The 114,992-nt window shown below is 39.6% G+C and carries 117 protein-coding genes, 3 tRNA genes, 1 other RNA gene, 1 pseudogene and 1 other annotated feature (2 of these 123 cut by a window edge); of the genes and pseudogenes, 89 read left to right on the forward strand and 33 right to left on the reverse strand.

The features are described 5' to 3' along the window. Both NML75_RS05015 and NML75_RS05020 read right to left on the reverse strand, forming a co-directional pair. Positions 1 to 705, reverse strand: partial view of a metal ABC transporter permease gene (locus tag NML75_RS05015; protein WP_004251242.1) — the 5' portion only. It extends 144 nt beyond the left edge of the window; 705 of the gene's 849 nt are visible here — the first part of the coding sequence; it begins with the start codon at positions 703 to 705; its stop codon lies beyond the left edge, outside the window. Further along, positions 702 to 1,424 carry a metal ABC transporter ATP-binding protein gene (locus tag NML75_RS05020; RefSeq protein WP_006152594.1) on the reverse strand — a complete coding sequence of 241 codons (723 nt, stop codon included), beginning with the start codon at positions 1,422 to 1,424 and terminating at the stop codon, positions 702 to 704. The genes NML75_RS05015 and NML75_RS05020 overlap by 4 nt, the downstream gene beginning before the upstream one ends. Before the next feature lie 180 nt (positions 1,425 to 1,604). Between NML75_RS05020 and NML75_RS05025 the strand changes: the two genes are divergently transcribed. Beyond that, positions 1,605 to 3,497, forward strand: a complete 1,893-nt coding sequence (locus NML75_RS05025; protein ID WP_254804213.1) for a M13 family metallopeptidase — start codon at positions 1,605 to 1,607, stop codon at positions 3,495 to 3,497. A gap of 38 nt (positions 3,498 to 3,535) precedes the next feature. On the opposite strand, the gene NML75_RS05030 is transcribed toward NML75_RS05025, so the two are convergent. Next, positions 3,536 to 4,165, reverse strand: a complete 630-nt coding sequence (locus tag NML75_RS05030) for an MBL fold metallo-hydrolase (protein WP_254804214.1) — start codon at positions 4,163 to 4,165, stop codon at positions 3,536 to 3,538. A gap of 104 nt (positions 4,166 to 4,269) precedes the next feature. Beyond that, positions 4,270 to 5,346, reverse strand: a complete 1,077-nt coding sequence (locus tag NML75_RS05035; protein WP_036757350.1) for a DUF2974 domain-containing protein — start codon at positions 5,344 to 5,346, stop codon at positions 4,270 to 4,272. A gap of 95 nt (positions 5,347 to 5,441) precedes the next feature. Here NML75_RS05035 and NML75_RS05040 point away from each other — a divergent pair, with 95 nt between their 5' ends. The 5 genes from NML75_RS05040 to NML75_RS05060 all read left to right on the forward strand — a co-directional run bounded on the left by NML75_RS05040 (position 5,442) and on the right by NML75_RS05060 (position 11,791). Next, positions 5,442 to 6,119 carry a response regulator transcription factor gene (locus NML75_RS05040; protein WP_000548968.1) on the forward strand — a complete coding sequence of 226 codons (678 nt, stop codon included), beginning with the start codon at positions 5,442 to 5,444 and terminating at the stop codon, positions 6,117 to 6,119. Next, complete coding sequence (locus tag NML75_RS05045; protein WP_254804215.1) at positions 6,112 to 7,086, forward strand: sensor histidine kinase; 975 nt, start codon at positions 6,112 to 6,114, stop codon at positions 7,084 to 7,086. Before NML75_RS05040 ends, NML75_RS05045 begins: the two co-directional genes overlap by 8 nt. 327 nt (positions 7,087 to 7,413) lie before the next feature. Continuing rightward, the gene (locus tag NML75_RS05050; RefSeq protein ID WP_254804216.1) at positions 7,414 to 8,172 is read left to right on the forward strand and encodes an ABC transporter ATP-binding protein; all 759 of its coding nucleotides are present in this window, start codon (positions 7,414 to 7,416) and stop codon (positions 8,170 to 8,172) included. 1 nt (position 8,173) lies between these two features. Further along, on the forward strand, positions 8,174 to 10,165 hold the full coding sequence (locus NML75_RS05055) for an ABC transporter permease (RefSeq protein ID WP_074324266.1): 1,992 nt from the start codon (positions 8,174 to 8,176) through the stop codon (positions 10,163 to 10,165). A 576-nt stretch (positions 10,166 to 10,741) separates the two neighbouring features. Beyond that, complete coding sequence (locus NML75_RS05060) at positions 10,742 to 11,791, forward strand: DUF389 domain-containing protein (RefSeq protein WP_254804217.1); 1,050 nt, start codon at positions 10,742 to 10,744, stop codon at positions 11,789 to 11,791. A 211-nt stretch (positions 11,792 to 12,002) separates the two neighbouring features. Here the strand turns inward: NML75_RS05060 and thrS are convergent, their stop codons facing one another. Together thrS and NML75_RS05070 are read right to left on the reverse strand one after the other, a co-directional pair. Then, a complete protein-coding gene (gene thrS / locus NML75_RS05065) occupies positions 12,003 to 13,946 on the reverse strand; it encodes a threonine--tRNA ligase (protein ID WP_254804218.1) in 1,944 nt (647 codons plus the stop codon). Positions 13,947 to 14,264: 318 nt separating this feature from the next. Next, positions 14,265 to 14,636 (reverse strand): hypothetical protein, encoded by a 372-nt coding sequence (locus NML75_RS05070; RefSeq protein ID WP_225750118.1) that lies wholly within the window; start codon positions 14,634 to 14,636, stop codon positions 14,265 to 14,267. 206 nt (positions 14,637 to 14,842) lie between these two features. Here NML75_RS05070 and rpsO point away from each other — a divergent pair, with 206 nt between their 5' ends. The 9 genes from rpsO to NML75_RS05115 all read left to right on the forward strand — a co-directional run bounded on the left by rpsO (position 14,843) and on the right by NML75_RS05115 (position 22,420). Continuing rightward, on the forward strand, positions 14,843 to 15,112 hold the full coding sequence (gene rpsO, locus NML75_RS05075) for a 30S ribosomal protein S15 (protein ID WP_001018251.1): 270 nt from the start codon (positions 14,843 to 14,845) through the stop codon (positions 15,110 to 15,112). Between the two features lie 472 nt (positions 15,113 to 15,584). After that, entirely contained in the window at positions 15,585 to 16,631 is a 1,047-nt protein-coding gene (locus NML75_RS05080) for a FecCD family ABC transporter permease (protein ID WP_254804219.1), read from the forward strand. Between the two features lies 1 nt (position 16,632). Next, positions 16,633 to 17,388, forward strand: a complete 756-nt coding sequence (locus tag NML75_RS05085) for an ABC transporter ATP-binding protein (protein WP_254804220.1) — start codon at positions 16,633 to 16,635, stop codon at positions 17,386 to 17,388. Between the two features lie 23 nt (positions 17,389 to 17,411). Further along, positions 17,412 to 18,422: an ABC transporter substrate-binding protein gene (locus NML75_RS05090; protein WP_254804221.1), complete on the forward strand. Its 1,011-nt coding sequence runs from the start codon at positions 17,412 to 17,414 to the stop codon at positions 18,420 to 18,422. After that, positions 18,403 to 19,098: an alpha/beta hydrolase-fold protein gene (locus NML75_RS05095; RefSeq protein WP_254804222.1), complete on the forward strand. Its 696-nt coding sequence runs from the start codon at positions 18,403 to 18,405 to the stop codon at positions 19,096 to 19,098. Before NML75_RS05090 ends, NML75_RS05095 begins: the two co-directional genes overlap by 20 nt. Before the next feature lie 152 nt (positions 19,099 to 19,250). Continuing rightward, positions 19,251 to 20,594, forward strand: coding sequence for a DEAD/DEAH box helicase (locus NML75_RS05100; RefSeq protein WP_247922171.1), 1,344 nt, complete (start codon positions 19,251 to 19,253; stop codon positions 20,592 to 20,594). Between the two features lie 368 nt (positions 20,595 to 20,962). Beyond that, positions 20,963 to 21,637: a hypothetical protein gene (locus NML75_RS05105; RefSeq protein WP_075567900.1), complete on the forward strand. Its 675-nt coding sequence runs from the start codon at positions 20,963 to 20,965 to the stop codon at positions 21,635 to 21,637. Further along, complete coding sequence (locus tag NML75_RS05110; protein ID WP_142321363.1) at positions 21,630 to 21,794, forward strand: DUF4176 domain-containing protein; 165 nt, start codon at positions 21,630 to 21,632, stop codon at positions 21,792 to 21,794. Before NML75_RS05105 ends, NML75_RS05110 begins: the two co-directional genes overlap by 8 nt. A 59-nt stretch (positions 21,795 to 21,853) precedes the next feature. Next, positions 21,854 to 22,420, forward strand: coding sequence for a hypothetical protein (locus tag NML75_RS05115; RefSeq protein ID WP_075567899.1), 567 nt, complete (start codon positions 21,854 to 21,856; stop codon positions 22,418 to 22,420). Between the two features lie 154 nt (positions 22,421 to 22,574). Here the strand turns inward: NML75_RS05115 and guaA are convergent, their stop codons facing one another. After that, complete coding sequence (gene guaA / locus NML75_RS05120; protein ID WP_004253965.1) at positions 22,575 to 24,137, reverse strand: glutamine-hydrolyzing GMP synthase; 1,563 nt, start codon at positions 24,135 to 24,137, stop codon at positions 22,575 to 22,577. Between the two features lie 140 nt (positions 24,138 to 24,277). On the opposite strand from guaA, the gene NML75_RS05125 reads away from it, so the two are divergent. Both NML75_RS05125 and metK read left to right on the forward strand, forming a co-directional pair. Then, entirely contained in the window at positions 24,278 to 24,976 is a 699-nt protein-coding gene (locus NML75_RS05125) for a GntR family transcriptional regulator (RefSeq protein ID WP_004253969.1), read from the forward strand. Between the two features lie 236 nt (positions 24,977 to 25,212). After that, entirely contained in the window at positions 25,213 to 26,403 is a 1,191-nt protein-coding gene (gene metK / locus NML75_RS05130; RefSeq protein ID WP_004253971.1) for a methionine adenosyltransferase, read from the forward strand. Between the two features lie 46 nt (positions 26,404 to 26,449). Here the strand turns inward: metK and NML75_RS05135 are convergent, their stop codons facing one another. The 5 genes from NML75_RS05135 to NML75_RS05155 all read right to left on the reverse strand — a co-directional run bounded on the left by NML75_RS05135 (position 26,450) and on the right by NML75_RS05155 (position 30,876). After that, the gene (locus NML75_RS05135) at positions 26,450 to 27,082 is read right to left on the reverse strand and encodes a GNAT family N-acetyltransferase (protein ID WP_004253818.1); all 633 of its coding nucleotides are present in this window, start codon (positions 27,080 to 27,082) and stop codon (positions 26,450 to 26,452) included. A 172-nt stretch (positions 27,083 to 27,254) separates the two neighbouring features. Then, entirely contained in the window at positions 27,255 to 27,554 is a 300-nt protein-coding gene (locus tag NML75_RS05140; RefSeq protein WP_004253819.1) for a DUF1827 family protein, read from the reverse strand. A gap of 63 nt (positions 27,555 to 27,617) precedes the next feature. Further along, complete coding sequence (locus tag NML75_RS05145) at positions 27,618 to 28,067, reverse strand: NUDIX hydrolase (RefSeq protein WP_004253820.1); 450 nt, start codon at positions 28,065 to 28,067, stop codon at positions 27,618 to 27,620. Positions 28,068 to 28,156: 89 nt separating this feature from the next. Continuing rightward, positions 28,157 to 30,406, reverse strand: coding sequence for an ATP-dependent Clp protease ATP-binding subunit (locus NML75_RS05150; RefSeq protein ID WP_254804223.1), 2,250 nt, complete (start codon positions 30,404 to 30,406; stop codon positions 28,157 to 28,159). A gap of 239 nt (positions 30,407 to 30,645) precedes the next feature. Continuing rightward, complete coding sequence (locus tag NML75_RS05155; protein WP_004253825.1) at positions 30,646 to 30,876, reverse strand: DUF1797 family protein; 231 nt, start codon at positions 30,874 to 30,876, stop codon at positions 30,646 to 30,648. Positions 30,877 to 31,080: 204 nt separating this feature from the next. Between NML75_RS05155 and NML75_RS05160 the strand changes: the two genes are divergently transcribed. From NML75_RS05160 to NML75_RS05180, 5 genes are all read left to right on the forward strand, one after another. Beyond that, entirely contained in the window at positions 31,081 to 31,764 is a 684-nt protein-coding gene (locus NML75_RS05160) for an amino acid ABC transporter permease (protein WP_004253828.1), read from the forward strand. Further along, complete coding sequence (locus NML75_RS05165) at positions 31,764 to 32,498, forward strand: amino acid ABC transporter ATP-binding protein (protein WP_004253831.1); 735 nt, start codon at positions 31,764 to 31,766, stop codon at positions 32,496 to 32,498. Before NML75_RS05160 ends, NML75_RS05165 begins: the two co-directional genes overlap by 1 nt. 527 nt (positions 32,499 to 33,025) lie before the next feature. Beyond that, a complete protein-coding gene (locus NML75_RS05170) occupies positions 33,026 to 33,883 on the forward strand; it encodes a bifunctional methylenetetrahydrofolate dehydrogenase/methenyltetrahydrofolate cyclohydrolase (protein ID WP_004253833.1) in 858 nt (285 codons plus the stop codon). A gap of 120 nt (positions 33,884 to 34,003) precedes the next feature. Beyond that, positions 34,004 to 34,828, forward strand: coding sequence for a phosphate ABC transporter ATPase (locus tag NML75_RS05175; RefSeq protein ID WP_254804224.1), 825 nt, complete (start codon positions 34,004 to 34,006; stop codon positions 34,826 to 34,828). Between the two features lie 3 nt (positions 34,829 to 34,831). Continuing rightward, positions 34,832 to 35,680, forward strand: coding sequence for an NAD(P)H-hydrate dehydratase (locus NML75_RS05180; protein WP_004253838.1), 849 nt, complete (start codon positions 34,832 to 34,834; stop codon positions 35,678 to 35,680). A gap of 23 nt (positions 35,681 to 35,703) precedes the next feature. On the opposite strand, the gene NML75_RS05185 is transcribed toward NML75_RS05180, so the two are convergent. Then, positions 35,704 to 35,889: a hypothetical protein gene (locus NML75_RS05185; protein ID WP_049494894.1), complete on the reverse strand. Its 186-nt coding sequence runs from the start codon at positions 35,887 to 35,889 to the stop codon at positions 35,704 to 35,706. 120 nt (positions 35,890 to 36,009) lie between these two features. On the opposite strand from NML75_RS05185, the gene NML75_RS05190 reads away from it, so the two are divergent. From NML75_RS05190 to pyk, 15 genes are all read left to right on the forward strand, one after another. Further along, a complete protein-coding gene (locus NML75_RS05190) occupies positions 36,010 to 38,460 on the forward strand; it encodes a bifunctional DnaQ family exonuclease/ATP-dependent helicase (protein WP_254804225.1) in 2,451 nt (816 codons plus the stop codon). Positions 38,461 to 38,493: 33 nt separating this feature from the next. Continuing rightward, positions 38,494 to 39,717 (forward strand): FtsW/RodA/SpoVE family cell cycle protein, encoded by a 1,224-nt coding sequence (locus NML75_RS05195; protein ID WP_004253849.1) that lies wholly within the window; start codon positions 38,494 to 38,496, stop codon positions 39,715 to 39,717. A gap of 10 nt (positions 39,718 to 39,727) precedes the next feature. After that, positions 39,728 to 40,276: a DJ-1 family glyoxalase III gene (locus NML75_RS05200; RefSeq protein WP_004253852.1), complete on the forward strand. Its 549-nt coding sequence runs from the start codon at positions 39,728 to 39,730 to the stop codon at positions 40,274 to 40,276. 110 nt (positions 40,277 to 40,386) lie between these two features. After that, on the forward strand, positions 40,387 to 40,950 hold the full coding sequence (locus NML75_RS05205; RefSeq protein WP_025170584.1) for an HAD family hydrolase: 564 nt from the start codon (positions 40,387 to 40,389) through the stop codon (positions 40,948 to 40,950). Positions 40,951 to 40,964: 14 nt separating this feature from the next. Then, positions 40,965 to 42,911 carry a DNA topoisomerase (ATP-hydrolyzing) subunit B gene (gyrB, locus tag NML75_RS05210; RefSeq protein ID WP_254804226.1) on the forward strand — a complete coding sequence of 649 codons (1,947 nt, stop codon included), beginning with the start codon at positions 40,965 to 40,967 and terminating at the stop codon, positions 42,909 to 42,911. Positions 42,912 to 42,991: 80 nt separating this feature from the next. After that, positions 42,992 to 44,719: a septation ring formation regulator EzrA gene (gene ezrA / locus NML75_RS05215; protein ID WP_254804227.1), complete on the forward strand. Its 1,728-nt coding sequence runs from the start codon at positions 42,992 to 42,994 to the stop codon at positions 44,717 to 44,719. Between the two features lie 115 nt (positions 44,720 to 44,834). Further along, positions 44,835 to 46,229 (forward strand): peptidoglycan-N-acetylglucosamine deacetylase PgdA, encoded by a 1,395-nt coding sequence (gene pgdA / locus NML75_RS05220; protein WP_254804228.1) that lies wholly within the window; start codon positions 44,835 to 44,837, stop codon positions 46,227 to 46,229. Positions 46,230 to 46,317: 88 nt separating this feature from the next. Then, positions 46,318 to 46,448 (forward strand) — a sequence feature (ribosomal protein L20 leader region). Between the two features lie 15 nt (positions 46,449 to 46,463). Further along, positions 46,464 to 46,994: a translation initiation factor IF-3 gene (infC, locus tag NML75_RS05225; RefSeq protein ID WP_004253871.1), complete on the forward strand. Its 531-nt coding sequence runs from the start codon at positions 46,464 to 46,466 to the stop codon at positions 46,992 to 46,994. 33 nt (positions 46,995 to 47,027) lie between these two features. Continuing rightward, positions 47,028 to 47,228 carry a 50S ribosomal protein L35 gene (gene rpmI, locus NML75_RS05230; RefSeq protein WP_001125942.1) on the forward strand — a complete coding sequence of 67 codons (201 nt, stop codon included), beginning with the start codon at positions 47,028 to 47,030 and terminating at the stop codon, positions 47,226 to 47,228. Positions 47,229 to 47,277: 49 nt separating this feature from the next. Further along, on the forward strand, positions 47,278 to 47,637 hold the full coding sequence (rplT, locus tag NML75_RS05235) for a 50S ribosomal protein L20 (RefSeq protein WP_000124834.1): 360 nt from the start codon (positions 47,278 to 47,280) through the stop codon (positions 47,635 to 47,637). A 56-nt stretch (positions 47,638 to 47,693) separates the two neighbouring features. Continuing rightward, a complete protein-coding gene (gloA, locus tag NML75_RS05240; protein WP_254804229.1) occupies positions 47,694 to 48,074 on the forward strand; it encodes a lactoylglutathione lyase in 381 nt (126 codons plus the stop codon). A gap of 209 nt (positions 48,075 to 48,283) precedes the next feature. Next, positions 48,284 to 48,718, forward strand: coding sequence for a hypothetical protein (locus NML75_RS05245; protein ID WP_254804230.1), 435 nt, complete (start codon positions 48,284 to 48,286; stop codon positions 48,716 to 48,718). 157 nt (positions 48,719 to 48,875) lie between these two features. Beyond that, a complete protein-coding gene (locus NML75_RS05250) occupies positions 48,876 to 51,977 on the forward strand; it encodes a DNA polymerase III subunit alpha (protein ID WP_254804231.1) in 3,102 nt (1,033 codons plus the stop codon). An 81-nt stretch (positions 51,978 to 52,058) separates the two neighbouring features. Beyond that, positions 52,059 to 53,066, forward strand: coding sequence for a 6-phosphofructokinase (gene pfkA, locus NML75_RS05255; protein ID WP_074324285.1), 1,008 nt, complete (start codon positions 52,059 to 52,061; stop codon positions 53,064 to 53,066). Between the two features lie 65 nt (positions 53,067 to 53,131). Continuing rightward, positions 53,132 to 54,637, forward strand: coding sequence for a pyruvate kinase (gene pyk, locus NML75_RS05260; protein ID WP_074324240.1), 1,506 nt, complete (start codon positions 53,132 to 53,134; stop codon positions 54,635 to 54,637). A 307-nt stretch (positions 54,638 to 54,944) separates the two neighbouring features. Here the strand turns inward: pyk and NML75_RS05265 are convergent. Both NML75_RS05265 and NML75_RS05270 read right to left on the reverse strand, forming a co-directional pair. After that, positions 54,945 to 55,017: transfer RNA gene (locus NML75_RS05265), tRNA-Thr, on the reverse strand. Positions 55,018 to 55,123: 106 nt separating this feature from the next. Next, a complete protein-coding gene (locus NML75_RS05270; protein WP_004253887.1) occupies positions 55,124 to 55,873 on the reverse strand; it encodes a lysophospholipid acyltransferase family protein in 750 nt (249 codons plus the stop codon). A 131-nt stretch (positions 55,874 to 56,004) separates the two neighbouring features. Here NML75_RS05270 and NML75_RS05275 point away from each other — a divergent pair, with 131 nt between their 5' ends. The 5 genes from NML75_RS05275 (at position 56,005) to galE (ending at position 62,141) form a co-directional block, all read left to right on the forward strand. Then, positions 56,005 to 58,341 (forward strand): cation-translocating P-type ATPase, encoded by a 2,337-nt coding sequence (locus tag NML75_RS05275; protein ID WP_074324284.1) that lies wholly within the window; start codon positions 56,005 to 56,007, stop codon positions 58,339 to 58,341. A 101-nt stretch (positions 58,342 to 58,442) separates the two neighbouring features. Then, a complete protein-coding gene (locus NML75_RS05280) occupies positions 58,443 to 59,120 on the forward strand; it encodes a tRNA (adenine(22)-N(1))-methyltransferase (protein WP_061863258.1) in 678 nt (225 codons plus the stop codon). After that, on the forward strand, positions 59,107 to 59,904 hold the full coding sequence (locus NML75_RS05285) for a Nif3-like dinuclear metal center hexameric protein (RefSeq protein WP_061863259.1): 798 nt from the start codon (positions 59,107 to 59,109) through the stop codon (positions 59,902 to 59,904). Before NML75_RS05280 ends, NML75_RS05285 begins: the two co-directional genes overlap by 14 nt. 16 nt (positions 59,905 to 59,920) lie before the next feature. Next, positions 59,921 to 61,015 (forward strand): NAD(P)/FAD-dependent oxidoreductase, encoded by a 1,095-nt coding sequence (locus tag NML75_RS05290; RefSeq protein ID WP_061863260.1) that lies wholly within the window; start codon positions 59,921 to 59,923, stop codon positions 61,013 to 61,015. 106 nt (positions 61,016 to 61,121) lie between these two features. After that, positions 61,122 to 62,141, forward strand: a complete 1,020-nt coding sequence (galE, locus tag NML75_RS05295) for a UDP-glucose 4-epimerase GalE (RefSeq protein ID WP_004253897.1) — start codon at positions 61,122 to 61,124, stop codon at positions 62,139 to 62,141. Positions 62,142 to 62,391: 250 nt separating this feature from the next. On the opposite strand, the gene NML75_RS05300 is transcribed toward galE, so the two are convergent. After that, on the reverse strand, positions 62,392 to 62,595 hold the full coding sequence (locus tag NML75_RS05300) for a ferredoxin (protein WP_080581405.1): 204 nt from the start codon (positions 62,593 to 62,595) through the stop codon (positions 62,392 to 62,394). A 45-nt stretch (positions 62,596 to 62,640) separates the two neighbouring features. Here NML75_RS05300 and NML75_RS05305 point away from each other — a divergent pair, with 45 nt between their 5' ends. The 6 genes from NML75_RS05305 (at position 62,641) to pdxT (ending at position 66,500) form a co-directional block, all read left to right on the forward strand. Beyond that, positions 62,641 to 63,123: an SAG1386/EF1546 family surface-associated protein gene (locus NML75_RS05305; RefSeq protein WP_004253899.1), complete on the forward strand. Its 483-nt coding sequence runs from the start codon at positions 62,641 to 62,643 to the stop codon at positions 63,121 to 63,123. A gap of 8 nt (positions 63,124 to 63,131) precedes the next feature. Then, positions 63,132 to 63,803 carry a (d)CMP kinase gene (cmk, locus tag NML75_RS05310; RefSeq protein ID WP_254804232.1) on the forward strand — a complete coding sequence of 224 codons (672 nt, stop codon included), beginning with the start codon at positions 63,132 to 63,134 and terminating at the stop codon, positions 63,801 to 63,803. Between the two features lie 137 nt (positions 63,804 to 63,940). Further along, complete coding sequence (locus NML75_RS05315) at positions 63,941 to 64,279, forward strand: zinc ribbon domain-containing protein YjdM (RefSeq protein WP_214261677.1); 339 nt, start codon at positions 63,941 to 63,943, stop codon at positions 64,277 to 64,279. Between the two features lie 2 nt (positions 64,280 to 64,281). Further along, entirely contained in the window at positions 64,282 to 64,914 is a 633-nt protein-coding gene (locus tag NML75_RS05320; protein WP_251935471.1) for a Pr6Pr family membrane protein, read from the forward strand. A 137-nt stretch (positions 64,915 to 65,051) separates the two neighbouring features. Next, the gene (gene pdxS / locus NML75_RS05325) at positions 65,052 to 65,927 is read left to right on the forward strand and encodes a pyridoxal 5'-phosphate synthase lyase subunit PdxS (protein ID WP_006153788.1); all 876 of its coding nucleotides are present in this window, start codon (positions 65,052 to 65,054) and stop codon (positions 65,925 to 65,927) included. Further along, positions 65,928 to 66,500 (forward strand): pyridoxal 5'-phosphate synthase glutaminase subunit PdxT, encoded by a 573-nt coding sequence (gene pdxT / locus NML75_RS05330; RefSeq protein WP_254730279.1) that lies wholly within the window; start codon positions 65,928 to 65,930, stop codon positions 66,498 to 66,500. 33 nt (positions 66,501 to 66,533) lie between these two features. On the opposite strand, the gene trhA is transcribed toward pdxT, so the two are convergent. Next, complete coding sequence (trhA, locus tag NML75_RS05335) at positions 66,534 to 67,181, reverse strand: PAQR family membrane homeostasis protein TrhA (RefSeq protein ID WP_254730276.1); 648 nt, start codon at positions 67,179 to 67,181, stop codon at positions 66,534 to 66,536. Next, positions 67,171 to 67,626 (reverse strand): DUF1836 domain-containing protein, encoded by a 456-nt coding sequence (locus tag NML75_RS05340; RefSeq protein ID WP_254804233.1) that lies wholly within the window; start codon positions 67,624 to 67,626, stop codon positions 67,171 to 67,173. The genes trhA and NML75_RS05340 overlap by 11 nt, the downstream gene beginning before the upstream one ends. Positions 67,627 to 67,760: 134 nt before the next feature. On the opposite strand from NML75_RS05340, the gene NML75_RS05345 reads away from it, so the two are divergent. The 7 genes from NML75_RS05345 (at position 67,761) to trxB (ending at position 72,115) form a co-directional block, all read left to right on the forward strand. Next, on the forward strand, positions 67,761 to 68,261 hold the full coding sequence (locus NML75_RS05345) for a GNAT family N-acetyltransferase (RefSeq protein ID WP_070677537.1): 501 nt from the start codon (positions 67,761 to 67,763) through the stop codon (positions 68,259 to 68,261). 13 nt (positions 68,262 to 68,274) lie between these two features. Next, positions 68,275 to 68,766 carry a methylated-DNA--[protein]-cysteine S-methyltransferase gene (locus NML75_RS05350; protein WP_024053455.1) on the forward strand — a complete coding sequence of 164 codons (492 nt, stop codon included), beginning with the start codon at positions 68,275 to 68,277 and terminating at the stop codon, positions 68,764 to 68,766. Between the two features lie 11 nt (positions 68,767 to 68,777). Continuing rightward, a complete protein-coding gene (locus tag NML75_RS05355) occupies positions 68,778 to 69,134 on the forward strand; it encodes a Spx/MgsR family RNA polymerase-binding regulatory protein (RefSeq protein ID WP_004253927.1) in 357 nt (118 codons plus the stop codon). 156 nt (positions 69,135 to 69,290) lie between these two features. After that, a complete protein-coding gene (locus NML75_RS05360) occupies positions 69,291 to 70,091 on the forward strand; it encodes an amino acid ABC transporter permease (RefSeq protein ID WP_004253929.1) in 801 nt (266 codons plus the stop codon). Then, on the forward strand, positions 70,091 to 70,834 hold the full coding sequence (locus NML75_RS05365) for an amino acid ABC transporter ATP-binding protein (protein WP_004253930.1): 744 nt from the start codon (positions 70,091 to 70,093) through the stop codon (positions 70,832 to 70,834). Before NML75_RS05360 ends, NML75_RS05365 begins: the two co-directional genes overlap by 1 nt. A 79-nt stretch (positions 70,835 to 70,913) precedes the next feature. Beyond that, entirely contained in the window at positions 70,914 to 71,138 is a 225-nt protein-coding gene (locus tag NML75_RS05370) for a DUF4059 family protein (protein WP_004253933.1), read from the forward strand. A gap of 65 nt (positions 71,139 to 71,203) precedes the next feature. After that, positions 71,204 to 72,115, forward strand: a complete 912-nt coding sequence (trxB, locus tag NML75_RS05375) for a thioredoxin-disulfide reductase (protein WP_254804234.1) — start codon at positions 71,204 to 71,206, stop codon at positions 72,113 to 72,115. Positions 72,116 to 72,147: 32 nt separating this feature from the next. Here the strand turns inward: trxB and rlmB are convergent, their stop codons facing one another. Both rlmB and def read right to left on the reverse strand, forming a co-directional pair. Continuing rightward, complete coding sequence (gene rlmB, locus NML75_RS05380) at positions 72,148 to 72,876, reverse strand: 23S rRNA (guanosine(2251)-2'-O)-methyltransferase RlmB (protein ID WP_004253760.1); 729 nt, start codon at positions 72,874 to 72,876, stop codon at positions 72,148 to 72,150. A 44-nt stretch (positions 72,877 to 72,920) separates the two neighbouring features. Next, entirely contained in the window at positions 72,921 to 73,532 is a 612-nt protein-coding gene (def, locus tag NML75_RS05385) for a peptide deformylase (RefSeq protein WP_004253763.1), read from the reverse strand. Between the two features lie 163 nt (positions 73,533 to 73,695). On the opposite strand from def, the gene NML75_RS05390 reads away from it, so the two are divergent. The 7 genes from NML75_RS05390 to NML75_RS05420 all read left to right on the forward strand — a co-directional run bounded on the left by NML75_RS05390 (position 73,696) and on the right by NML75_RS05420 (position 79,707). Continuing rightward, a complete protein-coding gene (locus NML75_RS05390) occupies positions 73,696 to 75,015 on the forward strand; it encodes a CapA family protein (protein ID WP_254804235.1) in 1,320 nt (439 codons plus the stop codon). A 24-nt stretch (positions 75,016 to 75,039) separates the two neighbouring features. Beyond that, positions 75,040 to 75,867, forward strand: coding sequence for a Cof-type HAD-IIB family hydrolase (locus NML75_RS05395; RefSeq protein WP_004253767.1), 828 nt, complete (start codon positions 75,040 to 75,042; stop codon positions 75,865 to 75,867). A gap of 1 nt (position 75,868) precedes the next feature. Further along, entirely contained in the window at positions 75,869 to 76,504 is a 636-nt protein-coding gene (locus NML75_RS05400) for an SGNH/GDSL hydrolase family protein (RefSeq protein WP_004253770.1), read from the forward strand. 60 nt (positions 76,505 to 76,564) lie between these two features. Next, positions 76,565 to 76,912: a transfer-messenger RNA gene (ssrA, locus tag NML75_RS05405) on the forward strand. Positions 76,913 to 76,947: 35 nt separating this feature from the next. Further along, a tRNA-Ser gene (locus NML75_RS05410) sits at positions 76,948 to 77,035 on the forward strand. A gap of 80 nt (positions 77,036 to 77,115) precedes the next feature. Then, a complete protein-coding gene (locus NML75_RS05415) occupies positions 77,116 to 78,060 on the forward strand; it encodes a hypothetical protein (RefSeq protein ID WP_254804236.1) in 945 nt (314 codons plus the stop codon). Positions 78,061 to 78,372: 312 nt separating this feature from the next. Continuing rightward, entirely contained in the window at positions 78,373 to 79,707 is a 1,335-nt protein-coding gene (locus tag NML75_RS05420) for an Nramp family divalent metal transporter (protein ID WP_004253775.1), read from the forward strand. Positions 79,708 to 79,785: 78 nt separating this feature from the next. Here NML75_RS05420 and NML75_RS05425 read toward each other — a convergent pair. After that, positions 79,786 to 79,873, reverse strand: a tRNA-Ser gene (locus NML75_RS05425). Between the two features lie 161 nt (positions 79,874 to 80,034). On the opposite strand from NML75_RS05425, the gene NML75_RS05430 reads away from it, so the two are divergent. The 4 genes from NML75_RS05430 to NML75_RS05445 all read left to right on the forward strand — a co-directional run bounded on the left by NML75_RS05430 (position 80,035) and on the right by NML75_RS05445 (position 86,065). Continuing rightward, complete coding sequence (locus NML75_RS05430; protein WP_254804237.1) at positions 80,035 to 80,775, forward strand: DeoR/GlpR family DNA-binding transcription regulator; 741 nt, start codon at positions 80,035 to 80,037, stop codon at positions 80,773 to 80,775. Then, positions 80,772 to 81,683 (forward strand): 1-phosphofructokinase, encoded by a 912-nt coding sequence (gene pfkB, locus NML75_RS05435; RefSeq protein ID WP_254804238.1) that lies wholly within the window; start codon positions 80,772 to 80,774, stop codon positions 81,681 to 81,683. Before NML75_RS05430 ends, pfkB begins: the two co-directional genes overlap by 4 nt. Continuing rightward, on the forward strand, positions 81,680 to 83,635 hold the full coding sequence (locus NML75_RS05440) for a PTS fructose transporter subunit IIABC (protein ID WP_070459222.1): 1,956 nt from the start codon (positions 81,680 to 81,682) through the stop codon (positions 83,633 to 83,635). The genes pfkB and NML75_RS05440 overlap by 4 nt, the downstream gene beginning before the upstream one ends. 141 nt (positions 83,636 to 83,776) lie before the next feature. After that, on the forward strand, positions 83,777 to 86,065 hold the full coding sequence (locus NML75_RS05445) for a DNA translocase FtsK (protein WP_441348913.1): 2,289 nt from the start codon (positions 83,777 to 83,779) through the stop codon (positions 86,063 to 86,065). Positions 86,066 to 86,106: 41 nt separating this feature from the next. Here NML75_RS05445 and NML75_RS05450 read toward each other — a convergent pair whose 3' ends face one another. Further along, on the reverse strand, positions 86,107 to 86,511 hold the full coding sequence (locus NML75_RS05450) for a DUF6556 family protein (protein WP_254804240.1): 405 nt from the start codon (positions 86,509 to 86,511) through the stop codon (positions 86,107 to 86,109). A gap of 136 nt (positions 86,512 to 86,647) precedes the next feature. Between NML75_RS05450 and NML75_RS05455 the strand changes: the two genes are divergently transcribed. The 10 genes and pseudogenes from NML75_RS05455 (at position 86,648) to NML75_RS05500 (ending at position 96,795) form a co-directional block, all read left to right on the forward strand. Continuing rightward, complete coding sequence (locus NML75_RS05455; protein ID WP_254804241.1) at positions 86,648 to 87,790, forward strand: cysteine desulfurase family protein; 1,143 nt, start codon at positions 86,648 to 86,650, stop codon at positions 87,788 to 87,790. Positions 87,791 to 87,798: 8 nt separating this feature from the next. After that, positions 87,799 to 89,013 (forward strand): tRNA uracil 4-sulfurtransferase ThiI, encoded by a 1,215-nt coding sequence (gene thiI, locus NML75_RS05460; RefSeq protein WP_254804242.1) that lies wholly within the window; start codon positions 87,799 to 87,801, stop codon positions 89,011 to 89,013. A 135-nt stretch (positions 89,014 to 89,148) separates the two neighbouring features. Beyond that, a complete protein-coding gene (locus tag NML75_RS05465; RefSeq protein ID WP_178894803.1) occupies positions 89,149 to 89,973 on the forward strand; it encodes an alpha/beta hydrolase in 825 nt (274 codons plus the stop codon). Between the two features lie 21 nt (positions 89,974 to 89,994). Beyond that, positions 89,995 to 90,735: an esterase family protein gene (locus NML75_RS05470; protein ID WP_254804243.1), complete on the forward strand. Its 741-nt coding sequence runs from the start codon at positions 89,995 to 89,997 to the stop codon at positions 90,733 to 90,735. A 12-nt stretch (positions 90,736 to 90,747) separates the two neighbouring features. Then, positions 90,748 to 91,914, forward strand: coding sequence for an ATP-grasp domain-containing protein (locus tag NML75_RS05475; RefSeq protein ID WP_254804244.1), 1,167 nt, complete (start codon positions 90,748 to 90,750; stop codon positions 91,912 to 91,914). Positions 91,915 to 92,072: 158 nt separating this feature from the next. Beyond that, on the forward strand, positions 92,073 to 92,978 hold the full coding sequence (gene gla / locus NML75_RS05480) for an aquaglyceroporin Gla (protein ID WP_004253806.1): 906 nt from the start codon (positions 92,073 to 92,075) through the stop codon (positions 92,976 to 92,978). 163 nt (positions 92,979 to 93,141) lie between these two features. Further along, complete coding sequence (locus NML75_RS05485) at positions 93,142 to 93,675, forward strand: YutD family protein (RefSeq protein ID WP_004253808.1); 534 nt, start codon at positions 93,142 to 93,144, stop codon at positions 93,673 to 93,675. 16 nt (positions 93,676 to 93,691) lie between these two features. Beyond that, a pseudogene (gene rlmN / locus NML75_RS05490) lies at positions 93,692 to 94,777 on the forward strand (23S rRNA (adenine(2503)-C(2))-methyltransferase RlmN). Position 94,778: 1 nt separating this feature from the next. After that, positions 94,779 to 95,252: a VanZ family protein gene (locus NML75_RS05495; RefSeq protein WP_254804245.1), complete on the forward strand. Its 474-nt coding sequence runs from the start codon at positions 94,779 to 94,781 to the stop codon at positions 95,250 to 95,252. Between the two features lies 1 nt (position 95,253). Then, on the forward strand, positions 95,254 to 96,795 hold the full coding sequence (locus NML75_RS05500; RefSeq protein WP_254804246.1) for an ABC-F family ATP-binding cassette domain-containing protein: 1,542 nt from the start codon (positions 95,254 to 95,256) through the stop codon (positions 96,793 to 96,795). 101 nt (positions 96,796 to 96,896) lie between these two features. Here the strand turns inward: NML75_RS05500 and NML75_RS05505 are convergent, their stop codons facing one another. From NML75_RS05505 to NML75_RS05540, 8 genes are all read right to left on the reverse strand, one after another. Then, the gene (locus NML75_RS05505) at positions 96,897 to 98,192 is read right to left on the reverse strand and encodes a hypothetical protein (RefSeq protein ID WP_254804247.1); all 1,296 of its coding nucleotides are present in this window, start codon (positions 98,190 to 98,192) and stop codon (positions 96,897 to 96,899) included. Between the two features lie 110 nt (positions 98,193 to 98,302). After that, positions 98,303 to 98,542, reverse strand: coding sequence for a zinc-ribbon domain-containing protein (locus NML75_RS05510; protein ID WP_080981077.1), 240 nt, complete (start codon positions 98,540 to 98,542; stop codon positions 98,303 to 98,305). 33 nt (positions 98,543 to 98,575) lie between these two features. Continuing rightward, positions 98,576 to 99,382, reverse strand: a complete 807-nt coding sequence (locus NML75_RS05515; RefSeq protein WP_254804248.1) for a peptidylprolyl isomerase — start codon at positions 99,380 to 99,382, stop codon at positions 98,576 to 98,578. Between the two features lie 53 nt (positions 99,383 to 99,435). After that, on the reverse strand, positions 99,436 to 100,266 hold the full coding sequence (locus NML75_RS05520; RefSeq protein ID WP_254804256.1) for an HAD family hydrolase: 831 nt from the start codon (positions 100,264 to 100,266) through the stop codon (positions 99,436 to 99,438). A gap of 16 nt (positions 100,267 to 100,282) precedes the next feature. Next, complete coding sequence (locus NML75_RS05525; protein ID WP_247921383.1) at positions 100,283 to 101,026, reverse strand: DeoR/GlpR family DNA-binding transcription regulator; 744 nt, start codon at positions 101,024 to 101,026, stop codon at positions 100,283 to 100,285. Positions 101,027 to 101,134: 108 nt separating this feature from the next. Continuing rightward, positions 101,135 to 101,281: a hypothetical protein gene (locus NML75_RS05530; RefSeq protein WP_239682093.1), complete on the reverse strand. Its 147-nt coding sequence runs from the start codon at positions 101,279 to 101,281 to the stop codon at positions 101,135 to 101,137. Positions 101,282 to 101,543: 262 nt separating this feature from the next. Further along, positions 101,544 to 101,768 carry a helix-turn-helix transcriptional regulator gene (locus tag NML75_RS05535; RefSeq protein ID WP_042769224.1) on the reverse strand — a complete coding sequence of 75 codons (225 nt, stop codon included), beginning with the start codon at positions 101,766 to 101,768 and terminating at the stop codon, positions 101,544 to 101,546. A 2-nt stretch (positions 101,769 to 101,770) separates the two neighbouring features. Continuing rightward, positions 101,771 to 102,367 carry a DUF3796 domain-containing protein gene (locus NML75_RS05540; protein ID WP_254804249.1) on the reverse strand — a complete coding sequence of 199 codons (597 nt, stop codon included), beginning with the start codon at positions 102,365 to 102,367 and terminating at the stop codon, positions 101,771 to 101,773. 477 nt (positions 102,368 to 102,844) lie between these two features. Between NML75_RS05540 and rpsP the strand changes: the two genes are divergently transcribed. From rpsP to NML75_RS05570, 6 genes are all read left to right on the forward strand, one after another. Then, the gene (rpsP, locus tag NML75_RS05545) at positions 102,845 to 103,117 is read left to right on the forward strand and encodes a 30S ribosomal protein S16 (RefSeq protein ID WP_004253064.1); all 273 of its coding nucleotides are present in this window, start codon (positions 102,845 to 102,847) and stop codon (positions 103,115 to 103,117) included. 19 nt (positions 103,118 to 103,136) lie between these two features. Continuing rightward, positions 103,137 to 103,376, forward strand: a complete 240-nt coding sequence (gene kphA / locus NML75_RS05550; RefSeq protein WP_000379617.1) for an RNA-binding protein KphA — start codon at positions 103,137 to 103,139, stop codon at positions 103,374 to 103,376. Positions 103,377 to 103,418: 42 nt separating this feature from the next. After that, the gene (locus NML75_RS05555) at positions 103,419 to 103,751 is read left to right on the forward strand and encodes a MazG nucleotide pyrophosphohydrolase domain-containing protein (RefSeq protein WP_254804250.1); all 333 of its coding nucleotides are present in this window, start codon (positions 103,419 to 103,421) and stop codon (positions 103,749 to 103,751) included. Between the two features lie 74 nt (positions 103,752 to 103,825). Continuing rightward, a complete protein-coding gene (rimM, locus tag NML75_RS05560) occupies positions 103,826 to 104,344 on the forward strand; it encodes a ribosome maturation factor RimM (RefSeq protein ID WP_016465641.1) in 519 nt (172 codons plus the stop codon). Continuing rightward, entirely contained in the window at positions 104,334 to 105,053 is a 720-nt protein-coding gene (gene trmD / locus NML75_RS05565; protein ID WP_006148775.1) for a tRNA (guanosine(37)-N1)-methyltransferase TrmD, read from the forward strand. Before rimM ends, trmD begins: the two co-directional genes overlap by 11 nt. Before the next feature lie 12 nt (positions 105,054 to 105,065). After that, on the forward strand, positions 105,066 to 105,404 hold the full coding sequence (locus tag NML75_RS05570) for an ATP cone domain-containing protein (RefSeq protein ID WP_004253071.1): 339 nt from the start codon (positions 105,066 to 105,068) through the stop codon (positions 105,402 to 105,404). Between the two features lie 29 nt (positions 105,405 to 105,433). On the opposite strand, the gene NML75_RS05575 is transcribed toward NML75_RS05570, so the two are convergent. Further along, positions 105,434 to 105,754: a hypothetical protein gene (locus NML75_RS05575; protein ID WP_004253077.1), complete on the reverse strand. Its 321-nt coding sequence runs from the start codon at positions 105,752 to 105,754 to the stop codon at positions 105,434 to 105,436. A gap of 92 nt (positions 105,755 to 105,846) precedes the next feature. On the opposite strand from NML75_RS05575, the gene NML75_RS05580 reads away from it, so the two are divergent. Beyond that, a complete protein-coding gene (locus NML75_RS05580; protein WP_004253080.1) occupies positions 105,847 to 106,062 on the forward strand; it encodes a YdbC family protein in 216 nt (71 codons plus the stop codon). 51 nt (positions 106,063 to 106,113) lie between these two features. Here the strand turns inward: NML75_RS05580 and NML75_RS05585 are convergent, their stop codons facing one another. Together NML75_RS05585 and gor are read right to left on the reverse strand one after the other, a co-directional pair. Beyond that, the gene (locus NML75_RS05585; protein ID WP_004253081.1) at positions 106,114 to 106,653 is read right to left on the reverse strand and encodes a biotin transporter BioY; all 540 of its coding nucleotides are present in this window, start codon (positions 106,651 to 106,653) and stop codon (positions 106,114 to 106,116) included. A 140-nt stretch (positions 106,654 to 106,793) separates the two neighbouring features. Continuing rightward, positions 106,794 to 108,140, reverse strand: coding sequence for a glutathione-disulfide reductase (gene gor / locus NML75_RS05590; RefSeq protein ID WP_004253083.1), 1,347 nt, complete (start codon positions 108,138 to 108,140; stop codon positions 106,794 to 106,796). Between the two features lie 238 nt (positions 108,141 to 108,378). Between gor and NML75_RS05595 the strand changes: the two genes are divergently transcribed. The 6 genes from NML75_RS05595 to NML75_RS05620 all read left to right on the forward strand — a co-directional run. Next, positions 108,379 to 109,566, forward strand: a complete 1,188-nt coding sequence (locus NML75_RS05595) for an efflux RND transporter periplasmic adaptor subunit (protein ID WP_070460913.1) — start codon at positions 108,379 to 108,381, stop codon at positions 109,564 to 109,566. After that, positions 109,550 to 110,251 (forward strand): ABC transporter ATP-binding protein, encoded by a 702-nt coding sequence (locus NML75_RS05600; RefSeq protein ID WP_004253086.1) that lies wholly within the window; start codon positions 109,550 to 109,552, stop codon positions 110,249 to 110,251. Before NML75_RS05595 ends, NML75_RS05600 begins: the two co-directional genes overlap by 17 nt. 1 nt (position 110,252) lies before the next feature. Next, positions 110,253 to 111,509, forward strand: a complete 1,257-nt coding sequence (locus NML75_RS05605; protein ID WP_004253087.1) for an ABC transporter permease — start codon at positions 110,253 to 110,255, stop codon at positions 111,507 to 111,509. A 134-nt stretch (positions 111,510 to 111,643) separates the two neighbouring features. Beyond that, positions 111,644 to 113,641: a methionine--tRNA ligase gene (metG, locus tag NML75_RS05610; RefSeq protein WP_254804251.1), complete on the forward strand. Its 1,998-nt coding sequence runs from the start codon at positions 111,644 to 111,646 to the stop codon at positions 113,639 to 113,641. Between the two features lie 100 nt (positions 113,642 to 113,741). Beyond that, positions 113,742 to 114,668, forward strand: coding sequence for an aldo/keto reductase (locus NML75_RS05615; RefSeq protein ID WP_254804252.1), 927 nt, complete (start codon positions 113,742 to 113,744; stop codon positions 114,666 to 114,668). A 98-nt stretch (positions 114,669 to 114,766) separates the two neighbouring features. After that, a protein-coding gene (locus NML75_RS05620; RefSeq protein ID WP_000141913.1) for a DUF2829 domain-containing protein crosses the window boundary here: on the forward strand, positions 114,767 to 114,992 show its 5' portion. The gene runs 11 nt beyond the window's last position; only the first 226 of its 237 coding nucleotides appear in the window; it begins with the start codon at positions 114,767 to 114,769; its stop codon lies off the right edge, out of view.

Here is a 114,992-nt window from a genome sequence, read left to right on the forward strand (position 1 = left end):
GACAGAAGCTAGAGCTCCCAAGCCTGATGAAAGAAAAATCATGGTCTTTAGACTATTGGCGTAAAGATAAGCTGTCGCGGCTGGAGTAATCAGCATGGCTACGATAAGGATGGTTCCGACACTTTGCATAGCAGTCACTGACACCAAAGTCAAGAGTATCATGAGTAGATAGTGGTAGAAATTAACTGGCATGCCCATAGCTTTGGCTAGGAGTTCATCAAAGGATGTAATCAAGAGTTGCTTGAAGAAAATCCCGATAATCAAGAGAATGAGAGCTCCCATACCGATGGTAATATACATGTCTATGTCTTGCACAGCTAAGATATTCCCAAAGAGAATATGGAAGAGGTCAGTCGAGCTTTTAGCCACACTAATCAAGATAATGCCCAGAGCCAATAAAGATGAAAAGGTAATCCCAATGGCAGTGTCACTCTTGATAATAGAGTTCCCCTTGATGTAGGTGATGATGACAGAGGCAAGCAGTCCAAAGATGATAGCACCAATAAAGAAGTCAATTCCTAAAATAAAAGAAAGAGCTACACCAGGTAAGACAGCGTGCGAGATAGCATCTCCCATAAGGGACATACCACGGAGAATGATAAAGCATCCGACCGCTCCAGCAACAATACCAATCACAACAGCTGTAATCAAGGCATTTTGGAGAAAGTGGAAGTTCTGCAATCCATCTATAAATTCTGCAATCATAGGTCACCTCCATTGAAAAAGAGTCGGTCACCATAAGCTTGTTTGAGATTGGCTTGGGTGAAGGTCTCCTTTGTTGGACCAAAGGCAATTAGCTCCTTGTTGAGAAGGAGTACCTGGTCAAAATAATGGGCAACCTTGCCGAGGTCATGGTGAACGATAAGGACAGTCTTGCCAGCTTTTTTAAGTTCTCTCAGCGTGTTCATGATGATCTCTTCACTGACAGAGTCAATCCCCACAAAGGGCTCGTCTAAGAGAATATAATCAGCATCTTGAACTAGACAACGGGCAATCAAGACACGCTGGAATTGGCCACCAGAGAGTTGACTAATCTGACGATCTGCGTAGTCAGAAAGTCCAACAATTTCTAGTGCTTCAGCCACCTTTTGCCAGTGGTTTGCTTTTAAAGTGTGAAAGAGTGGAATGGATGGATAGAGTCCCAGAGAGACACATTCTTTTACCTTGATAGGGAAGTTGTAGTCGATATGAATTTTTTGCTCGACATAGGCAACTTTCTTAAGAGATTTTTTCATTTCTTTATCTTCGATAAAAGCATGTCCTTCATGTGGGATAATGCCCAGCATACCTTTTAATAATGTTGATTTCCCGGCGCCGTTTGGACCAATAATTCCGGTAATCGTTGGTCCTTGGAGCACTAGTGAAATATCCTTTAGTGCCAACGTTTCTTTGTAGGAGACACTGAGGTTTTCGATACGTATCATACAGTTGTATTCCTCCTGGATTTTAATATACCTTAATTTTATTTTTAAGTCAAGTTAATTTTGATAAAAATTTAAAATATTAATGTTGAAATCAAATAGGAGGAGACGGCATTTTTAATTGCATTCCCCAGGGATTTTTGCTAAGCTAAGAATAAGTGAAATTAGGAAAGCGAGAACAAGATGACACGTTATCAAGATGATTTTTATGATGCCATAAATGGTGAGTGGGAAAAGACTGCTGTTATTCCAGCAGATAAATCGAGAACAGGTGGTTTTATCGACCTTGACGAAGAAATTGAAGAGTTGATGCTAACGACGACGGACAAGTGGTTGGCAGGAGAAGATGTGCCAGAAGATGCCATCTTAGCAAACTTTGTCAAGTACCACAGCATGGTGAGAGATTTCGATAAGCGAGAAGCAGATGGAATTGAGCCAGTCCTTCCTTTATTGAAGGAATACCAGAATTTAGAGAGTTTTGCGGATTTCGCAGGTAAACTAGCAGCATTTGAATTAGCTGGTAAACCAAACTTCCTTCCATTTGGAGTATCACCAGACTTTATGGATGCTAGAACCAATGTTCTCTGGGCTAGTGCTCCAGGAACTATCTTGCCTGATACAACCTACTATGCGGAAGACCATCCTCAGCGTGAGGAATTATTGAACCTTTGGAAAGAAAGTACTTCTAATCTCCTCAAAGCCTATAACTTCTCAGATGAAGAAATCGAAGATCTTTTAGAGAAACGATTGGAATTGGACCGCCGTATCGCAGCTGTTGTACTTTCAAACGAAGAGAGTTCAGAATATGCCAAACTTTACCATCCTTATTCTTATGAAGATTTCAAAAAGTTTGCGCTTGCCCTACCTCTCGATGACTTCTTCCAAGCTGTGATTGGACAAACTCCAGATAAGGTTATCGTAGATGAAGAACGTTTCTGGCAAGCAGCAGAGCAATTTTATAGTGAGGAAGCTTGGCCTTTACTCAAGGCAAGCTTGATCTTGAGTGTGGTCAATCTTTCGACTAGTTATCTGACAGATGAGATTCGTATCTTGTCAGGTGCCTACGGACGAGCTCTTTCAGGAGTTCCAGAGGCTCAAGACAAACGCAAGGCAGCTTACCACTTAGCTCAAGGACCTTTTAAACAAGCTCTCGGCCTTTGGTATGCCCACGAAAAATTCTCTCCAGAAGCCAAGGCGGACGTAGAGAAAAAAGTGGCGACCATGATTGACGTTTATAAGGAACGTTTGGCTAAAAATGACTGGCTGACTCCTGAAACTCGAGAAAAAGCCATCGTCAAACTTAATGTCATCAAACCTTATATCGGTTATCCAGAAGAGCTACCAGCTCGCTATAAGGACAAGGTAGTGGATGAATCTGCTAGCCTCTTTGAGAATGCCCTAGCCTTTGCGCGTGTGGAAATCAAGCACAGCTGGAGCAAGTGGAATCAGCCGGTTGACTACAAGGAGTGGGGAATGCCTGCTCATATGGTCAATGCCTACTACAATCCACAAAAGAACTTGATTGTCTTCCCAGCTGCTATCTTACAGGCACCATTCTATGACTTGCATCAGTCATCTTCTGCCAACTATGGTGGTATCGGTGCGGTTATTGCCCATGAAATTTCTCACGCCTTTGATACTAATGGAGCTTCCTTTGATGAAAATGGTAGCCTCAAGGACTGGTGGACAGAGAGCGATTATGCAGCCTTTAAAGAAAAAACACAGAAGGTTATCGACCAGTTTGATGGCCAAGAATCTTACGGTGCAAAAATCAATGGGAAACTAACCGTGTCCGAAAACGTTGCCGACCTTGGAGGAATCGCTGCAGCGCTAGAAGCTGCTAAGAGAGAGCCAGATTTCTCAGCTGAAGAGTTCTTCCATAACTTTGCACGTATCTGGCGTATGAAAGGTCGCCCAGAGTTGATGAAACTCATGGCTAGCGTCGACGTACACGCTCCAGCTAAACTCCGTGTTAACGTCCAAGTGCCAAACTTTGATGACTTCTTTACGACCTATGATGTCAAAGAAGGCGACGGAATGTGGCGTTCACCAGAAGACCGTGTGATTATTTGGTAATCAAAAAACCAAGGATGATTGTCCTTGGTTTTTATGTTTTAGAAAAATGGATTGAAAGTTTTTTCGTGAGCGATGGTCGTAGCCGGACCATGTCCTGGATAGACATCGTAGTTTGGAAGGGTGAAGAGCTGGGTTTGGACACTATGAAGGAGTTGTTCCATACTACCAGTTGGCAAATCTGTCCGACCAATGGTTTCTCGGAAAAGGGCATCTCCCGTTAAGACCAAGTGTCCATCTGGGAAAACCAATGAAACTCCACCGATAGAGTGGCCTGGCGTTGGTAAGGCTGTGAAGCGGAATTCCTCAATCTGGTATTCTTCATGAAAGACATAAGTGTGTTCAGCTGGTTTGCAGATGACATCCGCCATATCATCGTGTCGAGGGAGTCCTGAAAGGTTGTCAACAGGAGTATAGAGCCAGCTAGCTTCACTTTCTGCCACATAGACTGGAGGATTTCCATAAGTATCTCTGACCAAGTCAAGACTCATAATATGGTCGTAGTGAGTGTGGGTCAGAAGAATGGCACAGATGGGTTTATTGATAGTTTCGATAGTCTTGCGAATGGCCTCCCAATGGCTACCAGGATCGACTACAATCAGGTGTTGCTCCCCTTCGAGATAATAAGTATTTTCATAGGCGACAGGATTCACAGTTTTATGGATTTTCATAGGATTTCCTCTTTCAAAGATTTACAGTTTCTAGTATAACACAGAAGCACAAAATAAGGAATCAACAAGAAAGTCCCTCCATAAAAGAAGGGACTTTTAACTTTTTAAAAATGATTTTTCCAGGCTTGGAAGCGTGCATCCAGTAGGAGTTGTGTCAGGTTTTTTAAGATTTCAACTTGCTCGGGCTCTAGTGTCTGGGCTTGAGAAACAAGTTGTTGAATGTGTTCAATAGCATTTCTAGAAGATAAATCGTTGATGGAAGTGATTCCAGATTCTAGGATGGTTCCGAAAAAGAGATCAAAATAGAGCTCTAGTTCTTCATCGGGCACACTGTCCACCCATTCTTTAAGAGCGTCTTTAATTTGCAGACTTTCGCTACTAATTTCCTCTAGTTGGACAAAGTGCTGTCCTTCAGTTAGCCAGCTAAAGGTATTGTGTTGAGCGATTCCACCGAGAGCCGTAGATTTGACGATGGTAGGAGTATCAGGAACTTCTAGCATCATGCCGATGACAGAGCCTTGTGGGACATAACGGTGAAATTTAGGGATAGCATCTTGATAACCAGTCGTTTCTGTCAGATGAGCCTGCAAACCAGGAGCGTCATAGGTATAAACTGCTGATATCTTTTCCTGCAAATCAGGCTGGATTTGACTAGCAGCAAAGACGGCTAGATTCCCACCCTTAGAATGCCCAGCAAGAAGTACTTTTTGTTTTGGATATTGTTTAAAGAAATCTTCCAAGTATTCAAGAGCATGCTTTTGGGCAGGGATTTCCTTCATATAGGTCAAATGGAAATCTTCCTTCCAGCCAATAATACTGTCGTCTGTGCCACGAAAGACAATGAGATAAGTATCTAGGTTCAGACGATAGGTCATAGCAGCGAACTGTTTCTGTTGCTCAGTGTCAATCTCGTTAACAAAGTTTGATAGCTTGCAATTTTTAAAACGTTTGTGTTGGGCAAGCTGGTCTAAAAGTTGCAGACGTTCTTTATTGGTCAACATGGTACTTTCTCGCGGGACACGTATTGCGACATCGCTTAAACGATTGACTGGCTGGTCCAATAGGTTATCAAAAGGAAGATAAGTCAGCTCTGTCAAAGCAAGTACATCCAGTTCATTTAAGGGAAGATCATAAAAAGAATCGTATTGAACATCAGTTAGATAGTCAAAAATATTGGCCATGAGAATTCCTTTCTTAACTTTTATCATATCAGATTTGCATCAATTTCGCTAGTAGTCAGAAGAATTTTGCTATAATATAAAAAAAGGAGGAGCAGATGCACAAGATTTTACTAGTAGAAGATGATCCAGTAATCCGTCAGCAAGTTGGGAAAATGCTCTCCGAATGGGGTTTTGAAGTAGTCATGGTAGAAGACTTTATGGAAGTTCTGACGCTATTTGTTCAGTCTGAGCCTCATCTGGTCCTGATGGATATTGGATTGCCTCTCTTTAATGGTTATCATTGGTGTCAGGAAATTCGCAAGATTTCCAAAGTTCCTATTATGTTTCTGTCTTCTAGAGACCAGGCTATGGACATCGTGATGGCTATTAATATGGGAGCAGACGATTTTGTGACCAAGCCTTTTGACCAGCAGGTCCTTTTAGCCAAGGTACAAGGATTATTGCGTCGTTCCTATGAGTTTGGAAGGGATGAGAGTCTTTTAGAATATGCAGGAGTTATCCTCAATACCAAGTCTATGGATGTGCATGTCAATGGCAAAGCTATCAGTTTAACAAAGAATGAATTTCAGATTTTGCGAGTTTTATTTGAGCATGCAGGAAATATCGTAGCGCGTGACGACTTGATGCGGGAACTCTGGAACAGTGACTTTTTTATCGACGACAATACCTTATCTGTTAATGTCGCTCGCTTGCGTAAGAAACTGGAGGAAGAAGGTTTGATTGGTTTTATCGAAACTAAGAAAGGGATAGGGTATGGATTGAAACATGCTTGATATTAAAAGTTTTTTTCTAGCTTATATCCGTTCGCGTAGCCGTTTTTTTGCTTTTATTCTATCGCTAACAGGTTTGCTTTTTCTATTTGAAATCTTGTTTGATAAGCAAGGGCCCTACTTTAACTATTTCTTCTTTCTATCTACATTTTTGACATTTTTGTTTTTGGTATTTGATTTCTTGATAGAATTGCAACGTTATCGTAAGGAATTGCTCTATGGCGAAAGAAAAGCTAAGTCACCAATGGAAGTCCTTCTAACTGAAAAATTAGAGAAAAGCGAATCTGAACTCTATCAAAAGAAATCAGATGCTGAAAACCGCTATAATGATTTGGTGGACTACTATACACTCTGGGTTCATCAGATAAAAACACCAATTGCAGCTAGTAAACTCCTAGTGAGTGAGGTGGCAGATCGCCAACTGAAGCAACAGTTGGAGCAGGAAATTTTTAAGATTGATTCATATACCAATCTCGTACTTCAATATCTACGCTTAGAAAGTTTCCATGATGATTTGGTGTTGAAGAAAGAAAATATAGAAGATCTGGTCAAGGAAGTCATTCGCAAATATGCCATTTTCTTTATCCAGAAAGGTCTAAGTGTCGATCTGCATGACTTGGATAGAAGGATTGTGACAGATAAAAAATGGCTGTTGGTAGTCATTGAACAAATCCTATCAAATAGTCTCAAGTACACAAATAAAGGTGGGGTTGAAATCTACATGGAAGGTTCAGACCTTTGCATCAAAGATACTGGGATTGGTATAAAAAACAGTGATCGGTTGCGAGTCTTTGAACGTGGTTTTTCAGGATATAATGGTCGAATGACCCAGCAGTCATCTGGACTTGGGCTCTATCTAACCCAGAAAATCAGCCAAGAATTAGGACATCAGATTCAAATAGAATCCGAACTTGGGCAAGGAACAACTGTGAGGATTAAGTTCTCTGAAGTGAATTTACTGATTGAATGAAAAGAATTGTGAAGAGCTTGGAAGAAACCTTTCAAGCTCTTCTTTAGACCTTGATATAGTGAGAAAAAAGGCTTCAATTAGATAAAAAATGTAATCTTACAAAAATGTAAGATTAAAGGCCTCTTTTGTAAGGTTATGTTATGGCAAGCCATCTTTTTTTGGAGTAAACTTAGAGCATAAAGAAAAAGGAGAGGAACCATGAAAACAATTTTACAAAAGAAACATACAAGTAAGCCGAGTCCAAAGGATATCGAGCGAGTTCAAATCGGCATCGAAATGATGCAAGCTCAGTTTCAATTAATGGGATATTAAAAAGGAGAAGTTAAAATGACACTATTAGATGTAAAACACGTTCAAAAGATTTATAAAACTCGCTTTCAAGGCAACCAAGTAGAAGCCCTGAAAGATATTCACTTTACCGTTGAAAAAGGCGACTACGTCGCTATCATGGGTGAGTCTGGTTCCGGGAAATCAACGCTACTTAATATTCTCGCCATGCTTGACAAGCCAACGCGTGGCCAGGTCTTCCTAAATGGAACTGACACAGCTACCATTAAAAATTCTGAAGCATCAAGCTTCCGTCGTGAAAAGTTAGGCTTTGTCTTCCAAGACTTCAATTTGTTAGATACGCTTTCTGTTAAAGACAATATCTTACTCCCTTTGGTATTGTCTAGAAAGCCTATTACAGAAATGATGAAAAAATTGGTCGTGACGGCCGAAAATCTTGGCATCAATCAATTGCAGGAGAAGTACCCTTATGAAATTTCTGGAGGGCAAAAACAAAGGGTTGCAGTTGCACGGGCTATCATCACAGAACCAGAAATTCTCCTTGCGGACGAGCCAACAGGAGCTCTAGATTCTAAGTCATCTGCAGCCCTCCTTGATATCTTCGATCAGATCAACGAGCAAGGGCAAACCATTCTCATGGTAACCCACTCAACAGCTGCAGCCAGCCGTGCTAAACGTGTCATTTTCATCAAGGACGGCATCCTCTACAATCAAATCTACCGTGGTGAAAAGACTGAACGTCAGATGTTCCAAGAAATCTCTGACACCTTGACTGTTATGGCAAGTGAGGTGAACTAGTATGTTTCGATTAACCAATAAGTTGGCCATCTCCAACTTAATCAAAAACCGCAAACTCTATTATCCTTTTGCACTAGCAGTTCTCCTTGCAGTTACTATCAGCTATCTATTTTATTCATTAACTTTTAATCCTAAAATGGTAGAAATGCGGGGTGGATCTTCTATTCAATTTACCCTACAACTAGGTCTCATCGTAGTGACACTTGCATCTGCCATTATCGTGCTTTATGCCAATAGTTTTGTCATGAAAAACCGTTCCAAAGAACTGGGTATATATGGCATGTTGGGACTAGAAAAGCGTCATTTGATTAGCATGACCTTTAAGGAACTCTTGATTTTTGGGCTAGTAACAGTCACTGCTGGGATTGGGATTGGTGCCCTCTTTGACAATCTCATCTTTGCTTTATTGCTCAAACTTTCAAAGATGAAGGTAGATCTAGTCGCAACCTTCCAATGGTCCGTAGTACTTTCAATTCTTTTGGTATTTGGACTTATCTTTTTAGTCATTGTCCTCCTAAATGCTATACGTATCATCCGTATGGATGCTCTACAGCTTTCTAGAGAAAAAGCGAAGGGTGAGAAGAAGGGGCGTTTCCTAGTTCTTCAAACACTTGTAGGGCTAATGGCTCTTGGGGGTGGCTACTATCTAGCTCAAAGCGTAACAAATGCTCTATTAGCTATTTCTACCTTCTTTTTAGCTGTATTACTCGTCATTTTAGGAACCTATCTCTTGTTCAATGCTGGGATTACAGTTTTCTTGAAAATGCTCAAGAAAAACAAGAGATATTACTACCAACCAAATAACCTCATCTCTGTTTCTAACCTCATCTTCCGTATGAAGAAAAATGCTGTCGGATTAGCAACCATTGCCATCCTTTCCACCATGGTTTTGGTCACCATGTCAGCAGCAACTAGTATCTACAATGGTTCTGAAAATATTAAAAAACTTCTCTATCCTCACGATATGTCAATTTCAGGACAAAATGTAGAAGTTGAGGATTTAGACCAACTTTTGACTCAGTATGCAAGTGACAAGAACTTAACGATTAGTAATAAGGATGTTCTCAGTTATGCAAGTTTCGGTCTTTCTAGTCAAGACGGAACCAAATTAACCACCTTTGAAAAAGGGCAAAATAGTGTTATGCCCAAGACAGTTTTCCTAGTCTTTGATCAAAAGGATTATGAAAAAATGACTGGACAAAAGCTGAACCTTACGAATAATGAGGTGGGACTATTCGCAAAGAACGATGGGCTTAAAGGTCAAAAAGCATTCAGTCTTAACAATCAGAACTATACGATCAAGGAAGCAATCCAGCAAGATTTCCTCAGAGACCATGTTGCTAACCAGTATGTACTTTTGATCTCAGATTATAACTACCTTGTTGTTTCAAATTTACAGGACTTTTTAGATAAATACCAGGATTCTGCAATCTACACTCAGCTCTACGGTGGTATGGATGTAACAGCTAGTCCAGAGGAACAGTTAAAGCTATCTGATGATTTTGATGCGTATGTGAACAATTTTAGTCACAATCTCAAGAACGAGAATGGTATGGTTTACGGTGCAAACATCGCGAGTGAGTCAACTGTCGAAATGAACGCTCTCTTTGGTGGAGTCCTCTTTATCGGTATTTTTCTCTCTATCATCTTTATGGTAGGTACTGTACTCGTTATCTACTATAAACAAATTTCAGAAGGTTATGAAGACCGTGAACGTTTTGTCATTCTGCAAAAGGTTGGTTTGGATCAAAAACAAATCAAACAAACCATTAATAAACAAGTCTTGACTGTTTTCTTCCTACCTCTGGCCTTTGCCTTTCTTCATCTGGCTTTTGCTTATCACATGTTGAGCCTGATTCTCAAGGTCGTTGGTGTTGTTGATTCAGCCATGATGTTAAGTGTAACCCTTTCTATTTGTGGTATCTTTGCCCTTATCTACGTACTAATCTTTATAATTACTTCAAGAAGTTATCGTAGAATTGTTCAAATGTAAAAACAGAAACATCAAAAAAGAGAGTGGGACAGAAATCGTTAATTCGTTAGAATTCGATTTCGTCGTCCCATCTCCGCACAGTTGAGTAGGGCTGTAAAAGCTGATGAAATCAGCGTAGTAGAGCCCACTCAACCACTGCGTCTTGCTCGTCAATCCAAAGACAATTGAGAGGCTAGGACTTTTGTCCCAGCCTCTTTTTTAGAGCTGGGATTTTGTACAAGGTTTTATCTCTTATTTCACAACACGTGATTTGTTGGCGATATCAGCTAGGATTGCTGCTACAAACTCATCATGTTTAAACATTAAAACAGTATCTACTTTCAGAGGATATATCGTTTTTCTTCTTCGGATAAGGATACAAAAATTTCTTCCTTTCTCTATCTTTTAAATTAATTGATTTGCTCAGAGAAAGAATGTAAAATTTTTGATATAATATGTAGGATGGACTGATGGATATTTAAAAGATAATGTTCAAAAGAATTATAGGTAAGAATTAAAAATATGTCAGTTTAGATAGAACTCTCTCTACCATCATCCATGCTGAAACAAGATTATATGAAATAAAAGGAGTAACCAATGTCCGGAAACTATTCAACACGTGAATTCCGCGAGAAACTATATGATGACCTTCATGTTCGATTAAGAGATACACTGATTTTGATGTGTTCGATTTTTATTGCCTCTATAGGTCTAAATATGAATTCAACAGCAGTCGTTATTGGAGCCATGCTGATTTCCCCTCTTATGACACCGATTGTTGGACTGGGATTCGGTTTAGCTATTTTTGATACACGTTTAATCAAGCAATCTCTAGAGGTTTTATTGACTCAAGTATTGGTCAGTTTGCTTGTCTCGACTTTGTATTTCTGGATGTCTCCCTTATCTTATGCAAGTAGCGAGTTGATTGCACGAACCTCTCCAACCATTTGGGATGTTCTCATTGCTATTGCTGGTGGGATAGCAGGTTTCATTGGTTCAAGGAAAAAAGAAGCAAACAATATCGTACCAGGAGTAGCCATCGCAACAGCTCTGATGCCACCTATCTGCACTGCAGGCTATGGTTTAGCTAATGGAAATGTACGATTTTTATTCGGGGCCCTTTATCTTTTCTTGATCAACTGTGTCTTTATCATGCTAATCAACATTGTTGGAACAAGAATTTTTATGAGAAAATCTCCCTTAAGTTCATTTAATGAGCTAAGCATTAAAATGAAAATTGGGTTGATATCCTTGATTGTATTATTGATCCTTCCAGCCAGCTATTCAGCAGTCACTCTGACGATGGATCAAGCGCGAAAAGAAGGGATCAAACAGTTTGTAGAAAATGTGTTCGCCAATCATACGGTCATTAATCAAGTCTACAAGTCAAGTAATAATGAATTGGTCTTGACGGTTGTTGGAGATTCGATTTCAGAAGAAGAATTAGAAACCATTCGCCAAAAACAAGCCTCTTACGGTATTCAATCTGTTCAATTGAAAGTCAAGCAATTCCATAATTCGGCAAAATTAGATAGTGAGACGATTAAGGAATTTTACGAAAACATTGACAAGTATATCGATCAAAAACTCTCTGAAAAAGATTCACAAGATGACATCGTAAAAGAAATTGAGGCAGACAAGGACTAAGGATAGTCAACTTATCTAACTCATGGAAGCAAATCTTGGGAGGATATCCTATATCCAAAAGTTAATGGATAGAAAGGATTGTTGATGAGAATATCATTTGTGGTGGTTTGACCAATCACTACTAGCTCAGGTTAAATAAAATATAAAAAGCAACAACTGAAATAGTTGTTGCTTTTTCTTACTGAAAAATGTTTCTCAGACTGTGATCGTTTTATTTCTCAACACGAGATTTGTTAGCGATATCAGCTAGGATAGTTGCTACAAATTCATCTACTGATACAGTGTTTGTTTCTTTTTGTCCATAGCGACGAACGTTGACAGTTCCATCTTCCATTTCCTTGTCACCAACGATCAATTGGTAAGGAATCTTGCTAGTTTGTGATGCACGGATCTTGAATTGCATTTTTTCATTACGTTCATCCACATCAGCACGGACACCACGATCACGAAGTTTCTTAGCTACTTCCCAAGCGTAGTCCACGTGTTTTTCGTTAGATACTGGGATGAGGGTTACTTGGTGTGGCGCAAGCCATGTTGGGAAGGCACCCTTGTAGTTCTCAATCAAGATCGCTGTGAAGCGTTCCATGGTTGAGATAACCCCGCGGTGGATCATAACTGGACGATGCTCTTCACCATCAGCTCCGATATATTTAAGGTCGAAGCGTTCTGGGAGCAAGAAGTCAAGCTGGATTGTAGAAAGAGTTTCTTCTTTACCGAGAGCTGTCTTGACTTGGATATCCAATTTTGGTCCGTAGAAGGCAGCTTCACCTTCAGCTTCAAAGTATTCAAGTCCCATGTCATCCATAGCTGATTTCAACATACGTTGAGCATTTTCCCACATTTCATCATTATCAAAATATTTGTGAGTATCTTTAGGGTCGCGGTATGACAAACGGAAACGATAGTCAGTCAAGTTGAAATCTTCGTAAACATCGATAATCAATTGAAGCGTACGTTGGAACTCATCTTTGATTTGTTCAGGTGTTACGAAAGTATGGCCATCATTAAGTGACATTTCACGTACACGTTGAAGCCCTGTGAGAGCACCAGATTTTTCATAGCGGTGCATCATACCGATTTCAGCAATACGGATTGGCAATTCACGGTAAGAGTGAACGTGGTGTTTAAAGACTTGGATGTGGTGAGGACAGTTCATTGGACGAAGAACGAATTCTTCCCCATCACCCATATCCATAGTTGGGAACATATCTTCACGGTAGTGATCCCAGTGACCAGAAGTCTTGTAAAGTTCTACTGAGGCAATTGGTGGAGTGTAGACGTGTTGGTAACCAGCAGCGATTTCCTTGTCGACGATGTAGCGTTCCAATTCACGACGGATAGTGGCACCATTTGGCAACCAGAATGGAAGCCCTTGACCAACTTCTTGAGAAATCATAAAGAGATCCAACTCTTTACCAAGTTTACGGTGGTCACGTTCTTTGGCTTCTTCACGCATTTGAAGGTAGTTCTTCAAGTCTTTCTTGTCAAACCAGGAAGTACCGTAGATTCGTTGCATCATGGCGTTGTCGCTGTTTCCACGCCAGTAAGCACCAGCTACGTTGAGAAGGTGGAAGATTTGGATACGACCAGTTGATGGGACGTGAGGTCCACGACAAAGGTCAACATATTCACCTTGACGGTAGATGGTCAAACCACCTTCATCTTCTGAGTGCTCTTCGATCAATTCCAATTTGTATGGATCATTCTTAAAGATTTCACGCGCTTCATCCTTAGTCACTTCTTCACGAATAGATGGGAAGTTTTCTTTCACAATTTTCTTCATTTCTTCTTCGATACGAGGAAGATCTTCGTTAGAGATTTGACCAGCTTGGTTGTCTGTATCGTAGTAGAAACCATCTTCGATAGCTGGACCAACACCCAAGTGAATGTCTGGGAAAAGGCGACGAGCGGCTTGTGCAAACAAGTGTGCAGCTGAGTGACGCAAGATGTCAAGAGCATCTTCGTGATCAGGTGTCACGATTTCGATGCTTCCATCTTCAGTGATCGCACGAGTAGTGTCGATGAGTTTGCCGTTGAATTTACCAGCAAGAGCTTTTTTAGCTAGGGAATTGCTGATGGATTGAGCAATTTCAAAAGTTGTAACGCCAGATTCGAATTCACGAACAGCGCCATCTGGGAAAGTAATTTGAATCATGTTTTTCTCCTTATATTAGTTATCCATTATTTCTATAACAGAAGTGTTTCCCTATTTTGCAGTCTTAAATCAAGAAAAACAAAAAGCGACATCCTAAAAAGGACGTCGCAACGTGGTTCCACCTTCATTTATGTTCCTCAAAAAAGAGGGACACCTCTGATTGGCTCTAACGTGGCCACCGTTTTATGTTTGCATAAAAGTTAGTAGAGTAGTATCAGTTTAGATTTCCTATGCGTTCTCAGCAACCACGCACTCTCTGGTAGAAAGGTTCTAAGTGACTTGTCTCTATGCATTATTATAGCATGATTGCGAGATTTTTCAAGGATTTTGTGAAAGTTTTTTGTTTTTCAGTTTTTGAACCAGATACTTGATAGTGGCACCAATAACTGTACCTAGTAGAATAAGAATTTCATAGGCTAGGAAATAAACAATGATAAATTCTCTGAAAGGAATGATAGTAAATCCATAGAGTAAGCAACTACCTAAAAGCCAATGAAGTGAAAAACCAAATCGGTAGCTATAAAGAAGAGAGACTATAAAAACTACAACAGGCGAAATGATGAATATATTTAAAAGATAGAGCTCCGTTAGTTTTGGATTCTGTAATAGTAGTATAAATAATCCATAAAGTGGACAATAAAAGAAAAATACGACCAAATAGTAGGGGAGATATTTGAAGAATTTACGCATGGTCAATCACCTCTCTTTTCAAGCTGTCTACTTAGATATCCTTCCTATAACTATTATAGCACATTTGAGGTATGGATAGTAAATCAGTTGACAAAGAACTTAGTTATTGGTAGAATAAGAAATGTCGTAAAGACAAATAACTTCTTCTTGGTTACAGGCATGCCAACCTGTCACTCGGATGAAGCCAAATAAAAAGGAGAAACATCATGGCAATCTCAAAAGAGAAAAAAAATGAAATCATTGCACAATATGCACGTCACGAAGGTGATACAGGTTCAGTAGAGGTTCAAGTTGCTGTCCTTACTTGGGAAATCAACCACCTTAACGAACACATCAAACAACACAAAAAAGACCACGCTACTTACCGTGGATTGATGAAGAAAATCGGTCGCCGTCGTAACTTGCTTGCATACTTGCGTAAAAACGACGTTAACCGTTACCGTGAGTTGATCAACTCTCTAGGACTTCGTCGCTAATTCAAGATACAAAGGACGTCAAAAGCACACAGCAAAAATAGGAAAATTGACGAAGAAACTTCAGTTTCTAGGAGATTTTATCTTTTTTGCCAAGTGCTTAGGCCGTGTTCAATTGAGCACATCTTGAAATAAGGCTACTCTAGTTGAGTAGCTTTTTATTTTTGTCACCTTACCTCGATATACTCAAGTATAATCTTCGGCTTGCCGTCTAGTCTATAAACGTTTTATCCAGCAAGAATCATGATGCTAAGAGCGATAAAAATCCGTATGAAAATAGGGAAAGGACACAGTGTTCGATGAACACAAGGAGTTTCATCTTTTTCACTAGGATTTTAGCCCGAGCTCAAATCAGCTCTCTGACTTCAGAGGGCTTTTTTGTGTGCATTTTTCTAGTCTTGTCCCTGATTTAGAAATGTGGTATACTAATTATGAAAATTGTCTAAATTTTTAATTTTTGTTAAAGGAGGGTTTCATGCTTTCCAAATTTTCTGGAAGCCATCAAAACCTGAGATATTGTTTTTTACTAGCTATCCTGTTAGGAGCATTGGGAATCTCTCTGTTTCTGGCAGTTTCTATGGGTTCTGTTCAAATTAGTTTGAGTGATACCTATCGGATAATTTTGAGTCAGTTAGGGGCTCCTTTTGAGATAGGAGACATTTCAAAGTCTACGCTTGCTATTGTTTGGAATATGAGATTACCACGGGTTTTTCTTGCTTTGATTGTGGGTGCAGGCCTTTCCATGTGTGGTAGTGTCATGCAGTCAACGGTCAACAATCCAATAGCAGAGCCCTATGTATTAGGAATTTCAGCCGGGGCAACCTTTGGAGCAACTTTGAGTATTATTCTTGGATTTAAAGTTATGATTGGTCTAGGTTCTTTCCTAGGAGCGATTTTAGCAACAGTTGCAGTTCTTCTCATTGCGTCTATGCAGGGCAGGATGACAACTTCTAGCCTCATTTTATCAGGGACGGTTGTCAATGCACTATTTTTGGCTTTTTCAAACTTTATTATCTCTATTGGGGCCAATGCTGATAGCGTTATGACCATCAAGTTTTGGACCATGGGTTCTTTAGCAGGGACATCCTGGGCTCACTTAACTCTCCCAACAGTAGTTGTGGGAATAGCCTTTTTATTTTTCTCTACTCAATACCGTGTTTTTAATGCCATGATGATGGGAGATGAGGCAGCCTTGACTTTAGGGATTCCCCTACGTTTTTACTGGTATCTCTATGTAACTATTGTTGCGGTGATGACTGCAGTTTTAGTATCAACCTGTGGGATTATCGGTTTTGTCGGTTTGATTACACCGCATTTGGCGAGAAGTTTGGTAGGTACAAACTACAGAAGACTTTTTCCGATAGCAACCTTACTAGGCGCCCTCTTTGTCGTCTGGGCAGATGTCTTTGCTCGCGTTTTGATTCAAAATGCTGAGCTACCGATTGGAATTTTCACGGCCCTAGTAGGTGCACCTTTCTTTATCTACATGGTTGCAAGTAGAGGAAGGGAGGTGAGAGTCTGATATGGACTTAATGTGCCAGGATATTCACTTTGGAATCGGAGAAAAAAAGATTCTCAAAGGAGTCTCACTTAAACTTGAGGGAAACCAATTTCATACTATTTTGGGACCAAATGGAAGTGGAAAGACCAGCTTGCTGAAACTCTTCTATCGACAGGAAAAGCCGAATCAGGGCTTGATTTCTTTAGATGGGAAGCCACTAGACCAAATGAGCGTCAAAGAAACGGCAAAGCAGATGGCAGTCATCACGCAGTTTAATCAACTTCAGTTTGATTGTACGGTTGAGGAGATTGTCATGTTGGGTAGAACACCCCATCTCTCCTTCTTACAAAAAGAAAAAGACAGAGATTTTGCTTTGGTTGAGGATGCGCTGGTCAAAGTAGACATGTTCGAAAAGAGAAATCGACTCTACTCTTCTTTGTCAGGAGGAGAGAAGCAACGGGTTCTGTTAGCACGCGCCTTGGCCCAAGAGCCGACCCTCTTGCTCTTAGATGAACCGACCAATCATTTGGATATCAAGTATCAGCTAGACTTATTGACCATTGTCAAAAATCTTCAGATCAATGTGCTAGCTGTCTTGCATGATATTCAGCTGGCTTGTCGCTATTCAGACTATCTCTATCTAATGAAAGAAGGGGAGATTGTTTACCAAGGTACTCCAAAAGAAACCATCACACCCGAGTCATTGCAGACTGTCTATGGCGTTCAAAGTAAGGTAACTTGGACAGAAGATCAGCAAGCCATGATTCACTATTTATAAAAATTAAAAAGGAAAATAAAAACATGAAAAAAACACTTAGTATTTTACTTGTAACAGTAGCTACCTTATCTTTGGCAGCTTGTGGTAACGCATCTAAAGAAACAGCAACGGCACCGGCTACAACAGAAGCTAGTCAAAAAGCTAATACAGAAACCAGCTATCCTGTGACTATCAAAACTTATGATGCTAAAGGAAACGAAGTCGAACAAGTCTTTGAAAAGGCACCTGAAAAGGTCATCACCAATAACCTCTCAACAACTGAAATCCTACTTGAACTCGGTTTGCAAGATAAAATTGCTGGCATGCTCAATCCTGATAATGCTGTAACTGGTAAATACAAGGATGCTATTGAAGCCATCCCTCACATTGGTGATAAAAAATCTGTCTCACAAGAAACAGTTCTTTCTTATGAACCAGATGCCTTGATGGGACGTAACATGATGTTTTCTGAAAAGTCAATGGGAACCATTAGTGCTTGGAATGAAAACAAAATCCCTGTTTATACGCAAAAAGCTTCACTTTCAACTATCCAACAAGATTTAGGAAATATCGTAGAAGATGTGAAGAATCTTGGTACCATTTTCAATGTCCAAGACAAGGCGAATCAATACGCAGAACAATTACAAGCTAAAATCGATGTGGTTAAAAAAGCAAACCCAGAAACACAGGTTGAAAAGAAAAAAGCTCTGATTATGGTGGCCTACAATGACGAAACCTTTGGTGCCTACAAGTCAGCCCTTCAGGAAAGCTTGCTTAACCAACTTGGTTATACCAATGTTGCAACAGGAACTTCTGGATTGACCCTGGAAAATCTAGTATCTATGGATCCAGAGTTGATTATCTATGTAACCAGCGATCGTAATCAAAAGTTAGATGAAAAAGCAGTGGATTTGATGAAGGCAAATGCTGTTTTGGAAAATGTACCAGCAATCAAAAATAAAAAAATCATGACTATCTCTTACGATGAGTTGATGGATTACGGTCCTGCAGTGATTGATTCCCTTGAAAAAATCAATGACTTTATCAAGAAATAAGGAGTTTAACTGGGAAGGGATTCGAGTTAGGGTCAGTCTTCCTTCAAACTATGATCCCCAACAAGCCTACCCAATGATTCTTTTAAATGATGGACAATTGGACTATTTGTCAGATCTATCCCAATCAGTGATTTTGGTGGGTTTGATTCCAGAAAATCGTCTAGATGACTTTACACCTTGGCAGTCTGATGCTTTGAAAGAAGGGGCACCAGACTTTGGTGGGAAGGTAGACCAATACCATCAGAAGCTATTTCAAGGGATTCTAACAACTCTTCAAAAGGACTACTTGATTGATGAAAGTAGAATTGCTTATGGTGGCTATTCACTGGGTGGTCTTGCTGCCGTCTATAGTCTCTATAGTAGTTATCTTCCTGCGACCTGTATCTTTTCTATCTGTGGTTCCTTCTGGTATCCTGAATTTACAGAATATTGTGGGGAACATGACTTGATACAGAATCAAAGCCTGATTTATTTGCAAAATGGTCAGACAGAAGGTGCCAATCATTCCAATCGTCTGTCTCAGGCTCCTATTTATGCCAGAGATCTACATGATCTGATTTCAGAGAAAATCCCTTCGACTTATTGCACATTTGATGCTTATGGGCATCATGAAGCTCTTAAGGAACGTTACCACTATTTTTGTGATTGGCTGAGAGACGAATGGAAACTCAATTAATCCTATAACACTCCTTGTTCATCGTAACTAGGAGTGTTTCTTATGTATGCTTGGTTGTTAAAATGTTCATGGTATTATTCTTGACGGAAATCCATCCCCTGTAATAGACTAAATTATGGTATAATGAGTAGATAGATAGAATCGAGGAAATTATGTCATTTACACAATTTAAATTTAAAAAATATATAGAAAAAGCCTTGGAGGAGTTGAAATTTACGACTCCTACCGAGGTTCAGGAAAAGTTGATTCCTATTGTCCTGGCAGGTCGTGACTTGGTTGGTGAATCAAAAACAGGTTCAGGTAAGACTCATACTTTCTTGTTACCGATTTTCCAACAGTTGGATGAAGAGAGCGATAGCGTGCAGGCAGTTATCACAGCTCCAAGTCGTGAATTAGCGACTCAGATTTACCAAGCTGCTCGTCAGATCGCAGCTCATTCAGATGTTGAGATTCGTGTTGTGAACTATGTTGGTGGTACAGACAAGGCACGTCAGATTGACAAATTAGCAAGTAATCAACCACATATCGTTATCGGAACACCAGGTCGTATCTATGATTTGGTCAAGTCTGGTGACCTTGCTATTCACAAGGCTAAGACCTTTGTAGTCGATGAAGCTGACATGACCTTGGATATGGGATTCTTGGAAACAGTTGATAAGATTGCAGGAAGTCTTCCTAAGGACTTGCAGTTTATGGTCTTTTCAGCGACTATCCCACAAAAACTACAACCATTTTTGAAGAAATACTTGTCAAATCCTGTCATGGAGAAAATCAAGACTAAGACAGTTATCTCTGATACCATTGACAACTGGTTGATTTCGACCAAGGGTCGTGACAAGAATGCTCAGATTTATGAGTTGACTCAAGTCATGCAGCCGTATCTTGCCATGATTTTTGTCAATACAAAAACTCGTGCGGATGAATTGCACAGCTACCTAACAGCTCAAGGATTAAAGGTGGCTAAGATCCATGGAGACATTGCTCCTCGTGAACGCAAACGGATCATGAATCAGGTGAAGAACCTTGATTTTGAGTATATCGTAGCAACTGACCTAGCTGCGCGTGGGATTGACATCGAAGGTGTTAGCCACGTTATCAACGATGCTATTCCACAAGACTTGTCCTTCTTTGTTCACCGTGTTGGACGAACTGGACGTAATGGTCTACCAGGTACAGCCATCACCCTCTATCAACCAAGTGATGACTCTGATATTCGTGAGTTGGAGAAATTAGGAATTAAGTTTGTACCTAAGGTTGTTAAAGATGGAGAGTTCCAAGACACTTATGACCGTGACCGCCGTGCCAATCGTGAGAAAAAACAAGAAAAACTGGATATCGAAATGATTGGCTTGGTCAAAAAGAAAAAGAAAAAAGTCAAACCAGGCTATAAGAAGAAAATTCAGTGGGCGGTCGATGAAAAACGCCGGAAGACTAAGCGGGCAGAAAGTCGTGCCCGTGGACGTGCAGAGCGCAAAGCTAAACGTCAAACTTTTTAAAAATGAAACAGTAGAACCAGAAGGTTTTACTGTTTTTTTAGAATAATTTAGAAGTATTATATCAGCAGATGTGGAGGCTATGATGAATTCTTCAGTCTACTGAATGAAGTTATCCTAAAATGAAATAAACACACTGGGACGAGTATCTCAGTGTGTTTTTGTGGTAAAATATAATAGATTAATAAATGAAAAGTACATATTTTTAGAAATATCAATCAATAAGAAGAAAGGTTGCTTTATGGCGATAGATATTAGTGAAGAACAGTTGGCTATGGAGTCTGCTGACTTATTAAAAATTCTTTTAAAAGATCGAACGACAAAGAAAAATATTGTTTTATAAAGATGTTTTAAAACTATGGTGATTAAAAATGAGAAAAATAATTTTTATTGGACAAAGCGGTGATGAAGCCGTCTACTATAACACTAGAACAAAAGAGGCTCTGGTAGCCAAAAAGAGTGCCTTATTAAATACGGAAGGGGCTAGGAAGAGCAATAATGCTATTATTCCTTTGATGTTGGTTTTTATTTTCTTAGGTTTGATAGGGGGAATGGTAGCTATACCAGCTTTTTCCGGTTTTAGATACAGTAGCTGGATGGTTCCGCCTTATATCGCTGCCCAGTTCTTTATTTGCTTTGGCTTTATATGGATGATGGAAGAAGCCTTGTATAAAGAAGTGAAGCAGGTTCAGGGGGCAAGTTCTCAACAGTTTGCGAAAGCTGTTGATTCAAATCTGTTTTGGGAAAATTTTAGCAAGAAAAAAGCGACGTTTGGGAAAATGTTTATTTTTATGATTGTCATGTTATTAGTTTTTATGACTACTATAGTAATATTTGCTGCTGCTATCCCGGGCATTATTGACTCATTCAATAAGCAGGAACCATTTGATATACAAATCTTTTTCTCGCTTTTGGCAGCCCTGTTTCCTGCCTTGTTGTACCTTTTCTTATTCCAAAACAACCCCATCCGCTGGTTGTTAGCCGTGCGGAAGTATGAACAAGGGGAAGTGATATTTGCAGAAGACAAGGAGAAGAAATATGAGTGAGACACTATTACCATTGGGAACAGTGGTTAAACTAAAAGATCAAACAGAACTAATCATAGCAACACTGTCTTTAGCTATGAGTTTTACCTTGGTATCGGATTATTCTCCTTTACAACGCCAAAAAATTATCAAACAATTAGAAGAGGAGTATGCCTAATGTGTCAAAATTTACCATGCTATCTCAGGTTTAGGGAAAATATTAAGGTGTGTTGTTAGATGATTTTAAAAAAGAAAGATATACTTGTACAATTAGGACAGTATCAGAAAGGCCAAATACTCTTTTATAATAAAAAGACAAAATCCTTGTTAGCCATGGATGAAAAGGCCTCTTATCGCTCGATGAGCCAATTAACTCTTGCCAATAGTTACGTGATTGGATATGCTATTTTAGCATTTATCAGTGGACTTTTCACCCTACAAAATGTTTTTTTAAAATTGCTTCTATTGTTACTCTGTCAATGCGTCATGAGCTATTACGCTTACAAACTGCAAAACTTACAAATGAATGAAGCTACTTTTTACGCTGTTGATATTACTAAATTTGACACTCATGCTTTTACAAAGTGGTTTGCAAAAGCAAGGCAGTTGATATTCTGGTTGCTCCTAGGCGGAGGACTGTGTTATATCTTGTCTGCAATTGCTTTTTATCTCTGGGGAGATGTTAGAATACTAGCGATTTTTGCCTGCGCTTCCTTTGTTGAGACTATCATGATTTATAATGGTATGGCAGGAAATGTTTTACTGAAGGTTAACGATTTTTACACGAAAAAGAGAAACAACTAATAGAAAAATAAAATTTAATATAAAAAATCCCATCAGAAATATTTCTGGTGGGGTTTTTGGTGGGGAACCAATCAATTTTGAATGATTTTTAACCTTTTATAATAACAGAAATGCTGTTAAATCAAGGATTCTTAGCCTAAGTTACTCTTATATATTATTCCCACTCAACAGTTGCAGGTGGTTTACTTGTAATATCATAGACGATGCGGTTAACGTGGTCAACTTCGTTTACGATACGAACTGAGATTTTCTGGAGAACTTCCCAAGGAATCTTGGCGAAGTCAGCTGTCATACCATCGATCGAAGTGATAGCACGGATAGCGATGGTGTAGTCGTAAGTACGTCCATCTCCCATAACACCTACTGAACGAACGCCAGTGTTAACAGTGAAGTATTGCCAGATGTCGCGGTCAAGGCCAGCTTTAGCGATCTCTTCACGAAGGATAGCGTCTGATTCGCGAACAGTTTCTAGTTTTTCTTCAGTGATTTCTCCCATGACACGGATAGCAAGTCCTGGTCCTGGGAATGGTTGGCGCCACACGATGTGGTCTGGCATGCCAAGTTCAGTACCTAGTGCACGAACTTCGTCCTTGTAAAGAGTGTTGAGTGGCTCGATAAGTTCAAACTGCATGTCTTCTGGGAGTCCACCAACGTTGTGGTGAGACTTGATGGTTTGAGCAGTATCCGTACCAGACTCAATCACGTCAGTATAAAGAGTTCCTTGAGCAAGGAATTTCACATCTGTTAGTTTGCTTGCTTCATCGTCAAAGACATAGACAAATTCGTTACCGATAATCTTCCGTTTTTGTTCAGGGTCAGATACACCAGCCAATTTATCAAGGAAACGTTTGGCAGCATCTGCCTTAACGATGTTTAACCCAAACTTACCACCAAGCATATCCATAACTTGGTCAGCTTCACCTTTACGGAGAAGACCGTGGTCTACAAAGATACAGATCAATTGATCTCCGATGGCTTTTTGGAGAAGAACCCCAACAACAGAAGAGTCAACACCACCTGAGAGACCAAGGAGGACACGTTTGTCTCCAACTTTTTCACGGATTTGTTTGATTTGCATCTCGATAAAGTTATCCATTGTCCAGTCGCCTTTGGCACCACAGATATTCAAAGCAAAGTTACGCAAAATATCATAACCGTGAACTGAGTGGCGAACTTCTGGGTGGAATTGGATACCGTAAATTTTCTTATCAGGGTTTTCAATAGATGCATAAGGACAGTCTGCAGAAGTTCCAGTACGAACAAAGTCAGCAGGAATTTCTGTAACAGCATCACCGTGGCTCATCAAGACAAGTTGCTCATCTGGAGTACCCGCAAAAAGGGCTGATTCTGTGTGAGTCAATGTTGATTGACCGTATTCACGATTACCAGCATCGCCGGCAGGAACAACTTTTCCTCCAAGCTTGTGAGTCAATAGCTGCATACCATAACAGATTCCCAAAATCGGAATACCGAGTTCAAAAATCTCTGGATCAATATCAAACGATCCTTCTTCGTAAACAGAGTTTGGACCACCTGAAAGTACAATCCCGATAGGATTGATAGCACGGACTTCGTCAGCCGAAATCTTGTGACTTTTTAGTTCTGAAAAGACACCAATCTCACGAATACGACGTGAGATGAGTTGGTTGTACTGGCTACCATAGTCTAGTACGATGATCTTTTCGACATCTTGCAAATCAGTTGAAATGTTGCTCATCTTTTCCCTTTCTTCAAAGAAATATCTTCTTGAATATTCTATCATAAAAGGGTTAGAATTACCAACCAAACAAGTGCGGTTTGACTTTTCCCTATGAGTTACGGTACAATGGAAAAAATAAAGAAAAGAAGTGATCAAGCATGTTACCAGCTTATATGAAAATCCACGACCAAATCAAGAAAGATATTGATGAGGGAAGTTGGAAAATTGGGGAAAGACTTCCAAGTGAGCGAGATTTAGCAGAAGAATTTGCCGTTAGCCGCATGACCTTACGTCAAGCAATCTCTCTTTTGGTTGAAGAAGGGGTTTTGGAACGACGTGTAGGTAGTGGGACCTTTGTTTCAAGTACACGTGTTCAGGAAAGAATGCGTGGAACAACTAGTTTTACGGAGATTGTTAAAGCTCAAGGGAAAACTCCGTCTAGTCACTTGATTTCTTATCGTCGAACCATTCCAAATGAGCAAGAAGTGGTTAAACTAGGTTTACTGCCAACTGATAATATCATTCGTATGGAGCGTGTTCGTTATGCGGATAAGGTTCCTGTTGTCTATGAAGTGGCGTCGATTCCTGAGAAATTTATCAAAAATTTCAAAAAAGAGGAAGTAACCAGGCACTTCTTTCAAACCTTGCAAGAGCATGGTTATCGAATTGGTAAATCTCACCAGACCATATACGCACGTTTAGCCAAAGAAAAGATAGCTCATTACTTAGAAGTTGAAAAAGGGCATGCTATTTTAGGTTTGACTCAGGTTTCTTACTTTGATGACGGAACGGCTTTTGAGTATGTAAAGAGTCAATACGTCGGAGAACGGTTTGAGTTTTATCTAGAAAATAATTAGTTTATAACATCACTCTTAGAGTAGAAACTCATCTACTTTAAGAGTTTTTATTTGGTTATGATTAGAAAACATTTTCCTAGTAAGAAAAATAGTAATCATACGAGTATTTTTCAAAGATTCGTGTTATAATAGTTAGGTTATATGGTCCCGATAAGGTGGTGGGATTGATTGTAAATACTCTTCCTACCAGTTCTTTGTAACTCTATAACGAATATTTTTTAAGGGGGGACATTTTTATGTCAGAACGTAAATTATTCACGTCTGAATCTGTATCTGAGGGGCATCCAGATAAGATTGCAGACCAAATTTCAGATGCTATTTTGGATGCTATTTTAGAGCAAGATCCAGAGGCGCACGTGGCTGCTGAAACAGCTGTTTATACTGGTTCAGTACATGTTTTCGGTGAAATTTCAACCAATGCTTATGTCGATATTAACCGAGTGGTTCGTGATACTATTGCAGAAATCGGTTATACCAATACAGAGTACGGTTTCTCAGCGGAGACGGTAGGAGTTCACCCATCCTTGGTAGAACAATCACCAGATATCGCTCAAGGGGTTAATGAAGCCTTGGAAGTTCGTGGGAATGCGGATAAAGATCCACTTGATTTGATTGGAGCTGGAGACCAAGGTCTCATGTTTGGTTTTGCAGTTGATGAAACTGAAGAACTCATGCCATTGCCAATCTCACTCAGCCACAAGTTGGTTCGTCGTTTGGCAGAGCTACGTAAGTCTGGTGAAATTAGTTACCTTCGTCCAGACGCCAAATCTCAAGTTACGGTTGAGTATGATGAAAATGACCAACCAGTGCGTGTGGACACTGTCGTTATTTCAACCCAACACGATCCAGAAGTCAGCAATGAACAAATCCATAAGGATGTAATCAACAAGGTCATCAAGGAAGTGATTCCAGCTTCGTACCTTGACGATGAGACTAAATTCTTCATCAATCCAACTGGTCGTTTTGTTATCGGAGGACCTCAAGGGGACTCAGGTTTGACGGGTCGTAAGATCATCGTGGATACCTATGGTGGTTATTCACGTCACGGTGGTGGTGCCTTCTCTGGTAAGGATGCGACTAAGGTTGACCGTTCAGCTTCTTATGCAGCTCGCTACATTGCTAAAAATATTGTTGCTGCAGGTCTTGCTAAGAAAGCAGAAGTGCAATTGGCTTACGCGATTGGGGTAGCTCAACCTGTATCTGTCCGTATCGATACTTTCGGTACAGGAACAGTAGCTGAAAGTAAACTTGAAAAAGCAGCGCGTCAAATCTTTGACCTTCGTCCTGCAGGAATCATCCAAATGCTTGACCTCAAACGTCCAATCTACCGTCAAACAGCGGCTTATGGACATATGGGACGTACAGATATTGATCTTCCATGGGAACGCTTGGATAAAGTAGAAGCCTTGAAAGAAGCCGTTAAGTAAACATAAAAAAGATTGGTCCTTAGACCAATCTTTTTTATGTTTAAAATTAGTTATCCAGGATTTTTACAAAAGCCCAGTTTCCAATAGATTTTGTTCCGTATTCTAACATCATCGAATCTAGTAATTCATACTTGTTTTTTTCATAGAAGCAAACATTTTTTTCAGTACTAGTAATCAAGCCCAAGCGTTTGCAGCCTTTGGATTTAAGATAAGGTTCAACACCTTCTTGTAGAAAAGCACTCCCGATTCCTTGGTTTTGACTAGAAGCGTTGACTCCCAACATCATCAAATACCAGTCAAAATTTCCTGATCTTTTCAAATGCTGTTCGGAACGTTCCACCAAATCAAGATATTTCAAGAGATTGCGAGGAGTAATAAAGCGGAAAAGCTTGACCATACCATTCAGCAAATAAGATAGAATGGAAAAATCCTTTTGTTGCAGGAGGGCAACGGCCATGATTTCCCCGTCTCGTTCAGCGACTATACAGGTCTCTCCTTTGATATAGAGTTTGGTCAGAAGGCTATCCAATAATTCTAAGAATGCTGGGTAATATTCTGTTTTTTTTAAATCGTCTTTGATAAGAGTCATGAAAGGGTAGTCCATGAAGGCACCAGCCAACACTTTTCCAATTTTTTGATATTCATCTAGCCTGGCTTCTCTGTATACTATTTCTTTCATATCAAACTCCTTCATTAAAATCTCTCTATCTATTATAACGAAATTTCTCACATTTTTCGATTGAAATGTGAATTTTTCACAAAAAAGCTTTATTCACAATAATTTATTTAAAGATATAAACAAGAAAAGGTATTAAAAAACCCCGCAGTTTTAACTGTAGGGTAGATTAATTCTATTTTGTAGGGATTGAAATCTCAATCAATTTATCAGAATAGAGGGTTTTAATATTTGCCTTATCAATAGCCTGTTGATTAATTTTACGACTGAGGAAAAATTCTTTGATTATTTCCATTTCTTTTTCCCGGATTGCACGATGTTTATTGGAAATGAGGATTTCGTAATGAAGTGGAGCCTGAGTAAAAATAACATCTGTATTTCCCGCAGAATAAACCTCTACAAGCGTTGCGTCTGTGCTTTCTAGCTGACTTTTAACAAGTTGCGAGTGTGAATTTGTAGTATTGATAAGCTTCATAGGGTTTCCTCCTGTATATCTATGTCTATTATAGCACTTTTTGGGAAATTTGGTAAAGATAGTTTAAATTTGATGTTGTTTTTTCCAAGCTTCGATCGCCCATTTGTGACTTCCACGTTTTAAGTTAGTAATAGCTTCATCGATTGGGAACCAAGCTAAGTGATTGAAGTCCTCGAGAGGTTTTTGGATTTCTTGGTAAGAAGTAGCTTCGTAGAGATAGGCTGGATTGTAGTAATAGGTGTCACGATGTCTAGAGTAAAAGTATTCATCAGCTTGCCCGTAGTAGGTGCCGATTTCAGCTGTAAATCCTAATTCTTCAATCAATTCTCGTTTGAGAGCTTCAAGGTGATTTTCACCTTCTTCAATTTCGCCCCCTGGTAAGAACCATGCACCATTTGGAGCTTGTACGAGGATAATCTTTTCATGGTTTGCATCAGGTATGACTGCATAAACGCCATATCTATTTTTGTAGGTTACTCCCTCTTTTTTTTCTCCAAATGTTGGATTTGTCATAAAGTTCTCCTTCGTGAGTGCGCTTTCTTTCTATAATAGTAAAGAATGCTCTCACTGTCAAGTAAGAACATTCTTTTGTATGTGAGGAACTAGTCGTTTGACTCGACTGTTTCCGTTTTATTTTTGGACTTAATCACGATTTTACCTTTACTTGTCATGACTGCCTTGAGGTCTTTTTCACTCGGATTTTCAAGATAGTAGTCTGTAATGGCATCTTCGATATAGTCTTGGATGGTACGACGGAGTGGACGAGCTCCCATTTTTGGATCGTAACCAAGGTCTACAAGTTTTTCTTTAACCTTTTCTGTTACATCTAAATGGATGTTATTACTTGAGAGACGTTTATTCACATCTTCCAACATAAGGTCAACGATTTGTAGGAGATTTTCCTTGCTGAGAGCCTTAAATTCAATAATACCATCAAAGCGGTTCATGAATTCTGGACTAAAGAAGTTGCCTAATTCTCCAAGGACAGAGTTGGTACGACCTTCTCTAGCTGCACCAAATCCAACGCTTGCTTCAGCTTTTCCTGTACCTGCATTTGAGGTCATGATAATGATGGCATCCTTAAAGCTAACAGTGCGTCCTTGACCGTCCGTTAAGCGGCCATCATCCAATACTTGAAGGAACATATGCATAACATCTGGATGGGCTTTTTCAACCTCGTCAAGGAGGATAAGTGAGTAAGGGTTGCGACGCACTTTCTCTGTCAACTGACCTGCTTCATCATAACCAACGTATCCTGGAGGGGCACCGACGAGTTTGGCAACGCTATGTTTTTCCATGTATTCGCTCATATCAAAGCGAATCATGCTATCAGCAGAACCAAAAAGCTCAATAGCTAGTTGTTTAGAAAGTTCTGTCTTACCGACACCAGTAGGACCAACAAAGAGGAAGCTACCAATTGGACGGTTAGGAGTTCCAAGCCCAACACGGTTACGGCGGATAGCCTTAGCAATCTTATCAACTGCATCATCTTGACCAATGACATGAGCCTTGAGGTCGTCTGCTAGGTTGATGAGTTGAGACTGTTCTTTTTCTTTTAAATCACCAACCGGAATATTGGTCTTTTGTTCAATAATGTGTTCAATCGTCTTTTCGCTGATGATTGGAGTATCCTGATCCGTTACTTTTGTTTTTTGCATTTCTTTATATTTAGCAATCTGGTCACGGAAGTAGGCTGCTTTCTCAAAATCTTCATCTCGAGTTGCTTGGGCCTTGAGATTTTCTGCCTCGATTAAGCGTTGGTCGATGACCTTAGGATCCACAAAATTCAAAGTTAAGTTCATTTTAGAACCAGCCTCATCTAGGAGGTCAATAGCCTTGTCCGGCAAGAAACGATCTTGGATGTAGCGGTTAGAAAGAGTAGCAGCAGCTTCGATAGCAGCATCTGTATAATGAACGTGGTGGTAATCTTCGTATTTCTTTTGGATACCTTTGAGAATAATAATAGTCTCTTCCACAGTTGGTTCATCAACTTTGACAGGTTGCATACGACGTTCAAGGGCAGCATCTTTTTCGATGATGCGATATTCATTGAGGGTAGTAGCACCAACTAGTTGGAGTTCGCCACGAGCAAGAGCTGGTTTTAGGATATTTCCTGCATCCATATTGCCGTCTCCGGCAGAACCAGCACCGACAATCTCGTGAATTTCATCGATAAAGAGGATGACATCTTTGCGCTCACGAATTTCTTCCATGAGTTTTTGCATACGTTCTTCAAACTGGCCTCGGATACCTGTACCTTGGACAAGGCTGACAACATCTAGGCGAATGACTTCTTTCCCTTGAAGTTTATGGGGAACATCACCATCAACAATTTTCTGAGCTAAGCCCTCGACAACGGCTGTCTTACCAACACCAGGCTCACCGATAAGGACAGGGTTGTTTTTGGTTCTACGGTTGAGAATTTCAATAACGCGGATGATTTCTTCGTCACGACCAATCACAGGGTCGATATTTCCACGACGGGCAATCTCAGTAACATTGATACCATATTCATCCAAGAGTCCTTTTTCCTGACTAGGAGGAGGAGTTTGAGCCGGTCCACGATTTTGGGAACCATAGCCACCATTACCGCCGTATCCACCACCTGACTGGGTAGGAGGAGTATTGCTATTAGAAGAAGGTCTAAAGTTGTTCAGGTCGTTAAAGAAATCTCCAAATGGATCGAAATCACGATTGTTTAAATCTGTAATTCCTTTAAATAAGCTATTGTTAGGATCTGTTTTGATAATTTTGTAGCAATTTTGGCAAAGATCGATTTGCTTTTGTTGCCCATTCAGATTAGTGTAAAGATGGATTGTTGAGTCATTGATTTTACAATTTTGACAGAGCATACCTCTACCTCGTTTCTTTCTTGGCTTTGACTAAAACCGAAAGGTCAAAAATAGTCAAAGTTCTTTAGTCTCATTATATCATGATTGAAGGGGAAAGCAAGTAAAAAGATTGAGTATTAAAGTTGATGTTGCGAGTCTATTATAGTCAAACCTTTAAGGGTAAAAAGAAAAATCCTATTTGTCGTACAAAAAGGATTTTCTTGGTCAAAGCAGAAGTATTCTCTGCCTTTATTTAACGATTAGTATAAAAGTTCGTAAATTTCCATCGCAATAAGGTCGATGCTATCAAATGTATAAGTCTCACGAGCTTCAACGTCACGAAGTGTGAAAAGTGGTCCGTTTTCTTCGTCGTGGTTAAAAGCAACCTCTGCGACAACAACTCCTTCGCGTTCAAAGTTACGTTTCAAGTTACCACCATCTTTTGTCATTGCTTCTAAGCGATTGATGATTCTAACCAAATGTGATTCCATTTTGATTCTCCTCCATTTCTTATCTTTACTATTTTACCATAAACAGACTCTACTTGACTAGAAAAAACTAAGATTTCTCGCTATTTCTCTTACCTTTGAAAATTTATTGAAAATCTTAGGAGAAAATGTTGAATTTTTATGCAATATATGTTATCCTTATACAAGTTTTAAGTTTAAATATTAAAAACAGAAAGTAGAGTATCCATGAATTTTTCTTTTTTACCGAAATATCTACCATATTTTAACTATGGAGCCGTTGTAACAATTATCATATCTATCTTGGTAGTCTTCTTGGGGACCATTCTAGGAGTGCTGCTGGCCTTTGCACAACGTTCAAAGATTAAACCACTTGCCTGGTTTGCTAATCTATATATCTGGGTCTTCCGTGGGACTCCGATGATGGTGCAGATTATGATTGCATTTGCCTTGATGCATATTAGTGCTCCGACTATTCAAATTGGGATCTTAGATGTTGATCTGACTCGCTTGATTCCGGGGATTTTGATTATCTCTATGAATAGTGGTGCCTATGTATCAGAAACAGTTCGTGCTGGGATTAATGCAGTGCCAAAGGGACAATTAGAAGCAGCTTATTCACTAGGTATTCGTCCTAAGAATGCCATGCGTTATGTCATTTTGCCCCAGGCTATCAAAAATATCTTACCTTCTCTAGGAAATGAGTTTATCACTATTATCAAGGATAGCTCGCTCTTGTCAGCTATCGGGGTTATGGAGTTGTGGAATGGAGCTACTACAGTATCAACAACTACTTACCTACCTTTAACACCGCTCTTATTTGCAGCCTTTTACTACTTGATTATGACCTCTATCTTGACACTGGCCTTGAAAGCTTTTGAAAATCGTATGGGACAAGGAGATAAGAAATAATGACTGAAACACTTATAAAAATTGAAAACCTTCATAAAAACTTTGGGAAAAATGAAGTTTTAAAAGGAATTGATCTTGAAATCAAAAAAGGACAAGTAGTGGTGATTATCGGACCTTCTGGTAGCGGTAAGTCAACCCTCCTTCGTTCGATGAATCTCCTCGAAGAAGCTACTAAAGGAAAAGTTATATTTGAAGGTGTTGACATTACCGATAAGAAAAATGACCTCTTTGCCATGCGCGAAAAGATGGGAATGGTTTTCCAACAATTCAATCTCTTCCCAAATATGACGGTAATGGGAAATATTACACTCTCTCCTATTAAGACTAAAGGGGAAAGTAAGGCAGTTGCTGAAAAGAGAGCCCATGAGCTTTTGGCAAAGGTTGGGTTACCAGATAAGGCAGATGCTTATCCACAAAGTCTGTCTGGTGGGCAACAACAACGTATCGCTATCGCCCGTGGTCTTGCTATGGAACCAGATGTCCTACTCTTTGATGAACCAACTTCTGCTCTAGACCCAGAAATGGTAGGAGAAGTACTAGCAGTTATGCAAGAACTTGCTCAGTCAGGAATGACCATGGTTATCGTAACGCATGAAATGGGCTTTGCTCGTGAGGTGGCGGATCGTGTCATCTTTATGGCTGACGGTGTCGTTGTCGAAGACGGAACTCCAGAGCAAGTTTTTGAACAAACCCAAGAACAAAGAACCAAGGATTTCTTGAGTAAGGTTTTGTAAGAGTCGTAAAATTATATCCATTTCGACTTTTTTAGGTGGATAGTTCGACAAGTTAGAGCAAAACTTCATTACTTAGTTTAGATTAAAGTTATAAATAAAAAGTAGGCATCAGCAAATGCTGATGCCTACTTTTTGTAGTTAAAATAAGAAGGTAATGCTTGTAAGTATACCTAATACTGCGAAAATAATTTTCCAAACTTGTTGGTTCTTTTTGAAAAGCTTATCAGAGTATAATGCTAGTATAAGAAATATAAAAAATAGTATATATTTATTAAAGATTGGCATGGCTTTCCTCCTTTTATTGTAAGACTTCCATTACTTACATTATACATTATTTTAAATGCAGAATCAAAAATTAATATCTTTATTCTGTGGAGTTCCTTTATCCTCCAGTAAGAGAATACCTAGTTCTCCAACTGAGATTTTTCTTATAGTTTCAGACTATAGGGTATCTTAGGTAAGAAGTGTTAGAATGCAGAACGATTTTTTGTTATAATAGAAAATATTTGTTAGAAAAGAGAAAATACATGACACAGATAATTGATGGAAAGGCTTTAGCAGCCAAGCTACAAGGACAGTTGGCTGAAAAAACAGCTAAATTAAAGGAAGAGACAGGTTTGGTTCCAGGATTGGTCGTTATTTTAGTCGGAGAAAATCCAGCAAGCCAAGTTTACGTACGCAACAAGGAGCGTTCTGCTATCGCTGCAGGCTTCCAAAGTGAAGTCGTGCGAGTTCCGGAGACCATTACTCAAGAGGAATTGTTAGAATTAATCGCTAAATACAATCAAGATCCAGCATGGCATGGGATTTTGGTCCAGCTTCCATTACCAAAACACATCGATGAAGAAGCTGTTTTACTAGCTATTGATCCTGAAAAGGATGTGGATGGTTTCCATCCTCTCAACATGGGACGCCTCTGGTCTGGTCACCCAGTTATGATTCCTTCAACACCTGCAGGGATTATGGAAATGTTTCATGAATATGGGATTGACTTGGAAGGTAAAAATGCGGTCGTAATTGGTCGTTCCAATATTGTCGGGAAGCCTATGGCCCAGTTACTGTTGGCTAAAAATGCAACTGTAACCTTGACCCACTCTCGCACCCATAATTTAGCCCAAGTAGCTTCTAAAGCCGATATTTTGGTCGTAGCTATCGGTCGCGCCAAGTTTGTGACTGCTGACTTTGTCAAACCAGGTGCAGTTGTCATTGATGTAGGGATGAACCGAGATGAAAATGACAAGCTCTGTGGAGATGTTGATTACGATGCTGTTGCACCAATTGCTAGTCATATCACCCCTGTACCTGGTGGAGTTGGTCCAATGACCATTACCATGCTGATGGAACAGACTTATCAGGCTGCTTTAAGAACGCTGGATAAAAATTAAGTTTATGATGAAAAATGGTTGAGATAGTGATATCTCGACTTTTCATTTGCTGTAAAGATACTTATTTCAATTGATGTTTTTCTTTATTTTTTTGTAGTATAATGAAGTAGAGGTGATTAGGTGATTGTAAAAGTTTGTAATGCAGATTATAGTCTCCAGTGGGATGGAATCTATCAATTTGCTCTTGAAAACTATCCACATATTCAAGAATGGGAATTGGAGAAGCTAGCAAAGTTTATTGCTTATGAACAGGACCATTGTCGTCAGACCATTATGGAATGTGAGGATCTTGAATTAAATATACAAATTCATGATTACTTGCAAGAGCATAGCTATTTTCCTCCCTACAGGCCAAGTCATCGCCTTGTAGCTTCTACTTATGATATTCATAGGAAGTTGGTTACTTCAAATTTTTGTAGTCATACTTGTACAGTTGAGGTGGCTCAGGCGATTTTTCAGATTGGAAAACTTATGTCGGCGGTAAAAATATTTGGTAAAAGTGGGGCTGAGCTAGTTACAGATAGTCGTAATGCAGCTTCTGATCCAGCAGACTATTTTGACTATATCATGTTCGGATGGTCTAATACGTCTTCGGGTTACCGACTCGCTATGGAGCGTTTGTTAGGACGGGCACCGTCTGAGGAGGAATTGCAAGAAAAGTTCATTCCTGGCGTTAGTTTTCATTTTCTGTATGAAGAATTAATTCAAGCGCCAGGTTATATCTTTGATGGCTATCATGTTGCGAAGGTAAGAGATAGTTTAGATTTGGATACCTTTCTTCATTTGTGTATCATCCCGTCAAAAGATAAGGCTTGTTTTGAAGGTTTGATTCCTTGTCAATTACAAGATAGAGTGATTTACCTAGACTATGAGGGAGAAGGGTTACAGGCTTGGAATACCAAGGTTAATCAAGTGCTACAAAGTAAGGATAAGTTTAAGGAGTAGTGTATGAAAGAGATTGATCAAGCTCTACTGAAAAAAGTAATCATCGAGCGTCCTCGTTCTAGTCATAAGGGAGACTACGGTCGTCTTCTCTTGATTGGGGGAACGTATCCCTATGAGGGAGCGATTATTATGGCTGCTTTAGGGGCTGTTAGAAGTGGTGCAGGCTTGGTGACAGTAGCAACGGATGAAGAGAATATTCCAGCTCTACATAGCCATCTGCCAGAGGCTATGGCTTTTGACCTTGATGATAAGCAATTACTTGAGCAACAGTTGCAGAAAGCTAATATTGTCTTGGTCGGACCTGGACTAGTGGATGATGAGCGTGGAGAAGAGCTTCTCCAAACAGTCTTTCATCATTTAGTCCAAAATCAGACCCTCATACTGGATGGTGGTGCCCTATCCATTTTTGCTAAGACGGGAATGAAATTTCCTAAGGCTCAGCTTGTTTTAACTCCACATCAAAGGGAATGGCAAGTCTTGTCAGGCTTAGATTTGACTTCCCAAGGAACCGATGAAACAGGGGAGGCCTTGAAGAAATTTCCTACTGGGATGATTCTAGTTCAAAAAGGTCCTGCTACTCGAATCTGGCAAGCAGCTCAAGCTGATTGTTATCAACTGGGTGTTGGTGGTCCTTATCAGGCGACTGGGGGCATGGGAGATACCCTAGCTGGGATGATTGCTGGTTTTGCTGGTCAATTCCCACAAGTTAGTCTCTATGAAAGAGTGACGGTAGCGACCTATCTACATTCAGCCATTGCCCAAGAACTAGCTGAGGACAACTTTGTAGTTCTGCCAACCACGATTAGTCAACATATCCCTGCATTCATGAAAAAAATACAAAAAGACACCTGATTTTTTCAGGTGTCTTTTGATGATTAGAAGAGGCCTTTGACCTTATCTACAAGACCGTTAAGTCCTTCTGATCCTGAGACCAAAACTTGTGCTTGGCTTAGGTACTCACTGAGTTGATCTTTGTTTTCATCAACAAACGTTTTTGCTGCAGAAAAATCTTTGTTCTCAATGAGTTCCTTTACTTGATTAAACAAATCTAATGGGTTCATGAGTTCCCTCCTTTTCTACAATTCTATCCAATCATTTTTTTCAAATCTTGCAAGAAACTTGACTCTTCAAATAAAGTTCAGGGGTGTCAAATGGTGCAAATTTTGATATAATTTTTAGTGATGAACTTTAGAAATAATCGGTATGTGGTTGTAGATTTAGAAGCAACAAGTACTGGAAGTAAGGCGAAAATCATCCAAGTGGGAATTGTAGTCATTGAAGATGGTGAGATTGTTGAACAGTATGCGACTGATGTCAACCCTCATGAACGCTTGGATTCTCATATCAAAGAATTAACGGGTTTGACTGATAAACGTTTGGCAAAGGCTCCAGAGTTTTCTCAGGTGGCTGGAAAGATTTTTGAACTGGTCAAAGACGGTATTTTTGTTGCGCACAATGTTCAGTTCGATGCTAATTTATTGGCAGAATTCCTCTTTTTTGAGGGTTATGAATTGCGCACGCCTCGTATCGATACAGTGGAGTTGGCTCAAGTCTTTTACCCTCAACTTGAGAAGTATAATCTCGGCATTCTTTGCCAAGAGTTGGGGATTCCTCTAGAGCAAGCCCATTCAGCCCTATCTGATGCCCAAGCAACAGCAGAACTCTTTCTTTGTATGAGACAAAAGATGTTTGAACTGCCAAAAGGGTTGTTGGAGCGCTTATTGAGTTTATCAGACAGCTTACTCTATGAATCTTACCTAGTCATCGAGGAAGTTTATCAGAAACAGTCCCTCCTCGTTGAGCACGATTTGGTAGAAGTGCAAGGTTTATTCTTAAGAAAAGAAAAATCAGCTCTTTCTCCGCGAAAACTATCTAAAGATTTCCAGACTAACATTGCCTTGTTGGGTTTGGAGGAAAGAAGCCGACAAGAAGAATTTGCTCAAAAGGTCCAAGAGTTTTTACAAGAGGAAACAATTTCTTTTATTCAGGCTCAAACGGGGATCGGAAAAACCTACGGCTATCTCCTGCCAGCCTTGTCACTTGAAAACGAAGGGGGAATCCTACTTAGTGTTCCGACTAAAATCCTTCAAAATCAGGTAATGCAAGAGGAGGCTAAAAGACTAGAAGAGATTTTCCACATTTCTACTCATAGTCTCAAAGGACCACAGAATTACTTGAAGTTAGATGCCTTTCATGCAGCACTAGAGGAAGAAGAGTCCAATCGTTTGTATACGCGTTTCAAGATGCAACTCCTAGTTTGGCTGACTGAGACTGATACTGGAGACTTAGATGAAATTGGTCAGCTTTATCGCTATCAGCAATTTTTACCAAACTTGGTTCATGATGGAAATCTTCACAAAGATTCTCTCTTTTGGCTAGAGGATTTTTGGAGACGTGGTCAGGAAAAAGCGCGTTCTTGTAAGTTGCTAGTGACAAATCATGCTTACCTCCTTACTCGACTTGAAGATGATCCGAGTCTTTTAGAGGGACGTCTCTTGATTTTGGATGAAGCCCAGAAAATCTTGTTGACCTTGGAAAATCTTTCTCGAAAATCTTATTTGCTAACGGATTTGCTAGATCAACTAGACCAAGCTCTATCAAGGGAAGAAGGCATGCTTGAAAGACGCTTGCTAGAGAGTATTCGTTTTGAGCTTTCTTATCTGCTGGAGCAGTTTCTATCTGGCAAACGGAAGATGTGTCCAGCTAGTAGCATTGACAAGCTCCGACAAGATTTTTCTGAGTTGAATTTACCAGAATTTAAAGACTATCAGAGATTTTTCTCGTCTGAAGGAGAATTTTGGTTATCAGTTTCAGAACTCTCTAGTAAAAAAATCGAGATTACTTCTAGTCGCGATCAACGTTTGCTATTTTCTCAGATATTTCCAGAATCCTGCCAGCTTCTCGGAATCTCTGCAACCCTAGAAATTAGTAGCAGAGTTTCTTTGCCAGAATTGTTAGGATTCCCGCAAGCAAACATTTATTACCTAGATGAACAATTTCAGGAAAATCAGGAAATTTTGTTGGTGAATGATTTTCCGTTGGTGACAGAAATTTCATCTGAGGAATATGCACAAGCAATTGTAGAAGTTCTAGAAGAATTATTCCAGTTTGAAGAACCCATTCTAGTCTTGTTTACTGCGAAAGATTTATTATTGCAGGTATCTGATACTTTAAGAATTCCCCATCTAGCCCAGTACAAGCATGGGGAACCAGCTCAATTAAAAAAACGTTTTGAAAGAGGCGAGCGTGAGCTTTTGCTTGGTGCGGGAAGTTTTTGGGAAGGTGTCGATTTTTCAAGACATCCGCGGGTTATTGAAGTGGTGACTCGTCTACCTTTCCAAAATCCAGAAGATCCTTTTACTAAAAAGATGAACCAAGAGCTCCGCCTTGAAGGGAAAAATCCTTTTTACGATTATCAGCTTCCTATGGCCATTATTCGCCTCAAGCAAGCGATTGGACGAACCATGCGCCGAGTTGGTCAACGCTCCGCAGTTTTGATTTTAGATAGCCGTATGTCAAGTAAACGATATGGCAAACAAATCAGCAAGGCTCTGTCTCGTACCAGTCGAGTAAGGAATATTAGCCGAGAGCAAGTATTCTCAAAAGTTCAAGAATTTTTAAATAAACAATGAAATGAATACCTGAAAGAATGAAGGAGGCCTTTTATGAAACGTTCTCTCGACTCTAGGGTCGATTATAGTTTAATATTACCAGTATTTTGTTTGTTGGTGATTGGAGTTGTAGCTATTTATATAGCAGTTAGTCATGACTACCCAAACAATGTTTGGTCCATACTTGGACAACAACTGGCTTGGATATCGCTAGGGATTGTTTTTAGCTTCATAGTCATGTTTTTTAACACAAAATTTCTCTGGCAGTCCACGCCTTATTTATATGGACTCGGTCTAGCCTTGATGGTCTTGCCTTTAGTCTTCTACAACCCGAGTTTAGTAGCTGCAACTGGTGCGAAAAACTGGGTGTCAATCGGTGGTTATACACTTTTTCAACCCTCCGAATTCATGAAGATATCCTATATTTTGATGCTGGCATACGTTATCGTAACCTTTACCAAGAAACATAAAGACAAAGAACGAACGATTGGTTTAGATTTTTTATTAATTTTGTGGATGATTGTTTTCACGATGCCAGTTATGGTTTTGCTAGCCTTGCAAAGTGACCTTGGTACAGCTATGGTTTTTGTCGCAATCTTTGCAGGACTTGTCTTATTGTCTGGTGTTTCTTGGAAGATTATTATTCCAATTTTTGTAGTAGTTGTATCGGCGATTGCAGGATTCCTAGCAATCTTTATCACAAAAGACGGGCGTGCCTTTATGCATCAGATTGGGATGCCAACTTATCAGATAAATCGTATCCTAGCTTGGCTCAATCCCTTTGATTATGCCCAAACGACTACCTATCAACAGGCGCAGGGTCAAATTGCGATTGGTAGCGGTGGAATTTTTGGTCAAGGCTTTAATGTGTCTAATCTCCTTATTCCAGTCCGCGAGAGTGATATGATTTTCACAGTAATTGCGGAAGATTTTGGATTTATTGGTTCAGTTGTAGTGGTTGCACTCTATCTACTGCTCATCTATCGCATGTTAAAGATTACCCTAAAATCCAATAATCAATTTTATACCTACATCTCAACTGGATTTATCATGATGCTCTTGTTCCATATCTTTGAAAATATTGGTGCGGTTACTGGTCTTCTTCCTCTGACAGGGATTCCTTTGCCCTTTATTTCCCAAGGGGGATCAGCTATTATCAGTAATCTAATTGGTGTCGGTTTGCTGTTATCGATGAGCTACCAAACCCATTTGGCTGATGAAAAGAGTGGTCGAACAAGATTCAAACGTAAAAAAGTTGTATTGAAAAAAGTGAAATAAGGAGGTCGCTATGCCTAAAGTTGCAGTTATCCTAGCAAATGGTTTTGAAGAAATTGAAGCCTTGACGGTCGTAGACGTCATGCGCCGCGCAAATATCACCTGCCATATGGTAGGATTTGAAGATAAAGTGACAGGTTCACATGCCATTCAAGTTCAGGCTGATCGAGTGTTTGATGGTGATTTATCAGAGTATGACATGATTGTCCTTCCAGGAGGTATGCCTGGCGCTGCCCACTTGCGGGACAATGAACAATTAATCACTGAACTTCAAAAATTTGAGAAAATAGGTAAAAAGGTGGCAGCCATCTGTGCTGCTCCAATTGCTTTGAATCGAGCTGGTCTCCTAGAAGGAAGAAACTTCACCTGCTATGATGGAGTCCAAGAACAAATTGCTGACGGTCACTACCACAAAGAAACAGTCGTAGTGGATGGAAATATCATTACGAGCCGTGGACCAGCAACAGCTTTAGCCTTTGCTTACTACTTGGTTGAAACACTGGGCGGAGATGCTGAGTCTCTAAGAAATGGCATGCTCTACACAGACCTATTTGAAAAATAATGAACAAACGGAGGAGAATCTTTCTTGATGGAGAAGATTCTTCTCTTTTTTAATGGCAAAAACCAAGGTAAAAATCGCTTTTTTTTATAAAAAATGGTATAATGAAGGGTATGAAATATCACGATTACATCTGGGATTTAGGTGGAACCCTGCTTGATAATTATGAAACTTCTACAGCAGCTTTTGTAGAAACATTAGCAGAGTTCGGGATTGAGCAGGAACACGATAGTGTTTACGAGGCTTTGAAGATATCGACTGCCTTTGCTATCGAAAAGTATGCTCCAGGTATTGAAAACTTTCTTGAGAAATATAAGGAAAATGAAGCCCGTGAGCTTGAACACCCAGTTTTATTTGATGGGATTCCGGTACTCTTGGAAGAAATATCAAACCAAGGTGGCCGTAATTTCTTGGTTTCTCATCGAAACGATCAGGTATTGGAGATTTTAGCAAAAACTGAGATAGCTCCTTACTTTACAGAAGTAGTGACGGCTAGTTCAGGTTTTAAACGCAAGCCTGATCCTGAATCGATGATTTATTTACGTGATAAGTATCATATAACATCAGGTCTAGTCATTGGTGACCGTGCCATTGATGTAGAAGCAGGACATGCTGCAGGCTTAGATGCCTATCTCTTTGAGGATATTGTGTCCTTAAAACAAGCAATAGACATGTAAGAAAAAGGGGAAAAATGACAGAAGATATTAAAAACCAACAGGCACAAGATTATGATGCCAGTCAAATTCAAGTTTTGGAAGGTCTGGAAGCTGTTCGTATGCGTCCAGGGATGTACATCGGTTCAACTTCGAAAGAGGGTCTTCACCACCTAGTCTGGGAAATTGTAGATAATTCTATCGATGAGGCCTTGGCAGGATTTGCTAGTCATATCGAGGTCTTTATTGAACCTGATGATTCCATTACAGTTATCGATGATGGTCGTGGAATTCCAGTTGGTATCCAAGAGAAAACAGGACGTCCTGCCGTTGAAACAGTCTTTACTGTTCTTCACGCCGGAGGTAAATTCGGCGGTGGCGGATACAAGGTATCTGGTGGACTCCATGGTGTAGGGTCATCAGTTGTAAATGCTCTTTCAACACAGTTGGATGTTCGCGTTCATAAAAATGGAAAGATTCACTACCAAGAATACCGTCGTGGTCATGTTGTTGCAGACCTTGAGGTGATCGGGGATACGGATAAAACAGGGACAATCGTTCACTTTACTCCAGACCCAGAAATTTTTACTGAGACAACGACATTTGATTTTGATAAATTAAATAAACGTATTCAAGAGTTAGCCTTTTTGAACCGCGGGCTTCAAATTTCTATTACTGACAAACGTGAAGGACTTGAACAAACCAAGCATTATCACTACGAAGGCGGGATTGCGAGCTACGTTGAGTACATCAACGAAAACAAGGATGTTATCTTTGATACACCAATCTACACAGATGGTGAAATGGATGATATTACAGTGGAAGTCGCGATGCAGTACACAACGGGTTACCACGAGAATGTCATGAGTTTCGCCAACAATATTCATACCCATGAAGGTGGAACACATGAGCAAGGTTTCCGTACAGCCTTAACTCGTGTTATCAATGACTATGCTCGTAAAAACAAACTTCTAAAAGATAACGAAGATAACCTAACAGGTGAGGATGTCCGTGAAGGATTGACAGCTGTTATCTCTGTGAAGCATCCAAATCCTCAGTTTGAAGGACAAACTAAGACAAAACTTGGAAATAGTGAAGTTGTAAAGATTACCAATCGCCTCTTCAGCGATGCATTCTCTGACTTCCTTTTGGAAAATCCACAGATTGCTAAGCGCATCGTTGAAAAAGGGATTTTGGCTGCCAAAGCGCGTGTTGCTGCCAAGCGTGCGCGTGAAGTTACACGTAAGAAATCTGGTTTAGAAATTTCAAATCTTCCAGGAAAATTAGCGGACTGTTCATCAAACAATCCAGCTGAAACTGAACTTTTCATCGTCGAAGGAGACTCTGCAGGGGGGTCTGCAAAATCAGGACGTAATCGTGAATTCCAAGCCATCTTACCAATTCGTGGTAAAATCCTTAACGTTGAAAAGGCAACTATGGATAAAATCCTTGCAAATGAGGAGATTCGCAGTCTTTTCACAGCTATGGGAACAGGATTTGGCGCAGAGTTCGATGTTAGCAAAGCTCGCTATCAAAAACTGGTTATCATGACAGATGCCGATGTCGATGGAGCCCATATTCGTACTCTCTTGTTAACTCTGATTTATCGCTATATGAAACCCGTTCTAGAGGCTGGTTATGTTTATATCGCTCAACCACCAATTTACGGTGTCAAAGTTGGTAGTGAGATTAAGGAATATATTCAACCTGGCGCAGACCAAGAAGTCCGCCTACAAGAAGCCTTGGCTCGCTACAGCGAAGGTCGTTCCAAACCAACCATTCAACGTTATAAAGGTCTTGGAGAGATGGATGACCACCAACTTTGGGAAACTACGATGAATCCTGAACATCGTCTCATGGCTCGTGTATCAGTAGATGACGCAGCAGAAGCAGATAAGATTTTTGATATGCTCATGGGTGATCGAGTTGAACCACGTCGAGAATTTATCGAAGAAAACGCTGTTTACAGTACTCTTGACGTATAAAAATATTGGGAAATAGTTCCCAATGTTTGAAAAATATGATATAATCATTACAATTGTGTCATGTATAAAAGGAGTTTGATATGTCAAATAATCAGTTGATTATTACTTTGATTGGAATTGCAGTCCTGCTTCTTATTGCTTTTGCAGTAGCAATTTTGCTACGTAAACGAAATGAGAGTAGACTTGCAGCTTTAGAAGAAAGAAAAGAAGAACTATATAACCTTCCTGTTAATGATGAGGTAGAGGTTGTAAAAAACATGCATCTGATCGGTCAAAGTCAGATTGCTTTTAGAGAATGGAACCAAAAATGGGTAGATTTGTCTCTTAACTCTTTTGCAGATATCGAGAATAACCTCTTTGAAGCTGAAGGATACAATAACTCATTCCGTTTCTTGAAAGCTAAGCACCAGATTGATCAAATTGAAAGTCAAATCCAACTTGTTGAAGAAGATATTGCAGAAATTCGTAATGCCTTGTCTGAGTTGGAAAAACAAGAGTCAAAAAATAGTGGACGTGTTCTGCATGCCCTAGATTTATTTGAGAAACTACAAAACACTGTAGCTGAAGATCCTGAAAAATATGGTCAAGCTCTTCCAGAAATTGAAAAACAATTGGAGAACATCCAATCTGAGTTTTCTCAATTTGTAACTTTGAATTCATCAGGGGATCCGGTTGAAGCAGCAGGGATTTTAGATAACGCTGAAAATCATATTTTGGCGTTGACACATATCGTTGAAAGAATTCCAGCGATTGTCACTAAGCTTACTACTGAATTGCCAGAACAACTTGAAGATTTAGAAGCAGGTTACCGCAAGCTTTTAGATGAAAACTACCATTTTGTAGAAACTGATATCGAATCTCGTCTTCAACTTCTCTATGAAGCCTTGAAGAATAATCACGAAAATATCCGTACATTGGAGTTGGATAATGCAGAGTATGAAAACACTCAAATCCAAGAAGAAATCAATGCACTTTATGATATTTTCACTCGTGAAATTGCAGCCCATAAAGCTTTTGAGAAATTGGTAACTACCCTTCCTACCTATCTTAAACACTTGAAAGAAAATAATCAGGTACTGGTTAAAGATATCGAACGTCTTGGGAAAACCTATTTGATTTCAGAAAGCGATGTGAATCGAGTTCGTCGTCTTCAAGCTGATATCTCAGCCTTGAATGCTACTATTGAAGAAATGACTCATGCAGAGTCAGAAGTTTCAGAAGCATATTCTGTCTTACAAGAACGTTTGGAAAATCTCCAATCTACATTAAAAGATATTGAAGATGACCAAATCGGTGTTAGTGAGCGTCTCGTTAAAATTGAAAAAGATGACATCAATGCTCGTCAAAAAGCAAATGTATATGTCAACCGTCTGCATACGATTAAACGCTACATGGAGAAGAGAAATCTTCCAGGAATTCCACAAAAATTCTTGAAGCTCTTCTTTGATGCAAGCCACAGTACAGAAGACTTGATGGCTGAGCTGGAACAAGCACAAGTGAATATCGAATCTGTGAATCGTATCCTTGAGATTGCGACAAATGATATGAATATGTTGGAAGAAGAAACATACAGTATCGTTCAAAATGCAACATTGACAGAACAATTGCTTCAATATTCGAACCGTTACAGATCATTTGATGATCGTATTCAACAAGCTTTCCAGGAAGCTTTGAATATCTTTGAAACAACATTTGATTACCAAGCATCTTTCGAAAAAATCTCTCAAGCATTAGAAGTTGCCGAGCCTGGTGTTACCAATCGCTTCGTTACTTCTTATGAAAAAACAAGAGAAAGTATTCGTTTCTAATTTATAAATGAATCCTAGATTTTTCTAGGATTCTTTTACTTTTCTTTACCTATTTTAAATATTTTTATGCCATGTTTTCATTGAAATTATAGTTCATATTTGATATGATTAGACTATGACAAAAAAGAGATTACCCCAGAATAAAGTAAAGAAGAAAAATAATAAAAAGCTTGGCATTCTTGTCTTGCTTTTGTTTCTAACAATGTTAGCACTCGGTAGTGTGATTACCTATAAAGTGCTGAATAAACAAGCCTTTGAACAGAAGATTGAGAACCTCAAGAAGGAAAAAGATGACGCCTACTCCCAAGGAAGTCAAAAAGAACATTTCCGTAAAGAGAAATCAGAAATCATCACCTATTATCCACTAGTCGGTGACAGCCTTATTTCCCCTATCAAGGATATCATCGTAAAAGACATCACTGACAAAGTAGAAGGTAAAGAACAGTTAATTTTTTATTACTCAGAAAAAGGGGATTCCTCTTTAACTGGGGTTGAAAATCGTTTGATTAAAAAACAGGCCTATGACTTAGCAAATTCTAATGTCGTTGAATTAGAAAATACTACTTTAGACCAGCTGTATCTGAAAGAGGATGGCTCTATCTTTACCTTGGATCAACTCTTTACAGACCCATCTACAGCCAAAGAAAAAATCCTTGAGGGTGTTAAGTCAGCTCTCCTAGATAAAAAAATAGAGCAATCAATTGTCGACCAAGTTTCAGCTGATTTCTCAGCTACAGAATTGTCAAGTTGGAAGTTTGCTTACAAAGATAGTCAATTGGTTCTATATCCAGTTAAGGCAACTACAAATGTTGAAGAGATAGCAATGCCTATTTCAGATTTCTTTGATTATATTCAAACATCCTATCTAACAGAAAAAGATGCTGAACTTTATAAAAAAGTTCAAGCAGAAAAACATAAAAAAGTGGTAGCTCTTACCTTTGATGATGGTCCTGATGGTAATACAACACCACAAGCCTTGGACATCTTAGCTAAGTACAAAATCAAGGCAACCTTCTTTGTACAAGGAAAAAATATTGCAGGTAATGAAGCTATCCTCAAACGTATGCAGGCTGAAGGGCACGAAGTTGGAAACCATAGTTGGAACCATCCAGTTTTAACACAACTCTCATTAGAAGATGCTAAGAAACAAATTACGGATACAGAAACAGCGATCACTAGTGTTCTCGGAAAGAGTTCAAAATTGATGCGCCCACCATATGGTGCCATCTCAGATGATATCCGTAATAGTCTCGATTTGAGCTTTATTATGTGGGATGTTGATAGCTTAGACTGGAAGAGTAAAAACGAAGCAGCCATTCTAACACAAGTCCAACGTCAAACGACAGATGGGTCTATCATCCTCATTCACGATATCCATCAAACATCTGTTAACTCATTGCCAAAAGTTATTGAATATTTGCAGGGACAAGGGTATAGCTTTGTTACAGTCACTGAATTACTAGGGAATCGTGTAAAACCACATGAGATATACTATTCTCGTACCCAATAATTAGATTTAAATTCAATTATTAGAAAAAAACTAAAAAAGATTATTTTTATCTTGACAAGTAGGAAAAAACTTGATATCATATAAAAGATGAGAAAAGCAGAAGTGAGAACTTCTCGCCTTGCGACTAACGTTGTCTGGCCCCTACAGATCAAGTTTCAGAAATGAACTATAATCATGTAGAGCGGATTTGCGTTAGCAAGTCCGCTCTTGTTTTTCTCTAAAATTAAAAAAGAGGTGAAAACCATAGCAAAGCAAGACTTATTCATCAATGATGAAATTCGTGTACGTGAAGTTCGCTTAATCGGTCTTGAGGGCGAACAATTGGGTATCAAACCACTTGGTGAAGCGCAAGCACTTGCGGACGACGCTAATGTGGACTTGGTTCTCATTCAACCTCAAGCTAAACCTCCTGTTGCGAAAATTATGGACTACGGTAAGTTCAAATTTGAGTACCAGAAGAAACAAAAAGAGCAACGCAAAAAACAAAGCGTTGTGACCGTGAAAGAAGTTCGATTGAGCCCAGTTATTGATAAGGGTGATTTCGATACGAAACTTCGCAGTGCTCGCAAGTTCCTTGAAAAAGGGAACAAAGTGAAGGTTTCCATTCGCTTTAAGGGTCGTATGATTACCCATAAAGAGATTGGAGCAAAAGTTTTAGCCGATTTCGCTGAAGCAACTCAAGATATTGCTATCATCGAACAACGTGCTAAAATGGATGGTCGTCAAATGTTCATGCAGTTGGCCCCAGCAACTGACAAGAAATAATCTGTCAGAAAGTTAAAAAAAGGAGAAAATATCATGCCAAAACAAAAAACACACCGCGCATCAGCTAAACGTTTCAAACGTACAGGTTCTGGTGGACTTAAACGTTTCCGTGCTTACACTTCTCACCGTTTCCACGGAAAAACTAAGAAACAACGTCGTCATCTTCGTAAAGCATCTATGGTGCATTCAGGAGATTTCAAACGTATCAAAGCAATGCTTACTCGCTTGAAATAATCGCGTATTTGTAAGTTAACAATTCTAGGAAATATTGGAGGAAATATAAATGGCACGTGTTAAAGGTGGCGTTGTATCACGCAAACGTCGTAAACGTATTTTAAAATTAGCAAAAGGTTACTATGGAGCTAAACACATCTTGTTCCGTACTGCAAAAGAACAAGTAATGAACTCTTACTACTATGCATACCGTGACCGTCGTCAAAAGAAACGTGACTTCCGCAAATTGTGGATCACACGTATCAATGCGGCAGCTCGTATGAACGGACTTTCATACTCACAATTGATGCATGGTTTGAAATTGGCTGAGATCGAAGTTAACCGTAAAATGCTTGCTGACTTGGCTGTTAACGATGCAGCAGCTTTCACAGCTCTTGCAGATGCAGCAAAAGCAAAACTTGGTAAATAATTATTCATAAGACTGGTGCAAGTTTGTTCCAGTCTTTTTTAAACAAAGGAGAAAAGATGGCTTCAAAAATGTTACATACTTGCTTGCGAGTAGAAAATCTTGAAAAATCAATTGCTTTTTATCAAGATGCTTTTGGATTTAAGGAATTGCGTCGTCTGGACTTCCCAGAACACGCTTTTACCATTGTTTATCTAGGTCTTGATGGCGATGATTATGAATTGGAGTTGACTTACAACTACGATCACGGACCTTATGTTGTGGGTGACGGTTTTGCGCACATTGCTCTAAGCACACCTGACCTTGAGGCTCTTCATAAAGAACATAGCGACAAAGGCTACGAAGTTACAGCACCTAATGGACTTCCAGGAACACAACCAAACTATTACTTTGTCAAAGATCCAGATGGATACAAGGTAGAAGTGATTCGTGAAAAATAATAAAAACTCCTCATTTGTCAAATTGAGTTAGACCATTTCACCTGACTCAGAAAAACTTGATAGGGAGGACTGTAGGTCATTTATGTTAGTTTCTTTCAGACAAATGTGTGTGTTTGTCTGAGACTAATATAGATGGCTTTTTCTATCTAGCTTAATGTGACAAATTGAGATATAATAAAAATAATTAAACAAATTAGTGGGAGAAAAAAATGTCAGACCAAAATCCAAATGTAGAGCTAAACAAAGAAGAAGATAAACTAATTGTAGACGATAATTCAGTTAAAAATACGGAGAATGGTCCAAAAGCAGTCAAGAAACCTTCGGCTCTTCTATCTTTCTCATTTTATTTGGCACTTACCTATATTCTTCTATTTATAACTCTTGCTTTATTTACTGCTCCATGGGGGATTGTATTCTTGATTTTTCTAGGTCCTAATTTAATTGCTTACGTTATAGCAACTTTTTTAACTAAGATAGGAATCAAGAAAGTAAATAGAAATTTCTTGTATGCGAGTGCAGGATTTTATTTTCTTTCCGGACTTTTAGCATTCGACCCAGATTGGCAGATGTTTAGGGTCTTTCCTTATCTCTCACTAGTTCTAGTTATAATCGGAATATTTTTAACGAAAGATATAAATAACTAAGTTAAAAAAGCTAGGCGTAACTCTTCTTCGAACTTATTTCATATCATAAAACCATAGCCTTTAAGGCTGTGGTTTTTTAGTTTCATGATTAGAAAGAAATTGTGCTTCTATTTTTTAAAATGGTATAATAGAAAAAGAAAAAGGGAGGTGAGAAAGAATGATTGCCCAACTGGATACGAAAACTGTCTATAGTTTCATGGAGAGCATGGTTTCGATTAAGAGATATGTCAGCCTTGGGAAAGAATATGGCTATTCATCACTTGGCATCATGGATGAAGATAATCTCTATGGAGCCTATTATTTTATCAAAGAATGCCAAAAACAAGGAATTCAGCCTTTATTAGGCCTTGAGATGTCAGTTCATCATAAAGATGAATGGATCAATCTACGCTTTTTAGCCCTGTCAAACCGAGGTTATCAAAACCTGATGAAGCTGTCGTCTTTAAAGATGACAGGTAAAAAAGAATGGACTGATTTCTCTTCCTACCTTGAAGATATTTGTGTCATTGTTCCTTACTATCCTGAAATTGATTCCTTGGACTTAGGGCATGACTACTATATCGGAGTGTATCCAGATACAGCTCAATCGAATTTTTCTCACCCGATTCTCCCTCTTTATCGTGTTAACTCTTTTGAGTTTGAGGATTTAGAAGCTCTACAGATGCTTAAAGCGATTAAAGAGAACGTGACCTTGCGAGAGGTAGATGTTCAATCTCAACAGGGCTTGTTTTTGCCTGCTGAACGTCTTGAACAGGTTTTTCTAGAGAAGTTCCCAATCGCACTGGATAATCTTGCAAGATTGGTCAAGGATACTTCCTACGAGATTGATAGTAGTCTCAAGCTTCCACGTTTCAATCCAGAGAGACCTGCTGTTGAAGAACTTCAGGAGAGAGCTATCAAGGGTTTGGAGCAAAAAGGCTTGCTAGATTCAGTCTATCAGGAACGTTTAGAAGAAGAACTGTCTGTGATTCATGATATGGGATTCGATGACTATTTCTTGGTTGTCTGGGACCTTTTACGTTTTGGTCGTTCTCAAGGTTATTATATGGGGATGGGACGCGGCTCCGCAGTTGGAAGTTTAGTAGCCTACGCCCTAGATATTACTGGAATTGATCCTGTAGCTAAAAATCTTATCTTTGAGCGCTTCTTAAATCGTGAACGTTACACCATGCCAGATATTGATATTGATATCCCAGATATCTATCGTCCAGAGTTTATTCGCTATGTTCGTGACCGTTATGGTAGTATCCATGCTGCGCAGATTGTCACTTATTCAACCTTTGGAGCCAAGCAGGCCATCCGAGACATCTTCAAACGTTATGGTGTCCCTGAATATGAATTGACGGCCATTACGAAAAAAATAGGTTCTAAAGATACTCTAACGACAGCCTATGAAGGCAATCTAGGTTTTAGACAACTCATTCAGAGTAAGATGGAGTACCAAAAGGCCTTTGAAATTGCCAAAAAGATTGAAGGTTATCCACGACAGACTTCTATCCATGCAGCTGGTGTCGTTATCAGTGATAAAAATCTAACAGATTATATCCCTCTCAAGTATGGAGAGGATATGCTCATTACCCAATATGATGCCCATGGAGTTGAAGGAAATGGCCTGCTCAAGATGGATTTCTTGGGCCTACGAAACTTAACCTTTGCTCAAAAAATGCAGGAGCTCTTATATGAAACTCAAGGTAGTTCACTAAGAATTGAGGATATTGATCTTGAAGATAAAGCAACCTTAGCCCTCTTTGCTGCAGGTAAGACCAAGGGAATCTTTCAGTTTGAACAACCTGGAGCCATACGCTTATTGAAACGCGTGAAACCACAAAATTTTGAAGAAGTAGTGGCGACGACTTCCTTGAACCGACCAGGTGCGAGTGACTATATAGATAACTTTGTTGCCAGAAAACATGGTAAAGAAAAAGTTACAGTACTTGACCCTATACTAGAAGATATTTTAGCTCCGACCTATGGCATCATGCTTTACCAAGAACAGGTCATGCAAGTAGCTCAACGCTATGCAGGTTTCAGTCTTGGAAAAGCCGATATCTTGCGTCGTGCTATGGGGAAAAAGAATGCTGCCGAGATGCACCGAATGGAGGAGAGTTTTATTCAAGGGGCCCTCGAAAAAGGGCATGGACAAAAACAGGCTCAAGAAGTTTTTGCCGTAATGGAAAAATTTGCCGGTTATGGATTTAACCGTTCGCATGCTTATGCTTATGCTGCCTTAGCTTTTCAGCTTGCCTACTTTAAAACACATTTTCCAGCAATCTTCTATCAGGTCATGCTCAATTATGCTAGCGGGGATTATATTCTCGATGCGCTTGAAATGGGCTTTGAACTGACTCCGCTTTCTATCAACACAGTTCCATATCAAGATAAACTAGCAGATAAGACAATCCATCTAGGACTCAAGAGTATCAAGGGAATGACTCGTGATTTTGCCTACTGGATTATCGAGCATCGTCCATTTAGCAGTGTTGAAGATTTCATCACACGATTACCGAAAAATTATCAAAAGATTAGCCTCTTAACCCCTTTAGTGGAAGTTGGTTTGTTTGATAATTTTGAGAAAAATCGTCAAAAAATCTTAACCAACCTACCAACTCTATTTATCTTTGTAGAAGAATTAGGTAGCCTCTTTGCGGATTCTAGCTATAGTTGGACAGATACAGAGGACTTTTCAAATATTGAGAAATTCCAAAAAGAGCAGGAATGGTTAGGAGTTGGAATTAGCCAACACCCATTGCTGGTTTTAGCGAAGAATCCTTTGTATCCGATCGTGAGTTTATCTGAGCTTTCCGAAGGCCAGACAGCTACAGTGCTCGTTGAAATTCAGTCTATCCGAGTGATTCGAACTAAAAAAGGTGAAAACATGGCCTTTTTGAAAGTTACTGATAGTAAAACAAGTCTGGAGGTCACTGTTTTTTCTGAACAGTACCGACAATTTAAAAATCTTTTGCACGAAGGAAGTTTCTATTACCTAAATGGAAAAGTACAAGCCAGAGATGGTCGTCTTCAATTAGTTTTAAATAATTTAAAAGAGGCAGTGAGTGAGCGTTTTTGGATTCAAGTTCCCAATCATGACCACGATTCTGAAATTTATCATATTTTAGATCACTACAAGGGACAAATTCCTGTTGTCATTCGTTATGAAAATGAACAAAAAAATATTCTTTTGCCTGGTTATTTAGTTGCAAAAGACGCTGGCTTACAAGAATCTTTAAAACAGATTGTCATGAAAACGATTTATCGTTAAAAATCAATGAAAATAAAAGAATTTTAACTTTAAATATGGTATAATCAGTTAGAATGTTAAAAGAAAAAGGAGCAAAACCAAATGAAACGTATTGCTGTTTTGACTAGTGGTGGGGACGCCCCTGGTATGAATGCTGCCATTCGTGCAGTTGTTCGTCAAGCAATCTCAGAAGGAATGGAAGTTTTTGGTATCTATGATGGATACGCTGGTATGGTTGCTGGTGAAATTTATCCACTTGATGCTGCTTCAGTAGGAGACATCATTTCACGTGGTGGTACTTTCCTTCACTCAGCTCGTTACCCTGAGTTTGCAAAACTCGAAGGTCAACTTAAAGGGATTGAGCAATTGAAAAAACACGGTATCGAAGGTGTCGTGGTTATCGGTGGTGATGGTTCTTATCATGGAGCTATGCGATTGACTGAGCATGGATTCCCTGCTATCGGACTTCCAGGAACAATCGATAACGATATCGTAGGTACTGACTTTACAATCGGATTTGACACTGCAGTAACAACTGCAATGGATGCAATCGATAAGATTCGTGATACATCATCAAGTCACCGTCGTACTTTCGTTGTTGAAGTAATGGGACGTAACGCTGGAGATATCGCCCTTTGGGCAGGTATCGCAACTGGTGCTGACGAAATCATCATCCCTGAAGAAGGTTTCCAATTTGAAGATATCGTAGCAAGCATCAAAGCTGGATATGAACACGGAAAAAAACACAACATTATCGTTTTAGCAGAAGGTGTCATGTCAGCAGCTGAATTTGGTCAAAAACTAAAAGAAGCTGGCGATACAAGCGACCTTCGTGTAACTGAACTTGGTCACATCCAACGTGGTGGTTCACCAACAGCTCGTGACCGTGTATTGGCGTCACGTATGGGCGCACACGCTGTTAAACTCCTTAAACAAGGAATCGGTGGTGTTGCTGTCGGTATTCGTAACGAGAAAATGGTTGAAAATCCAATTCTTGGAACAGCAGAAGAGGGAGCTTTGTTTAGCTTAACAGCTGATGGTAAGATTGTAGTCAATAACCCTCATAAAGCTGATATTGAACTCTCTGACTTGAACAAGAGCTTGTCATAATCAACTTTAACTAATCTGGTAAAATGACCATAAAAGGTCGAATTATATAAAGGAGTCACAAAATCATGAACAAACGTGTAAAAATCGTTGCAACTTTGGGTCCTGCGGTAGAAATCCGTGGTGGAAAAAAATTCGGTGAAGATGGATACTGGGGTGAAAAACTTGACGTTGAAGCTTCAGCTAAAAACATTGCTAAATTGATTGAAGCAGGAGCTAACACTTTCCGTTTCAACTTCTCACACGGTGACCACCAAGAACAAGGTGAACGTATGGCAACTGTTAAACTTGCAGAAAAACTTGCAGGTAAAAAAGTTGGTTTCCTTCTTGATACTAAAGGACCAGAAATCCGTACTGAATTGTTCGAAGGTGAAGCTAAAGAGTACTCATACAAAACTGGTGAAAAAATCCGTGTTGCAACTAAACAAGGAATCAAATCAACTCGTGAAGTGATTGCTTTGAACGTTGCAGGTGCGCTTGACATCTATGATGACGTTGAAGTTGGTCGCCAAGTATTGGTTGACGATGGTAAATTGGGTCTTCGTGTTGTAGAAAAAGATGATGCAACTCGTGAATTTGTCGTTGAAGTTGAAAACGACGGTGTGATCGCTAAACAAAAAGGTGTGAACATCCCTAACACTAAAATTCCTTTCCCTGCTCTTGCTGAACGTGATAACGACGATATTCGTTTCGGTTTGGAACAAGGTATTAACTTTATTGCGATCTCATTCGTACGTACTGCTAAAGATGTTAACGAAGTTCGTGCTATCTGTGAAGAAACTGGTAATGGTCACGTTCAATTGTTTGCTAAAATCGAAAACCAACAAGGTATCGATAACTTGGACGAAATCATTGAAGCTGCTGACGGAATCATGATCGCTCGTGGTGACATGGGTATCGAAGTACCATTCGAAATGGTTCCAGTTTACCAAAAAATGATCATCACTAAAGTAAACGCTGCTGGTAAAGTTGTTATCACTGCAACAAACATGCTTGAAACAATGACTGAAAAACCACGTGCAACTCGTTCAGAAGTATCAGACGTATTCAACGCTGTTATCGACGGAACTGACGCTACAATGCTTTCAGGTGAGTCTGCAAATGGTAAATACCCACTTGAGTCAGTTACAACAATGGCTACAATTGACAAGAACGCTCAAACTCTTCTTAACGAATACGGACGTTTGAACTCAGATTCATTTGAACGTAACTCTAAGACAGAAGTTATGGCTTCAGCAGTTAAAGATGCTACAAATTCAATGGACATCAAATTGGTTGTAACTCTTACTAAGACTGGTCACACAGCACGTTTGATCTCTAAATACCGTCCAAATGCTGATATCTTGGCATTGACATTTGACGAATTGACAGAACGTGGATTGATGTTGAACTGGGGTGTTATCCCAATGTTGACAGAAGCTCCATCATCAACTGATGACATGTTTGAAATTGCTGAACGTAAAGCAGTTGAAGCAGGTCTTGTACAATCTGGTGACGATATTGTTATCGTTGCAGGTGTGCCACTTGGTGAAGCAGTTCGTACAAACACAATGCGTATCCGCACTGTACGTTAATCTAACATTAAAAACCTATCATATCAGGCTTTATAGCTTGTATGATAGGTCTTTTTTTGTTTCATAAGGTCCAGACCCTATTCGTTTAAGAAAAGAAAAAACTCTCTGGTTTTCCAGAGAGTGTGAGAGGCATCTCCATGTGAGAAACTGGTTCACACAATTTCTCAAGGTCCGCTCCTGCGTTATGACCTCCTTTGCGCAATTGTAGCTCTTGCTACATATCGACTCATCGCAGACTTTATTGTACTATAGGGGGTAATAGTTTGTCAAGAAAAAAACAGTCCCTAAAAAAGGAACTGATGAATGATGCTAATTGCCGGGATCGAACCGGCGACCTCATCCTTACCATGGATGCGCTCTGCCTACTGAGCTAAATCAGCTTACTTTGAAAGTATACTATAGATTTAAGCTTTTGTCAATATGCTAATTAGTATGGTAACTCATTGGAAAAGCCCAAGTAATAAACTTGGGCTTGTGAAAATTAGACTATTGTAATTTCTCTCTCTTTTTATCTGGGTTCCAAACAAAACTTGCAACAAAGGTAAAGAGGATTGTCAGAATTCCGATTATAATTGCTAGAATCAAGGCAGGGATACGGATGAGCCACCACAGTGGATTTGGTTTTTTATTGTTGTGCCACTGTTTTGTTTCCTCATCTAGGCGTTGAAATTCAGATTGGATGCGGTCTGCAACCATCTCAATTCCCTCATCATTCATCTTTTTAATATCTGAGATATCAATCGGATTTCCGAAGTTCATATCAATACGTTCACGGCTGACAAGTCCTTTTAGAGTCATAGGACCAGTATAGGTAACTGGCATAATCCGAACCTTAGCCATCTTTGCGATGAGGGCTACACCACCCTTAACATCATTGGAATGACGACTACCACTTGGAAACATAATCAGTGAGCGATTGCTCTTTTTAAGAACATTAATTGGATATTTGATAGCAGAAGAACCTGGGTTATCACGGTCGATAGGGAAAGCACCACACATGCGAATCCACCAACCAAAGATGCGATTTGAAAAGAGTTCTTTTTTTGCCATAAAGACAAATTGCTTTGGTTTTGTTGCAAAAGCCATATAGACTGGATCCCACCAGGTACGGTGTGGCGCAACAAGGATATAGTTTTCATCTAAACTTGGAATTTTTTCAGTATTGTGAAAGTGAGCATTTCCGTTGATTGACCATAGAATCAACATAACCAGCCCACGCAGATAAGTATAAAACATGATGTCTCCTTCAGTTTTCTTTCTTTTATTATACCTTATCATACTAGGACAGGCAAATGTTTTTTGTTTAGGCGGAATAGCTTTTTATATGAAATTAGAAATATTCAAAAAAAAATGATATGATAGAATTTATGGATAAAAATAAAATTATGGGATTAAGCCAATCAGAAGTCAAAGATCGTCAGAAACAGGGACAGGTCAATGATTTCCAAGCTTCAGCTAGTACTAGTACATGGCAGATTGTGAAGAGAAATGTCTTTACTTTATTCAATGCTTTAAACTTTGCCATTGCCCTAGCGCTCGCCTTTGTTCAAGCATGGAGCAATCTAGTTTTCTTTGCAGTTATCTGCTTTAATGCGTTTTCTGGGATTGTAACCGAGCTACGTGCCAAACATATGGTTGATAAGCTCAATCTCTTGAATAAAGAAAAGATTATCACTATTCGTGATGGACAAGAGATAGCTCTGGATCCTAAGGAGCTTGTTTTGGACGATGTGATTCGCTTGTCAGCAGGGGATCAAATTCCAAGTGATGCCATTGTATTAGAAGGTTTTGCAGAAGTCAATGAAGCCATGTTAACGGGTGAGAGCGACTTGGTGCAAAAAGAAGTAGAAGACTTAATGTTGTCGGGTAGCTTTCTTGCAAGTGGTTCTGTCTTTGCTCAGGTACATCATGTTGGGGCGGATAACTATGCTGCTAAACTCATGCTTGAAGCTAAGACAGTGAAGCCGATTAACTCTCGTATCATGAAATCGCTAGACCAGTTAGCCGGCTTTACTGGGAAAATTATCATTCCTTTTGGTATTGCTCTCTTGCTTGAAGCCTTGGTCTTAAAAGGTCTGCCACTGAAGTCTTCTGTAGTCAATTCATCTACAGCTCTTTTGGGGATGTTGCCTAAAGGTATCGCCCTTTTGACCATCACCTCTCTCTTAACTGCTGTTATCAAGCTTGGGTTGAAAAAGGTTTTGGTGCAGGAAATGTATTCTGTTGAAACCTTGGCGCGCGTAGATATGCTCTGCTTGGATAAGACAGGGACAATCACCCAAGGGAAGATGCAGGTTGAGACGGTCCTTCCTCTTACTCCAGCTTATAACAAAGATACCATTGCCAAAATACTAACCAGCTATATGGCACACAGTGAGGATAAAAATCCAACTGCCCAAGCTATTCGAAAGCGTTTTGCGGGAGAGGTAGCTTATCCGATGATTTCTAGCCTTCCATTTTCAAGTGATCGAAAATGGGGAGCAATGGAGTTGGAAGGTCTAGGAACTGTTTTCCTAGGCGCACCGGAGATGTTGTTGGATGCTGAAGTTCCTGAAGCTAGAGAAGCTCTTGAACGAGGATCTCGTGTCTTGGTGTTAGCGCTCAGTCAAGAAAAACTTGACCATCACAAGCCACAAAAGCCATCTGATATTCAGGCTTTGGCTTTGCTTGAGATTCTAGATCCAATTCGAGAAGGTGCTGCTGATACGCTAGACTATCTTCGTTCTCAGGAAGTGGGATTAAAAATTATCTCTGGTGATAATCCAGTCACTGTTTCAAGTATTGCCCAAAAAGCAGGTTTTGCAGACTATCAGAGCTATGTAGATTGTTCGAAAATTAATGATGAAGAATTGATAGCCATGGCTGAGGAAACAGCCATTTTCGGACGTGTCTCACCTCATCAAAAGAAACTCATCATCCAAACTCTGAAAAAAGCAGGACATACTACAGCAATGACAGGGGATGGTGTCAATGATATCCTAGCTCTCCGTGAGGCAGACTGTTCCATTGTTATGGCGGAAGGAGACCCAGCAACTCGTCAGATTGCAAATCTGGTCCTCTTGAATTCAGATTTCAATGATGTTCCTGAGATTCTCTTTGAAGGTCGTCGTGTGGTCAATAATATTGCCCACATTGCTCCGATTTTCTTGATTAAGACAATCTATTCCTTCTTGCTAGCAGTTATCTGTATTGCCAGTGCTTTGTTGGGACGTACTGAATGGATTTTGATTTTCCCATTCATTCCGATTCAGATAACTATGATTGACCAGTTTGTGGAAGGATTCCCACCGTTTGTATTAACTTTTGAACGAAATATCAAACCTGTGGAACAAAACTTCCTCAGAAAATCAATGCTTCGAGCTTTACCAAGTGCCTTGATGGTAGTCTTTAGTGTTCTCTTTGTTAAAATTTTTGGAACCAGTCAAGGCTGGACAGCCATTGAAATTTCGACACTTCTGTATTATCTATTGGCATCGATTGGTTTCATGTCTGTAGTTAGAGCTTGCTTGCCATTTAGCTTGTGGCGTGTGCTATTGATTATTTGGTCGGTTGGAGGTTTCCTTGGAACAGCTCTATTCCCAAGAATCCAAAAATTGCTTGAAATTTCAACACTTACAGGTCAAACTTTGCCTATCTATGGCATTATGATGCTCGTCTTTATTGTGATTTTCATACTGACAAGTCATTATCAAGTTAAAAGATAAAGAAAGACTGCAATCCATGATTGCGGTCTTTTTTAGGTGCAGGATTGCCAGATAAAATATGGTATAATAAAGGGAAATAGAGTTTTTGAAAGTGAGAGAAGATGATTTCAAAGAGATTAGAAACAGTAGCTTCTTTTGTTCCCCAAGGAGCTGTTTTGCTGGACGTTGGTAGCGACCATGCTTATTTACCTATTGAATTAGTTGAAAAAGGTCATATTGAAGCTGCCATCTCGGGTGAAGTTGTAGAGGGGCCCTATCAATCTGCAGTTAGAAATGTTGAAAGTCATGGTTTGACTGAGAAAATTCAGGTTCGTTTAGCCAATGGTTTAGCAGCTTTCGAAGAAAGTGACCAGGTTTCTGTTATCACTATTGCAGGAATGGGTGGTCGTTTGATTGCTACGATATTAGAAGAGGGTTTGGACAAACTAGCCAATGTTGAGCGATTGATTCTTCAACCTAATAATCGTGAAGATGAGTTACGTTCTTGGTTACAAGAGCATGGATTTCAGATTGTAGCTGAAAGTATCCTAGAAGAAGCTGGAAAATTTTACGAGATTCTAGTAGTGGAAGTTGGAGAAATGAATTTACCAGCAAGCGATATTCGTTTTGGTCCTTTTCTATCTAAAGAACTTAGCCCCGTATTTGTCCAAAAGTGGCAAAGAGAAGCAAGTAAGCTCGAATTTGCCCTTAGTCAAATCCCAGAAAAAAATCATGAAGAACGTCAAGTTTTAGTAGATAAAATTCAAGCCATCAAGGAGGTACTCCATGAAAGCAAGTGAAGTGATTAAGCGTTATGAAGCCTATTGTCCTCAAGAATTTTCTATGGAAGGCGATAATCGTGGACTGCAGATTGGAACTTTAGACAAGGACATCCAAAAAGTCATGGTTGCTCTTGATATACGTGAAGATACAGTGGCAGAAGCTATTGAAAAGGGTGTAGATTTGATTATCGTTAAGCACGCGCCTATCTTCCGTCCGATAAAGGACTTGGTTGCTAGTCGCCCTCAAAATCAGATTTATATCGACCTCATCAAGCACGACATTGCAGTTTACGTCAGCCATACCAATATTGATATTGTTGAAAACGGCCTTAATGACTGGTTCTGCCAACTATTGGATATTAAGGATACAACTTATCTACAGGAGACAGGTCCTGAACGTGGCATCGGGCGTATTGGCAATATTAAACCTCAAATGTTTGAAGAATTTGCTAGTCATGTTAAGGAAGTATTTGGTCTAGATAGTCTTCGTATGGTGTACTATAAAGATACTGATTTGCAAAAAACAATCTCAAGAGTAGCTATTTGTGGTGGCAGTGGGCAGTCTTTCTACTCTGATGCTTTAGCAAAAGGAGCTCATGTTTACATTACTGGTGACATCTATTACCACACTGCCCAAGATATGTTGTCAGACGGCTTGTTGGCTCTGGATCCAGGCCACTATATTGAAGTTCTCTTTGTTGAAAAAATTGCATCGTTCCTTAATGAATGGAAGGAAGAGAATGCTTGGTCTCTAGAGGTTATCGCAAGTCAAGCGTCCACCAATCCATTCCATCATATCTAATTAGAGGGTAAAGACAATGAAAAAAGTTGCCATTGTAGGTGCAGGAATTGTAGGGGCCACAGCTGCCTACTATCTTTCTAAGGAAGCTGATATCGAAGTAACTGTTTTTGATTTTGGACACGGCCAAGCAACCAAGGCTGCGGCAGGAATTATTAGTCCCTGGTTTTCTAAACGACGCAATAAGGCTTGGTATAAGATGGCGCGCCTAGGAGCTGATTTCTATGTCGATTTATTAGCTGACCTAGAAAAATCGGGTCAAAAAGTTGATTTTTACCAAGGTTCTGGTATCTTTCTTCTTAAAAACGATGACTCTAAGCTAGAGGAGCTCTATCAACTGGCTTTGCAACGTAGAGATGAATCTCCCTTGATTGGAGAATTAGCCATTTTGGACCAAGCGACTGCTAGTAACTTATTTCCCGGTCTAGAGGGATTTGAACGTTTACTCTATGCTTCTGGTGGAGCTCGAGTAGATGGGCAACTCCTAGTGAGTCGCTTACTGGGAACCAGTCAAGTGAAGGTCATAAATAAAGAGGTTAGTCTAACCCCCCTATCATCGGGCTATCAGATAGACAATCAAATGTTTGACCAAGTCATCTTATCCACAGGAGCTTGGCTTGGCCACATCTTAGAGCCCTTAGGTTATGAGGTGGATGTTCGCCCACAAAAGGGGCAACTCCGAGATTACCAAGTGCCACAAGACATGGGAGCTTACCCTGTAGTTATGCCGGAAGGTGAGTGGGATTTGATACCATTTCCCGGCGGTAAATTATCTCTAGGAGCTACCCATGAAAATGACATGGGATTTGACCTAACAGTTGATGAGAATTTGCTCCAACAAATGGCTGAAGCAGCAAGTTCGTTTTATCCTAGCTTAAAAGATGCAATGATAAGTGGTGAACGTGTGGGGATTCGTGCTTATACGAGTGATTTTTCGCCGTTTTTCGGACAAGTGCCAAACTTGTCAGGAGTATTTGTTGCGAGTGGATTAGGATCGTCAGGATTGACAACTGGACCCATTATAGGCTATCACCTAGCCCAAATGCTTCAAGGGGAAAGTGGAGTCTTGGATCCAGCGGATTATCCGACTGAAAGATATATTAAAGAGAAATAATCGTAAACTTTTTACCTAGTTTTTACGATAGGATTAGGATAGCAAATGACTTTCCCTATCAAAAATGGTAAAATGAAAAAAATGTTTCAAGAATAGAGGAAAAATGATGCAAGAAAAGATTTTGGTAACAGGTGGAGCAGGTTTTATCGGAACTCACACTGTCATTGAATTGGTCCAAGCTGGACACCAAGTAGTTGTCGTGGATAATTTGGTAAACAGTAGTCGTAAAAGTCTTGAAGTAGTCGAAAGAATCACTGGGGTAGAAATTCCTTTCTACGAGGCAGATATTCGTGACACAGATACACTTCGTGATATCTTCAAACATGAAGAGCCAACAGGTGTGATTCATTTTGCTGGTTTGAAAGCTGTAGGTGAGTCTACACGTATCCCGCTTGCCTACTATGATAACAATATAGCTGGAACTGTCAGTCTCTTGAAAGTTATGGAAGAGGCAAACTGTAAGAATATCATCTTCAGTTCATCAGCAACTGTTTATGGAGATCCACATTCTGTTCCAATCCTAGAAGATTTCCCACTTTCAGCTACCAACCCTTATGGCCGTACCAAGCTTATGCTGGAAGAAATCTTGACAGATATCCATAAAGCAGACTCAGAGTGGAACGTTGTCTTACTTCGTTACTTCAACCCAATTGGGGCGCATGAGAGTGGTGACCTAGGAGAAAATCCAAACGGCATTCCAAATAACCTTCTACCGTATGTAACACAAGTCGCAGTTGGTAAGTTAGAACAAGTTCAAGTCTTCGGAGATGACTACGATACTGAAGATGGAACAGGTGTTCGTGACTATATCCACGTCGTTGACCTAGCAAAAGGACACGTTGCTGCCCTTAAGAAACTTCAAAAAGGCTCTGGACTCAATGTGTATAACCTTGGTACTGGAAAAGGCTACTCAGTTCTTGAAATTATTCAAAATATGGAAAAAGCTGTTGGGCGCCCAATTCCATACCGTATCGTTGAACGTCGCCCAGGTGATATTGCAGCCTGCTACTCAGACCCAGCAAAAGCGAAAGCAGAGCTAGGTTGGAAAGCTGGACTTGGTATTACAGAAATGTGTGAAGATGCATGGCGTTGGCAAAGCAAGCATCCAAATGGATTTGAAGACTAATCGTTTGATTAAACAAAAAAAGAGGAAGTAATTCCTCTTTTCTTATAAATTTATATGTGGTTGAAATAAAAAATTTGCTTAGTGATTATGTGATAGAAAACGTCTTAAAAGAACACTTTATTTATTATTAAAATATCAGAAAAAATAAAAGTGAAATTGTATAAAAATAGCTAGCAAAAGACTATAATTTTCTAGAAAAATATGCTAAACTAGAAGGAGTGGAAATTAGAGATCAATGTTCCACCAAATTTTAAGATTCATCTATAATCAGAGCACGAGTAGGGCAATTTTTAACGGCTTCTAAAACATCGCCGCTACAAGAAATTTCTCTTTCTGATTGCTTAGGATCATCGAAAAAACGGACAATACCATTATCATGGTAATCAAATAATTCTGAATAAGTTTGGCAGAGCCCACAAGCTATGCAACGTTCAGGTATAAGTCTAATCTTCATATTTATATTGTAATAAGAAACTAAAAAAAACTCAAGGAGTAAGGTATGGAAAAGGAACCGTGGCAAGAAGATATTTATGAAAACCAAGAAGAGGAATCAAGAACAGAACGCCGTCAACGAAACAAAAATGATTCAGGTGTCATTGCGAATCATATTTTAACTGTTTTGGCTGTTCTTTTCTTTGTCATTGTTGTTGGTATGGTAGTTGTATTGGTCTACTTGTCATCAGGTGGAAGCAACCGTACTTCAGCTCTGAAAGATTTTTATGATTCTTCAGCTCCAAAAGTAGAAGAAGTTACAACAGTTGCTACAACTACTCAGTCAACAGAAGCAGAGACAACTCAACAAGAACATACAGAGGCGCATACTGATTCTGAAGGAACAATTACAGTCTTGCCAGGAGAGGGTGAAGCAGCCATTGCTGCTCGAGCTGGAATCTCCATTGCTCAACTTGAAGCTTTAAACCCTGGTCATATGTCTACTGGAACTTGGTTTGCAAATCCTGGTGATGTCCTTAAGACAAGATAGGAGTGACAATGAAAACAATTCAGATTGCTATTGATGGACCAGCTTCAAGTGGTAAAAGTACAGTAGCAAAGATCATTGCTAAGGACTTTGGCTATACTTATCTGGATACGGGCGCTATGTATCGCGCTGCGACTTATATGGCCTTGAAAAACCAAATAAGTCCAGAAGAACCTTCTCAACTCCTTGAATTATTGGAGCAATATCCAATTAGCTTTGGACGTGCTGAAAATGGAGAGCAGCTTGTTTTTGTTGGAGATGTCGATGTAACAAATCCAATCCGAGAAAATGAAGTAACAAACGCTGTTTCTGCCTTTGCCGCTATTCCAGCTGTTCGAGAGAAACTGGTTGCCCTCCAGCAAGAGATTGCTAAACAAGGTGGTATTGTTATGGATGGGCGCGATATTGGTACTGTGGTCTTGCCTCAGGCTGAATTGAAGATTTTTCTAGTAGCATCTGTAGATGAGCGTGCAGAGCGTCGTTACAAGGAAAATCTTTCAAAGGGAATTGAAACCGATTTGGAAACTTTGAAAGAAGAGATTGCTGCGCGTGATTATAAAGATAGTCATCGTGAAACTTCGCCTCTCAAGCAAGCTGTGGATGCAATCTATTTGGATACGACTGGCCTCTCTATTCTAGAAGTTGTTGAAAAAATCAAATCAGAAGCTCAAAAACGTTTATAAGAAACTTTAAAACGATTAACCAAGTTTGGGTTAATCGTTTTTTATCATGATTTGTCAAATAGTCTGTTTTAAGGTATAATAGTTGCTGTTAAAGAAAATTTGACATTCAAATAATCATAAATGTTTAAGGAGATAAAATGAGTCAACTACCAAATTGCCCAAAATGTAATTCAGAATACGTATATGAAGATGGCACACTTCTCGTTTGTCCAGAATGTGCTTACGAGTGGAATCCTGCTGAACAAGTTGAAGCAGAAGAAGGTATTGTTGCTATCGATGCAAATGGAAACAAACTAGCCGATGGAGATACAGTTACCTTGATTAAGGACCTTAAGGTCAAAGGTGCTCCTAAAGACCTCAAACAAGGAACTCGTGTGAAAAATATCCGTATTGTTGAAGGTGACCACAACATCGATTGTAAAATTGATGGTTTTGGTGCTATGAAGCTAAAATCAGAATTTGTGAAGAAGATTTAATGATGTTACAAAATAAAAAAATTATATTTTATAGCCGTGTTCTTCTATTTATAGCTGCCTTTCTTGGTGTTTATTTGGAGATTACTAAGCATGGCGGTTTTGGGATGTTGCTCTACTATACAGTCCTTTCTAACCTTTTGGTGACACTTTTTACAGGTTATCTGTTGTTAAAGATGCGTAGTGACGATGATAGTTGGCAAAGCCCAGTTATTTTGAGACTCAAAGGTGGTGTCACCATGAGTATCATGATTACCTGTGTCATTTACCATTTTATGCTGGCACCAATCGCGACAGATTTTTACCGTCTGGAAAATTTCCTTTGTCATTATATCGTGCCCCTCTGGTTTCTAGCTGATACACTTTTCTTTGACAAAAGTCGTCAATATAAGTGGTTTGATCCTATTGTATGGACAGTCTTACCTCTGCTATATATGGGATTTGCTATCTTGAACGGTTTAGTTCTCAAAATGAATATCCCAAATTCTAAGGATAATCCTTTCCCTTATTTCTTTTTAAATGCCAATAAACATGGTTGGGGCTTTGTCTTTAGATGGGCAGCTATCATTTTTGTTGCCTACATGGTTTCAGGATATCTGTTTTATCTTGTGAAAAGCATTAAAAAATCAAAGAAATAAAATAGTACCCTATAGGGGTACTATTTTTGTTTGTGACAATTGTACCCGGACAAATGAACTTTTTTAATCTTGTGATGTAGTCATTTCTATTTTACAATAAAAGTGTAGCTACCAATAAAACAATTGAGGAAGAAGAAATGACTGAAAATCGTTATGAATTAAATAAGAATTTGGCACAGATGCTCAAGGGTGGCGTCATCATGGATGTTCAAAACCCTGAGCAAGCAAGAATTGCTGAGGCTGCAGGTGCGGCAGCAGTTATGGCTTTGGAGCGAATCCCGGCTGATATTCGTGCAGCGGGTGGTGTATCTCGCATGAGTGATCCAAAGATGATTAAGGAAATCCAAGAAGCTGTTAGCATTCCGGTTATGGCTAAGGTTCGAATTGGTCATTTTGTTGAAGCTCAAATTTTAGAAGCAATCGAGATTGACTATATCGATGAGAGTGAAGTGTTATCACCAGCTGACGACCGTTTTCATGTAGACAAGAAAGAATTTCAAGTTCCATTTGTTTGTGGTGCTAAAGACCTAGGAGAAGCCTTGCGTCGTATCGCTGAAGGAGCTTCTATGATCCGTACAAAAGGGGAACCAGGAACAGGAGACATCGTTCAGGCGGTTCGTCATATGCGTATGATGAATCAAGAAATTCGCCGCATTCAAAACCTCCGTGAGGACGAGTTATATGTTGCTGCAAAAGAACTCCAAGTACCTGTAGAATTAGTTCAATATGTCCACGAACATGGAAAATTACCAGTTGTCAACTTTGCAGCTGGAGGGGTTGCAACACCAGCGGACGCTGCTCTTATGATGCAGCTAGGTGCAGAAGGTGTGTTTGTTGGCTCAGGGATTTTCAAATCAGGTGATCCTGTTAAACGTGCGGCAGCAATTGTTAAGGCAGTTACAAATTATCAGAATCCTCAAATTCTAGCTCAAATCTCTGAAGACTTGGGAGAAGCCATGGTTGGTATCAACGAGAATGAAATCCAAATTCTCATGGCTGAGCGAGGAAAATAGATGAAAATCGGAATCTTGGCCTTGCAAGGTGCCTTTGTAGAACACGAGAAAATGCTTGATCAACTAGGAGTTGAAAGTATTGAACTGCGAAACCTAGAAGATTTTCAGCAACACCAGAGTGACCTGTCGGGGTTAATCTTGCCAGGGGGAGAGTCTACAACTATGGGGAAACTGTTGCGAGATCAGCAGATGCTCATTCCTATAAGAGAGGCTATTCTCAATGGTTTACCAGTCTTTGGAACTTGTGCGGGTTTAATTTTGCTAGCAAAACAAATCACTTCTAAAGAGGAAAGCCATCTAGCGATTATGGATATAGTAGTAGAGCGCAATGCCTATGGACGTCAGCTAGGAAGCTTTTATACAGAAGCTGACTGCAAGGGTGTTGGTAAAATTCCAATGACGTTTATCCGTGGCCCGATTATCAGTAGTGTTGGTGACAGTGTTGATGTTCTAGCGATTGTGAACAATCAAATCGTTGCGGCACAAGAAAAGAATATGTTGGTAACCTCCTTTCATCCTGAATTGACAAATGATCTTCGCCTGCATCAGTACTTTATGAATATGTGTAAATAAAAAAAGAGGTTGGGATTTTTCCCAACTTCTTTTTTACATGTAATAAACAATAGCAATATATTGGAGAGCAGAGGCTGCTAGGATAAAGAGATGCCAAATCATATGGAAGTATGGTTTCTTTTTAGCGTAGAATCCAGCGCCAACTGTATAGCAAAGGCCACCTGATACCATAAGACTCCAAAACATTGGGCTTGTCTGACTGATGATTGCTGGTAAGATAGCCAATACAAGCCATCCCATGATGAGGTAAAGGATGAGACTGAATTTTTCATTGACCTTCTTGGCAAAGATTTTATAAAGAATACCGAAAATAGTTGTTCCCCACTGAATGGCGATAATCAGATAACCAAACCAATTATTCATCAGGGTTAAAACCACCGGGGTATAAGAACCTGCAATGGCAACATAAATCATGGAATGGTCGATGATACGAAGCACGTACTTATGAGTGGAACCATAAGCCATAGAATGATAAATAGTTGATGATAAGAACATGAGAAAAAGGCTGATGACGAAGATGGAAACACCGATAGACGATAAGAAACCATGTGCCTCATAACTGTAAGTAGATGAAATGGGAAGTAGGATGAGCATGATAAATGCTCCTACAGCATGGGTGACACTGTTGGCAATTTCTTCTCCAAAACTAAGTTGTTTACTAAGTTTGAAACTAGTATTCATTTGTTTCCTCCTCTGGGGTTTCTGTATAGACTAGTGCAAGTGTTTGATGATAGAGTTTGACCGTTTGGCAGCTTGCCTGGATAATGGGATTAGCTGGATCAATATCTTCATTCATATAGTCCACAAAAGCATTGTAAAGTTCTTCTGAATTAGTGTCTGTGTGTAGGGTATTAAGAGTTTGAGCAATTTCTTGGATAGAAAAAACAGACTTGAGAGTGGTAATAGCAATCAATCGCGCGATTTGTTTGCGTTGGTATTTTTTCTTTTCAGGTTTACTGATATAACCGTGTTTGACATAGTTGTTCACCATGGATGCTGTCAAACCTTTCTCCTTGTCAGGAGAAGCTGGAGGACAGATTTGATTGACATAGAGCAGAACCTGGTCCAGATAGAGATTGATACTTGGAATTTCTTCCCATTTTGGATAGGAAAAAGTAGTATTCATTTCCAACTCCTTTTTATCTAGTTTTAATAACTAGATTATAAAATATTAGAAATAATAAGTCAAGTTTCAAGTGCTTGTAGAAAGAAATAATTTATGCTATGATGAGAGAAAATAGTATGAAAAGAGGATAAATGATGGAGATTCGCTTAGCCTTTCCAAACGAAGTTGATGCAATTATGCAAGTGATTGAGGGAGCCAAGAAATATTTGGCAGAAGCTGGTAGCACTCAGTGGCAAAACGGCTACCCAGATGCAGATACCATTATTGAAGATATCATCTCTGGTCAAGCTTATGTAGCCTTAGACGAAGGCGACCTCTTAGTCTATGCAGCAGTGACTAAGAGCCCAGAAAAAGCTTATGAAGCAATCTATGATGGCAACTGGGAGGGGAATGAAGCAGAATACTTAGTATTTCACCGTATTGCCGTTGCTAGAGATGCGCAAGGTCAAGGTGTTGCTCAGACCTTTTTAGAAGGCTTGATTGAAGGCTTCGATTACCTAGATTTTCGTTCAGATACACACGCTAAAAACATAGCCATGCAGCATATCTTTGAAAAACTTGGCTTCAAACAGGTTGGTAAAGTTCCAGTAGACGGGGAACGCTTGGCCTATCAAAAATTAAAATCAAATGTCTAAGAAGTATGTAAAGATGCTATACAAGTCACCGATTGGCCCCCTATCTCTGGTAGCAGATGACCACTATTTGTTTGGGATATGGATTGAAGAAGAGAGCGATTTTGAGAAGGGGTTATCTGAAAATGATGTGACTGTTGTTGAAAGTCATCCCATTTTAAATCAAATTACTTCCTATTTAGAGACTTATTTTAAGGGGCAAGATCAAGACTTATCTGGATTACCTTTAGCTCCTGTCGGTAGTGACTTTGAAAAAAGAGTCTGGAACTACTTGCGAGGAATTCCTTTTGGTCAGACAGTTACTTATGGACAAATAGCTAAGGACCTGCAAGTAGCTTCTGCCCAAGCAGTCGGAGGAGCAGTAGGTCGCAATCCCTGGTCTATCCTTGTACCTTGTCACCGTGTGCTAGGTGCTGGAGGACGTCTGACAGGCTATGCTTGGGGACTCGAAAAGAAGGCTTGGCTCTTGAGGCATGAAGGTGCAAGTTATCAAGAAAATAAAAAATAGAAAGAGAAAAAATGTTAGAATTTATCGAATATCCAAAATGTACAACTTGTAAAAAAGCTAAGAAAGAATTAGATCAACTCGGACTAGAATATCAGGATGTTCATATCGTTGAAGAGACTCCGAGTGAAAAGGTCATTTTAAACTGGCTCGAAACTTCGGGATTTGAATTGAAGCAATTTTTTAATACTAGTGGAATCAAATATCGTGAACTCGGATTGAAAGATAAGGTTGGAACATTGTCTAACAAAGAAGCAGCCAAACTCTTGGCCAGTGATGGTATGCTGTTAAAACGTCCAATACTTGTTGAAAATGGTCTTGTAAAACAAATTGGCTACCGTAAGACATACAATAACTTGGATTTGAATTAGTTTTTTTCTATCTCCTTGATAGATAAAATATATAACCTCCCACTTTTAAAGTATGATAAACTAGAAGGTAGATGAAATCTGATATGCTCGTAGCAAATATTTTTAATTAGAGCATAAGTATGATAGAATGAATCATTATCTTGAGAGGATGTTTCTATGAATGTTACAACGATTTTAGCATCTGATTGGTATCAAAATTTGATGCAATATATTCCAGATGGCAAACTTTTTAGTTGGCGTTCGGTCTTTGATGGGATTCCAAGAATTGTACAGCAATTACCTACAACATTGATGTTAACGGTATTCGGTGCCTTTTTTGGTATCATGCTAGCCCTAATCTTTGCTATCGTGAAAATCAACCGAGTTAGATTTATTTACCCATTACAAGCCTTTTTTGTTAGTTTCCTAAAAGGAACCCCAATTTTAGTCCAACTGATGTTGACTTATTACGGGATTCCATTAGCTTTGAAAGCCTTGAATCAACAATGGGGAACTTCTCTGAACATTAATGCTATTCCAGCAGCAACATTTGCGATTGTGGCTTTTGCTTTTAACGAGGCGGCCTATGCCAGCGAAACTCTTCGTGCGGCAATTCTTTCTGTAAATCCAGGTGAGATTGAAGCTGCTCGTAGTCTTGGTATGACACGTGCACAAGTTTATCGTCGTGTGATTATTCCCAATGCAGCAGTAGTTGCAACACCAACCTTGATTAACTCCTTGATTGGCTTGACCAAGGGGACTTCCCTAGCCTTCAGTGCAGGTGTTGTAGAAGTCTTTGCCCAAGCTCAGATTTTGGGTGGTGCAGACTATCGCTACTTTGAACGTTTTATCTCAGTTGCCCTTGTCTACTGGGTGGTAAATATCGTTATTGAAAATCTTGGCCGTTTCATTGAAAGAAAAATGGCTATTACAGCACCAGATAATGTTGAGACAGATGTGAAAGGAGAGCTTCGCTAATGATTAAAATTTCAAATTTAAGCAAATCCTTTTCAGGTCAAACCGTTTTGGATCATCTGAACTTAGATATTCAAAAAGGAGAAGTTGTTGCCTTAATTGGTTCTTCAGGAGCTGGGAAATCAACTTTTCTTCGTAGCCTAAACTATCTAGAAACACCTGATAGTGGAAGTATTCAGATTGATGATTTCAAAGTTGATTTTTCTCAAATTACGCAAGAAGAAATTCTAACTCTTCGTCGCAAACTATCGATGGTTTTCCAACAGTTTAATTTGTTTGAGCGTAGAACAGCACTAGACAATGTTAAAGAAGGCTTGGTGGTCGTTAAAAAACTATCGGACGAAGAAGCGACTGAAATTGCTAAGGAAGAGCTAGCTAAGGTTGGACTTTCTGATCGTGAACAGCATTATCCGCGTCACTTGTCAGGGGGGCAAAAACAACGGGTAGCTATAGCGCGTGCCCTAGCCATGAAACCAGACGTCTTACTCTTGGATGAACCAACTTCAGCACTGGACCCAGAATTGGTTGGTGAGGTAGAAAGATCGATTGCCAATGCTGCAAAATCAGGTCAAACCATGGTTTTAGTTAGTCACGATATGTCATTTGTTGCTCAAGTAGCTGATAAGGTTTTATTCTTGGATAAAGGAAAGATTATTGAATCTGGAACACCGGATGAGATTATCAACCATCCCAAAGAAGAACGAACAAAAGAGTTCTTTGCTAGTTACAAACGGACCTATATCTGATATAATAGAAGATAAGAAAAACTCAGTTGGCTAAGCTAACTGGGTTTACTCTTTAAAAATAATAGAAATGAGAGAAAGCATGTTAGTTCAGCTATTTGCTTTGTATTTAGAGAGTTTGGTTTTGACGATTTTACTAGTCTTGGTTGTCTTAGGGATTTGGATTGGTTTTAGAGCTCTATCAGGTGTGGATAAAACTGCCAAGGAGCGTCAGGCTCACCTCTATGATATGATTATGATTGGAGTCTTAACAATTCCAGTATTGTCTTTTGCAACCATGAGCATCTTGTTGGTTCTCAAGGCTTAATAGTTGTCAAATAGGATTTTATCCGTTAGAATAAGAATAGTTACAACAAGAAAGAAGGAAATAGAATGTACGATACGATTATTATCGGTGCAGGTCCTGCTGGGATGACTGCAGCCTTGTATGCAGCTCGCAGCAATCTCAAAGTAGCTTTGATTGAAGGTGGTCTTCCTGGCGGTCAGATGAACAATACTTCTGACATTGAAAACTATCCAGGTTATGCTAACATTAGTGGACCTGAGTTGGCAGAAAAGATGTTTGAACCTCTTGAAAATCTAGGTGTTGAGCATCTCTATGGCTTTGTAGAAAATATTGAGGACCATGGTGATGTTAAGAAAGTAATCACAGACAATGAAGAATTTGAAACTCGCACAGTTATTGTGGCGACTGGTTCTAAGCACCGACTCTTAGGCGTTCCAGGAGAAGAAGAACTCAACAGTCGAGGTGTTTCTTACTGTGCGGTTTGTGATGGAGCCTTTTTCCGTGACCAAGATTTGTTGGTTGTAGGTGGTGGTGACTCAGCGGTTGAGGAAGCAATCTTCTTAACACAGTTTGCCAAAACTGTAACCATCGTTCACCGTCGTGATGAGCTTCGTGCTCAAAAAGTCTTGCAAGATCGCGCCTTTGCCAATGAAAAAATCAACTTCATTTGGGATTCTGTTATCAAAGAAATTAAGGGTGAAAACCGTGTGGAGTCAGTTGTCATTGAAAATGTTAAAACAAATCAAGTGACTGAACATGCCTTTGGAGGCGTCTTCATCTATGTTGGTTTAGATCCAGTTAGCGATTTTACAAAAGATTTACAAATCCAAGATGAGTCAGGTTGGATTGTGACAGATGACCACATGAAGACAAGTGTTGCAGGTGTCTTTGCAGTTGGAGATGTTCGTCAGAAAGACCTTCGCCAAGTTACAACAGCAGTTGGAGATGGTGCTATTGCAGGTCAAGAAGCCTATAAATATATTACTGAACACAGTTAAAAAAGTTTCCAATCATTTGATTGGAAACTTTTTTATAATCGATTGCGGAAGACTTCGTACATAAGAATAGCAGCAGCAACGCTTGCATTGAGACTCTGTACATGTCCATTCATTGGAATAGTGATCATCTCGTCCACTTGCTTTTTGATGTTACTTGAGATACCTTTTCCTTCATTTCCGATAATGAGGGCGACCTTTCCACTGGTGTTCCATTTATGGCAAGGAGTTCCATTCATATCAGTACCAAAGGTCCAAAAGCCCTCTTCTTTAAGTTTATCCAAAGTTTGGCTGAGATTGGTTACGCGAGCAATGGGGACGTGCTCGATAGCACCTGTTGCTGTTTTTGCAACTACGGGTGTCACACCAACAGCTCGATGTTTTGGAATAATAACACCTGAAACGTTGGTTGCATCTGCCGTTCTTAGGATAGAACCTAAGTTATGAGGGTCAGTTAGTCCATCTAGAATTAATAGTAGTGGGTTTTCTTCTTGACGAGTCTGAGAAAGAATCTGCTCAAGTTCAGTGTAGGCAAATTCAGAAACACGTAGGACAAAACCTTGGTGGACAGCTCCTTCAGTCATTTCGGAAAGTGATTTTTTTGAAGTCCAAGAGATGGATACTTTCTTTTCAGTCGCCAGTTCCTTGACTTTTTCTACATTCTTACCTCGTAAATCATCCTGGAGATAGAGTTTGTTTCCAGTATTTGCTAACAGTGCTTCGGTAACGGCGTGAACGCCATAGACAATATCATTTGTTTTCATGGCTCTATTATAACATAAAACCCCGTCTTTCAACGGGATTTTCTTTATTCCAGAATTAGTAAACCTTCTTTGACTGCAAAAGGATCCTTTTCATTGATACGATCATAAAACATAACACCATTTAAGTGGTCAATTTCATGTTGGACAACGATGGAGTTGTAGCCTTTTAGCTTGATACGATGTTTTTCGCCATCCTTGTCAAAGTAGTCAACAGTCACTCGAGCGTGACGGATAACATAACCTGGAACAGCTCGGTCGACTGATAGACATCCTTCCCCCTCACCTAGAGCAGCATTTTGGACTGAATGTGAGACAATCTTAGGATTATACATAACAGCTTGTATGTCATAGGCTTCTTGAGGTGTTTCACCTTCCTCGGTGATATTAGGAACCAAAACAGCGATGATGCGTTTAGAGATATCTAATTGTGGTGCCGCAAGTCCAACTCCACCACGAAGGCCTAACTTTTCAGCCATAACAGGGTCTTGTGAATGTTTCAAAAATTGCATCATTTTTTCACCAAGGATGATATCTTGATCACTTAATGGAAAAGTGACTTCCTCGGCAACTGCACGTAGGGTTGGATTACCCTCTCGAATAATATCTTTCATATCAATCAAATGTGAAGCTTTTGTAATACGTTCTATAGCAGACATGTTCTCTCCTTCCTTCCTTCCATTACTATTACATGATAACACAAAACAGATGAGAAAGAAAGTCACAGAAGCTGTTATAAAATATTAGAATAAAAGAAAATACCTGTTTGTCTGTGGTATAATAAGATAAGGAGACTTGCATCAAAAAGCAAGGAGAAGAATGATGGAAAAACGCAGTAGTAGAAATCAAAAAGGTCCTGTCTTAGGACTTGTCAGAAAATTAATTCGTTTTTTTAGAAACTATCGCCAATGGAGTAATAAAACCTTTATTGTAGTTTTGTTAATCGTAGTTGCTATTTCTATGGCATTGACCTTATTATCTGAAGGGATAAAGGGGAATCCATTAGTGAATAGTAGTGTAACTACAGTGAGTCAGACAGCTGATTCTAAGGAGAAAACTACGGCAACAGAACAAGAAACAAGTGCTCGGATTATGGCCAATGGTGATTTGCTCTATCATGACATTATCTACATTTCAGCCAAAAAATCAGATGGCACCTATGATTTTCATGATAATTTTGAGTATGTAAAACCTTGGCTAAAGCAAGCAGACTTAGTTCTTGGTGATTTTGAAGGAACCGTAAATAAAGACCATTATCTTGCAGGTTATCCTTTGTTTAATGCGCCTGGTGAAGTTATGGATGCTATAAAAGATGCAGGCTATCAAGTGCTAGACTTGGCTCACAATCATATCTTAGATTCTCAGATTGAGGGAGTGGTTTCAACTGCAGATGCTATTGAAAAAGCAGGAATGACACCTGTCGGGGTCTATACCCATGAATCTCGAGATAAGGCACCTTTAGTTATCAAGGAAGTCAATGGTATTAAAGTTGCTATTTTGGCTTATTCCTATGGTTTTAACGGCATTGAACAAAGCATTTCTCAAGAGGATTATAATCGCTATCTTTCAGATTTAGATGAAGATAAGATGAAGGCTGAAATCGAGAGGGCTGAAAAAGAAGCAGATATCACGGTCATCATGCCTCAGATGGGAGTTGAGTATCAAATTGAGCCGACTGAGGAGCAAAAGAAACTTTACCATAAAATGATTGATTGGGGAGCTGATATTATCTTCGGTGGACATCCTCACGTTGTTGAACCTGCTGAAACGGTTGAAAAAGACGGTGATAAAAAGCTCATCATCTACTCTATGGGAAATTTTATCTCAAATCAACGGATTGAAACCATGCAGGATGTTGAAAACGCTAAATGGACGGAACGTGGAGTCCTCATGGATGTGACTATTAAGAAAAAATCAGGTAAGACGACCATAGAAACTGCCAAAGCCCATCCAAGCTGGGTTAGTCGTACTCCAAAGGGAGGCTATTCTCCAGAAGGGTATCCACTCTATCTTTACCAAACCTATATCTTGGAAGATTTTATAGAGGGAGGAAAATACCGCAGTCAGTTAGATGAGGCTACCAAGGAACGGGTAGACATAGCTTACAAAGAAATGAATGAGCATGTAGGTTTGAAGTGGTAGTTATTTGAACTACAAGGAGACATGATGGAAATTAAGATTATTGCGACAGACATGGATGGAACCTTGTTAGACCCGAGAGGTCAGCTGGATCTTCCTCGTCTAGAGAAAATTATAGATCAGTTAGACCGACGTGGCGTTCGTTTTGTCATTGCAACAGGAAATGAAATTCATCGTATGCGTCAATTACTGGGACATCTGGCAGAGAGAGTAGTTCTCGTTGTTGCTAACGGTGCTCGTATATTTGAAAACAATGAATTACTTCAAGCACAAACTTGGGATGACGATATGGTTGATAAAGCTTTAGCTTATTTCAAAGGCAGAGAATGCCAAAATCAGTTTGTTGTAACTGCTGTGAATGGTGGTTTTGTCAAGGAAGGTACAGTTTTTACAGAACTTGATAAATTTATGACACCAGAGATGATTGAAAAGCTCTATCAACGAATGAACTTTGTTGATGAATTTGACTCCAGTCTCTTCGGTGGTGTTCTCAAGATGAGTATGGTAGTCGGTGAAGAGCGATCGGAATCCGTTTTACAGGAAATCAATGACTTGTTTGATGGTCGTGTTCGAGCTGTTTCCAGCGGTTATGGCTGTATTGATATCTTACAGGATGGCATACATAAGGCCTGGGGCTTAGAGGAATTGCTCAAACGTTGGAACTTAAAACCTGAACAAATCATGGCCTTTGGTGATAGTGAAAATGACATTGAAATGTTAGAGTTGGCAGGAATTTCATACGCTATGGAAAATGCAGAAGAGGCTGTTAAGAGAGTTGCGACAAAAGTAGCTCCAGCCAACAGTCAGGCAGGTGTTTACAAAGTTTTAGAGAACTGGCTAGAAAGAGGAGAATAACTTGGCAGTACAGCTATTAGAAAACTGGCTCTTAAAAGAGCAGGAAAAAATTCAAACCAAGTATCGTGAACTCAATCAGATTTCGGTAATTGAACCAGATATCATCTTTATTGGAGATTCTATTGTTGAGTATTATCCCTTGCAAGAATTACTAGGGACAACAAAGACCATTGTAAATAGAGGTATTCGTGGTTATCAAACTGGCCTTTTACTTGATAACCTTGATGCCCACCTCTATGGTGATGCAGTGGATCAAATTGTACTTTTGATTGGGACCAATGACATCGGGAAAGATGTTCCAATGAGCCAAGCATTAAACAATCTTGAAAGTGTAATTCAAAGTATTTCTCGTGACTATCCGCTGTCACAGATTAAGCTAGTTTCTATTCTGCCAGTTCATCAAGGGGAAGAATACAAACAGACAGTTTATATTCGTACAAATGAGAAAATCAAGGCTTGGAACCAAGTCTATCAAGAGCTAGCTTCTGCATACATGCAGGTAGAATATGTGTCTGTTTTTGAAGAGCTACTAGATCAGGAAGGTCAACTCAAATCAAACTATACAACAGATGGGCTTCACCTCAGCGTTTCTGGCTATCAGGCCCTATCAGAAGCTTTGAAAACTAGTCTTTTCTAGCTATCTACTTGCATTTTTGCTTTTTTAACCTAGATAAGGTATAATATCTTTATAGTCTTTGGGGTCGTTACGGATTCGACAGGCATTATGAGGCATATTTTGCGACTCGTGTGGCGACGTAAACGCTCAGTTAAATATAACTGCAAAAAATAACACTTCTTACGCTCTAGCTGCCTAAAAACCAGCAGGCGTGACCCGATTCGGATTTCTCGTGTCTGAAGACAGGTCTTAATTTTAGCGAGATACGATCAAACTTTGTCTAGCAGTTTGATAAGAGATTGATAGACTCGCAGTTCCTAGGCTTGAGTTATGTGTCGAGGAGCTGTTAAAACAATACATAACCTATGGTTGTAGACAAATATGTTAGCAGGTGTTTGGACGTGGGTTCGACTCCCACCGGCTCCATTCTGTAAAGTTTCATCAAGTAAGATAAATGTATCGCAGGAGAATTACTCAAGAGGCTGAAGAGGACGGTTTGCTAAATCGTTAGGTCGGGTAACCGGCGCGGGGGTTCGAATCCCCCATTCTCCGTTAGAATTACGCTATGTTTTTTCTAAACCATACCCTTGGAGTGAGATTCCAAGAGTAAATTTTATACATTGAGGTATACTATGAAAAAGATTAAGTTTCTCAGTATCTTAGCACTTTCAACATTAGCCTTGGGTGCATGCTCTTTAACATCTAAAAAATCAGAATCTGCTTCTGCAACTACTGAACAAACGACAGAAGAACATAAAAAAGAATCAGCAGAAGAAAAAGTAAAAAAAGATGCAGAAGTTCTTCTAGATGCATTGCTTACGACAGAATCTGCTCGTTTCAAGAAGGTTTACGGTGAAACCTACGAAAAATGGACTGACGCTGTAATTGCAGTTCAAACAAGTGAAAAAATCAAGGAAGATGGTCTTTCACCTGCAACGACTTATACAGTACAATGGCACCAAGATTTTCCTGAAGAAACACCAGAGGAAACAATTTCAGGTTTCTTGAGAATGAAACGTAAGTTATTCCAAGATATCGGTTCTTATACTATCAAAGATGTGAAGGTTGATGAATCAGGTGATTCAGCTACTGTTACATTTACCTCTAAGAAATTACACTCTAAAGGATTGACTTCATCAATTCGAGAAGTGCTTACTATCCTCATTGGGGGTATCGATAACTTAGGTAAGTACAACAAAGCCGGTTCAAATGTTGATGTCAAACGTTACCAAACATTGGTAACATATTGGATTTATGAGCACCTATTCAGAAAAGATTTTGCTACCTATAGTGATGTAGATCCTGAAGCAGCTCTTACACCTCTTACAACTGGTGAATTTGATACAGAAATCAAATTGACAAAAGATAAGGATGGAAATTGGGTAATTTCTCAAGATGACTACCGTACCTTAACAACTGAGATGATGGATACTACAGAGGGATACGACAAGATTGACCGTAAGAACTCTACAAAGGCTAAAAATAAATCAACAGATAAGTCTAAAGACGAAGACAAATCTAAAGATGCCGACAAATCTAAAGACAAAGATAAATCAAAAGAAAAAAGTAACGTCTAAAACTTAAGATTTCAATGATAACAAGTAGTTCATGGTGAGCTACTTGTTTTTTTGATTATGGCAGAGATTAAGTAAAACTAAGGAAACTAATTTTGAGGCGAGATCTGATTTTTTTCTAAAATAGCCTGTCCAATCCTGAATTTCTTAAGTTTTTATCATATTTTGTGTTATAATTAAGGGGTGTTAAGAAAAAAATATGAAAAAACTAAATGTTTTTCATATAGTTTTCATTGTTTTAATAGTTTAAAGTCAATCTTATTTTTCTGTAATAGAAAATATTGAAAAAGTAGGTATAGAAAGAAGTAGTGGGAAATGTCGTCTCATAAAAAAGTTTCACTTTCTGAGATTAATCAGTCCATCGAGACTCCTAATAATAATCATTTCTGGCAAAATTTAAAGGCCTTTTTAGGTCCGGGTGCTCTTGTCGCAGTTGGTTATATGGATCCAGGAAACTGGATTACCAGTGTAGTCGGTGGTGCTTCCTATAAGTATAGTCTCTTGTTTGTTATCTTGATTTCATCTCTCATTGCCATGCAACTTCAGCAGATGGCAGGAAAGCTAGGGATTGTAACCCAGATGGACCTGGCTCAAGCAACAGCTCATCACTCACCAAAATGGCTTCGTTATAGTCTATGGGTGATTTTGGAGTTGGCCTTGATGGCGACGGATTTGGCAGAAGTTCTAGGTTCAGCCATTGCACTCAATCTTCTCTTTAAGATTCCGATTATGATAGCCATCCTTTTGACGGTGCTAGATGTCTTTCTCTTATTGCTCCTGATGAAGTTTGGCTTTAAGAAGATTGAAGCTATTGTGACAACACTGATTTTAACGATTTTAGCAATCTTTACTTATCTGGTAGCTTTATCAAATCCAAGTTTCCAAGGAATTGCTGAGGGTTATCTACCGAATGCAACCTTATTTGAGAGTCCTTTGCCAGGACATGAAAGTCAATTAACTTTAGCTCTGGGGATTGTAGGTGCAACGGTTATGCCCCATAACCTCTATTTGCATTCTTCCTTGTCTCAAACTCGGAAAATCAATCACAAGGACAAAAATGATGTTCGAAAAGCCGTGCGCTTTATGACCTGGGATTCTAATCTCCAGTTATCCTTGGCCTTTGTGGTTAACTCGCTTCTTTTGATCTTAGGAGCGGCCCTCTTTTTTGGCCATGCATCTGAGATTTCTGCCTTCTCTCAAATGTATAATGCCTTGCAGGATTCAACCATTGCAGGAGCTATAGCTAGTTCGACCTTATCAACCTTGTTTGCCTTGGCTCTATTAGCCAGTGGTCAAAATTCAACTATTACGGGTACCTTGACGGGACAAATCGTTATGGAAGGTTTCTTGCATATGAGATTGCCTCAGTGGTTCATTCGTTTGGCAACTCGTCTCTTTGCCTTGTTGCCTGTCATGATTGTAGCGGTTGTGTTTGGTCATCAGGAAAAAACCTTGGATCAGTTATTGGTCTATTCGCAGGTCTTTCTTTCAATCGCTCTTCCATTTTCAATCTTCCCTTTGATTTATCTAACTTCTAAGAAATCACTGATGGGCGAATTTACCAATGCTAAATGGAATACCATCCTTGGTTATATTGTTTCCATTATCTTAACAATTCTCAATGTGAAATTGTTATTTGATATTTTCTAAGAAATTCACCCGAGTTATAAAACAAGCATATAAGAAAAAAGATACCCAAGATTTCTTGGGTATCTTTTTGAAAATAAACGGAAGACATGGGATTCGAACCCACGCACGCTTTAACACGCCTACCGCGTTTCCAACACGGCCTCTTAAGCCTCTTGAGTAATCTTCCATTGTTTACTAACCTAGTCTACCATAAAGCCTTCTTTCTTGCAAATTTATTTAAAGTTGAGGAGTCAGTGATAGAAAATGAAAGAAAGTGACAAAAAATGCTTGACTTTAATATTTTTTGTGATAGAATGAATAATGTAATCGTTAACAGGAGGTGGGTTCATGCTAAAAAGCGAGAGAAAAAAGTTGATTTTAGAAGAATTGAGAAAGCATAAAATCGTCTCTCTAGAGAAATTGGTAGGCTTGTTAGATACTTCGGAATCAACGGTTAGACGTGATTTAGATGAATTGGAGTCTGAAAATAAACTTCGTCGAGTGCATGGAGGAGCAGAGTTGCCTCACTCCTTGCAAGAAGAAGAAACCATTCAAGAAAAATCTGTCAAAAACCTTCAAGAGAAAAAGTGGATTGCTCAAAAAGCAGCTTCCCTCATAAAAGAAAAAGATGTTATCTTTGTGGATGCAGGAAGTACGACAGCCTTTCTCATTAAAGAATTGGAGCGAAAAGACATTACAGTGGTAACCAATTCCATTCACCATGCGGTTCAATTAGTGGATAAGCAAATCCCAACCGTCATTATCGGTGGTGGAGTCAAGATGACAACTGATGCCAGTATCGGAGGAGTAGCTCTTAATCAGATTAACCAACTGCACTTTGATCGTGCCTTTATTGGAATGAATGGTGTAGATGAAGGTTACTTTACAACTCCAGATATGGAGGAGGGCGCCGTCAAGCGTGCTATCTTAGAAAATGCTAAACAGACATATGTTCTAGCAGATTCATCCAAGCTTGGTCAGTCTTGTTTTGCTAAGGTAGCTCCTATAAAACGTGCTATTGTCATTACAAGTAAGGGTCACGAGCTCTTGTCAGCTATCAAAGAGAAAACGGAGGTAATCGAAGTATGATTTATACAGTCACACTCAATCCATCTATAGACTACATTGTCCGTTTGGATAAAGTAGAAGTTGGTAGTGTCAATCGTATGGATAGTGATGATAAATTTGCTGGTGGTAAAGGTATCAATGTTAGCCGTGTCTTGAAGCGTTTGGATATCCCAAATACAGCGACAGGTTTCATCGGAGGCTTTACTGGAAAATTTATCACAGATACTTTAGCTGAAGAACAAATTGAAACGCAATTTGTCCAAGTGGCAGAAGATACGCGTATCAATGTTAAGATTAAAGCCGACCAAGAAACAGAAATCAATGGGACAGGTCCTAATGTTGAGCCCGAACAACTTGAAGAGTTAAAAGGCATTCTTTCAAGTCTGACAGCAGAAGATACAGTTGTATTTGCGGGTTCGAGTGCTAAAAACTTGGGTAATGTCATTTACAAGGATTTGATTGCCTTGACTCGTCAGACAGGCGCTCAAGTGGTCTGTGACTTTGAAGGTCAAACCTTGATTGATAGTTTGGATTATCAACCACTTTTGGTGAAACCAAATAATCATGAACTGGGAGCTATCTTTGGAGTCAAGCTTGAAAGCCTTGATGAAATAGAGAAATACGCTCGAGAATTGCTGGCTAAAGGTGCTCAAAACGTTATTATCTCTATGGCTGGTGATGGTGCCCTTCTGGTAACATCAGATGGAGCATACTTTGCTAAACCGATTAAGGGAACCGTGAAAAACTCAGTGGGCGCTGGTGACTCGATGGTTGCTGGATTTACTGGTGAGTTTGTCAAATCAAAAGACGCAGTAGAAGCCTTCAAATGGGGAGTGGCTTGTGGAACAGCAACTACATTTTCAGATGATTTAGCAACTGCAGCATTTATTAAAGAAACTTATGAAAAAGTTGAGGTAGAAAAAAGATGAAAATTCAAGATTTATTGAGAAAAGATGTGATGTTGTTAGATTTGCAAGCAACTGAAAAAACAGCAGCTATCGAAGAAATGATTCGTAGCTTGGTTGAACACGGATATGTGACAGATTTTGAAACCTTTAAAGAAGGAATTTTAGCGCGTGAAGCTTTGACTTCTACAGGCTTGGGCGACGGTATCGCAATGCCTCACAGCAAAAATGCTGCTGTAAAGGAAGCTACTGTTCTCTTTGCTAAGTCGAACAAGGGTGTTGACTACGAAAGTTTAGACGGGCAACCAACTGATCTCTTCTTTATGATTGCGGCTCCAGAAGGTGCTAATGATACCCACTTGGCTGCCTTGGCAGAATTATCTCAATACTTGATGAAAGACGGCTTTGCTGACAAACTTCGTCAAGTAACATCAGCTGACCAAGTCATTGAACTCTTTGACCAAGCTTCAGAAAAAGCTCAAGAGCCAGTTCAAGCACCTGCAAATAGTTCTGATGACTTTATCGTTGCTGTAACTGCTTGTACAACAGGTATCGCCCACACTTATATGGCCCAAGAAGCTCTCCAAAAAGTAGCTGCTGAAATGGGTGTTGGTATTAAGGTTGAAACTAATGGTGCCAGCGGTGTTGGTAACCAATTGACAGCAGAAGATATCCGCAAGGCTAAAGCTGTAATTATTGCTGCAGATAAAGCAGTTGAAATGGATCGTTTCGATGGCAAACCATTGGTAAATCGTCCAGTAGCAGACGGTATTCGTAAAACTGAAGAATTGATCAACCTTGCTCTTTCTGGAAATGCTGAAGTTTACCATGCTGCTAATGGAGCGCAAGCTTCAACAGCATCTAATGAAAAACAAAGTATAGGTGGTGCCTTCTACAAACACTTGATGAGTGGTGTATCTCAAATGTTGCCATTCGTTATCGGTGGTGGTATCATGATTGCCCTTGCCTTCTTGATTGATGGTGCTATGGGTGTGCCAAATGATAGCCTCGGAAATCTTGGATCTTACCATGAACTTGCTTCTATGTTCATGAAAATCGGTGGCGCAGCCTTTGGTTTGATGCTTCCAGTATTTGCAGGATATGTTGCTTACTCAATCGCTGAAAAACCAGGTTTGGTAGCAGGTTTCGTAGCTGGTGCTATCGCCAAAGAAGGTTTTGCCTTTGGTAAAATCCCTTACGCTCAAGGTGGTGAAGCAACTTCAGCTCTTGCAGGTGTATCATCAGGTTTCCTTGGAGCCCTTGTTGGTGGATTTATCGCAGGTGCCTTGGTACTCTTGGTTAAGAAATACGTGAAGGTTCCTCGCTCACTTGAAGGTGCTAAATCAATCCTTCTCTTACCACTTTTTGGAACAATCTTGACAGGCTTTGTCATGCTAGCTGTTAATATCCCAATGGCCGCAATCAATACTGGTATGAACAACTTCCTTGGTGGTCTTGAAGGTGGATCAGCTGTCCTTCTTGGAGTCGTTCTTGGAGGAATGATGGCTGTCGATATGGGTGGCCCTGTCAATAAAGCAGCCTACGTCTTTGGTACTGGTACTCTTGCAGCAACAGTGGCAACAGGTGGTTCAGTAGCCATGGCAGCCGTTATGGCTGGAGGAATGGTTCCACCACTTGCAATCTTTGTGGCAACACTTCTCTTCAAGAATAAATTTACCAAAGAAGAACGTAACTCTGGTTTGACGAACATCGTTATGGGCTTGTCATTCATCACTGAAGGAGCGATTCCATTTGGTGCAGCAGACCCAGCTCGTGCTATCCCAAGTTTTATCCTTGGTTCAGCGGTAGCAGGTGGACTCGTTGGTCTTGCAAATATCAAGCTCATGGCTCCTCACGGAGGAATCTTCGTTATCGCCCTTACTTCAAATGCTCTTCTTTACCTTGTCTTTGTCTTGGTAGGAGCAATTGTCAGTGGTGTAGTTTACGGTTACCTTCGTAAACCATTAGAAAAATAATCACAAACACATTCAAATGACTGAACACGAAAGTGGGCAGTCATTTTTTTAACCTCTCGAAAAGTTCATGAAATATGATATAATAGAAGCATGGCAAACAAGAATACAACTAAAACAAGACGAAGACCGTCTAAAGCAGAATTGGAAAGAAAACAAGCGATTCAACGAATGTTGATTTCCTTAGCTTTGGCGATCTGTTTAATTTTTGCTGCTCTTAAATGGGGAGCTGTCGGAATCACTGTTTATAACCTGATTCGCTTACTCGTAGGGAGTTTAGCATACTTAGCTATATTCTCTCTCTTGATTTATCTATTCTTTTTTAAATGGATTCATAAACAAGAAGGCTTGCTAGCAGGTTTCTTCTTTATTTTTGCAGGCTTACTCCTCATCTTTCAAGCTTATCTTGTCTGGAAGCTTAGCATGGCAAATGCTATTTTTCAAGGAACAATTGGACAAATCTTTAAAGATTTAACCAGTTTTCAAGTAACCAGTTTTGCAGGGGGTGGCTTGTTAGGGGTAGGTCTCTACATTCCGGTAGCCTTTTTGTTCTCAAACATCGGTACCTATTTCATAGGGGCAATCTTAATCCTAATCGGAGCTCTTTTAATGAGTCCATGGTCTATCTATGATATTGCTGATTTTCTTTCAGCTCGATTTGCTATCTGGATGGAGCGCCGTGAACAGAAAAAACAAGAGCGCTTTATCAAGCGTGAAGAGGAAAAGGCACGAAGAGAAGCAGAAGAGCAAGCAAGACTTGAAAAAGAAAGAGAAGAGCAGGCTTTGCTTGACATGCAGCCTGTAGATATGGAAACTGGAGAAATCTTATCAGACCAACCACTGCAAGAATTTCCTCCACTTAAAGAGGAGGAATGGGTAGAACCTGTGATTATTCTCCCGCAAGCTGATTTTGATTACCCTGAAGAAGGGGACTATCCAGAGGAAGAAGTTTTCTCTGAAGAAGAAGATGATGATGACGAAGAGGTTGAAGTAGATTTTTCTGCTAAAAAGGCATTGGAGTATAAGCTCCCAAGCTTGCAACTCTTTGCGCCAGACAAACCAAAAGATCAGTCAAAAGAAAAGAAAATCGTTCGAGAAAATATCAAGATTTTGGAAGAAACCTTCGCAAGTTTTGGTATTAAAGTGACTGTAGAAAGAGCAGAAATAGGTCCGTCGGTGACCAAGTATGAGGTTAAACCTGCAGTTGGTGTCCGTGTCAACCGTATTTCCAATCTAGCAGACGACTTGGCCTTGGCTTTGGCTGCTAAAGATGTCCGTATCGAAGCACCGATTCCTGGGAAATCCTTGGTAGGTATCGAAGTTCCTAACTCGGAAATTGCAACTGTTTCCTTCCGTGAGCTTTGGGAACAATCTCAAACAAAACCTGAGAATCTTTTAGAAATTCCTCTTGGGAAAGCAGTCAATGGTACGGCTCGTAGTTTTGATTTGGCAAAAATGCCTCACTTACTTGTGGCCGGTTCTACAGGTTCTGGTAAATCCGTTGCTGTTAATGGAATTATCGCAAGTATTTTGATGAAGGCCCGCCCTGACCAGGTTAAGTTTATGATGGTGGACCCTAAGATGGTTGAGCTTTCAGTATACAACGATATCCCTCATCTCTTGATTCCAGTTGTGACCAACCCTCGTAAGGCAAGTAAAGCTCTTCAAAAAGTCGTAGATGAAATGGAAAACCGCTACGAACTATTTGCTAAGGTTGGCGTTCGAAATATTGCCGGTTTCAATGCTAAAGTTGAGGAATTCAACGCTCAATCAGAGTACAAACAAGTACCTCTACCTTTAATCGTCGTGATTGTGGATGAGTTGGCTGACCTCATGATGGTTGCTAGCAAGGAAGTAGAAGATGCCATTATCCGACTTGGACAGAAGGCGCGTGCGTCTGGTATTCACATGATTCTTGCAACCCAGCGTCCTTCAGTGGATGTTATTTCTGGTTTGATTAAGGCAAATGTGCCGTCACGTGTAGCATTCGCTGTTTCTTCAGGAACAGATTCACGTACAATTTTGGATGAAAATGGTGCGGAGAAATTGCTTGGTCGAGGGGATATGCTCTTTAAGCCAATTGATGAAAACCATCCTGTTCGTCTCCAAGGTTCCTTTATCTCAGATGATGATGTGGAACGTATCGTAAACTTCATTAAGGCTCAAGCTGATGCTGATTATGATGAAAGCTTTGACCCAGGAGAAGTATCTGAGTCAGAAGGTGAATTTGGCTCTAGCGATGATGCTGGAGATCCTCTCTTTGAAGAAGCAAAAGCTCTTGTCATCGAGACACAAAAAGCAAGTGCATCCATGATTCAGCGCCGTCTATCTGTTGGTTTTAACCGAGCAACTCGATTGATGGAAGAATTAGAGATGGCTGGAGTTATTGGTCCTGCTGAAGGGACAAAACCTCGTAAAGTCTTACAACAATAAAAAAAATAGCTTCTTTCCGAAACTGGAGAGAAGCTTTATTGTTAAGGGTTTGTTTTATTGTCTGTCGCAACTGTATCAGATTGAGCAACTCCATCAGTTTGATTTTTTGGGACGTTGTTAGAAGCTTGAGTAGTCTCTTCTGATTGAACATTATTGTTTTTATCGTCAACTCCACCATTTGCAGAATTAGTTTCTTGGTTGCTTCCTTGATTCTGTGCAGGTGCATTGGATTCAGCGGGAGCTTCCTTTTGAACTTCCTTGATAATGGTTGTTTGTGGAGTCGTATCTTTATGATCCTTGTTTTTATCTAAAGCATTCATGATAGTGATACTAGCTGTAATCAAACCAAGGATACTGGCTAAAGTTGCAATTGTTTTTTGAAAGACGGTAAAGCCTTTTTTGATATGTTCAGTTTTAGGTTTTGATTTTCTGCGATAGTTAGACATAATTTCTCTCCTTTACCATGATTCATTATACCCAAAATCTTTAAAAAAAACTTAAATGAACCTGAACGGCATTTCTTGTCGCCTGAACTGTTTCGTGTTACAATAGAAGGAGTGATTTTAGAAAGTGTGAGAAACAATGATTTACTTTGATAATTCGGCTACGACCAAGCCTTATCCTGAAGTACTTGAAACTTACATGCAGGTGTCTGCAAAAATTATTGGTAACCCGTCTAGCCTTCATCGTTTGGGTGATCAGTCTACCAGAATTTTAGAAGCTTCTCGTCAGCAGATTGCAGATTTAATTGGTAAGAAAAGCGAAGAAGTCTTCTTTACCTCTGGTGGTACCGAAGGAGATAACTGGGTTATCAAAGGTGTCGCTTTTGAAAAAGCTCAGTTTGGTAAACACATCATCGTGTCGGAAATTGAGCATCCAGCAGTCAAGGAGTCATCTATCTGGCTGAAAACACAAGGGTTTGAAGTAGATTTTGCACCAGTAGATGAAAAAGGATTTGTAGATGTAGCTGCTTTAGAAAATCTACTTCGTCCTGATACAACGCTAGTCTCTATCATGGCAGTTAACAATGAAATCGGCTCAATCCAGCCTATTGAAGCTATTTCAGAACTTTTGGCAGATAAGCCAACGATTTCCTTCCATGTTGATGCCGTTCAAGCTTTAGCTAAGATTCCGACAGAAAAGTATTTGACTGACCGAGTGGATTTTGCGACCTTCTCTAGTCATAAATTCCACGGAGTTCGTGGTGTTGGATTTGTTTATATCAAGTCTGGCAAGAAAATCACCCCCCTATTAACTGGCGGTGGCCAAGAGCGCGACTATCGTTCAACAACTGAGAATGTAGCAGGAATTGCAGCAACAGCCAAGGCACTGCGTCTAGCTATGGAAAGATTGGAATTGTTGACAAGAAAAACAAGTCAGATGAAGTCAGTCATTCGGCAAGCCCTACTCGAATATCCAGACATTTTTGTTTTCTCAGGTGAGGAAGACTTTGCGCCTCATATTTTGACTTTTGGGATTAAGGGTGTCCGTGGTGAAGTCATCGTTCATGCATTTGAAGACTATGATATTTTTATTTCCACAACCTCTGCTTGCTCGTCCAAGGCAGGAAAACCTGCTGGTACCTTGATTGCCATGGGGGTTGAAAAAGATAAGGCCCAGTCAGCAGTACGCGTCAGCCTAGACCTAGAAAATGACATGAGTCAAGTTGAGCAATTTTTGACCAAACTAAAATTAATTTACAATCAAACTAGAAAAGTAAGATAGGAGCATTCATGCAATATTCAGAAATTATGATTCGCTACGGGGAACTTTCAACCAAAGGTAAAAACCGTATGCGTTTCATCAATAAACTACGTAATAATATCTCAGATGTTTTATCTATCTATCCTCAAGTCAAGGTAACTGCTGATCGCGACCGTGCCCATGCTTATCTTAATGGAGCCGACTATGCAGCAGTAGCAGAGTCTCTCAAACAGGTTTTCGGGATTCAAAACTTTTCTCCAGTGTATAAGGTTGAAAAATCCGTAGAAGTTCTTAAGTCTGCTGTTCAAGAGATTATGAAAGACATCTATAAGGAAGGGATGACCTTTAAAATCTCAAGTAAGCGAAGTGACCATAACTTCGAGTTAGACAGTCGTGAACTCAACCAAACTCTTGGTGGAGCAGTATTTGATGCTATTCCAAATGTGCAAGCACAAATGAAAAATCCAGATATCAATCTGCAAGTGGAGATTCGTGAAGAGGCGGCTTATCTTTCCTATGAGACCATTCGTGGGGCTGGTGGTTTGCCAGTTGGCACTTCTGGGAAAGGAATGCTCATGTTGTCAGGGGGGATTGACTCTCCTGTAGCAGGTTATCTTGCATTAAAACGTGGAGTAGATATCGAGGCTGTTCACTTTGCGAGCCCACCGTACACCAGTCCAGGCGCCCTCAAGAAAGCGCAGGATTTGACCCGTAAATTGACTAAGTTCGGTGGAAATATCCAGTTTATCGAAGTGCCTTTCACTGAAATCCAAGAAGAGATTAAAGCTAAGGCCCCAGAAGCTTACCTCATGACTCTGACTCGCCGCTTTATGATGCGGATTACCGATCGTATCCGTGAAGTGCGAAATGGTTTGGTCATCATCAATGGTGAAAGTCTTGGTCAGGTGGCAAGCCAAACTCTTGAAAGTATGCAGGCTATCAATGCCGTAACCAATACACCGATTATCCGACCAGTTGTGACCATGGATAAGTTGGAAATTATAGATATTGCTCAGGAAATTGATACCTTTGAAATTTCTATCCAACCCTTTGAAGACTGTTGTACGATTTTTGCACCTGATCGTCCTAAAACAAATCCAAAGATTAAGAATGCGGAGCAGTATGAAGCCCGTATGGATGTTGAAGGATTGGTTGAGCGAGCAGTGGCAGGAATTATGATTACTGAAATTACCCCTCAAGCTGAGAAAGATGCGGTTGATGAGTTAATTGATAACCTCCTTTAATCAGAAAAACCAGAGGAAAAAATAAAATAAGTAAAAAAAGTTAGTTTATTGTCCTAAATTTGGACGGAAACTGACTTTTTTTCTATTTTTATGATATAATTAGGTAAAATTTTGAATATAGAGAGTTTTCTGACAATGAATCAATCCTACTTTTACCTGAAAATGCGAGAACATAAACTCAAGGTTCCATACACAGGCAAGGAGCGCCGTGTACGTGTTCTCCTCCCGAAGAACTACGAGAAAGACACGGATCGAACTTATCCAGTTGTCTATTTCCATGATGGTCAAAATGTCTTTTACAGTAAAGAATCCTATGTCGGTCATTCATGGAAGATCATTCCTACCATTAAACGGAATCCAGATATCAGCCGTATGATTGTAGTGGCCATTGATAATGATGGCTTAGGACGGATGAATGAGTACGCGGCATGGAAATTCCAAGAGTCTAACATCCCTGGTCAACAGTTTGGTGGTAAGGGAGTTGAGTACGCTGAGTTTGTCATGGAAGTGGTCAAACCCTTTATCGATGAAAACTATCGTACAAAGTCAGACCGCAAGCATACAGCTATGGTTGGGTCTTCTCTAGGCGGCAATATTACCCAGTTTATTGGCTTGGAGTATCAGGATCAGATTGGGTGTTTGGGAGTATTCTCATCAGCCAACTGGCTTCACCAAGAGGCCTTTGATCGCTATATGGAGCGTAAAAAACTATTACCTGATCAACGAGTCTTTATCTATGTTGGGACGGAAGAAGCAGATGACACGGATAAGACCCTCATGGCTGGTAATATTAAGCAGGCCTATATTGACTCTTCTCTTCGCTATTATCATGATTTGATAGCAGGAGGAGTTGAGTTGGAAAATCTCTCACTCAAGGTTCAGGCTGGAGCCATCCACCATGAAATTCCATGGGCAGAAAATCTTCCAGCTTGCTTACGCTTTTTTGCAGAAAATTGGTAAATAGTATAAAGGAGACAGGATATGCATATTGAACATCTTAGCCACTGGAGTGGTCATCTTAACCGTGAAATGTATGTCAATCGATACGGACATGGAGGCATCCCAGTTGTTGTCTTTGCTTCTTCAGGTGGTAGCCACAATGAATACTATGATTTTGGCATGATTAATGCTTGTGCATCCTTTATTGAAGAAGGTCGCGTGCAGTTCTTTACACTTTCAAGTGTGGATAGTGAGAGCTGGTTGGCAACTTGGAAAAATAGCCATGATCAAGCTGAGATGCACCGTGCCTATGAACGATATGTGATTGAAGAAGCCATTTCTTTTATCAAGCATAAGACAGGCTGGTTTGACGGTATGATGACAACAGGATGCTCTATGGGAGCCTATCACGCTTTGAATTTCTTCCTCCAGCATCCAGATGTCTTTACCAAGGTTATCGCCCTCAGTGGTGTCTATGATGCTCGTTTCTTTGTTGGAGATTACTACAACGATGATGCTATCTATCAAAATTCACCAGTAGACTATATCTGGAATCAAAATGATGGTTGGTTTATCGATCGTTACCGTCAGGCTGAGATTGTCATCTGTACAGGACTAGGTGCTTGGGAACAGGATGGCCTTCCTTCTTACTACAAGTTAAAAGAAGCTTTTGACCAAAAACAAATTCCTGCCTGGTTTGCAGAATGGGGGCACGATGTTGCCCATGACTGGGAATGGTGGCGTAAACAAATGCCATATTTCCTCGGTCATATGAGTCTATAAAAGGAGTTGCTTATGAATTATCTTGTAATTTCACCCTATTACCCACAAAATTTTCAGCAATTTAGTATTGAGCTAGCCAATAAAGGAATCACAGTTCTAGGGATTGGGCAAGAACCCTACGAACAACTAGATGAACCATTACGCAATAGCTTGACGGAGTACTTCCGAGTTGATAATCTTGAAAATATCGATGAGGTTAAACGAGCAGTTGCCTTTCTTTTCTATAAGCATGGTCCAATTGACCGCATTGAATCACACAATGAATACTGGCTAGAGTTGGATGCTGCCCTTCGTGAACAGTTCAATGTTTTTGGTGCCAAACCAGAAGATCTCAAGAAGACCAAGTTCAAGTCTGAGATGAAAAAACTCTTCCAAAAAGCTGGGGTACCAGTTGTTCCAGGTGCTGTCATTGAAACAGAAGCAGATGTTGACAAAGCTGTGAAAGAAATCGGTCTTCCCATGATTGCAAAACCTGACAATGGAGTAGGTGCGGCAGCAACCTTCAAACTAGAAACAGAAGATGATGTAAACCACTTTAAGGCTGAATGGGACCATTCAACCATTTATTTCTTTGAAAAATTTGTTACCTCTAGTGAAATCTGTACCTTCGATGGTTTGGTAGATAGAGATGGGAATATTGTCTTTTCAACTACATTTGACTATGCACATACACCCCTTGATCTCATGATTTACAAGATGGACAATTCTTATTATGTTCTTAAAGATATGGATCCAAAATTGCGTAAATATGGTGAGGCTATTGTCAAGGAATTTGGTATGAAAGAACGTTTCTTCCATATCGAGTTCTTCCGTGAGGGTGATGATTATATTGCCATTGAGTACAATAACCGTCCAGCGGGTGGCTTCACTATTGATGTCTATAACTATGCGCATTCCTTGGATTTGTACAAGGGCTATGCAGCTATCGTTGCAGGTGAAGTATTCCCAGAGTCTCCATTTGAAACCCAGTATTGCTTGGCAACATCTCGTCGCGCCAATGCTAACTATGTTTATTCAGAAGAAGACTTGCTCGCTAAATATGGTCAGCAGTTTAAAGTAAAGAAAATCATGCCGGCAGCCTTTGCTGAATTGCAAGGAGACTATCTCTATATGCTTACGACTCCAAGTCGTGAGGAAATGGAGCAGATGATTAAGGATTTTGGTCAGCGTCAAGAATAATCGAAATTAGGACTTAACAAAGGATGTTTGTTAGGTCTTTTTTGTAGACTTGAAATAAAAGCGTTTTCCCCTTAGATTCTTTTAGAAAATCTGTTGCTAAAAGGTTTAAAAATTGATAGAATAGGGATTGTCTAAAAAATATTAAGGAGAATCTATCAATGGATTTCACATGGGCAGTCAAATATGCCACTGAATTTTTGGGAACAGCTATCTTGATTATCTTGGGTAATGGTGCAGTTGCCAACGTTGAACTTAAAGGTACGAAAGGTCACCAAAGTGGCTGGCTCGTTATCGCTGTTGGTTACGGTATGGGGGTTATGATTCCAGCTTTGATGTTTGGTAACGTTTCTGGTAACCATATCAACCCAGCCTTCACTCTTGGACTTGCAGTTAGCGGTCTCTTCCCTTGGTCACAAGTAGCCCAATACATCATCGCACAAGTGTTGGGAGCAATCTTCGGACAAGCCTTGGTTGTTGCGACTCACCGTCCCTACTACTTGAAGACAGAAAATCCAAATAACATCTTGGGAACTTTCTCAACAATTTCAAGTATCGACCACGGAACAAAAGAATCACGCTTCGCAGCAACTGTGAACGGATTTATCAATGAGTTTGTTGGGTCATTTGTTCTTTTCTTCGCAGCACTCGGTATGACAAAGAACTTCTTTGGTGCTGAATTGCTTTCTAAAGCCCAAGGATTGATTAATGACCAAGTGGCACAAGCGACTGCTCAAGGTCAAACAATTCCTCAAGAACAAGTAACAGCAGCTCTTGAACAAGCAAAAACTCAAGTGGCTCCATTCTTGTCACCAGGTCTTGGTATCGCACACTTGGCACTTGGTTTCCTAGTAATGGCCTTGGTAACATCTCTTGGTGGACCTTCAGGACCAGGTTTGAACCCAGCTCGTGACTTTGGACCACGTCTTCTTCACGCAGTACTTCCTAAATCAATCCTTGGTGAACACAAGGGTGATTCAAAATGGTGGTATGCTTGGGTACCAGTAGTTGCACCGATTGCTGCTGCTATTGCCGCTGTAGCACTTTTCAAATTACTTTACCTATAATATTTAAAAACTGGGTTTTCCCAGTTTTTTCTTTTTATTACAGTTGTGTCTTTTAGAATTAAAGGGTGAAATCGTCAGACTTTTTTCATTTTAAATCAAAAGATGTAAATATGGCAAAAATATGGTAAAATAGAGTATTAAGTAAACGTTAAAAAGGAATATTATGCGTAAAGAAATTGCACCTGAATTATACAATTACAATAAATTCCCTGGTCCAGAATTTCATCTATCTGGAGATAAAGTCGAGGCTGAAGGTTTCACCTTCAACTTGGTTGAAAATAGTAAGGAAGCCTTTGATGCAACAGCTTTTACTCAACGCTTTTCGGAAGTTTTAAACAAGTATGATTATATTGTAGGAGACTGGAGCAATGAGCAGTTGCGCTTGCGAGGATTCTACAAGAATGAGCGAGCTGAAGAATCTCTCGAGAAAATCAGTCGTTTACAAGATTACCTACTCGAGTATTGTAGCTATGGATGTGCCTATTTTGTCTTAGAAAACGAGACACCGAAACGAGCACCATTTGACCAAAAAATGCGCAAGAAAGAAGAAGAGAAAGACAACCGTAAAGGGAAAAAGTCTTCTCAAAATAAGAAAAAAAATCATACAGACAAGAGAAATAGACGTCGCCGTAAAGAACAGAAACCTCAGAATGAAGAAAAGGGACAACGTCATTTCGTCATCCGTAAGAAAGACTAGAAAATAAGGAGAAAAGATGAAACCGTCGATTTATAGTTTAACTCGTCAAGGAATGCAAGAATGGGTCTTAGAGCAAGGAGAAAAGAAATTCCGAGCGGATCAAATCTGGGAATGGCTTTACCGTAAACGTGTTCAGACATTTGAAGAAATGACTAACTTGTCTAAGGATTTGATTGCCAAACTCAACGAGCAGTTTGTAGTCAATCCCTTGAAACAACGTATCGTTCAAGAGTCAGCCGATGGTACTGTGAAGTATCTCTTTGAGTTACCAGACGGTATGTTAATTGAGACTGTGCTTATGCGTTAACACTACGGCTTATCAGTCTGTGTAACGACTCAGGTAGGTTGTAATATCGGTTGTACCTTCTGTGCGTCAGGTTTGATCAAAAAGCAACGGGACCTCAATAACGGAGAAATTGTTGCCCAGATTATGTTGGTTCAAAAATATTTTGACGAACGTGGTCAAGATGAGCGTGTTAGCCATATCGTTGTTATGGGTATTGGAGAACCATTTGATAACTACAATAACGTTTTGAACTTTATTCGTACCATCAATGATGATAAGGGAATGGCAATCGGTGCTCGTCATATCACCGTATCAACCTCTGGCTTGGCTCATAAGATTCGTGAGTTTGCCAATGAAGGAGTCCAGGTTAACCTTGCTGTTTCTCTTCATGCTCCAAACAATGAACTGCGTTCAAGCATTATGAAGATTAACCGTGCCTTTCCAATTGAAAAACTCTTTGCAGCGATTGAGTATTACATCGAAACAACCAACCGCCGTGTAACTTTTGAGTATATCATGCTAAATGAAGTCAATGACGGAGTCGAACAAGCGCTTGAGTTGGCAGAATTGCTCAAGAACATTAAGAAATTGTCATATGTCAACTTGATTCCTTACAACCCGGTCAGTGAGCACGACCAATACAGTCGTAGTCCGAAAGAGCGTGTAATGGCCTTCTATGATACTCTCAAGAAAAAAGGTGTCAACTGTGTTGTTCGTCAAGAACACGGTACAGATATCGATGCAGCGTGTGGACAGTTGCGTTCAAATACTATGAAACGTGATCGCCAAAAAGCAGTAGCTGAAGTAAATCCATAAGATGAATCGAAAAACATTACTAAGCCTGGGAATCGTGTTATACAGTCTTTGTATCGTCTGTTTTTGTTTTACTCCCCAGCCTCAACTTCCTACAGGAGTGGTAACTCCAGGTATTCAAACTTTTGGACGCCTGGTTTTTCTTTTGACGCCTTTTAACTCCCTTTGGAATCTGGGAGAAGTAACTAGCCCTATACAACTATTTTGGATTTTTTTACAAAATGCTTTAAATATCCTCTTGCTCTTCCCTTTAATTTTCCAGCTTCTCTATCTTATACCTGCACTAAGAAAAACGAAGCGTGTGATTTTGTTTAGCTTTTTATTGAGCTTGGGAATCGAATGCACACAGCTAGTTTTAGACTTTTTCTTTGATTTCAATAGGGTCTTTGAGATTGATGATTTATGGACCAATACTTTGGGTGGCTACCTAGCCTGGGTCCTTTATAAACTACTACATAAAAACAAGATAAGGAATTAAAATGAGTATCTTAGAAGTTAAAAATTTAAGTCACGGTTTTGGTGACCGTGCGATTTTTGAAGACGTGTCCTTCCGTCTCCTCAAGGGGGAACATATCGGACTAGTCGGTGCTAACGGTGAAGGAAAATCAACCTTCATGAGCATCGTAACTGGAAAAATGTTACCTGATGAAGGTAAGGTGGAATGGTCTAAATATGTGACAGCAGGTTACCTAGACCAGCATGCAGTTCTCAAAGAAGGGCAAACTGTGCGTGATGTTTTGCGTACAGCCTTTGACGAATTATTCAAAGCCGAAGCACGTATCAATGAACTCTACATGGAAATGGCAGAAGAGGGCGCTGATATTGATGCCCTAATGGAAGAAGTCGGCGAACTTCAGGACCGTTTGGAAAGTCGTGACTTCTATACCTTGGATGCTAAGATTGACGAAGTCGCGCGTGCTCTTGGTGTCATGGATTATGGTATGGATACGGACGTAACAGCCTTATCTGGTGGACAAAGAACCAAGGTACTCTTGGCCAAACTCCTCCTTGAAAAGCCAGATATCTTGCTTTTGGATGAGCCAACCAACTATCTAGATGCGGAGCATATTGACTGGCTCAAGCGTTATCTGCAGAACTATGAGAATGCCTTTGTCCTTATTTCGCACGATATTCCATTCCTCAATGATGTTATCAATATCGTATATCACGTTGAAAATCAACAGTTGACTCGTTATTCTGGAGATTACTACCAGTTCCAAGAAGTCTATGCCATGAAGAAATCGCAACTGGAAGCAGCCTATGAGCGTCAACAGAAAGAAATTGCGGATCTCAAGGATTTCGTGGCCCGTAATAAAGCTCGTGTCGCAACTCGAAATATGGCTATGTCTCGCCAGAAGAAATTGGACAAGATGGACATTATCGAGCTTCAAAGTGAGAAACCAAAGCCATCATTTGATTTCAAAACAGCTCGTACACCTGGTCGCTTTATTTTCCAAGCCAAGGACTTGCAGATTGGATACGATCGTCCCCTTACCAAACCCTTAAATCTTACCTTTGAGCGCAATCAAAAGGTTGCCATTATCGGTGCCAATGGTATCGGGAAAACAACCCTCTTGAAGAGTCTTTTGGGGATTATTCCTCCAATCGCTGGGGAGGTTGAACGTGGGGACTATCTAGAACTCGGCTACTTTGAGCAAGAAGTGGAAGGTGGCAATCGTCAGACGCCACTGGAAGCAGTTTGGAATGCCTTTCCGGCGCTCAATCAAGCAGAAGTCCGTGCTGCCCTTGCCCGCTGTGGTTTGACTACTAAACACATTGAAAGTCAGATTCAAGTCTTGTCAGGTGGAGAGCAAGCCAAAGTGCGTTTCTGTCTCTTGATGAACCGTGAGAACAATGTCCTTGTTCTAGATGAACCTACTAACCACTTGGATGTGGATGCTAAGGACGAACTCAAACGTGCTCTGAAAGAATACAAGGGTTCTATCCTCATGGTTTGCCATGAACCAGACTTCTATGAAGGATGGATGGATCAAATCTGGGATTTCAATGAGTTAACATAAATAGTCATAAAAAAGCCAAGTCTATTTGACTTGGCTTTTTTACGAGGATTGCAACTAGTAGAAGTCATAATGCTATCTCCTAGTTTTTGTATCAAAAATAACTAATTGGTTTGATTTCCCACGATTTCATCCTCTTCAAAGTGTCCCACACCATCTTCAACAACAAATGGGCAAGTAACTTTCTTTTTTATTCCATTTTCATCATAGGAACTAGTGATGTTATAGATTCCATCGGAAAATGAATTTTTTGGTAAAGATAAGATTCTTTCCTTAAAGGCGTCCACAGGACTACCATTTTCTGCCTTTATAATCGAAAGGTCACAATCAAAATCGAGAGTAAGACCTTTGTTTTTCATGAGATCTTTTGTTGTAATATTATAAAATCCAGCTGCGTCAGAATCTCCTTTTTCTCGATTGCTGACAGCCTGCGCCATAATTGCCACATAGTAGTTTTCTATTGGATATTTTCCAAATTTAAAACTAGAAGCTATTGGTGTATCAAAAAGCTTATTTATTTTGTCAGCAGTAGTATTTTTGATACTATCTTCTTCTTGTTGTAGATTCGGTCTTTCTTTGTATACATCTAGTAAGAAACTGAATTCATCTTGTTTGACAGTGTGAAACAGTGCCTTTTCTTTGTCGTTAAGAAGTGTTTCAAGATCTGTTCCTGAAAGAAGAAAGAAATTTGATAAATGTTCTCCACTTCTTCCTTGAATTTGTGCAGTAGTAGTTTCTTTTAAAATAGTTCCATCGGATAATTTTTCTGTATATGTTAGCTTGTAGGCTGTTCCATAAAATGCTTCAATCTCTCTGTGTTTATCAACTACTTCAACCTTTCCTTTAAGCCCAAGTGATTGAAATTCTTCAGCGAAAGAAGGAGTAGTGTGTTTAGTAGTGTGTTTAATTGATGGAGAAGTGATTATAACTAGTGCTATGATAGTGAGAAAAATGATCATCCCCCCAAAGATAAAGCCAGCTATGGTAGCATTATCTTTTTCTTGCCCTAGCTTTATTGTCTGATAAATAGCAATCATGATAATGATAGAGTATACAATACTTGCGCAAACCAGTACGGGATAATTATCAATGTAATTAAGTGGAGCCCCCTTAAAACCTATTATTTGCATGAAAAATCCAATTGTAGCTAGGACTAACTGTATTGTAGAAGATTTTTGAATAAACGCATTATCTTCAAAGGAGGCTTTTAATTTTGAAATATCTCTAAAAATAAAAATATTTCCTAGCACTATTCCAGCATATGATGCGAAAAATGCCGGCCACAAGATTATAAAAGCAAAACCTCCGGAATCATAAGTAATCGAATAAACGACATTAAAGATTAAATACGAAAATAAGAGTAAACCAAGCCGGAATATATTTATCTTATAAGGTTTCATAGGAAAACCTCCTCGTTACTATTGACTAAATTATATCATATTTGAAACAAAAAGAGAGCGTTTACATGGAAGTGTAAATAAAAAAAGATAGGCACATGACCTATCTTTTATTAATAGTTTAGATATTGTTCAACCTCAGACTTTTGAATTTCTTTTCCATAGTGACAAATCGGGCAAGAAACGAAATAAGTTTTACCATAAGGGAAGAGCGGAATCCAGTAAAGAGTGAACTTGCGTCCGTATTCCGTAATTTCCCAAGTACCAACATTGTTACAATGACCACATTCGATAGCAGTTTGTGTATGTCCCAACACTTTTTGATAACCTTTTGACCCCCAAAATAGAATCATTTTAACATCTCCTTATAGTTATAGTTAATGGTGTTATTGTTTACTGAAATCGTAGTCTTTAACAATTTCGATACTGTCGATAGTGATAGCAGTAGTTGGTTTGTCTTTTTCGTCTTTTTCAGCCTTGGCAATTTTATCTACTACATCCATCCCATCAATGACTTGACCAAAGACTGGGTGTTTTCCGTCAAGAGTTGGATTTCCACCTTCTTTGTAAGCTTGGATAATTTTCTTAGGATAGCTACTTGTAGGAAGTTTAGCAGAATAGTCTGTTGTACTTTGGTTGATGAAGAACTGGCTACCATTTGAGTTTGGTTGACCAGTATTGGCCATAGATAGAGAACCACGAATATTATAGAGATATGGAGAAATTTCGTTTTTGAAACCTGTTCCCTTGTCCTTGGTTTTATCCTTATCATGCCAGATAGATTCACCACCTGTTCCATCTCCCTTAGGATCCCCAGTTTGTACCATAAATCCATCGATTACGCGGTGGAAAGTCACACCATTGTAGTAACCTTCTTTAGCATGAGTAAGGAAGTTTTCAACTGCAAGAGGGGCTAGCTTTGGAAAAAGTTTGATACGAATATCACCCAGACTTGTGTGAATGATAGCTTCAGCTTCGTCTTCAGCTACTTCCTTAGAAAGTTGAGGGAAGTTAGCATTTTCATTTGTTAAGGCGTCTTTCAAATCTTTTTCTGCTTGAGTAGCGGCTTTAGAACTTTCTTCAGTAGCAATCTTAGAATCTACGTAATCATCACCACGAAGTGCACGTTGGATGCTTGTACATCCACCAAGAGCAAAAGTTGAAATGAGTAGTAGTGTAGCTAATTTTTTCATGTTAATCCTCTCAAAAATCATTTTTTCCATTGTACCCTAAAAAGAAGTGGATTTCAAATATTCAATTGTGATGATTCCGATAGTACATACAATTTTATGGCCTTACTTACACCATTTTGATCATTAGAATCTGTTACTGTATTTGCGCAAGTTTTGACATCTGTAGGTGCGTTTCCCATTGCAACACCAAGTCCAGAAGTCTCAATCATTGGAATATCATTATAATTATCTCCAATAGTCATAATTTCAGAAAGTGAAAGTTGATAATACTTGGCTAATTCTAATAAAGCTTGTTTTTTGGATACTTGATTATGTGTAACTTCTAGATAGTTATCTTTAGAGAGATAGAAGTCGGTTTGAGGGAAATCCATGGTTGCTAATGTCTCTTTAAGTTTCTGGATAGTAGATGCGTTATCTATTAGTAAAAGTTTATGAACAAGAGTTTTCTCGTCTTTTATAAAATCTGCTAAAGATGTAACTTTTGGGCTTTCTCCAGTAATCTGTGCTTCACTTTCTACCCATTCATCAATAGTATTCACAAGCCAATCTTTTCCAGAATAAACATTGATAGAAACTGTCGGGAATTCTTTTTTTAAGAAGTCATGAAGTAAGAGCAATTCGCTTTTATCAATAGAATGCTGACTCAGAATTTTATCTCCTGTACTAATGAGAGCACCATTATAACTTGCAATTGGAAAACTTGTAATCCCCAGTTCTTCCGAAATTGGCGCTATACCAAGAGGAGAGCGAGCAGAAGCTAGAACAAAAGGGATGTCACTTTGTTTTAAAAGTGGCATCAGTTCTAGTAAATGAGAATCTAATTGGTGATTTTTATCCAAAATAGTGCCGTCAATATCACTCATGATTAACTTTATTACTGACATATGTTTCTCCTTTTTATTAAAATAGAATAGTTGTTCTACCATCTAAAGATTCTTGTATTTCTACATCAGGCTCTTTATCTGTAATCCAATAATCAAAATCAGTAAGTTCGGAAAGAATATAATGAGAGTGTTTGTTTATCTTGCTGGCTTCAGCTAACAAGACGCGAATTTTACTTGTTTTAAATGCTCTTTTTTTCATGAGAACATCTTCTTGATCCTCAAAGCTAACTTGCCCGTCTGAAAGACTAGCAGCGCCAAAAAATGCTACATCAAATCTAATTCCCTCTAAAGTATTGGATTCTTCTAGTGAATAATAAAAACGATTCTGTCTATGAAATTTTCCACCGAGAATATGAAAATCGACATTTTCATTATTTCCTAAGATAAGTGCGTTATCTAATGAATGACTGAAAATAGTAACTTTTTTATCTATAATTTTTGCTAACTCAAGTATAGTGGTTGAAACATCAAAGAATATCAGTTGTGAATCGGAAATGAGTTGGGTAGCTAAATGAGCAATTTTCGCTTTTTCTTTAGAAGACTGTTCTGCTCGACCTTGAAAACCAAGAATTACTTGTTTTTTTATTGGCAATAAACCTCCATGAGTTCTTTTTGCTCGTTTCTCCTTTGCGAGAATAGCAAAATCTCTACGGATGGTATCTTTAGAAACATGGAAATGGTCAACCATTTCTTTTGCTGATAGACTTCCTCTATCCTCTAAAAGTTTAATGATTTCTTCTAATCGTTGTTCTTGGTACATAGGAAATCCCCCTTTTAATACTAATATACCTCTTTTGTAAGTGATTGTCAATAATTATAATGATTTGTAAGTGTTTTTGCATTAAAAAAATCAACCAGCTTCGGTTGATTAAAGATTCTTTTTAGGATGGCGGTCAATGATTGCTTGATGGTCTTTGAGAGCTTGTTCACCTTTTGGAGTTAGTTTATAGCCACGAATCGAAAAGCAGTTAGTTAATTCCTCTTCTGAAATATGATCATGAAGTGCTTGATTCAAGTCAGAAGCCTTCATTTTGTAGAGCCCAGTAACCCCCTTCTTTTTAAGAATATTCTTTTTTATGGTAGCATTTAGATGGTTAAGCGAGTCAAAGGCTGTTTCAATTGTAGCATAGTCTTTTTCAACAAGTGTTTCTAAGTGTTTTGGTGCGTCAATGCCATAAGAATTACTATATTTTAAAAGAGTATATTTTCTAAGGATTTATTCTTTCGGCTTCAATTCCTAATGAAGCAATGAACTTAATGATAGGTCTCGAAAAGAATTATGCTTCCTCTTTCTGTCTGAGTTCAAAGAGGTCTTCTACTTTCAGATTAAAAACTTGAGCAATTTTAAGAGCCATTTCCAGTGAAGGATTGTAACGGTTATTTTCCAAGTGCAGAATTGTCTCGCGTCGCATGCCGATGAGGTCGGCTAACTCCTGCTGGGTCATGCCTGTGGACTCACGAACAGATTTGAGATTAGTAATAATATTGCTTTCTTTGGCCATGCTTATCCTCTACGTTCTAAGATAACATAGACAACTGCAAAGATGCAAATCAAGACAGCTATGCTAATAAAGATCTGGCCCATGTAAAGAGTGAGAGACCCCATATACCCAATGATAACTGCTAGGATCATCAGTGCGCCTAGTATAAAAACAAACATCAAGCTAGCTGCCTTGGCTAAATTAGCATAAAAGCGTTCGTCCGGAGTTTCCTTGACATTTTTCAAACAGAAAAAGCCAAATACAATCACTTCAATAACGAGGCCAATTCCCAAAATCCATTCTTTAATACCAGAACTTACGCTTGGGGTCGCAAGCCAAATCCCTACTGTATAAAAAATGCTAGCTGCAAAAATAAGTATCGAGTAAAGCTTTGCAGACAAGTCAAAAATAATCTTCCCCTTATCTTTCTGACTCTTATGAGGCCGTGGTTTCATATGTAGCCAGCTCCAAATAGCTACAATCTGACCTAACGCTGAAATACCAACAATAACTAACTTGGGTTCCCAACTAAGATTAGAACCAAATAAAACAATAAAATCAATAAAGAGAGCTACGGCAATCATTGCAATGAGGCCACGCATTTTTTGACTTTTTTTCATGATAGACTCCTTTTTTGTGTTATAAATATATAACACTTAAATTTATGTTATAAATATATCACACTTAAGTTTAGAAAGCAAGAATTTATGTGTCAATGAGGCAATTATTTGAAAAAACTTTTTAATAAAAGCCTTCGCTAGTAAAACAACTAAAGAATTCTTTGAAGCAATGCATCGGATTTGGTTTGGATAGCTTCGTTAATAATATTTGATGATAAAGAATCTTTGGAAAATCTAGATACTGTATGAATCTCTGCTTTTTTTAGACTGTTATAAAGTCTGTCAGAATAAGCTTTGTAGGTGTAGAAGTTAATTTTTTCTTTCTAATTTATCCCTATTAGTCTAAAAAATTTAAAAATTTTAAAGTCTGTCAAGTTTTTTTCTTGACACCTCTCAGAAATCTGTTATAATAGAACATGTGCTAAATAGCTTAGCTATTTCACCGAAAAAAAAAATAAAAGAAAAGAGATATTAAAAATGGCAGTAAAAATCCGTTTGACTCGTATGGGTTCTAAGAAAAAACCTTTCTACCGTATTAACGTAGCAGATTCACGTTCACCACGTGACGGACGTTTCATCGAAACAGTTGGAACTTACAACCCACTTGTTGAAGAAAACCAAGTAACTTTGAAAGAAGACCGTATTTTGGCATGGTTGGCTGATGGAGCTCAACCTTCAGATACAGTTCGCAACATCCTTTCAAAAGAAGGCGTATTGAAGAAATTCCACGATTCTAAATTCTCAAAATAAGTTTAAAGTAGGTTGACAGATGGATACGATTGAAAATCTCATTATTGCAATTGTGAAACCTTTGATTTCACAACCAGATGCCTTAACTATCAAGATTGAAGATACACCAGAATTTTTGGAATATCATTTGGATCTTGACCAGAGCGATGTGGGTCGTGTAATCGGTCGTAAGGGTCGCACTATCTCTGCGATAAGAACGATTGTCTACTCTGTCCCAACTGAAGATAAAAAAGTAAGAATCGTTATTGATGAAAAATAAGAAAAGCGGGACGAGGTCTCGCTTTTTTTGCAAGGAGAAGGAATGAGAGATTTAACAGTTAGACAACTAGAGGAATACTTACTTGATCATTACCAACAATCTAGAACAGAAGAAGGACTTTTTATCAAACTAGTGGAAGAAGTTGGAGAAGTCGCTGAGGTTTTAAATGGACGTTCAGGTAGAAAAGAGGGTGTCCAAGATTCAAACGAGGAATTGGCAAAGGAGTTGGCAGATATCATTCACTACACAGTGGCAATTGCAGCTATCAACCATATCGACCTAACGAAGACCATTTTTGAAAAAGACAAAAAGGCAACTATCAAGTATCAGCATGTACAAGATTTGGAAAGCTTTTTAGATAAAAACATTCCATAGTTCCCCTTTTCTCCAACTTGTGAAAATCCCTGTAACATGATAAAATAAAGGGAGAAACAGATACAGGAGATCAGATGAACTACTTTAATGTTGGGAAAATCGTCAATACGCAAGGTTTGCAGGGTGAAATGCGAGTCTTGTCAGTGACAGATTTTGCTGAAGAACGCTTTAAAAAAGGGGCAGAGCTTGCCTTATTTGATGAAAAAGATCAGTTTGTGCGAACAGTGGTCATTGCAAGCCACCGTAAACAAAAAAACTTCGATATCATCAAGTTTAAAGATATGTACCATATCAATGACATCGAAAAATACAAGGGGTACAGTCTGAAGGTTGCAGAGGAAAATCTCAATGACCTCGATGAAGGTGAGTTTTACTACCACGAGATTATCGGTTTAGAAGTCTATGAGGGAGATAACTTGATTGGAACCATCAAGGAAATCCTTCAGCCAGGCGCCAATGATGTCTGGGTAGTCAAACGAAAAGGCAAACGAGACCTACTCTTACCTTATATCCCGCCTGTAGTTCTCAATATAGATATTCCTAATAACCGTGTGGATGTTGAACTCTTAGAAGGGTTAGACGATGAAGATTGATATTTTAACTCTCTTTCCAGAAATGTTCACACCCTTAGAACATTCCATCGTTGGCAAGGCTCGTGAAAAAGGACTCTTAGATATCCACTATCATAATTTTCGTGACTACGCTGAAAAGGCTCGTCATGTTGATGATGAACCTTATGGAGGTGGTCAAGGGATGCTCCTTCGAGCGCAACCCATCTTTGACGCCTTTGATGCGATTGAAAAAAAGAACCCGCGCGTGATTCTCTTAGACCCTGCTGGGAAACAGTTTGACCAGGCTTATGCGGAGGATTTGGCACAAGAAGAAGAACTTATCTTCATCTGTGGTCACTACGAAGGCTATGATGAGCGTATTAAGACCTTGGTAACCGATGAGATATCCCTTGGAGATTATGTCTTGACTGGTGGAGAACTAGCAGCGATGACCATGATTGATGCGACTGTTCGCTTGATTCCAGAAGTTATCGGCAAGGAAGCTAGTCACCAAGATGATAGCTTTTCATCAGGACTCTTGGAATATCCTCAGTACACAAGACCTTATGATTATCGTGGAATGCTAGTTCCAGATGTTCTCATGAGTGGACACCATGAAAACATACGTCAATGGCGACTCTATGAGAGCCTCAAGAAAACCTACCAACGTAGACCTGATTTGCTGGAAGAGTATGAACTGACAGCAGAAGAAGAGAAAATGTTAGCAGAAATTAAAGAAAATAACAATTAAAAGGAGAAAACTATGCAAGTAATTAAACGTGATGGACAAGTCGCTGATTTTGATCCAGATAAAATCTACCAAGCTATCCTTAAGGCGGCTCAGACAGTCTATGTTTTGACTGACGATTTGCGCCAAAACCTAGCTCAAGTTACTAAAAAGGTTGTGTTGGATTTAGAAGAAGCAAAAGTAGAACGTGCGACTATCAGTATGATTCAATCAATGGTTGAGCACCGCTTACTTGGTGCTGGCTACATTACAATCGCAGAACACTATATCTCTTATCGTTTGCAACGTGATTTGGAGAGAAGTGGTTATGGCGACCACATCGCTGTTCACCTTCATTTTGAACAAATTCGCTAAGATAAAAAGAGTGAGATGATAGAAGCATCTCACTCTTTCTTAAATCTTCTTTTTTGGGCCGTTTGGATAGTAGAAGGAACGAAAGTTACTCTTCGAATATCCGACACTCGAATAATACGGCTGACGTTTTTGGCGAAATTTTTAACAATAATTTGTTGGCGGTCAGTATCATACTTGATAATATCGCCTGTAAAACTTGACTCAGCAAAAATAATGTGTACAGCTGTTTTTTTAGCTAGGGCTTCTTCAAGTCTAGCAATTAGGGGATCGCTTTTTTCAGGAATGGAATCTTCATGTCCATTAATAAAATCATGAACTTTTTGCAAAGCCTGTTTTAATAAATCTTTCATTCCGGCCTCCCTTCTTTTAATCATTATATAAAAATTTTATGAAATCTACAAGATTTTTCGAATAATCAATTGAGAACAAAAAGGAGAAAAACATGGCAGAATTTACATTTGAAATTGAAGAACATTTGCTAACTCTATCTGAAAATGAAAAAGGATGGACCAAAGAAATCAATCGTGTCAGCTTTAATGGTGCACCAGCGAAGTTTGACATTCGTAGCTGGAGTCCTGACCACACCAAGATGGGGAAAGGAATTACCCTCTCAAATGAAGAATTTCAAATCATGGTGGATGCTTTTAAGAATCAATAAACTTTCATCTAAGATTAATTAAAAAGAGGTTAGGGAAAATCCCTGCCTCTTTTATTTGCTTGAAAAATAAGCTTGTGTACGAAGACGTTGGAGTAGTGGTCGGCTGATGAAGCTAATGGCTACAATTTTGGCAAGATCAGGTATGATAAAGGGAATAACACCGACAGCCAGTGCTTTATCAAAAGGCATTCCAGCTAAGAAGTGGAGACTGAGAATACCACCAACAAAAACAAGTGAATCTCCCAAGAGATTTGCAAAGAAAATACGTAGGACACCACTATTGGTGTGAATGAGATAGGAAGCAAGCCCTGCATAGACAAGGTCGAACCAAAGATAACCAGCGCTTGGTCCAACTAAAACATGAAATCCAGCTCCACCGTTAGCAAATACCGGAAGACCAATAGCTCCAAGTAAGAGATAGAGTCCGACAGAGAGAACAGCTTCCCTTGGTCTAAAAACAGTAGCGATGAGTCCAATAGCAAAGTTTTGCAGAGTGAAAGGAACTGGACCAATCGGCATACTAATTTGGGCCAATACTGCAATAAGAGCCGCTCCAATAGCAGGAATAGCGTAAATGTGTGCTTTTTTCAAAATAGTTAACCTCTTCTATAAATTATAGTAACTATTATACTAAATGAGATATGAATGTCAACCTATTTTAAAATAAAAGGTTACAAATTTGTAACGGCCGATTTAGAGTAAAAAAGAGACCAAGGGGTCTCTCTTTTCTTTTAACGCATGGTCACAAATTCTTCTGAGCCAGTTGGGTGGATAGCGACAGTAGCATCAAAGTCAGCTTTTGTAGCTCCCATCTTGATAGCAACTGCGAAACCTTGAATCATTTCGTCAACGCCATAGCCGATTCCATGAAGGCCAACTACTTTTTCGTCTGCACCAGCTGTTACGAGCTTGAAGCGAGCTTCTTGGCGGTGACTAGTAACGGCAGAATACATAGATGCAAATTTTGAAGTATAGACTTTAACGTTTTCTTGGCCGTACTCTTTGATAGCTTCTTCCTCAGTCAGACCGACTGTTCCGATTGCTGGGTGTGAGAAAACTACAGTCGGAATAGTCGTGTAGTCCATTTTAGCATTGGTTTTACCGTTGAAAAGTCTTTCGGATAGGGTACGACCAGCCTTTATAGCGACAGGAGTTAGTTCCTTTTCACCTGTGACATCTCCAAGAGCGTAGATACCTTCAACGATAGTATTTTGGTATTCATCAACCTGGATAAAGCCGCGTTCATTGAGGGTAACACCAGCTTTTTCGAGTTGAAGTCCTTCAACATTTGGACGGCGACCAGTTGCCCAGATAACTTGACTGGCAGTATGAGAGCTGCCATCTTCGAAATGAATGGTAATACCTTGTTCAGTTTCTTCAAGTTTAGCAGGAACCTTATGGGTGTGGAGGTTTAGTCCTGTATTTTCCATTTCTTGAACTAGACTCTCAACGATATAGCCATCAAATCCACGTAGCGGACGTTCACGACGGACAAATAAATCTGTCTTTACACCAAGTGTATGGAGTACACCAGCTAATTCTACAGCAATGTAACCAGCACCTAGAATAGCTACCGATTCAGGTAACTCTTCCCAGGCGAAGATATCATCTGAGCTACCACCTAGTTCAGCACCAGGAATAGCAGGGATATGAGGATGAGCTCCAGTCGCAATTACAATATGCTTAGCACGGATCAATTCGCCATTAACACTGACAGTATGAGCATCAACGAACTCAGCACGTCCTTCAATCAAATCAACCCCGTTGCGCTTGAAGCTTCCATCGTAAGACGAGCGAGCACGATCAATATAAGCTTCACGATTCTTACGAAGTGTTGCGTAATCAAATTCGTTGTCAGTGCTTGTGAAACCATAGTCAGGTCCATATTTGTGGATACTCTCTGCAATTTGGGCTCCATACCACATGATTTTTTTAGGGACACAGCCGAGATTGACACAAGTTCCCCCTAATTTCTTTTCCTCAATAACTGCGGCTTTAGCACCATGTTCGCCAGCACGATTCATGGTAGCAATACCCCCGCTACCTCCTCCGATGGCGATAATATCATATTTTCTCATTGAAAGCTCCTTTACTTGTTTTCTAGTCATATTCTATCTTTTTTTGAAAGTCAATGCAAAAATCTGCTACGCTTAAATTTCTTAAGAAAATGCTTGCAAAAATAAAAAAGAAGTTGTATTATATAACTAACACAACAATAAAAGATTTGGCAATTATTTTTGGATGGGCAGAAAGCAATTGTCCAATTTTATGACTTGTGCTATAATCTTAATATATGTTTATAAAAGAGGTATGGATATGAAAAAGAAGTCAAAAGCTAAAAAATGGCCCCTATTTACAGCTATAGGAGTTACGTCAGTTCTTGTAGTAGGAGCAGCTGCTGTTCTTCTATTGAGACAACCAAATCAAGCTGCAACACAAGACGAAACTGCAAAAATCGTTCTTGCCAAAGAGGGATCAGTGGCTTCAACAGTTCTCTTATCTGGTACCGTAACAGCTCAAAATGAACAATATGTTTATTATGATGCTAGTAAAGGTGACTTGGATGAGGTTTCGGTCTCTGTCGGAGATAAGGTAAGTGAAGGCCAAGCTCTTGCTAAGTATAGTAGTACAGAAGCCCAGGCTGCCTATGATGCTGCCAGTCGTGCTGTGGCTAAGGCTGACCGTCATATCAATGAACTGAATGAGTCTCGAAATACCGCCGCAGCAACACCTAGCCTTCCACAAGCAGGTTTAGAAGGAGCAACTGGACAAGCACCAGCTCAGTCATCCGGTTCTGCCACAGCTGCTATTGATTCTCAAATCAGCGATGCTCGTGATGTGCGTGCAGATGCAGAAGCGCAACTCGAAAAAGCTCAAGCCCAGTTGAATTCTGCTACGGTATTGAGTACTGTAGAGGGAACAGTTGTCGAAGTCAATCGCAATGTTTCAAAATCTCCAACAGGAAATAGCCAAGTATTGGTACATATCGTTAGTAACGACAACTTGCAGGTCAAGGGAGAACTTTCTGAGTACAACCTTGCTAATCTATCTGTCGGCCAAGAGGTTACCTTTACTTCAAAGGTTTATCCAGATAAAACTTGGAATGGTAAGATTAGCTATATTTCAAATTATCCAAAGAACAGTAGTGAAGCAAGTAGTAGCTTAGCTGGTTCAAACACAGGTTCTAAATACCCATATACGGTCGATGTAACTAGTGAAATTGGTGATCTGAAACAAGGTTTTACTGTCAGTGTCGAAGTGAAAAGCATGAGTAAAGCATTGCTTGTTCCTATTACAAGTATCGTCATGGAAGAAGATAAAAACTATGTTTGGATTCTTGATGAAAATCAAAAGGCCAAAAAAGTTGAAGTTGGATTGGGCAATGCAGATGCAGAAAACCAAGAAATCACATCTGGTCTGACAGATGGAGCAAAAGTCATCAGTAATCCGACAGCTTCCTTGCAAGAAGGAAAAGAGGTGAAGACTGATGAAGCAACTAATTAGCCTCAAAAATATCTGCCGTAGTTATCGAAATGGTGATCAAGAGCTTCAAGTTCTCAAAGACATTAACCTTGAAGTTCACGAGGGAGAATTCGTGGCTATCATGGGACCATCTGGTTCTGGTAAGTCCACCCTCATGAATACCATCGGTATGTTGGATACCCCTACAAGTGGTCAGTATTTTCTAGATGGAAAAGAAGTAGCTGGTTTGGGTGAAAAACAATTAGCCAAGGTGCGAAATCAAGAGATTGGCTTTGTCTTTCAGCAATTCTTTCTCTTGTCCAAAATGAATGCTCTCCAGAATGTCGAACTTCCCTTGATTTATGCGGGAGTTTCAGCTTCAAAACGTCGCAAATTAGCAGAAGAGTATCTGGAAAAGGTTGAACTGACTGAGCGTAGCCATCACTTGCCATCGGAGTTGTCTGGGGGGCAGAAACAAAGGGTTGCCATTGCACGAGCTCTTGTCAACAATCCATCTATTATCTTGGCTGATGAGCCAACTGGAGCTCTGGATACCAAAACGGGTAATCAGATCATGCAACTCTTAGTTGAATTGAACAAAGAAGGAAAAACCATCATTATGGTAACGCATGAGCCTGAAATTGCCGCCTATGCCAAGCGTCAGATTGTCATCCGTGACGGTATCATTTCGTCTGACAGTGCTCAAGTAGAAAAGGAGGAAAACTAAGATGCAGAATCTGAAATTTGCCTTTTCATCCATTTTGGCCCACAAGATGCGTTCCTTCCTGACCATGATTGGGATTATCATCGGTGTTTCCTCAGTTGTCGTGATCATGGCCTTGGGTGACTCTATGTCTCGTCAGGTCAATAAAAACATGACCAAGTCTCAAAAAGACATCCATGTCTTTTTCTCACCTACCAAGAGTAAGGACGGTTCCTTTACACAAAGACAATCTGCACTGACCTTGTCTGGCGGTCAAGAAGATTTTGTTGAACCACCAAAACCTCAAGAATCTTGGGTTAAAGAAGCTGCCAAACTAAAAGGTGTGGACAGCTACTATGTAACCAACTCAGCCAATGTGACCTTGACTTATAAGGATAAAAAGGTCGAACACGCTAACATGACGGGTGGGAATGTCACCTATATGGATGCGGTCGAAAATGAAATTATTGCAGGTCGTGGACTTAAAGCACAAGATTATAAAGATTTTGCAAGTGTGATCATTTTAGATGAAGAGCTTGCCAATAGCCTTTTTGGTTCTGCAAAAGAAGCCCTCAACCAAATTGTTGAAGTAAATGAAATCAGTTACCGTGTTATTGGTGTTTACGCAAGTAAGGAAGCCAAGGCAGCCAAAGCATTTGGTGTTGGAGGACTACCAATCACTACCAATATTTCCTTGGCAGCTAATTTTAACACAGACGAGATTTCAAATATTGTCTTCCGTGTTAACGATACGAGCTTGACTCAGACTTTGGGTCCAGAGTTGGCAAGAAGAATGACAGAGATTGCAGGTCTTCAACAAGGGGAATATCAAGTTGCAGATGCGTCTGCTGCCTTCCAAGAAGTTCAACAACTCTTTGGCTTCATAACAACGATTATTAGTGCTATTGCAGGGATTTCCCTCTTTGTTGGTGGTACTGGTGTTATGAACATTATGCTTGTTTCTGTGACAGAGCGTACCCGTGAGATTGGTTTACGGAAAGCACTAGGAGCAACTCGGGGTAATATCCTAGTTCAGTTTTTGATTGAATCCATGATTTTAACCTTATTAGGTGGATTCGTTGGTCTACTGCTTGCTGCAGGGGTGACTATGCTTGCAGGGGTTCTTCTTCAAAACTTGATTGCAGGAATCGAAGTTGGTGTATCCATCCCAATCGCTCTCTTTAGTTTAGCTGTCTCAGCTAGTATCGGTATGATATTCGGTGTTCTACCAGCCAACAAAGCCTCTAAGCTTGATCCAATCGAAGCTCTTCGCTATGAATAATTTAAAAGATAAAAAAACGAGATAGACATTTGTCTGTCTTGTTTTTGTATGGATTTCTCTATCGAAAATCACTAAAAATGTGGTATAATGAAGTGTTAGAAAAACAGGTTTCATTAGCCTGGAAAGGAAATATTATGTCTGAAAAGAATTTTTATATTACAACACCGATTTACTATCCATCTGGTAAACTTCATATCGGTTCTGCCTACACAACTATCGCATGTGATGTCCTAGCACGTTACAAACGCCTGATGGGCTACGATGTCTTTTATCTGACTGGTCTTGATGAGCATGGTCAAAAGATTCAACAAAAAGCAGAAGAAGCTGGCATCACGCCTCAAGCCTATGTTGACGGAATGGCAGTTGGAGTTAAAGAACTCTGGAAATTGCTTGATATCTCATACGATAAATTCATCCGTACCACAGATGACTACCATGAAAAAGTAGTAGCACAAGTTTTTGAACGCTTGCTAGCTCAAGATGACATCTACTTAGGTGAATACTCTGGCTGGTACTCAGTATCCGATGAGGAATTCTTTACAGAAAGCCAACTTGCGGAAGTTTTCCGTGATGAAGATGGAAATGTGACGGGTGGTATCGCTCCATCAGGTCACGAGGTTGAATGGGTTTCAGAAGAGTCTTATTTCCTTCGCCTCAGCAAATACCAAGATCGCTTGGTCGAATTTTTCAAATCACATCCTGACTTCATTACTCCTGATGGCCGTCTCAATGAAATGCTACGTAACTTCATTGAGCCAGGTTTGGAAGACTTGGCGGTTTCTCGTACAACCTTTACCTGGGGTGTACAAGTCCCATCAAATCCAAAACACGTGGTTTACGTTTGGATGGATGCCCTTCTCAACTACGTGACGGCTCTTGGTTATGAACAAGATGAGCATGGTAACTTTGACAAGTTCTGGAACGGAACAGTCTTCCACATGGTCGGAAAAGACATCCTTCGTTTCCACTCAATCTACTGGCCAATCTTGCTCATGATGCTCGATATCAAGTTGCCAGAACGTTTGATTGCCCACGGTTGGTTTGTCATGAAAGACGGTAAGATGTCTAAGTCTAAAGGGAATGTCGTTTATCCTGAAATGTTAGTAGAACGTTATGGACTTGATCCACTTCGTTACTACCTCATGCGTAGCCTTCCAGTCGGTTCAGACGGAACCTTCACTCCAGAGGACTATGTAGGTCGTATCAACTATGAATTGGCAAATGACCTCGGAAACCTCCTCAACCGTACGGTTTCAATGATTAACAAGTATTTTGATGGTCAAATCCCTGCCTATGTAGAAGGTGTAACAGAGTTTGATACTGCTCTTGCGAACGTTGCAGAACAATCAATCGCTGACTACAATACCTACATGGAAGCAGTTGACTATCCACGTGCACTTGAAGCAGTCTGGACCCTCATCTCACGTACTAACAAATACATCGATGAGACAGCTCCATGGGTACTGGCTAAGGACGAAGCGCACCGTGACCAATTAGCAAGTGTCATGAGTCACTTGGCAGCCAGTCTTCGTGTTGTAGCTCACTTGATTGAGCCGTTTATGATGGAAACCAGTCGTGCGGTCTTGACTCAACTTGGTCTAGCAGAAGTTTCTAGCCTTGAAAACTTGAGCCTGGCAGATTTCCCTGCTGGTGTGACTGTTGTTGCCAAAGGAACACCAATCTTCCCACGCCTCGATATGGAAGAAGAAATCGCCTATATCAAGGAACAAATGGAAGGCAACAAACCAGCCGTCGAAAAAGAATGGAATCCAGATGAAGTTGAACTCAAACTCAACAAGGATGAAATCAAGTTTGAAGACTTTGACAAGGTCGAAATCCGTGTTGCAGAGGTCAAAGAAGTTTCTAAAGTGGAAGGCTCTGATAAGTTGCTTCAATTCCGCCTTGATGCTGGTGACGGTGAAGACCGTCAAATCCTTTCTGGTATTGCAAAATATTATCCAAACGAACAAGAATTGGTCGGCAAGAAAGTCCAAATCGTTGCCAACCTTAAACCTCGTAAGATGATGAAGAAATATGTCAGCCAAGGTATGATCCTCTCAGCTGAACATGATGGCAAATTAACCCTTCTCACAGTTGATCCAGCTGTACCAAACGGAAGTGTGATTGGATAAGATTAAAGAACCAGTTTGAGCTGGTTCTTTTCTTTTGTGAGATAGCAGTTGATAAAAGTGTCATTCTGCTTTATAATGAAGAAAAACGGAGGAAATTGCCATGAAATACATTCCATTTGGTCAAGAGAAAAGAGAATTGTCCGAAATCGTTCTAGGCATGATGCGAATCAGTGACAAGTCGGTTAAAGAGGTTGAGGAGTTGGTTGAAACAGCCCTATCCGTAGGAATCAATGCCTTTGACTTGGCAGATATCTATGGTGGAGGTCGTTGCGAAGAATTACTGGGACAAGTGTTAAACAATCGTCCTGACCTGCGAGAAAAGATGTGGATCCAGTCCAAGTGTGGCATTCGCATAGAAGAATTTACCTATTTTGATTTTTCAAAAGATTATATTTTAGAGTCAGTAGACGGGATTCTAAAAAGATTGCAGGTTGATTATCTAAATAGCTTGCTTCTCCATCGTCCAGATGCTTTGATGGAAGCTGATCAAGTGGCTCAAGCCTTTGAAATTCTTCACAAATCAGGTAAAGTTCGAGACTTCGGTGTGTCCAATCAAAATCCTATGATGATGGAATTACTGAAGAAAGAGGTCAAACAACCTTTATCTATCAATCAATTACAACTAAGCGCAGCTTTCACGCCAGGATTTGAATCAGGTTTCCATGTCAATATGGAAGGTGACAAGGCAGCTTTGCGTGATGGTAGCGTCTTTGAATACTGCAAATTAAACGATATGGTTATTCAGGCCTGGTCAGTCTTGCAATTCGGATATTTCAAAGGGAATTTTGTCGGCAATGAGAAGTTCAAACAACTAAACCAAGTCCTAAATCGATTAGCCTTAAAATACGGTGTGAGCCCATCAGCTATTGCTATCGCTTGGGTGTTACGCTATCCAGCTAAGATGCAGGCAGTAGTAGGAACAACTAACCCTAAACATTTGATAGAAGCAAGCCAAGCAAGTCATGTCAACCTAACTCGAAAAGAATGGTATGAGATTTACCTCGCAGCAGGGAATGATTTGCCGTAAGGTGAATTTGCATTTCAAAACTCACAGTCAAAAAGCCGTTGAAAAACGGTTTTTTGTTATAATGAAATTAAGATTTATAGATAACAAAGGAGAGACACATGACATTTGAAGAAATTTTACCAGGCTTAAAAGCAAAGAAAAAGTATGTGCGTACTGGCTGGGGAGGAGCTGAAAACTATGTCCAGCTTTTCGACACCATCGAACAGAACGGCGTCGCCCTTGAAGTGACACCCTATTTCCTCATCAACGTATCTGGTGAAGGGGAAGGTTTTTCTATGTGGAGTCCAACTCCTTGTGATGTCTTAGCGACGGATTGGGTGGAAG

The sequence above is a fragment of the Streptococcus sp. CF4-3 genome, assembly GCF_024295385.1.
GTDB lineage: Bacteria > Bacillota > Bacilli > Lactobacillales > Streptococcaceae > Streptococcus > Streptococcus infantis_I.

Bases quoted from the DNA above. Each gene is read 5' to 3' on its own strand.
- NML75_RS05185 (WP_049494894.1), bottom strand. From the start codon at position 35,889: ATGAACCCATTAGATTTGTTTAATCAAGTAAAGGAACTCATTGAGAAC.
- pfkB (WP_254804238.1), top strand. From the start codon at position 80,772: ATGATTTATACAGTCACACTCAATCCATCTATAGACTACATTGTCCGT.
- NML75_RS05455 (WP_254804241.1), top strand. From the start codon at position 86,648: ATGATTTACTTTGATAATTCGGCTACGACCAAGCCTTATCCTGAAGTA.
- NML75_RS05440 (WP_070459222.1), top strand. From the start codon at position 81,680: ATGAAAATTCAAGATTTATTGAGAAAAGATGTGATGTTGTTAGATTTG.
- NML75_RS05100 (WP_247922171.1), top strand. From the start codon at position 19,251: ATGTCATTTACACAATTTAAATTTAAAAAATATATAGAAAAAGCCTTG.
- NML75_RS05150 (WP_254804223.1), bottom strand. From the start codon at position 30,406: ATGCTCTGTCAAAATTGTAAAATCAATGACTCAACAATCCATCTTTAC.
- gloA (WP_254804229.1), top strand. From the start codon at position 47,694: ATGGCTTCAAAAATGTTACATACTTGCTTGCGAGTAGAAAATCTTGAA.
- gyrB (WP_254804226.1), top strand. From the start codon at position 40,965: ATGACAGAAGATATTAAAAACCAACAGGCACAAGATTATGATGCCAGT.
- NML75_RS05095 (WP_254804222.1), top strand. From the start codon at position 18,403: ATGACTTTATCAAGAAATAAGGAGTTTAACTGGGAAGGGATTCGAGTT.
- NML75_RS05535 (WP_042769224.1), bottom strand. From the start codon at position 101,768: ATGGCCAAAGAAAGCAATATTATTACTAATCTCAAATCTGTTCGTGAG.
- NML75_RS05280 (WP_061863258.1), top strand. From the start codon at position 58,443: ATGATTTCAAAGAGATTAGAAACAGTAGCTTCTTTTGTTCCCCAAGGA.
- NML75_RS05110 (WP_142321363.1), top strand. From the start codon at position 21,630: ATGAGTGAGACACTATTACCATTGGGAACAGTGGTTAAACTAAAAGAT.
- pdxS (WP_006153788.1), top strand. From the start codon at position 65,052: ATGACTGAAAATCGTTATGAATTAAATAAGAATTTGGCACAGATGCTC.
- NML75_RS05190 (WP_254804225.1), top strand. From the start codon at position 36,010: ATGAACTTTAGAAATAATCGGTATGTGGTTGTAGATTTAGAAGCAACA.
- cmk (WP_254804232.1), top strand. From the start codon at position 63,132: ATGAAAACAATTCAGATTGCTATTGATGGACCAGCTTCAAGTGGTAAA.
- NML75_RS05360 (WP_004253929.1), top strand. From the start codon at position 69,291: ATGAATGTTACAACGATTTTAGCATCTGATTGGTATCAAAATTTGATG.
- thiI (WP_254804242.1), top strand. From the start codon at position 87,799: ATGCAATATTCAGAAATTATGATTCGCTACGGGGAACTTTCAACCAAA.
- NML75_RS05090 (WP_254804221.1), top strand. From the start codon at position 17,412: ATGAAAAAAACACTTAGTATTTTACTTGTAACAGTAGCTACCTTATCT.
- NML75_RS05515 (WP_254804248.1), bottom strand. From the start codon at position 99,382: ATGAAAAAATTAGCTACACTACTACTCATTTCAACTTTTGCTCTTGGT.
- thrS (WP_254804218.1), bottom strand. From the start codon at position 13,946: ATGATTCAAATTACTTTCCCAGATGGCGCTGTTCGTGAATTCGAATCT.
- NML75_RS05420 (WP_004253775.1), top strand. From the start codon at position 78,373: ATGTCGTCTCATAAAAAAGTTTCACTTTCTGAGATTAATCAGTCCATC.
- pfkA (WP_074324285.1), top strand. From the start codon at position 52,059: ATGAAACGTATTGCTGTTTTGACTAGTGGTGGGGACGCCCCTGGTATG.
- NML75_RS05485 (WP_004253808.1), top strand. From the start codon at position 93,142: ATGCGTAAAGAAATTGCACCTGAATTATACAATTACAATAAATTCCCT.
- rplT (WP_000124834.1), top strand. From the start codon at position 47,278: ATGGCACGTGTTAAAGGTGGCGTTGTATCACGCAAACGTCGTAAACGT.
- rpsO (WP_001018251.1), top strand. From the start codon at position 14,843: ATGGCAATCTCAAAAGAGAAAAAAAATGAAATCATTGCACAATATGCA.
- NML75_RS05055 (WP_074324266.1), top strand. From the start codon at position 8,174: ATGTTTCGATTAACCAATAAGTTGGCCATCTCCAACTTAATCAAAAAC.
- NML75_RS05340 (WP_254804233.1), bottom strand. From the start codon at position 67,626: ATGAATACTACTTTTTCCTATCCAAAATGGGAAGAAATTCCAAGTATC.
- rpmI (WP_001125942.1), top strand. From the start codon at position 47,028: ATGCCAAAACAAAAAACACACCGCGCATCAGCTAAACGTTTCAAACGT.
- NML75_RS05465 (WP_178894803.1), top strand. From the start codon at position 89,149: ATGAATCAATCCTACTTTTACCTGAAAATGCGAGAACATAAACTCAAG.
- rimM (WP_016465641.1), top strand. From the start codon at position 103,826: ATGAACTACTTTAATGTTGGGAAAATCGTCAATACGCAAGGTTTGCAG.
- pgdA (WP_254804228.1), top strand. From the start codon at position 44,835: ATGACAAAAAAGAGATTACCCCAGAATAAAGTAAAGAAGAAAAATAAT.
- NML75_RS05470 (WP_254804243.1), top strand. From the start codon at position 89,995: ATGCATATTGAACATCTTAGCCACTGGAGTGGTCATCTTAACCGTGAA.
- NML75_RS05070 (WP_225750118.1), bottom strand. From the start codon at position 14,636: ATGCGTAAATTCTTCAAATATCTCCCCTACTATTTGGTCGTATTTTTC.
- NML75_RS05395 (WP_004253767.1), top strand. From the start codon at position 75,040: ATGGAAATTAAGATTATTGCGACAGACATGGATGGAACCTTGTTAGAC.
- NML75_RS05575 (WP_004253077.1), bottom strand. From the start codon at position 105,754: ATGAAAGATTTATTAAAACAGGCTTTGCAAAAAGTTCATGATTTTATT.
- NML75_RS05285 (WP_061863259.1), top strand. From the start codon at position 59,107: ATGAAAGCAAGTGAAGTGATTAAGCGTTATGAAGCCTATTGTCCTCAA.
- galE (WP_004253897.1), top strand. From the start codon at position 61,122: ATGCAAGAAAAGATTTTGGTAACAGGTGGAGCAGGTTTTATCGGAACT.
- NML75_RS05450 (WP_254804240.1), bottom strand. From the start codon at position 86,511: ATGTCTAACTATCGCAGAAAATCAAAACCTAAAACTGAACATATCAAA.
- NML75_RS05365 (WP_004253930.1), top strand. From the start codon at position 70,091: ATGATTAAAATTTCAAATTTAAGCAAATCCTTTTCAGGTCAAACCGTT.
- NML75_RS05165 (WP_004253831.1), top strand. From the start codon at position 31,764: ATGACTGAAACACTTATAAAAATTGAAAACCTTCATAAAAACTTTGGG.
- NML75_RS05030 (WP_254804214.1), bottom strand. From the start codon at position 4,165: ATGAAAATCCATAAAACTGTGAATCCTGTCGCCTATGAAAATACTTAT.
- kphA (WP_000379617.1), top strand. From the start codon at position 103,137: ATGGATACGATTGAAAATCTCATTATTGCAATTGTGAAACCTTTGATT.
- NML75_RS05155 (WP_004253825.1), bottom strand. From the start codon at position 30,876: ATGGAATCACATTTGGTTAGAATCATCAATCGCTTAGAAGCAATGACA.
- NML75_RS05140 (WP_004253819.1), bottom strand. From the start codon at position 27,554: ATGAAGCTTATCAATACTACAAATTCACACTCGCAACTTGTTAAAAGT.
- NML75_RS05370 (WP_004253933.1), top strand. From the start codon at position 70,914: ATGTTAGTTCAGCTATTTGCTTTGTATTTAGAGAGTTTGGTTTTGACG.
- NML75_RS05580 (WP_004253080.1), top strand. From the start codon at position 105,847: ATGGCAGAATTTACATTTGAAATTGAAGAACATTTGCTAACTCTATCT.
- NML75_RS05505 (WP_254804247.1), bottom strand. From the start codon at position 98,192: ATGAAACCTTATAAGATAAATATATTCCGGCTTGGTTTACTCTTATTT.
- NML75_RS05540 (WP_254804249.1), bottom strand. From the start codon at position 102,367: ATGAAAAAAAGTCAAAAAATGCGTGGCCTCATTGCAATGATTGCCGTA.
- NML75_RS05345 (WP_070677537.1), top strand. From the start codon at position 67,761: ATGGAGATTCGCTTAGCCTTTCCAAACGAAGTTGATGCAATTATGCAA.
- NML75_RS05430 (WP_254804237.1), top strand. From the start codon at position 80,035: ATGCTAAAAAGCGAGAGAAAAAAGTTGATTTTAGAAGAATTGAGAAAG.
- pdxT (WP_254730279.1), top strand. From the start codon at position 65,928: ATGAAAATCGGAATCTTGGCCTTGCAAGGTGCCTTTGTAGAACACGAG.
- NML75_RS05605 (WP_004253087.1), top strand. From the start codon at position 110,253: ATGCAGAATCTGAAATTTGCCTTTTCATCCATTTTGGCCCACAAGATG.
- NML75_RS05040 (WP_000548968.1), top strand. From the start codon at position 5,442: ATGCACAAGATTTTACTAGTAGAAGATGATCCAGTAATCCGTCAGCAA.
- NML75_RS05495 (WP_254804245.1), top strand. From the start codon at position 94,779: ATGAATCGAAAAACATTACTAAGCCTGGGAATCGTGTTATACAGTCTT.
- NML75_RS05115 (WP_075567899.1), top strand. From the start codon at position 21,854: ATGATTTTAAAAAAGAAAGATATACTTGTACAATTAGGACAGTATCAG.
- ezrA (WP_254804227.1), top strand. From the start codon at position 42,992: ATGTCAAATAATCAGTTGATTATTACTTTGATTGGAATTGCAGTCCTG.
- NML75_RS05245 (WP_254804230.1), top strand. From the start codon at position 48,284: ATGTCAGACCAAAATCCAAATGTAGAGCTAAACAAAGAAGAAGATAAA.
- NML75_RS05200 (WP_004253852.1), top strand. From the start codon at position 39,728: ATGCCTAAAGTTGCAGTTATCCTAGCAAATGGTTTTGAAGAAATTGAA.
- NML75_RS05600 (WP_004253086.1), top strand. From the start codon at position 109,550: ATGAAGCAACTAATTAGCCTCAAAAATATCTGCCGTAGTTATCGAAAT.
- NML75_RS05050 (WP_254804216.1), top strand. From the start codon at position 7,414: ATGACACTATTAGATGTAAAACACGTTCAAAAGATTTATAAAACTCGC.
- NML75_RS05020 (WP_006152594.1), bottom strand. From the start codon at position 1,424: ATGATACGTATCGAAAACCTCAGTGTCTCCTACAAAGAAACGTTGGCA.
- NML75_RS05290 (WP_061863260.1), top strand. From the start codon at position 59,921: ATGAAAAAAGTTGCCATTGTAGGTGCAGGAATTGTAGGGGCCACAGCT.
- NML75_RS05160 (WP_004253828.1), top strand. From the start codon at position 31,081: ATGAATTTTTCTTTTTTACCGAAATATCTACCATATTTTAACTATGGA.
- NML75_RS05355 (WP_004253927.1), top strand. From the start codon at position 68,778: ATGTTAGAATTTATCGAATATCCAAAATGTACAACTTGTAAAAAAGCT.
- NML75_RS05390 (WP_254804235.1), top strand. From the start codon at position 73,696: ATGGAAAAACGCAGTAGTAGAAATCAAAAAGGTCCTGTCTTAGGACTT.
- NML75_RS05305 (WP_004253899.1), top strand. From the start codon at position 62,641: ATGGAAAAGGAACCGTGGCAAGAAGATATTTATGAAAACCAAGAAGAG.
- rpsP (WP_004253064.1), top strand. From the start codon at position 102,845: ATGGCAGTAAAAATCCGTTTGACTCGTATGGGTTCTAAGAAAAAACCT.
- NML75_RS05250 (WP_254804231.1), top strand. From the start codon at position 48,876: ATGATTGCCCAACTGGATACGAAAACTGTCTATAGTTTCATGGAGAGC.
- NML75_RS05035 (WP_036757350.1), bottom strand. From the start codon at position 5,346: ATGGCCAATATTTTTGACTATCTAACTGATGTTCAATACGATTCTTTT.
- NML75_RS05570 (WP_004253071.1), top strand. From the start codon at position 105,066: ATGCAAGTAATTAAACGTGATGGACAAGTCGCTGATTTTGATCCAGAT.
- NML75_RS05615 (WP_254804252.1), top strand. From the start codon at position 113,742: ATGAAATACATTCCATTTGGTCAAGAGAAAAGAGAATTGTCCGAAATC.
- NML75_RS05555 (WP_254804250.1), top strand. From the start codon at position 103,419: ATGAGAGATTTAACAGTTAGACAACTAGAGGAATACTTACTTGATCAT.
- NML75_RS05520 (WP_254804256.1), bottom strand. From the start codon at position 100,266: ATGTCAGTAATAAAGTTAATCATGAGTGATATTGACGGCACTATTTTG.
- NML75_RS05135 (WP_004253818.1), bottom strand. From the start codon at position 27,082: ATGAAAGAAATAGTATACAGAGAAGCCAGGCTAGATGAATATCAAAAA.
- gla (WP_004253806.1), top strand. From the start codon at position 92,073: ATGGATTTCACATGGGCAGTCAAATATGCCACTGAATTTTTGGGAACA.
- pyk (WP_074324240.1), top strand. From the start codon at position 53,132: ATGAACAAACGTGTAAAAATCGTTGCAACTTTGGGTCCTGCGGTAGAA.
- NML75_RS05595 (WP_070460913.1), top strand. From the start codon at position 108,379: ATGAAAAAGAAGTCAAAAGCTAAAAAATGGCCCCTATTTACAGCTATA.
- NML75_RS05080 (WP_254804219.1), top strand. From the start codon at position 15,585: ATGCTTTCCAAATTTTCTGGAAGCCATCAAAACCTGAGATATTGTTTT.
- guaA (WP_004253965.1), bottom strand. From the start codon at position 24,137: ATGAGCAACATTTCAACTGATTTGCAAGATGTCGAAAAGATCATCGTA.
- NML75_RS05105 (WP_075567900.1), top strand. From the start codon at position 20,963: ATGAGAAAAATAATTTTTATTGGACAAAGCGGTGATGAAGCCGTCTAC.
- trxB (WP_254804234.1), top strand. From the start codon at position 71,204: ATGTACGATACGATTATTATCGGTGCAGGTCCTGCTGGGATGACTGCA.
- NML75_RS05170 (WP_004253833.1), top strand. From the start codon at position 33,026: ATGACACAGATAATTGATGGAAAGGCTTTAGCAGCCAAGCTACAAGGA.
- NML75_RS05510 (WP_080981077.1), bottom strand. From the start codon at position 98,542: ATGATTCTATTTTGGGGGTCAAAAGGTTATCAAAAAGTGTTGGGACAT.
- NML75_RS05085 (WP_254804220.1), top strand. From the start codon at position 16,633: ATGGACTTAATGTGCCAGGATATTCACTTTGGAATCGGAGAAAAAAAG.
- trmD (WP_006148775.1), top strand. From the start codon at position 104,334: ATGAAGATTGATATTTTAACTCTCTTTCCAGAAATGTTCACACCCTTA.
- NML75_RS05125 (WP_004253969.1), top strand. From the start codon at position 24,278: ATGTTACCAGCTTATATGAAAATCCACGACCAAATCAAGAAAGATATT.
- NML75_RS05315 (WP_214261677.1), top strand. From the start codon at position 63,941: ATGAGTCAACTACCAAATTGCCCAAAATGTAATTCAGAATACGTATAT.
- NML75_RS05350 (WP_024053455.1), top strand. From the start codon at position 68,275: ATGCTATACAAGTCACCGATTGGCCCCCTATCTCTGGTAGCAGATGAC.
- gor (WP_004253083.1), bottom strand. From the start codon at position 108,140: ATGAGAAAATATGATATTATCGCCATCGGAGGAGGTAGCGGGGGTATT.
- NML75_RS05500 (WP_254804246.1), top strand. From the start codon at position 95,254: ATGAGTATCTTAGAAGTTAAAAATTTAAGTCACGGTTTTGGTGACCGT.
- NML75_RS05270 (WP_004253887.1), bottom strand. From the start codon at position 55,873: ATGTTTTATACTTATCTGCGTGGGCTGGTTATGTTGATTCTATGGTCA.
- NML75_RS05475 (WP_254804244.1), top strand. From the start codon at position 90,748: ATGAATTATCTTGTAATTTCACCCTATTACCCACAAAATTTTCAGCAA.
- NML75_RS05275 (WP_074324284.1), top strand. From the start codon at position 56,005: ATGGATAAAAATAAAATTATGGGATTAAGCCAATCAGAAGTCAAAGAT.
- NML75_RS05415 (WP_254804236.1), top strand. From the start codon at position 77,116: ATGAAAAAGATTAAGTTTCTCAGTATCTTAGCACTTTCAACATTAGCC.
- NML75_RS05045 (WP_254804215.1), top strand. From the start codon at position 6,112: ATGCTTGATATTAAAAGTTTTTTTCTAGCTTATATCCGTTCGCGTAGC.
- metG (WP_254804251.1), top strand. From the start codon at position 111,644: ATGTCTGAAAAGAATTTTTATATTACAACACCGATTTACTATCCATCT.
- NML75_RS05525 (WP_247921383.1), bottom strand. From the start codon at position 101,026: ATGTACCAAGAACAACGATTAGAAGAAATCATTAAACTTTTAGAGGAT.
- NML75_RS05320 (WP_251935471.1), top strand. From the start codon at position 64,282: ATGTTACAAAATAAAAAAATTATATTTTATAGCCGTGTTCTTCTATTT.
- NML75_RS05205 (WP_025170584.1), top strand. From the start codon at position 40,387: ATGAAATATCACGATTACATCTGGGATTTAGGTGGAACCCTGCTTGAT.
- NML75_RS05180 (WP_004253838.1), top strand. From the start codon at position 34,832: ATGAAAGAGATTGATCAAGCTCTACTGAAAAAAGTAATCATCGAGCGT.
- NML75_RS05145 (WP_004253820.1), bottom strand. From the start codon at position 28,067: ATGACAAATCCAACATTTGGAGAAAAAAAAGAGGGAGTAACCTACAAA.
- NML75_RS05025 (WP_254804213.1), top strand. From the start codon at position 1,605: ATGACACGTTATCAAGATGATTTTTATGATGCCATAAATGGTGAGTGG.
- trhA (WP_254730276.1), bottom strand. From the start codon at position 67,181: ATGAATACTAGTTTCAAACTTAGTAAACAACTTAGTTTTGGAGAAGAA.
- rlmB (WP_004253760.1), bottom strand. From the start codon at position 72,876: ATGAAAACAAATGATATTGTCTATGGCGTTCACGCCGTTACCGAAGCA.
- NML75_RS05300 (WP_080581405.1), bottom strand. From the start codon at position 62,595: ATGAAGATTAGACTTATACCTGAACGTTGCATAGCTTGTGGGCTCTGC.
- NML75_RS05060 (WP_254804217.1), top strand. From the start codon at position 10,742: ATGTCCGGAAACTATTCAACACGTGAATTCCGCGAGAAACTATATGAT.
- def (WP_004253763.1), bottom strand. From the start codon at position 73,532: ATGTCTGCTATAGAACGTATTACAAAAGCTTCACATTTGATTGATATG.
- NML75_RS05195 (WP_004253849.1), top strand. From the start codon at position 38,494: ATGAAACGTTCTCTCGACTCTAGGGTCGATTATAGTTTAATATTACCA.
- metK (WP_004253971.1), top strand. From the start codon at position 25,213: ATGTCAGAACGTAAATTATTCACGTCTGAATCTGTATCTGAGGGGCAT.